The organism is Azospirillum sp. Marseille-Q6669 (assembly GCF_965111635.1).
On the sequence record NZ_CBCOOP010000004.1, the window covers coordinates 111,747 to 227,089 of the forward strand.

Here is a 115,343-nt window from a genome sequence, read left to right on the forward strand (position 1 = left end):
GCCGCCGTCACTCGGCGACAGATGGAAGGAGGTGATTGTCCCGCTTTCCCTGACCCGCCGCGTGACGACGAAGTCCCGCCAGCCGCTCCACCCTCCGCTCTCATTGGCGAGGGCGTCGTAGATGCGCCCCTCCCTTCCCATCAGGATGCGGGCCAGATGCCAATACGCCTCTCCCCACGCATCCAGCACCTCCTCCGTCGCGGCGGTGCCCAGCACCTCGCGGATCGCTCCGAGGAGGGCGGCTGCGACATGAGGATAATGCTCCGGAAGGATCTGCAGCCCGACGTGCTTTTGCGCGATGCGCTCGACCATGGGCGTCAAGGTGCCGAGATTGTCTATGTTGCGGGCATAGGCGAGGATGGCATTGGCGAGCGCCTTGGTTTGTGCGCCTTCCTCGCCCTGATGCGACTGGTTGAACAGCGCGGCGACCTCGGGGTCGCGAAACAGGATTTGATACATCGTCCGCGTGACGATGGTTCCATGCTCGGCGAGAATGGGAACGGTGGCCTTGACGATCGCGACGGTCTGCTGAGTGAGGGGCATTGGCGAATGGGCTCCGGGGTTGGCGGGGGCAATTGCCCCGCTCGGATTGTGGCGGCGAGGAGGTCCCCGCCAGATTAAACATTCATTTTAAATGAATGTATTGGCGCCGCTTAAGATGCAATAGGAATATATGTTTATTGCCGGAATTCTGCTCGCTTGGGGAAAGCCGGCTCCACTGGCGTGGCGCCTCCGCCAGCATCACCTGCAGCTTCCCCGGATCCAACCAGCCGCACCGTGTCGCCGCCCGTGTGGGTGGCGGCGACGGCGACGAAGAATTCCGGGAACCGGGTGGCGCGAACGACGGTGTGGGGAATGCCGGAGGCCGCGACCAGCCATTCCTGCTCAACCTTTGCCCGGAAATAGCCGTTTTCGGGCATCCGGTCGGTGTTGACGATGGACAGGAGGACATGGTGCCCGACACCGGCGGCCTCGCCGCCGGTCGCCACCGCTCCCATCCGCATCGGCTCAGGCCTTGGCGGCCACCGGGAGACGGAAAGGGGCACCCAGCCGGTTGAAGGCGTTCATCGCAGCGATGGCGATGGTGAGATCGACCAGATCCTTCGGCTCGAACGCCGCCGCTGCCGCCGCATAGGCGGCGTCGGACGCGTGGGTTTCGCTGACGCGGGTCACCTCCTCGGCCCAGGCCAGGGCTGCGCGCTCCGTGTCGGAGAACAGGTGCGGGACCTCCTCCCACACCGGCACCAGCGTGACCTTGTCGATCGACATGGTCTTCCGAAGGTCGCGGCTGTGCAGATCGATGCAGTGAGCGCAGCCGTTGATCTGCGAGACCCTGAGGAACACGAGGTGGATGAGTTCCTCGGGCAGGTTGGTGCTCTTCGTGACGTAATGATGGACGCCGAAGAGAACCTTCGCGCCGTCGGGCGCAACCTCGTACCAAGCCAAGCGTGCCATGTTCTTTGCCTTTCCTGACAACAACTGATTGCGGTTCCCGCTTCGCCGGCCCATGGCCGCCGCCGGGTGTGTTCGAAGCCCCTCAGCGCGCGGTTTGCCAGCCGAGCCAGTCCTCGAACCGGATGGTGCCGAGGCGGGGGTTCTGGCCGGGGGTCAGCGATTGATCATTGAGAACGTCCCCGAAGTAGCGCGCGTGGATGTCCGGCACGACCTTGCGCGTGTCCTTCGTCGCCTGCAGGAAGCGCCGGACCAGCTCGTCGAGTGGGATCGCCTCCGGACCGGCGACTTCGAGCGTGCCGTTGACCGGCGACGCGAGCGCGACCTCGGCAAGGGCCGCCACCACGTCATCGGAGGCGATCGGTTGGATCAGCGCCGGCGACAGGCGGATCTCCCCGCCGACGGTGGCCGACTGCGCGATCCCGCCGACGAATTCGAAGAACTGCGTGGCGCGCAGGATGGTGTGGGGAATGCCGGACGCCTTGATGAGGCCTTCCTGGGCGACCTTCGCCCGGAAGTATCCGTTGTCGGGAAGCCGTTCGCTGCCGACGATCGAAAGGGCGACATGGTGGCGGACACCGGCGGCCGCTTCGGCGGCGAGCAGATTGCGGCCCGAGGTCTCGAAGAAGTCGAGGACGGCCTTGTCCTCCCAAACCGGGGCGTTCGCCACGTCGACGACGACAGCGGCTCCGTCGATCGCCTGGGCCAAGCCCTCACGGGTGATGGTGTTCACGCCCGTCTTTGGCGCGGCTGCGAGCGCATCGTGGCCGCGCTCGCGGAGGGTCTGCACCAGCTTCGATCCGATGAGGCCGGTGCCTCCGATGACGACGATCTTCATGGGGGCTCTCCGCTTCTCGACGGAAACCAGCGCCGTCGATGGAATGGAGAGTGCCCGCGCGCGCCGCGGAAGTCCTTGCGGCGGGCTTGAATTGCCCTCCAAGGACGCTTGGATTTCCGTCCAAGGAAGCCATACGGCGCGGCGTGCCTTGACGCGAACGGTGCAGCCGGCAACGCGGCGCCGTGCTATCAAGGGCGCACATCGTTCACCCGTCGCCCCGGACAGGGAGACGAGGACGCTCGATCCAGGGAGGTGCAGGCCTTGCAGTTCCGTTTCGGAGAATGTGTGCTCGATCAGGAGCGCCGGGAACTGACCCTGAGCGGACAGGTCGTGAGCGTCGGCCCGCAGGTCTTCGACCTGCTGCTGCATCTCGTCCGCAACCGCGACCGGGTCGTCAGCAAGGACGACCTGCTGGAGGCGGTGTGGAACGGACGGACTGTCTCCGAATCGACCATCACCAGCCACATCAATGCGGTTCGCAAGGCCATCGGCGACAGCGGTGGGGCGCAGCGCCTGGTCCGCACGGTCCCCCGCAAGGGGTTCCGCTTCGTCGGCGCGATCGAAGTCGGCGCGATTGAAGCCGGGGCGGCCGAGGTCGGCGCGATCGGGGAGACCCCGTCCGGGCCGGTCCTGCCGGGCAAGCCCTCGATCACCGTGCTGCCATTCCAGAACCTGAGCGGCGACCCGGAGCAGGACTATTTCGCCGACGGCGTGGTGGAGGACATCATCGCCGCCCTGTCGCGCATCCGCTGGCTGTTCGTCATCGCGCGCAACTCGAGCTTTGCCTACAAGGGCCGGGCGGTGGATGTGACGGACGTCGGCCGCGAGCTGGGCGTCCGTTACGTGCTCGAAGGCAGCGTCCGCAAGGCCGGGAACAGGGTGCGCATCACCGGGCAGCTCATCGACGCGACGAGCGGTACGCATCTCTGGGCCGAGCGCTTCGAAGGCATGCTCGACGACCTTTTCGAGCTGCAGGACCGGATCGCCGAAAGCGTCGTCGGCGCGATTGCGCCGCAGCTCGAGCGAGCGGAGATCGAACGCGCCAAGCGCAAGCCGACGGAAAGCCTGGACGCCTACGATTACTATCTCCGCGGCATGGCGAAACTGCACAGCGGAACCCGCGAGGCGATCGACGCGGCGCTGCCCCTGTTCCACAAGGCGACGGGACTCGACCCGGAATTCGCATCGGCCTATGGCGGGGCGGCCTGGTGCCATCTCTGGCGCAAGGTGAACGGTTGGATGACCGACCGCCCCCTGGAGATCGCCGAAGGGGTGCGGCTGGCGCGGCTGGCGGTGGAGTTCGGCCGCGACGACGCGGTCGCGCTGACGAGAGCCGGGCACGCGCTTGGTCACTTCGCCGGCGATCTCGATGGCGGCATCGCGCTCATCGACCGGGCCGTGCTGCTCAACCCCAATTTCGCCCCCGCCTGGTTCCTCGGCGGCTACCTGCGCGCCTTCCGCGGTGAAACGGAAAGCGCGAGCGAGCATTTCGCCCATGCCGCCCGCCTGAGCCCGCTGGACCCGGAGATGTTCCGGATGCAGGCGGGGACGGCGCTCGCGCATTTCTTCGCCGGGCGCTACGATTGCGCCGTGGCCTGGGCGGACAAGGCGTTGGGGAACCTGCCCAGCCTCCTGGTCGCCATCGCCCTGACGGCGGCTAGTCACGCACTCGCCGGGCGGACGGAGGACGGGCGGCAGACGATGCAGCAATTGCGCGCGCTCGACCCGTCCTTGCGCGTCTCCACTCTCAGGGAGTGGCTGCCGATCCACCGTCCCGAGGATCTCACCCGGTTTGCGGAGGGACTGAGACTGGCTGGGTTGCCGGAGTGAGCGCAGGCCATGTCCGACTCAGCAGGTGCCGTTTCGCCTCAGACACTGGCTCAAGCTGTGGCGGAAATGGGTGTGCTCGCCCGCTCTGACGCTGGCGCAAAAGGGCGCTGAGAGGAGCGCTGAAGGTTCTGTTGCAAAGTTTGGTGACGGGCGCGGAGGGCTGCGGCGCCTGTATCGTCGGGCGGCAGGACCGAACAGGCTGACGATGAAAGATGCCTGGGCTGGCATGTCGTTGACCGAAACAACCCGGACCTGGCCCTTGCGAACCGTGGCTATGATCTCGTAACCAGTGGTCGTCCGACGCGCTCCGCGGAAGCTCTTGGACCCGAGCCCCGGCCGGACCGGCGGCCTGATGCGCCGATGGTCCTGTTCAACGATGTTGTTCAGGTACTCGCGTTGCCGCACCGCTCAAACCGAGAACGTCGCCATGGCGGCGTGACTCAAGCCAAATGGCCTCCGGGAAACACGGTGCAGTTCAGGCGGAAGCCAAAACCTGCAACAGAACCGGTTGTGCAGCCCTTTGTGCTGGCGATGCTCCCTGCTCATCGCCAGCTCCCCGTTTTTCGCATCTACGCTATGAACACACTCGCCCTGCCAAGCAGAACGCGGATCATTGCCCATTCCGGGATCCAAACGCTACTAAACCAGCCCGGCCGCGCGAGCCCACTTGTACTTGGCGCCCAGCACCGCAACCGGCGTCTCGGTCGTGTAGGGGTAAGCCACGACACCGTGGTCATACAGGTGGCTCGCGGCCTCCTCCACCTGGACGTCGCCGGCCAGCGAAGCGACGATGGGCTTCTCGATGCCCTTCGCCTTCATCTCCTCCTTCACCTCGACAACGAGCTTGGCGAACACCATTGGCGGCGTGATGATCGTGTGCCAGTAGCCCAGGATCAACGCGTGGATGCGGTCATCCTCCAGGCCAAGCCGGATGGTGTTCTTGTAGGTCGACGGCGGTTCGCCACCCGTGATGTCCACAGGATTGCCGGCGGCGCCGAAAGGCGGGATGAATTTGCGGAAGGCGGCGTCGAGGTCCGGCGGCATCGCCATCAGCGACAAGCCATTGTCCACGCAGGCGTCCGACAACAGCACACCCGATCCGCCGGCACCGGTGATGATCACGACGTTCTCGCCCTTCGGCGTCGGCAGCACCGGGATTCCACGGGCGAATTGCAGCAGGTCCTGCAGACTGCGCGCCCGGACCACGCCCGACTGCCGCAGCACGTCTTCGTAAATCCTGTCATTGCCGGCGAGCGCGCCGGTGTGGGAACTGGCCGCCCGCGCGCCAAGGGCTGTGCGCCCGGCCTTCAGCACGACCACCGGCTTCTTCTTCGAAACCTGCTTGGCGGCCTCCGCGAAGGCACGGCCGTCCTTCAGGTCCTCGCAGTGCATGGCGACGACCTGGGTGTTGTCGTCCTGTTCGAAGAAGTACAGCAGGTCGTCCTCATCGATGTCCGACTTGTTGCCGAGTCCGACGATCGCCGAAACGCCCATCTTGGCGGAGCGGCTGAAGCCGATGATCGCCATGCCGATGCCGCCCGATTGCGACGACAGCGCCGCCTTGCCCTTCACGTCGTAGGGCGTGCAGAAGGTGGCGCACAGGTTCTTCGGCGTGTAGTAGAAACCGTAGATGTTCGGCCCCATCAGCCGCACGTCGTGCTTGCGCGCGATGGCGACGATCTCCTCCTGCCCTTCGACGTTGCCGGTCTCGGCGAAGCCCGAGGGAATCAGCACGGCGCCGGGGATCCTCTTCTCACCGACCTCACCCAACGCCTGGGCGACGAATTTGGCCGGAATGGCGAACACCGCCACATCGATGTCGCCCGGCACGTCCTTGACGCTCTTGTAGGCCCTGTAGCCGAGGATGTTGTCGGCCTTCGGATGGATCGGATAGATCTGGCCCTTGTAGCCACCATTGATGAGGTTCTTCATCACCGAGTTGCCGATCTTCCCATCCTCGGCCGAGGCGCCGATGACGGCCACCGCCTCGGGCTTCATGATCCGGTTCATCTGCCGGACGATCTGCTCCTGCGACGGGCGGTAGCGCGGCGTCCTGGCCGCGAAATCCAGGACCACGCGCACATCGGCGGCGGTGGCTCCGTTCTCGCGTGCGAAGACCGGGTTGAGGTCGAGTTCGACGATCTCCGGCACCTCGTTGACGAGGCGCGAGACGTTGACGATCACATCGGCGAGCGCCTCGTGGTCGACCGCCTTGCCGCCGCGCACGCCCTTCAGCATCTCCGCGGCCTGGATGCCATCGAGCATCGACAGGGCTTCCTCGCGGGTGACCGGGGCGAGGCGGAAGGTGATGTCCTTCAGCACCTCGACCAGCACGCCACCCAGGCCGAAGGCCACCAGCTTGCCGAAACTCGGGTCGGTGATGGAACCGACGATCACCTCCACGCCTCCTTGCAGCATCTGCTGGACCTGCACACCGATCAACTCCGCCCCGGGGTCATAGGCGCTGGCGTTCGCCATGATCGTCCTGAAGCCTTGGCGGACGGCATCGGCGTTCCGGAGATCAACCAGAACGCCGCCGGCTTCCGTCTTGTGCAGGATCTGCGGCGACACGATTTTCATGACCACCGGGAAACCCATGCCCTCGGCGAGGGTGACGGCTTCGTCGGCGCTCGTCGCCAAGCCCTCCTTCGGCACTGGAATGCCGTACACATCGCAGAGTTGCTTGGCTTCCGGCGCGGTCAGCGCGTTGCGGCCCTCGGCCTTGGCGGTGTCGAGAAGGCGGCGGACGACATCCGTTGGGCGCTCGGTGTGGAGCGGATCGATGACTGCGGCCATGGCCTTTCCTCCTTTGCAAACTGGTCGGCTCACGTTTTGGAGGTGAGCTCGGATGGATTTTCGGGGGCGGCGGCCTCCTGCAACGCGTCGCCGGTGATGCGCTGACGGGCCATTGCGTTTGCCCTTTCCGGGGAGGACCGCCGCCTGTCCTACTCAGTGGTCAGCGGCCTGCGCGCGGCACCGAGCGCGCCGCTGTCGCGGACCTCGCCGATGCGGCGTTCGTCGAAGCCGAGCACCTCGCGCAGGATCTCGTCGGTGTGCTCGCCCAGCAGCGGCGACCGCGTGACCTCGGTCGGGCTGTCCGACAGCTTGATTGGGTTGCCCACCGTCAGGTACTTGCCGCGCGTCGGGTGATCGACCTCGACGATGGTGCCGGTCTCGCGCAGCGACTGGTCCTCCGCCAGCTCCTTCATCGACAGGATGGGGCCGCAGGGGATGTCGTACTGGTTCAGGATCTCCATGACCTCGAACTTCGTCTTGGTCATGGTCCATTCCTCGACGGTCGCGAAGATGTCCTTCAGGCGCGGCAGGCGCGCGGCGGGCGTCGCGTAATCCGGATCGGTGACCCATTCCGGCTTGCCGATGACGTCGCAGATCTTCGCCCAGACCGGCGCCTGGGTGATGAAGTAGATGTAGGCGTTGGGATCGGTCTCCCAGCCCTTGCACTTCAGGATCCAGCCCGGCTGGCCGCCGCCCGAGGCGTTGCCGGCGCGCGGCACGGTGTCGCCGAACGCGCCGTTGGGGTACTGCGGGTACTCTTTCAGCGGGCCGCGCTCCAGCCGCTGCTGGTCGCGCAGCTTGACGCGGCAGAGGTTCAGCACGGCGTCCTGCATGGCCGCCAGCACCTTCTGGCCGCGCCCGGTCTGGGTGCGCTGGTAGAGCGCCGTCACGATGCCCAGCGCCAGATGCAGGCCGGTGCCGCTGTCGCCGATCTGGGCGCCGGTGACCATCGGCGGGCCGTCGTCGAAGCCGGTCGTCGAGGCCGAGCCGCCGGCGCACTGCGCGACGTTCTCGTAGACCTTGCAGTCCTCGTAGGGACCGGGGCCGAAGCCCTTGACCGAGGCGACGATGATGCGGGGGTTCAGCTCCTGGATGCGCTCCCAGGTCAGGCCCATGCGGTCGAGCACGCCGGGGGCGAAATTCTCGACCATCACGTCGCAGATGCGCACCAGATCCTCCAGGACGCGCTTGCCGTCCGGGTTCTTGGTGTCCAGCGTGATGGACCGCTTGTTGTGGTTCAGCATGGTGAAGTAGAGGCTGTCGGCCTCGGGCACGTCGCGCAGCTGGCCGCGCGTGATGTCGCCCTCGCCCGGACGCTCGACCTTGATGACGTCGGCGCCGAACCACGCCAGAAGCTGCGTGCAGGTCGGACCCGACTGAACGTGGGTAAAGTCCAGAACCCGCACGCCTTCGAGTGCCTTGCCCATGCCGTCTCTCCCTGTTGAGCCGCAGGCACACGGAGCCCGGCGGCGTGACCAATCCGTTCGTCATTGCAGCGAGCAGGAGTGGAGGGTGCGGGCCGCTGATTCCCGCATGCCTCTGAACGGCTACCGAAGCCAGCCCTTTATTTCCAATATTCGCTGATTACCTTTTTTCGTTCTTGCATATTGTTTGCCGCACTGTGTTGCGTATTCCTGGACAAAACCCTGCCTGACCAATTCGCAGAGTGCCGGCCTCACGGCGGCCGGCTTCAAGCTTGCCGCCTTCGTGATGGCCAGCAGCGAGACCGGAGGTGTCGTGGCCTCGGGACCCGGCATGGCACGCAACGTGTTGAGCATGGTCCAATTGACGGATGTCGGAGAGATCACACACGCCTCCCTTGGTGCGTTGGGGATCGCTGCCTTTCGCAGTCCGTATTGCAATCGGCTCTGGCATGCCAGATCCAATACGATCAGGCTAAAACCTCAAGCCCGCTTGAGGTCAAGAAGAAATTTGGGGCAGTGAATCGGCCCGATCGGGCTTGAGGCGCACCCTGTCTCCCGAAGTCCCTGTTTCGGCGTTGATGTGCAATTGGGCTCGAGCCGCACTCAAGCACCCTCGCGCAACGGTAAACGCCTTCCGCGCCAGCGTGGGCTAGGCGACCAGAGGACGCAGGAAGATGGAGAGAACTCCGCTTCGGAATAGGAAGGAAGACCGTTGTTCGCTGTTAGCAATGGCACTGAGGGAGAACCTGCATGGTTTCATCCGCATCGATGCCGCATATCGTCCTGCTGGGCGATTCGATCTTCGACAACTCCGTCTAAGCGGGAGGCGGACCGGACGTGACGGCACAGCTTCGTTTGCGTCTGCCGTCGGGCTGGCGTGCGACTTTAAGAGCAGAAGACGGTGCTGTGACCAGCAGCGTCGCTCGGCAAGTCCAGCAATGTCCTCCTGGAGCGACGCATCTCATCGTGCTTGCCGATGGCAATCTGCACGATCCACGACGCGCGCTACCCCGAAAGCGGACCCAGATTATTGAGTAAAGAATAGCCACGCTACCGTGCCTACTGAAGCCAGCGCGGCCAGCGCGGCGCCGCTTCGCGTCATGACTCCCTGGCGATGCAGAAGCACAACCGTACCGATCAGCAGCGGCGAGACGATCAGCAGTCCGATTTGGGCTTCATTCATTGGCACTGTCGCTTCCGTCGGATCAGTTGGTGGTTCGGGCGCGATATGAATGCTGCGAGCGTGGAGAACGGGCAGCCTTGATCGTCGTCAAAAGCAGTTGGACTTCATTGGATTCGGCCGCACATCGGATAGTGGTCACGTGGGACCGCGGTATCGGCGCCGTCAGGTGATCGCGCCGAACAGAAGGCGCGCATGGCGCTGTGCATCCGCACCATCGGCCTCAGTCATGCGACGGTGAAGATCGGCATCGCCAATTTCAGCCAAAATCCGAAGTTCAGCCCCCAAAGAACGCTGCCTCCCCACCGGTGCGGCCCTTCCATCGGCCTCGACCCTCGTCCAAGGCCGGTTTATCGAGGTGTTCCATTGCGCGGATCGCGCCGAATATGCAGGGCCTCGATATGGGCCGCGAAAAGGCACGCCGGCGCGAAGGCCTCTTCCAGAAGCGCCGCATCGGTGGGAAGACCGCCGACCGGAATGAGGATGTTCTTGATCATGAGGCCTCCCGAGCGCTTCATGCAAATAAAGACAAAGACTCGGAGATATTGCCCACTCGTCGCTGTGCTGCCGTATCCCCGCTAAGGGCGTTCCTTTCCGCCTTTGGCGTCAGGCATCGCAAACCGTGCCATGACCCAATGATCGCTCCAACCATCGTTGTTCGGCAGACTTGGCCATGCCTTCTCCGAAGAGGGGTGACGCTCCTATTGAAACAGCCGCCCCGTCAAGTCGGCACCGATGGCGATCTGCCGAACTGCGGTTTCGATCAGGCGGTACTTCACCCCGCTCACCGTCGCCTCACGATACCAATTGATGAGCTCACCCCACGGATCAACGATTTTGGCGAGGCCGGAGATAAAGGCGACGACCGCTCCTGCGTCGATGATCCCTTGGACCACATACCAGCCGCCGATGCAGAGGACTGCCGCGACGCCAAGGTGGTTCATCAAATTCATCAGAAAATTCATCCCGAACTTCAGCGTGTAAATGCCCATGTTCAAGGTGAAGACGGCGTCAACCCGAGCGGTTTGCGCCCGGTCATCGGAACTGTCACTCCCAGCAGCCCCTCCAGCGGCCATGCCGCTGGTGATGCGGCGCAACGTTCGGATGCGCGTGGCGGCCCGGCGGTTGATCGCCCGCTGGATCAGCGGAACAAAGATCATCTGCGGCAGGAACAGCAGCGTGCTCGCCAACGCGAACTCCGGCCGCAGATAAGCCATGTAGCCGAGCACGCTGACCAGGATCCCACTTTGCAACAGGGGTTCCGACAGGCTGATGCCGACGAAACTCCCGACCGGGTCCGCCTCCGACAAGACCAGTGCGATCGCCACACCACCTTGTTCATGCGAAGCGCCCGACTGTGAGGCATGGCCGCACAAGCCGAGAATTGTCATGCGCAGGTGCCTCACCGCCGTTTCGCTGACCCAGCCACGGTAGAGGTTCAGGATGAACTTGAGCACGCCTTCAAGAATGGCGATGCCGAGATAGACGACGGACAGCCCCACGATCGCCGAAAGCGATCCGGACGAAATGGCATCGTTGACGATGCGCCTCTGGATTTCAAGTGGCCACACGCTCAAAAGGAAGACCATGGCGGACAGGACCGACAGCCCGACTTGGTGTTTCCCGCTGTGGCGCCACACATAGCTGGCGATCGATGGCGGCAACGGCTCGGGCCGGCCTCCCCGCACCGCGGCTTCGTGCTGCACCGCGTGAATCATCGTATCGTCAGGCATCGTGCGCTCGGTGCTCGGACCGCCGGCTGGACGGTCCGTGCGGGAACTGGCCCGCTGCCATCGCCCCTCGTCGCGCCTGTCGTCCATACCAGCGATAAAACAAGCGCTTGATGCTCTCGGCCAAAATCAGGTAGGCAGCGACGGTCCCCGCCAGGAAGATGAAGTAACCCAATGGCAGGCTTACGAAGCCGAACAGGGGGCCGAGCGGGCTCAGCGGGATGAGTGCCGCAAGCAGGACCATCCCCACCGACAAGGCCGCCAGAAGTGGGTGCGGCCGACTGACCAGCGGCGACCGCCGCGTCCGGATGACGAAGATGATCAGCGCCTGGGTCGCCAGGGATTCCACGAACCAGCCGGTCTGGAAAAGCGCCTCCCCGGCACCGAATATGGTCAGCAGGGCATAAAAGGTCAGGAAATCGAACAGGGAACTGACCGGCCCCAGGATGAGCATGAAGCGGCGGATCAGATCCATGTTCCAGCGGACCGGGCGGACGATGGTTTCCGGATCGACGCGGTCGAAGGGGATGCCGATCTCCGACGCGTCGTAGAGCAGGTTGTTCAGCAGCACCTGGATCGGAAGCATCGGCAGGAAGGGCAGGACCAGCGCGGCGCCCGCCATGCTCAGCATGTTGCCGAAATTCGAACTGCTTCCCATCAGGATGTATTTGGTGACGTTCTCGACCGTACGGCGGCCTTCCAGCACGCCGCCATGAATCACCGACAGGTCGTGTTCCAGCAGGATCAGGCTCGCCGCGTCCTTGGCCACATCGGCGGCGCCGTCAACCGAGATGCCGACATCGGCGGCGTGCAGCGCCGCCGCGTCGTTGATGCCGTCGCCGAGAAAGCCCACCGCGTGCCCGCGTTGCTTCAGCGCCAGCAGCACGCGCTGCTTCTGCGGCGGCGACAGCCGGCAGAACACGTTCACTTCGGCGAGCCGCAAGCGGAGGGCCTCCTCGCTCATGGCGCGCAGCTCGTCGCCGGTGATCAGACCGGTCACGGGAATGCCCAGATCGCGGCAGACGTGCCGGGTCACGCGGTCGTTGTCACCGGTCAGGATCTTTACGGCGACCCCTGCCTTCGACAAGGCGTGCACGGCCGCCGCCGCGTCGGCCTTGGGCGGGTCGAGGAAGGCGGCGAAGCCGGCGAACACCAGTTCGGTCTCGTCCGTGACCCGCGCTTCCCGCTGGTCCGGCCCGACCACGCGCGAGGCGATGCCGAGCACCCGGAACCCGTCGTCGCTCAACTGTTCGAACAGGCGCTGGACGCGCGCCCTGGCCTCGGTGTCGAAGGCGCTCGGCCGCCCAGGCCCCGGCTCGTATTGGGTGGACAGGCGCAGGACATCCTCCGGCGCACCTTTGACGATCAGCAGGTGCTGTCCGCCGCGCTCCAGAAGGACGGAGACGCGCCGACGCTCGAAGTCGAAGGGCACCTCGTCGAGTTTGAGCCAATCGACGGCATCCGGCTGGCCATGCTCCAGGATGGCGTCGTCGAGCGGGCTGCGGATGCCGCTTTCGAAGCGGCTGTTGAGCCAGGCCAGCCGGAACACCCCGTCGCTGTCTTCTCCTTGGGCGTCGATGTGCCGGACCAGACGGATGCGCGCCTCGGTCAGGGTGCCGGTCTTGTCCGTGCACAGGACATCCATGGCTCCCAGATTGTGCAGCGCCGTCAGCCGCTTGACGATCACCTTGCGTTCGGCGAGACGCAGGGCGCCGCGGGCCAGAGTCACCGTCACGACCATCGGCAGCAATTCCGGCGTCAGCCCGACCGCCAGCGCGACCGCGAACATCAGCGATTCCAGCCAGGGCCTGTGGAACAGCACGTTCGCCAGCAGCACGAACAGCACCAGGAACACGGTCACACGCAGGATCAGCAGACCGAAATGGCGCACGCCGATCTCGAAATCGGTGGGCGGCGGCGGCGCCCTCAGGCTGTGCGCCATCGCGCCGAGCAGGGTGGCGCGTCCGGTCCGCAGGATCACCGCCCGTCCCGTGCCGCTGATGACCGACGTGCCCATGAACAGCATGTTGGTCGCCTCGCTGGGATCGGCGGCGTGCGGCAGGTTGGCCGCGTGCTTTTCGGTCGGATAGGGCTCGCCCGTCAGCAGCGACTGGTTTACGAAGAGGTCGCGCGCCTCGATCAGCCGGGCATCCGCCGGCACGAGATCGCCCGCGACCAGTTGCACGACGTCGCCCGGCACCAGCCGCTCGACCGGCAACTCGCGTTCCTGGCCATCGCGGAGGACTCTGGCCCGCAGCGCGACCGAGCGGCGCAGGTCCTCGATGGCGTTGTTGGCGCGGACCTCCTGGACGAAGTCGAGAACGACGCTGACGAACACGATGATCACGACGATGACGAAGCTGTAGAAGTCGCCGGCCATGGCCGAGAAGCCGCTGGCCAGAAGCAGGATGATCAGAAGAGGGTTGTGCAGGCGGTCGAGAAATTGGAGCCACACGGGTCTCCGCCGCACCGCCGAAAGATCATTGGAGCCGCAGCGGGTCAACCGCGCGTCCGCTTCGGCGCCGTTCAGCCCGCCCGCCGTGCTTCCGATCCCGGCGAGGAGGGAGTCCAGTGGCTGGCTGGCCAGAGCGATGCTGTCGGGATCGTTTTCCATGCCGCCCGTCTCCTTGCACGCTGCGTCCCGCTGCCTCACCCCGTCACTCGTAGCGCAGAGCTTCGATCGGCTGGAGGCGGGAAGCCTTGCGGGCCGGGTAGAAGCCGAAGAAGACACCGACCGCCGCAGCGAAGCCAACGGCCAGAAGGATGGCCGACAGGCTGAGTTCCGTCTGCCAGTGCGCCCAATGGCCGATGGTGAAGGAGGCCGCCGCGCCAGCGGCGATTCCGACCAGCCCGCCGGTCAGGGACAAGGTCAGCGCCTCGATCAGGAACTGGCTCAGGATGTCGCGGCTTCGCGCCCCGACGGCGAGGCGCAAGCCGATCTCCCGCGTGCGCTCCGTGACGCTGACCAGCATGATGTTCATGATGCCGATCCCGCCCACCACCAGCGACACCGAGGCCACCGCCGCCAGCAGCAGGGTCAGCACGCGCGACGACGCCTCCTGTGCCTGGGCGATTTCCGACAGGTTGCGGAGCCAGAAATCGTCGTCCTGCGCCGGCTGGAGATGGTGGCGCTGCCTCAGCAGGCCGTGGATCTGCACCTCGGCGGCGTGCATGTCGGCGCCGTCGCGCATCTTGATGAGGATGGCGCCCACCGCCCGCCGGTTCACCTCGCTGGCTCCCAGAACGCGGTTGCGCGCGGTGCTCAGCGGCATGACGATGGTATCGTCCTGGTCCTGCCCCTGCATGCTCTGCCCCTTGCGGTCCAGCACGCCGACCACCGTGAAGGGCACCTTCTTGATGCGGATCATCTGACCGACGGGGTCGGCATTGCCGAACAGCGTGGTGGCCACCGTCTGGCCGAGCAGCGCCACTTTGGCGGCCCGGTCCAGATCGGCCTGCTCGAAGGGCCGGCCCTGGACGACGCCCCAGTCCCGCGCCGTCAGAAAGTCCGGGGTGGAGCCGACGATCACGGTCGACCAGTTCAGGTTGCCGTAGATGACCTGCGCGCTGCCGCGGACTCCCGGTGCGGCCACCAGGATTTCGGGAATGTCCCGTTCCAGAGCCTGCGCATCATCCTCGCTCAGCGTCATCTCGGTGCCGAAGCCGAGACGCACGCCGCCCGAGGTGATGGCGCCGGACACCACCACGATCAGGTTGGAGCCGAGGCTGTTGATCTGTTCGGCGATGCGGGCTTCCGCCCCGGCGCCGACCGCGATCATGGTGATCACCGATCCCACCCCGATGATGATTCCGAGCATCGTCAGCACGCTGCGCATCAGGTTGAGGCGCAGCGCGGCAAGCGCGATGCGGATCGACGACAGGAGGTTCATGCCGCTGCCTCCGCCGGGCGCCAGCCCGCCAGCACCTCGGAGGCCACGCGGGGCGCCGCCACCGGCCGATCGTCCATCAGCCGGCCGTCGCGAAAGCGCAGCGTGCGCCGGGCGAAGGCGGCGATGTCCGGTTCATGCGTCACCAGAATAACCGTGATGCCGCGCGCGTTGAAGGTCTGGAACAGCGCCATGACCTCGACGCTGGTGCGCGAGTCGAGCGCGCCGGTCGGCTCGTCGGCGAGGATCAGCAGCGGGTCGTTGACCAGCGCGCGCGCAATGGCGACACGCTGCTGCTGGCCGCCCGAGAGTTGCGAGGGATGATGCCATGCCCGCTCGGCGAGACCGACCTCGGCCAGCCGGACCAAGGCACGACGGCGCCGTTCGGGTGCTGAAACTCCGGCGTACACGAGCGGCAGCTCGACATTCTCGACCGACGGCGTGCGCGGCAACAAATTGAAGCCCTGGAATACGAAACCGACCAAGCGATTGCGCACCACCGCCAGCTCATCGGGAGCAAGATGCGAGACGTCACGGCCGTCGAGGCGGTAGAGGCCACCGCTGGGGCTGTCGAGGCAGCCGAGCAGATTCATGAAGGTGGACTTGCCCGAACCGGATGGTCCCATGACGGCGACGAATTCGCCAGGGGCGATGCGAACCGATACGTCGTCGAGCGCACGCAACGGTACGTTGCCCAGCCGGTAATCCTTGCACAGATGCTCGGTCTCGATCAGCCAGTCTCCCATGGCTGGGCTCCCCGCTGTCTGAAGCGTCGGCGTCACATACGCGGTCCGGCGCCCATGGATGGAACGGCACCCGAAGCCGTGGACGGCGCCGTTTCGCCGAGCACGACGCGGTCTCCGACTTCCAGCTTTCCTTCGACGACCTCCACCATGCTGCCGTCGGAAACACCAAGCCGAAGAGGGCGGCGCTCCGGCTGCCCGGTGGCGTTCAGCACCCAGACCTCGCCCGTCTTCTGGGATGGCGGGCTGCTCGACGGGGCGGCCTTGGCCGGGTGATAGCGCAAGGCGGCGCTGGGAACCAGCAGCGCGTCGTCGCGGTGGTCGGTGACGATGCGGACGTTGGCGGTCAGACCGGGAAGGAGTGCGAGGTCGGGATTGGGCGCCGAGATGACCACGTCGTAGGTGACGACGTTCTGCACGACCTGCGGCGCCTTGCGGATCTGGATCACCGCCCCGGTGAAGCGGCGGCCGGGGAAAGCGTCCACGGTGAAGTGCACGTCCTGGCGCACCCGGACGGTCCCGACATCCGCCTCGTCCACGGAAGCGTCCACCTGCATGGCCGTCAGATCCTGGGCGATGGTGAACAGCACCGGGGCCTGCAAGCTGGCCGCCACCGTCTGGCCGCGGTCGACGTTGCGCTGGATGACGGTGCCGTCCACCGGGGCGACGATGCGCGTGTGCTCCAGATTGATGCGCGCTCCCTGATACGCCGCCTGTTTCTGCTGCACCAACGCCGTCGCGCTCGCCACGTTGGCTTGGGCGAGGGTAAGCTGGGCCTCGCTGGAGCGGACGGTTGCCTGCTGGCCGATCTCCTGCGCGGTCAGAGCCTCGACCTCCGCCTGGGCGGCGTCGTTGGCGGATTTCGCACTGTCGCGGTCCGAGGCGGAGGCATTTCCGCGGTCGAAGAGCCGTTGCGTGCGTTCATAACTGCTCCTGGCGTTGAACAGGAGCGCTTGGGCCTTGCGCAGCTGAGCCTGTACGTTGCTCAGGGTGGCGCGCGCGGCCTCCAGGTCGGCGTTGGCGCGTATGACCGTGGCGCGCTGGGTCTCGATGCCCGCCTGGGCAACGGCGAGGTCGCCGACCGCCTGCGCCACCTGTGTCTCGAACAGCGCAGGATCGATGCGGGCGACGAGCTGACCGGTCTTCACCTCGGTGTTGAAGTCGGCGAGCAATTCGCTGATCTGTCCCGACACCTGCGACCCCACCTGCACGGTGACGACCGGGTTGACGGTGCCCGACGCGGTGGTCGACGCGGTAACCGCCCCACGGGCCACCGGGCCGGTGCGGTAAGCGGGCGCGGCGTTGCGGGTGCCAACAGCGTGAGAAAGCAGCATTGCGGCGGCCGTCAGCGCGAGCGCGAGCCCGAACAGCCAGCCGGGATGTCGGGCGACACGGCGTTCCGCTGGGATCTTTGATCGTCCAGGGCTCGGACCGTGGTCGGTCAACGGTCCGTGCTCGGTCAGCGGCAGCGTCATCGGCTGGCTCCGGAAGGACTGGGTCCACGCTCCGCACCATGGACTCCCGCAGCCTATCCGAGGGATGCCCCGGGACATTAACGTGCATCAAGATCAGCGCTCACGGATGGAGTTAACCCGCAAAAGGCGGCGCCCACAGGGACGCTTCGACCGAAAGAGGTCGGGCTCCGCCCGATCTCCGCGTCTTCACGATGCGCTGCCTTTACCTGGGTTAATGCCTCGACGCCGCCTTCACCCATGCTTGACGCTCGATACGCCGGGCAAGCGGGTGATTGGGCGGGGCGGACCTCCTGCAGCGGAGATCCCTCGCTCCGCGCCGGTCGCCTTGTTTCTCGGATCCAAGATAGGAGATTGATATGGCGATGTCCTTGCGCAACCTATCCGTCGTCGTGCTGGGCACCCTGCTCGCGGCGGGATGCTCGGGGTTAAGCGCGGAAGACCGCAACCTTCTGATCCAGACGCAAGCCACCGCCAATGACGCCAAGGCGGAGGCGGCGCGGGCCGCCAGCGCCGCCCAGCAGTCGGCTGAACAGGCGCGCGCTGCGGCGGCGGACGCCAGGGCGGCGAACGAAAAGGCGGAACGCATGTTCAGCCGCACCCAGCGGAAGACCCGCTCTTAGGCGGACTGAGGCCGTAGGTGACCGTGGGCGCTGCCGTCCTGTTGCGTTCGATTGGAGGCGTTGTCACTGCCCTGGCGGCCCTGGCCTTTGCTCCGGTGCCGGTGACGGCGGCCGACATCATTGGAACACTGCCATTCGGTATTTTCTTTGCGTCGGCGGACGACACGCTGGCCGACATCGCCATCGACAATGATCTCGGCTACACCGAGATCATCATGGCAAATCCAGCCATCGACCCGTGGCTGCCGGGCGACCGAACACTCGTGGTGCTGCCGACGGCGCATATCCTTCCATCCGGGGGGCGCAGCGGCATCGTGATCAATCTTGCGGAGCAGCGCCTGTATCACTTCGCGCGGGGGAAGCCGGCGGCCAGTTTTCCGGTGGGAATCGGTGCCGAGGCCGCCAACCTGCGGACCGGCTCCACCTACGTCCGGGCCAAGCGTGTCAACCCGCCCTGGATGCCTTCCACGCGCATGCGGGAGGAGGACCCGGACCTGCCGCCCTATGTCCCGCCGGGACCGGACAACCCGCTGGGGCCCAAGGCACTGTACCTCGGCTGGACGGGAATCATCGTCCATGGGACCAACAAACCTTATGGTGTTGGGCGCCGCGTGAGCCACGGCTGCTTCCGCCTGCACAACCGGGATATCGGGCGCCTGTACGAGGAGGTCCCCATCGGCACTCAGATTCGTGTCGTGGACGAGCCGGTGAAGCTCGGCTGGGTCGGCGACAGCCTTTACATCGAGGTTCACCTGACGACCCAGCAAGCCGATGCCCTAGAGGAAACAGGGCGCTTCGACCCGCCCGACTTCCCGGATCTTGAGGCGATCGTTGCACGCGCCGCGGGTCGTGCCACGTCACGGGTGGATTGGGGCGCCGTCCACAAGGCGGTCGAAGAACAGCGCGGCATCCCGCGGCCCATCCTGCGTGAGCCGGCGGAGACTGAGCCGCTCCGAGTTTTCCGGAGGTTCCATGTTCTGAGAAGATGGGGTCATCATGACGAAACCGTCATCACCAAAATACGCCCCCGAGGTCCACGAGCGCGTGGTGCGGACGGCGTTCGCGTGAAGACGTCGCCACGGCGGCGTGATCCTTACATAACCGGCCTCCGACAAAGCCGGCGCGGTTTAAAGATCACCGAGTCTGACACGGTTGGCAATGCAGGGCGGCGATAGCGCTGCGCAGGCGCCTTATCCTGCGTCTTTTTGTCCTGCGCCCTTCTGAGCCCTGTCAGCCATGTACCTCGTACGAAGAGTGGACTTCCTGAGCGCCCCAGCCATAGCATGCAGCTGATCATCGCAGAACCTTTCCGGCTTGCCGTCGGCTTCGGGCGGGCGGTCGTTTCTGCACAAGACGCTTTACCACTTGCACCAGCCCCGTGGCACAGGGAGGCCTGACATGGTCGACACTCCGTGCCGATTGCCCAGCCTAGCGGTCGGAGCAGTCATCGTTTCATCGATTGTTGCCGCGTCCGCGCACGCCGCGTCCGATGGACCAGGCAGCATCGGCTTCGGGCGCCACTTGGTCGAGGAGGTCTGCGGTGAGTGCCACCGCGTGTCGCAGCCGCCGATGGCTAAGCCACCCCCCATGCAGGAGGAGCTTGCTGCGCCTGACCTGGTGGAGCGAATGCGCGATCCAGGGATCACCGAAATGGCCCTGCGCAGTTACCTGCGGACATCCCACCCGGTCATGCCGAACATCCGTCTGTCCATGGAAGAAATTGACGATGTCGTCGCGTACCTGATGTCCCTAAAGGAAGGCTTGCAATGAAGACGGGCCTATGCGCGGGGGTGTTGATGACGTTCTTCGCCATGGCGGACGTGACACAGGCGGCGGACGCGGAAGCCGGCAGAAGCATCGCCGACCGTTGGTGCGCCGCCTGCCACCTGACCTCGGACAGCAATGCGGACAGCCGTGTCGTGCGCGGCACCGACGCGGTCCCGACATTGGCCAGCATCGCGCGCGATCCGAACCGCAGTCCGAACTGGTTGCGGCAATGGCTGACCTTTCCTCACCCGCCGATGCCGGACCTGAACCTTTCACGCTCGGAGATCGATGACGTTATCGCCTATCTGCAAGGGATGTCGCGCTAACGCGAGCCCAACCACTCCGCGCCGCGCGCCTGGATCGAGGTCGCAGGAGCCCGCCAATGTCCAGAACGATCGTGAAGCAGACCTTCACATGGAGGGCTGAGCATGAGAGCGATGATCCTGCCACAGCCGCGCGCATCGCTGATTCCCGCCTTGCTGCCGGACCCAGAGCCAGGACCGGGCCAAATCCTGATCGCCGTTCACGCCTGCGCGGTGTGCCGAACCGACCTGCACGTCATGGACGGCGAGTTGCCGCATCCCAAACTGCCACTTATTCCCGGCCATGAGATCATCGGGAGCGTCCTCGAAACTGGGCCGGGCGTGGAGCGCTTTCATCTTGGGGACCGCGTGGGCATCGCCTGGCTCGGCTGGAGTTGCGGCGAATGCGTCTATTGCCGCTCGGGACGCGAGAACCTGTGCGACCGCGCGCGCTACACCGGCTACCAGATCGACGGCGGCTACGCCGAGATGGCGGTCGCCGACGCTCGCTACGCCTTTCCTGTCGACCCATCCTACACGGACATCGAAGCGGCGCCGCTGATGTGCGCCGGCCTGATCGGCTACCGCGCCCTCCGGGCCGTCGGGGAGGTGAAACGCCTGGGTCTTTACGGCTTCGGGGCCGCTGCGCACATCGTCATCCAGCTTGCCCGGCACTGGGGTCAGCGGGTTTTCGCTTTCACGCGGACTGGGGATGAGGCTGCACAGGCCCTGGCCCGTGATCTTGGCGCGGCATGGGCCGGCGGGTCTGAAGAGCCCCCTCCGGAGCCTCTGGATGCCGCCATTCTCTTCGCCCCCGTCGGCGCGCTGGTGCCGGTGGCGCTGCGGGCGGTGGTGAAGGGGGGCACCGTCGTCTGCGCCGGCATCCACATGAGCGACATCCCCTCCTTCCCCTATGACATCCTATGGGGTGAGCGGGTGATCCGCTCCGTTGCCAACCTCACCCGCCGGGACGGGGAGGAGTTCCTGGCGCTTGCGCCCCGCATCCCCGTACGGACCCGCACAACGCCCTTTCCCCTCGCCCAGGCCAATGAAGCTGTGGAAGCGCTGCGCTGCGGGACCGTCACCGGAGCGGCGGTGCTGACCTTCTGAGGTGGCGTCCTTCCGCTGTGCAGTCGCTGCTTGCATCAGGTGGAATTCAGAATTTCTCTCCTGGTCCTTTGTACATAGCATTTAAATCGACGGGCGGAATCGATCGATAATTACTGATGTCAGAGTTATTTCGAAGCGGATCGACTGGAAGAGTCCATAACATGAATTATACGCACCCCGGACGACTCCAATAATGGCTTCCGTAAATCTTGTGGCAATTGACCGCAGCCCCGTGGATTGGTGAGTGGCAACGACACGTCCTGCTTGGCGAGTGGCTGAGGTGCCGTGGCGTCGTTCATCTCGGCCAGTTCAGTGAGCCGCATCCAATCGAGCACACGCAGGTGGCCTTTCGCGAAGGACAGCAGCCCAGCAGTACGCATCTCCTTGAGCGTCCGACAGACGTGGACCGGTGTCAGCCCTGTGGCATCGGCAATGAGGACCTGACTGATCGGCAACGTCACGTCCGAAATGTCCGGTGCGGTTCTTTGCCGTTGCCGATTGTAAAGGGCAAGGAGAAGCCGGGCAATCCGCTCTGCGGCGGTGCGGGTGCCGAGCCCGCCCAGGAGCCGCCAATCAGAGATCGTTTCGGCCGCGAGCAAGGATGCCATCCGCAAGGCAACGTTCGGCACCTGTTGGCAAAAGCGCATCAGGGAATGGCGTGGCATCGGACAGACGATCAGATCGGTGAGCGCTTCAACCGTGCAGGGCATATCACCGTCGGGGCCCCGCTCGAAACCGATCAGATTTCCCGGCATGACGAAACGCAGCACTTGGCGCCGCCCGTTCTCGTGCATCATGGACGCCAACGCCCAGCCACGGCGAACGATGTAGACCATCTCGTTTTCGTCACCTTCGACAAACAAACTGGCGCCGGCACGAATGGTGCGGACCGGGCGTTTGATCGCCGCCCAGTTGGACAACTGTTCATCCGCAACGCTTGCGCACAACCCGTCACGTCGCAGCGGGCACGTTTGGCAGTCTGATTGCATGACCGCCTCCTCAGCCTGGAATCAGTGCGGAAGGCTTGGCCGCTCCAACGGAAGCAGCTGAGCCTGGGCCATGGCGTCGAGAAAGGCGGACAGAATGACATGGGGCGCCACAGGACCTCCCGGCGCCTCCTGAGCCATTTTGAAAGCGTCGAACATTGCACAGGCGACCGCCAGCTTCGCGGCGATCCCGAGAGGCGTGCGTGCCGGCGTGCAGACGAGTGACCGCAACACGCTCTGGCAGTCCATCTCCGTTGTCCGGTCCGGCGCCTCGCTTGCAACGGACTGGACGCGGTCCAGTGCTTCGGTCTGTCCCACCTCTTGTACCCATTGAAAGAGAAACAGCAAATCCTGATCGCGATGCCTGCCGCTCGCCAGGGCCAAGGCAATTGCGTTCATGAGTTCGGCATGAAGATGCTCGACTTCTGCAAGGTCACCGGTTGGCATCATGGCCGCCTCCTGTGGCAATGCACGGGGTTAAGCTTGAGCACCGCCCTCATCAGGAAAAAGTGGCATCGAAAACTCGGTTGGAGCTGAAACACAGCCCCGGTTTTTCGCCGCCGATCTTTCAACGCTTGGGCTCATCACGGCAACAGTCCCTCATTGTGCCGCCGATTGACTTGATCTGGATCACCATCCGGCACGCCTATGCTAATGAGACGGAAGATATCCGTAAAATAGGCCGACGACACCCCATCATGCCTTATCCATCATACTCAATTCGTTACGATAACAATGCCAAACATAATAAGATAAACTATGGCGAAACACATTCTTCATATTATCGCGAACCTTCATGACACAACAATGTTCCGGACCATGAAATCATTGCACACTTTGATAGAAAGAGTATAAGGGGTATATAATTTAAAATGCCGACGGCAACCTTTTGATGATCAAGAGGTTTGGCAATGCAGCTATTAACCAACATCTCGCCGCCCCCTCCACCTCCCATAGGTTTGGCACGTCGGAACATCAGCCGCCATCTTCTCAGTGTCGTGGTCACGGCCTTGGCGGCCATGGCTGCCATCGCCGTGAGCTTGGTCGCATGGAATCTGGCAACACAACGACGGTTTGCCGCCGCCGAGATGGCGATCACGGTCCGCGCCATCGCGGCGGCTCTCGATCAGCAACTGCTCGTCACCACCTCGGCCCTGGAGGGGCTTGCCGCGACGATGGTTGTCGATGGCGATCCGCAACGGCTTTATCGCGTTGCTCAGGCGGTCAAGGACAAGCATTCCCACTGGTCGCACGTAACGCTTCGCGATGCCGATGGAAGCGTGGTGTTCAGCACCAAAGTTCCGTACGGAACGACCGTGCCGACGGTTGCCGACGTCAATTCCGAACTGGCCGAGGCGATGTCCACCGGACAACCGCAGATTTCCGGACTGTTGTACGGGCCCATCGCCAACGAGCATGTCGGCGCAGTCCTGGTGCCCGTTCAGGTGAAGGATGGCAAACGTTACGCACTCATTGCAGCGGTGACGACCTCGAAATGGGAGACCCTCCTTCGAGAGCAGCCAATCCCCGACGGTTGGGTGGCTGGGATCATCGACCGAAACGGGGTCGTCGTCGCGCGAACGCGCGCTGCCGAACAGTTTGTCGGCAAACCAGCCCCTGGGTGGGTTCAGAGGGCGATCCAATCTTCTCCGACCGGGCAGGCGGCCGGCCCCGCTCTGGAGGGAGAGCCGTTGTCGCTCGTGTTCTCGCGTTCAAAGGTGTCGGGATGGACGGTCGCGTTCGCCGCGCCGGCCTCCGTGTTCGAGGAGCCTCTACGCCAATCGCTATGGTCGGCGGCGGCTGTCAGTGTCCTCGCGCTCGGCTGCGCCTCCCTCCTGGTGCTGCGCTACGCCCGTCGGCTGTCCAGGTCGGTGGCCGGGTTGGCGCAGGTTGCGGAGGCGCTGCAGACACCCGGAGCGGCGTTCCCGCCGCCGCCGCCGACCAACCTGGAGGAATTGGCCTCGGTCTACGACACGATGCGGAACACCAGCGTGCTCTTGCGCCGGGCGGAAGACCAGCGGGCTATGTCGATGCGTGAACTTCAGCACCGGGTCAAGAACGATCTCCAGGCGATTTTGAGTCTGCTTGCGTTGGAAAGCGGCCAAGCCAAGAGCGAAGAAACCATCCGCATCCTGGAAGAGCTTCAGGGGCGGGTCGAGGCGCTTCGCCTCGTCCATTCGCGCCTGTATGAGGCCAGCCAGGTCGGCGTCGTGGAGTTGGGAGACTATCTTCTGGAACTGTGCGCCAACGCCGTAGCCCTTCATGGACGCGGCCTTGCCGGCGGCATCGCGCTGCGAACCAGCGTCGACCATGCGTATGTCGACCACAACACCGCCGTCTCACTCGGGCTGATCGCCAACGAGTTCATCACCAACAGCGCCAAGCATGCGTTCCCACAGGGAAGCGGGACGATTACCCTCGCCTTGCTTGTGGCAAAGCCCGGCGAGATCCATCTGAGTCTGTCCGATAATGGCGTTGGCCTGCCGCCGGAGCGGGTACGGTCCTCCGGCCTCGAATTGATCACCATGCTGGCCGAGCAGGTTGGCGCGGAGTCGGCGTGGACAACCTCGCCGCAAACCAGTTTGCGGCTGACCCTTCACACCGGCGCCGCAGGACACACCGATTGAAGTCGGGGCTTGCTAACCTGGGTTAAGGTCCACGCTGCTCGATCCGGCCAAACTGGTGTCACACCCGTGACCAGAGAGGCCGTCATAATGATCACGATCGAAGACTGCATCGGGCTGAGTGGTTTGACCCGCGAGGAGATCGACGCCATCGCCGAGCATGAGCATTTGCCGGAGATCGTCGCTGCGGAACTCGGCTCCTACCTCGACCAGACCCCGGAGGGGCAACGCACCATCCGCCGCATGATCGAGGATGACATTGCCCATGCCGTGGCCTGCCGGGACATGAAGCGCGCCGGTGTCCTGAAGATCGTTCTGGCGCATTACGTCCGCCATCACGAGAACGAGCAAGCGGTGCGCAAGGGAGAGGGCGATGGTCACCACACGATCGCCTGACAAGGACGACTTGCGGGCCGCCACCCTGGCCTGCGCCCGCGCCACCGCCCGCCGAAGCCCCGCCTACAGCTTTCCCTATCTGCCGATCCGCGGCGAGTTGGCGGGGAGTTGGCAGGGAGTTGATTGACCACCTCGTGCACGCTTGGCGGAGTCGGTTCCCGGCGTCTGCGCCGCTCCGGTCTTTATCCAGGTTAATGTCACGATCCTCATACGTGCCAATGCTGTCTCACGAAGCTCGTCGGGCGAAAACGCCCCTTCACACGACCAGGAGACGCGGCCATGTCCTACCGGGAAATTCTCGTCCAGTTCGATGATTGCCCGACCGGCGCGGCACGGGTCGAAGCGGCCATGCGCTTGGCGGAGCAGCACACGGCGCACCTGACCGGCCTCGTGCTCGACATTCAGCCGCGCATTCCCATGTCCATCGACGGTGGCGTTCCGCAATTCGTGACCGACGCGCTGAACCGGTCCGCGGCGGAGGAGACGGAGCGCACGGTCGCCATGATGGACGCCTTGCTCGACCGGCAGCGGTGCGTGGCGGAACGGCGGATCTGCAAGTGCGATGACACAGCGATCGACAGGGCCCTCGCCCTGAACGCCCGTTACGCGGACCTTCTCGTCCTCGGTCAGGCGCTGCCCGGCCATTCTGCGCTCGTCGGCCGGCTCGAGATCGAAACGGTGGTGATGTCCTGCGGGCGGCCGGTGCTGCTGGTTCCCCAAGCCGGCCTCCGTCCCACCATCGGGAAACGGATCGTGGTGGCCTGGGACGCGGGCCGGGCGGCGGCGCGCGCGGTCGCCGATGCCATGCCCATGCTGGAGAAGGCGACATCGGTCACGGTGCTGGTGGTCGATGCGGCATCCACGCCAAGCGGTCACGGCGCGTTGCCGGGGGCGGACATCGGCACCCTGTTGGCCCGCCACGGCGTGACGGTGGAGGTGGTCTCCCTGTCGTCGCAGGGCAGCGACGTGGCGGACGTGGTGTTGAACTGGATGTTCGACCACGATGCGGATCTGCTGGTCATGGGTGCCTATGGCCACTCTCGCGCCCGCGAATGGATCCTTGGCGGTGCGACCCGCTCGATTCTCGACCGTATGACCGTGCCGGTGCTGATGTCCCACTGACGCTTCGGCGATGGGCATACCGATGCGGGCAAGACCGGGAGGTCATCATGGACATCAAGACGATCCTCGTGCCGTTCGCCCGGGATCTCCACACGAGCGCCGGCCTTTCGACGGCCATCGCGGTGGCGCGCCTGATGGGCGCGCGCCTCATCGGCCTCCATTGCCCGGCCGAGACCGCCCTGCCCTGGTACGTCGCGGCACCGGTGGCCATCCCACCGGTGCCCGATCCACCGGTGCCCGGTCAGCCCTCGGCCGAAGCGGAACAGAGCTTTATCGCCCGGTGCAACGCCGCCTGTCTGAAATGCGACTGGATCGCCGATCACGGCTTCCTGCCCGAGCGGCTGGCCTTCCACAGCCGTTACGCCGACCTGATCGTCGCCGGGCGCGGTGATGGAGATCCCGAAGGCAAGGGCGGACTGTCGCCGCGCGCGCTCGGCCAACTGGTGCTGAGCGCCAGCGCGCCGCTGCTGATCGTCCCGTCGGGGGCGGAGGAAACGTTCCAACTGCAACGCGTGCTTGTCGCGTGGAACGAGCGACGCGAGGCCGGCCGCGCCTTGCACGGCGCGCTGCCGTTCCTGCGTCACGCCAAGGAAACCATCCTGCTCTCCGTGCACCCGCCGGGGTACGACGACGCGCCCGACCGCCGCGCCCTGGCCTATCTGGAGGCGCACCGCATCCACGCGGACGCGCGGATCAATTTCGCCGCCGAGTTCGAAGCACCCGGAGCGATTCTCGCCCAGGCTCGCGCGGTGGAGGCGGATCTCCTCGTCATGGGGGCTTACGGCCACGCCCGCGTGTTCGAACAAGCATTGGGAGGCGCCACGCACCATGTGCTGGAAGCCGCCGATCGGCCGGTGTTGATGGTGCATTGAGCCGTGGCGGACCCGCACACCATCGCTGCGCCACAGGAAACGAGGGAAGCCCGCGTCCCGCTGGAGGCGAAGATCGCCTTTCTGCGCAAGCCCGACGCCTATCCGGATCGTCCAAGCCTGGTCGAGACCATCGAAACACACCTGTCGTGGGTCTTCCTGACCGAGCGGCACGCCTACAAGCTGAAGAAGCCGGCGCGTCTGCCCAATGTGGATTTCACGTCCCTCACCGCCCGGCGAAGCAACTGCTTGACCGAGATGCGGCTGAACCGCCGCTTGGCGCCCGATGTCTATCTCGGCGTGGTCGGTCTGCTTGCCCGTCCGGACGGCTCGTTCCGTCTCGGAGGACGCCCCGGTCCGCGGGACTTGGATGCGCGGGACTTGGATGCGCGGGATTTGGTGGCCGACTGGCTGGTGTGGATGGTGCGCCTGCCGCAGGAGCGGCGGTTGGACGAGCGCATCCGGGCCGGCGCCCTGACACCGGCCGACATCGAGCGGCTCGGCCTCGTCCTGACGGAGTTCTACGGCGGCGGCTTGGCGGAACCGATGTCGCCAGCCGACTATCAGCGGCGTTTCGAGGCGGACATCAGCCGCAATCTCGACGTGACGGTTCCCCGGGTGACCGGGCCGCTGGCCGAACGAGCCCGCGCCGCCGCTGCCGCGCAGGTCGCGTTTCTGTCGGAACACGGCCCACTGCTTCGGGCGCGGGCGGCGGAGGGGCGGATCGTCGAGGGGCATGGCGACCTGCGGCCCGAGCATGTCTTCCTCGACGGCACGCCCCGGATCATCGACTGCTTGGAGTTCAGCCGCGATCTGCGATTGCTTGATCCGGTGGACGAACTGGCTTATCTGGCGCTCGAATGCGAGCGGCTTGGCGCCCGACGGGTCGGCGACGCCATTCTCGACCTGTACCGCGCCTGGAGCGGCGACGCAGCCGACCGGCGGCTGATCGCCTTCTACCGCAGTTTCCGCGCCAGCCTGCGGGCGCGCCTCGCCGCCGGGCGGCTGGACGAGGCGGCGGGCGGGCGGCGCGGCGCCTGGCTCGCCCGCATTGACGCCTATCTGCGCCTGGCCACCGCGCGCCCCATCGGTCAAGGATAGGAGCTTCCGACAATGGAGCGTAGATCCCTATGGTGCACGCTCGCGCTGTTGATCGCCATGACCGGCTTTGCTCCGGAACTGGCCTACGGCAAGGACCGGGTGGTGGGCTGGCGACTGGAACGCGATGGTGCGGGCTATTGCCTGCTCCTTTCGGAATACCGGATCGGCGGGCACCCGGAGATCGATGCCGCCATCGCAATGTCGGTCACCGGTGATTTCAGGACGTTCCGGCTGCATATCTTCCGCGCGGACTTCGACCTGTCCATCGGCGCCGTCTATGACGTCGTCGTCAGCATCGACCGGCGCTGGACTGGGCAAGGCATCGTCGAAGTTCCGGTGCCGGACATCTTCAACCTGGGCCTGCCGTTGACGCGCGACCTGCTCGATGCCCTGATGCGCGGATCGAGCCTGTCCGTCCACGGACGGCGCAGCACGGTGTCCATCCTGCTGAGCGGGACGAGCAAGGCCATTCCAGCCTTGCTCGACTGCGTGGCTGGACGGCCGGGACGGCCGGGCATCAACCCCTTCGAAGCGGAGACGGGTGCGGGCGACATGATGTGACGGCCGCCGAAACGCACCCGCATCGGGTTTCTGATGGTTCCCATCAACGCAGGGGCACGCCATGGACAGCGCGACGGAACCGCCGGCAAACGGACGTCAGCCCTGGGAAGCGTCCTATCCGGCCGGGCTCGACTGGCGCACCCCCATCCCCGAGCAGCCGCTGCACCGGCTGGTGGAGGAGGCCTGCGCCGTCTTTCCGAGCACCGTCTGCCTCGACTTCTATGGAAAGCGGATCACCTACCGGCAGACCAGCGGCCTGATCGATCGCGCCGCGCGCGGGCTTCAGGACCTGGGCGTCGCAAAGGGAGGCAAAGTGGCCCTTCTGCTGCCGAACTGCCCCTATTCAGTGATCGCGTTCCACGCCATCCTGAAGGCCGGTGGCGTTGTCGTGAACCTCAACCCGCTCGCCTCCATCGCCGAGTTGGCCGATCAGATCGAGCATTCCGGGACCGAGGTTGTCATCACGCTGGATCTCGTCCCGTTCCACGCCAAGCTCGACGCGCTGGGGTGGCCGGGCCGGCTTCGAACGGTCGTCGTGGCGCGCATGGCCGACGCCCTGCCATTTCCAAGGAACTGGGCCTATCGGTTGCTCAAACGCCGGGACGTGGCCGATATCCCCCGGGACGAGCGGCATGTGTGCTTCCGCCGTTTGCTCGCCGACCATGGCGCGCCTCGCCCGGTGGCCGTGCAGCCGCGCGCCGACCCCGCGGTGCTGCAATACACGGGCGGCACCACCGGCGTTCCCAAGGGCACCGTCCTGACCCATGCGGGCCTGTACGCCAACACGATCCAGTGCCGCCGTTGGTTCACAGGCGCCGAACCGGGCCGTGAACGGGTGCTGGCGGTGTTGCCCTTCTTCCACGTGTTCGGCATGACCGGCGTGATGAACTTCGCCCTTGCGTTGGGGGCGGAGCTGATCCTGCTGCCGCGGGTGGACGTGCGCGAGATCCTGGAGACCATCCAGCGCAAACGCCCGACCATTTTCAGCGGCGTGCCGCGCCTGTTCCAGGCCATTGCCGCCTTTCCCCACCTGAACCGCTACGATCTGTCGTCGCTGCGCCTGTGCGTGTCGGGAGGCGACAACCTGCCGCCGCTTCTGCTGGAGCGCTTCCAGCAGCTCACCGGAGCCTATCTGGCCGAAGGCTACGGCCTGACCGAAGCCTCTCCGGTGGTGACCTGCAACCCGTTCAGCGGCTTGAACAAACCGGGTTCGGCGGGGCTGCCGCTGCCGGGCACCCTGGTCGAGATCGTCTCGCTGGACGACCGCCGCACGCTCCTGTGCCAAGGCCGCATCGGCGAGGTGTGCGTGAACGGACCGCAGTTGATGGCCGGCTATTGGCAGGACGCCCCGGCGACGGCGCAGGCGATGGACGGCGGCCATCTGCACACCGGGGACATCGGCTTTCTCGACGGTAACGGCTACCTGCACATCGTGGACCGTCTGAAGGACCTGATCGTCACGGGTGGGCAGCACGTCTACCCGCGCACCGTCGAAGCGGTCATCAAGCAGCACCCGCAGGTCGCCGACGCCGCGGCGGTGGGCGAGCCCGACCCGGTGCGCGGGCAGGCGATCCGGGCCTTCGTCGTGCCGCAACCCGGGTCCACGCTGTCGGAAGCGGAGTTGCGCGCCTTCCTCGCCCCTCGCCTGTCACGCTTCGAACAGCCGCAGCGGATCGAGTTCCGCACGGCCTTGCCGACCTCGATGATCGGCAAGATTCTGAAACGCGAACTCATCCCCGAACGGCCGGGGGGCGACGACCGGGAGGTCAATCGGCCAGCAGATCGCTGACCGACCCGCCACCGTGAATGCGGGTGATGGCCTCCGCAAGCAGCGGGGCCGTGGGCAGCACCGTCACGCGGCGGGACACCAGCTTCTCCGGCAGGCGGAACGGCGGCAGCGTGTCGGTGACGACGACATGGTCGAACAGCGGCGAGGCGACGACCGTCGGGGCACCGCCGACGAACAGCCCGTGCGTGGCGAGGGCGAAGACCGGGCCTCCGCCTGCCGCGCGGCAGGCCGAGGCGGCGCGCATCATCGTGGTGCCGGTGCTGATCAGGTCGTCGAGGATCGCCACCGTCCGCCCCTGGACGTCGCCGACCAGCGTCCCGCCCCGCACCACGCCGCCGCTGCGCGTCTTTTCCATGAAGGCGAGCCCGACGTCGCGGCCCAAGGCATGCTCCAGGGACTCCCGGAGCCGTTCGGCCCGCTTCACCCCGCCGACGTCCGGAGACACCACGGACAGGCCCCCCTGACCGGCCAGCGGCGCCAGATGCGCCGCGAACAGCTTGCGCGCCTCCAGATGCTCCGTGCGGCATCGGAAGGCGTTCTCGAACGCCGCCTCGTTGTGGACATCGACCGCGACGACCCGGTCCACGCCGACCGCCTCCATCATGCCGGCAAGATAGCGCAGGGTCACGGGATCGCGCGGCTTGGTCCGCCGGTCCTTGCGCGCGTAGGCCAGATAGGGCGTGACGACGGTCACGCTCGCGGCGGACGCGTCCTTCACCGCGCCGACGAAGAACAGCAGCCGGCACAGCTTGTCGTGCACGCTGCGCTCCGCATCGCCTTGCAGGGACTGCACCACGTAGACGTCCCTGTTGCGCACCCCCACCAGCGGGCGGACCTTGAGTTCCCCGTCTTCGAAGCCCCGCTCCTCGTGAAGGCTCACCGGCATCTTCAGATGCTGGGCGATCCGCGCGCCAAGCCCCCATTGCGGATCCAGATCGAACAGCAGGATGCCATCGTTTTCCACCGGAGCCTCCGCTGGCCGGACACCGCTCATGGCCGGTTGGCGGGGCGCGCCGCAACCCGTCTCAGGCTGCCGTCCACACGCCTGGCGTACACGTCCACATGGTGGCCGAGATCGCACACCCGCTCCGCGTCTCCAAGCGCCGCCTTGAGAGCATCACGCCGGGACGGAAAGAAGCCGGCGCAGTCACCGCCCTGCATGCGCACGGTCCACGCCTTTTGCTGCCGTTCCACGATGTATTCCAGATGCAGATAAGAATCCATGGCTCCACCCATCCGTTCCGCCCCGACCGTCCGGTCGAGGCTCTGCTTCACACGGTGTCGACCCGCCGGTCCGCCTCCCGGGCAAGGCGTTCCAGAATCGGAGCGATCTCCACCAGGAGAGGAGGCCCGGAGGTCCGATGCGACAGGGCTTCCGGAAGGGATGCCAGCTCCGCCGCCGCACGGGCCCGGATCGCCGGAAGGTCCGGCAGCGGCGCCACCCGCCGGCCGCCGCGCATCACCGGCACCAGCAGGGGCCGCCCCTCCTCGTCGCTGTCCAGGGTCGAAAGCCGGTCGGCCTCGATCCGCCCCTCCGCCCCATAGCGCCGGAAGACCTGCTTGCACCCGGGCCACGTTGCCTTGCCGGCGGACCGCTTGCGCCGCGGCAGGCCGGCGTACTCCACCAATTTATAAGCGCAATCCAGCGCCGGCGCGTCGCTGGAGGTCCCCAGACTGGTGCCGACGCCGAAGCTGTCGATGGGCGCCCCACCGTCCAGGAGGTCGGCGATCCCCGCCTCATCCAGACCGCCGCTGGCGATGATGCGCGTCCCGGCAAGGCCGCCCTCGTCCAGGATGCCCCGCACCTTGCGGGAGAGAGCAGCCAGATCACCGCTGTCGAGCCGCACGCCGTCGATCCGAATGCCCTCGCCGGCCAGCTCGCGGGCCAGCGCGACCACGGTCCTGGCCGCCGCTTCGGTGTCGTGGGTGTCCAGGAGCAGCACGAGCTGTCGCGGGCGGGAGCGTGCGAAGTTGGCGAAAGCCTCCCTCTCGACGGCATGGGCCTGGATGAAGGAATGGGCCATGGTGCCGACGGCGGGGATGCCGAAGCGCATGGCGGCCAGCGCCGTCGCGGTTCCGGCGAACCCCGCCAGATAGCTCGCCCGCGCGGCCAGCAGTGCCGCCTCCGCCCCATGTGCGCGGCGCAGTCCGAAATCGATGAGCGGGCGGTGCCGCGCCGCCAGCACCAGCCGCGCCGCCTTCGAGGCGATGACAGTCTCCAGATGGATCAGGTTGATGAGGCGGCTTTCGACGAGCTGCGCCTGCGGCAAGGGTGCCGTCACCCGCAGGATCGGTTCGTGGGCGAAGAAGACCATCCCTTCGGGCAGCGCGTCCACGTCCCCGCTGAACCGAAAGTTCGCCAGCGCCTCGACGGCCGCCCCGGAGAACCGGCCCTCGTCGCGAAGCCAAGCGATCTCGTCGGCGCTCAACCGGGCGCTTTCCAGGAAAGCCACCGCCTGTTCGAGGCCGGCGGCCATCAGGAAGTTCCGCCCCGGCGGCAGCTTGCGCACGAACAGTTCGAACGACGCCACCTCCGTCAGGCCATGCTCGACATAGGCTTGGACCATGGCGAGCTGGTAATAATCCGTCAGCAGCAGGCTGTCGCCATCCCCGTCTCCGTCCGACTCCGGCATGGCCGTCCCTTTCCCACGCCCTCAGGCGCGAATGCCCGACCGGTCCCGGTTCAGTCGCGCTTCCAGGCGACGCGGACATAGTAGGCGTCCTTGTCGTAGTGGAAGTCGAGGTCGCCGGCATAGGCGTGGTGCAGGGCCTCGCCGATGCGGCGGGGCAGATGCACGTCGGTGGTCGTCACCACCATGTCGCCGTCGCGATGTTCGATGCCGATGATGCGGTGCAGGGGATGCTCGTCCTTTTCCAGGCGCTCCTGGTGATGGACGGCGGCCAGGATCTCGTCGCGATGCGAGCCGAGGAAGCCGCCGGACAAGGTCACGGTGCCGGCAGGGTAGCGGTCGTTGGCGCGGTGGCAGGCCTGACACACTTCCTTCACGGCATCGACGGCGGGCAGCCCCCAGCTCCACCGCCCGTGGTGGTAAACGGCGCCGCATTGCGGGCAGACCATCGGATCGGACAGCTTGGCCGCCCGTTTGTACGGGTCGTGGACATGCTCCTGGATCAGACGGTCGCGGCGGGCCGGCTGCGGACGCTGATCGTGGGGATGCGGTTCGTGGATGTGTTCGCCCATGGGGAACCTACCGGTAAAGGAAAGGGAGTGCCGGTTCTGCCCGGCACTCGATGACTCCGGGCTGCGACTCCGTGCCTTTCAGGCCTTCGCGATGTCGATCTTCCGCTTGGACGGTTGCCCCGGTTCGGTCTTGGGAAGGACAACGGTGAGGACGCCATTCTTCATGCTGGCTGCGATGCGGTCGCGGTCCACATTGGCGGGTAGGCGGAACGACCGTGCGCACAGGCCGTAGCGTCGCTCCGAGACGTAACGGTTGGCGTCCTTCTCATCCTTTTCCTCGCTCTTCTCGGCCTTGATGGACAGGACGTCGTCCTGGACGCTGAGGTCCACGGCTTGCTCGTCCATACCGGGCATTTCCATGGTCACCCGATATTCATCCGCGCGCTCCTCGACCTCGGCCGGCGGCGCGAACGCCGCGCTCTCCAACTCCGTGCGCAGCAACGGTTCCAGGTCGAACGGCGAGCGCCGGCTCCAGGGAAAGCGGAACATCGAGGACGCCTCGTCGAACAACCGGTCGAACTCGTCGCGCAACGCCAGGATCGGGTGCCGGTTGCGGGCGGCGATCTGCTGAGCCGCCGCGCCGGTGGAGGTGATGTCCCGCCGGGAGGTCTCGTCCTGTTGGGACTTTTCCGTCACGTTTGTGTCGGCCATGGGAGTGCCTCCTGCTTGTTACGGTGGCGCGTGTGTCATCTCCTCTATCGACCCAAAACGGCCCGGACACGTTAACCTGGATCAAGCATGCCCCGGACCGGGTCCAGGCGATGAGGAGGTAGCCCCACCTCCTGTTGCCGGAGGTGCCCTTAACCTGTGTGAAGAGAGCTTCCCCGAAGGACGCCTAAACACGTCGAACGGTGGCAAGCGGGGGACAGCATGACGCCAGGATCAGCAACGATGAGCGGCCCCGGCATTCCTTTCCGGTTCCGGGACAGGATCGAGGCCGGCCGCCGCCTCGCCGCACGGCTGACGCATCTTTGCGACGAGAAGCCAGTCGTCCTGGCTCTGCCGCGCGGCGGGGTCACGGTGGCGGTCGAGGTGGCGGAAGCACTTCATGCGCCGCTCGACATCGTACTCGTGCGCAAGATCGGCGCGCCGTTCCAGCCGGAGTTGGCCGTCGGTGCCGTGGCTGACTGCGGCCATATCGAAACCGTCATCAACCCGGATGTTGCAGACTTCGTGACCGAAGCCTGGATCGGAAGGGAGAAGGGGCGTCAGCTTCGGGAGATCGAGCGCCGGCGAGCCGTGTACATCGGCGACCGTCCGCGGGTGCCGGTGGCCGGGCGCACCGCCATTCTCGTGGATGATGGCATTGCAACCGGGGCGACGATGCTCGCCGCCCTGCGGTCGGTGCGCCACGCGAACCCGAAACGGCTGGTGCTGGCGGTGCCGGTGGCGCCGCTTGACATCCTGTCGGAACTGCGGGCCGAAGCCGACGAGGTCATCTGCCTCCAGGCTCCACACCCATTCGGCGCCATCGGCGCCTTTTACGAGGACTTTCACCAACTCGATGATGCCGAGGTCATCCGCCTGCTGGACGAGGCGTCACGCCCCCCCACGTCCGCCCTGGCATCGGATCATGCGCCGTAAGCGGTGACTGAGGGCAGCCACCGCTTCGGACCAAGTCAGAAATGGGCGCGCACCGCGGCGCGGATGCGGCGGATGTTGTCGTCGATCCGCTCGGGCGTGGTGTGCGGCCCCAGATCGTCGAAATGGACATGCTCGACCACCTTGATGCCGCACAGCCCCATGATCGCGGCATCCTGCGTGATTTTGAAGGCCTGCATTTCCCCGACCGCTTCCAAATAGTCCAGCGGGGCGGCGGAGCTGGTGACGATCAGTCCTTTGCGCCCGTGCAGCTTGCCCTTGATTTCTTCGCCACGCATCTCCCAGGCGAAACCGTAGGTGAAGACCCGGTCCACATAGCCCTTGAGCATGGCGGGCATTCCGGCCCACCAGATTGGAAACAGGAACGTGATCGCCTGCGACCCGGCAATGATCTCCTGTTCCCGCCGGATGTCCTCGGGCACCGGCCCCTTTCCGGCCAACTCCTCCTCCGAGAGGACTGGGTTGAAGCCCATGGTGTAGAGGTCGCGTTCCTCAACGATGTGTCCGTATTGTTCCAGCTCGTCCATATAGGCCCCCGCGGCCTGACGGATGAAGCTGCCGGAGCGCGGGTGTGCGAAGACGACGACGTGCTTCATGATGGATCTCCCGTCACAGGGGTGCGCGAGGTGCGGTCGAGCCCTCGTTCCAGTTCCACCACGGCGCGCAGCGTCCTCAGCACACTGTCAGGCGTCACGCTGATGGAGTCGATGCCGAGCCGCACCAGAAACTCGGCGATCTCCGGATAGTCCGAGGGCGCTTGGCCGCAGATTCCGCACGGCCGGTCATTGCGCCGCGCGCCTTCCACAGCTTGGCGCAGGAAGGCCAACACGCCGGGATCGCGCTCGTCGAAGTCGAAGGCGACCAGCGGGCTGTCGCGGTCCACGCCGAGCGTGAGCTGAGTCAGATCGTTCGACCCGATGGAAAAGCCGTCGAAGCGTTGGGCGAACTCGTCCATCAGCAGGACGTTGTTGGGAATCTCGCACATCACGTAGATCTCCAGCCCGTTACGCCCGCGCTTCAGACCATGGCGGGCCATCGCGGCGATCACCCGGTCCGCCTCTTCCAGGCGGCGGCAGAAGGGCACCATGACCTTCACGTTGGTCAGCCCCATCTCGGCACGCACACGGGCCAGCGCCCGGCATTCCAGCGCGAAGCCCTCCTCGTAGGCGGGATGGGCGTAGCGCGCTGCCCCCCGGAAGCCGAGCATGGGATTCTCCTCGACCGGCTCGAACCACCGCCCGCCGATCAGGGAAGCGTATTCGTTGGTCTTGAAGTCCGACAGGCGAACGATGACAGGGCGCGGGAAGAAGGCCGCCGCGATGGTGCCGATCCCTTCCGACAGACGCTCCACGAAATAGGCGCCGCCGTCGGGGTGACTGCAAGTCAGTTGGGCGATGTGGGCGCGGACGTCGGAATCCTCGACGCGCTCCGGATGGACGAGCGCCATCGGATGCACCTTGATGGCTTCGCTGATGATGAATTCCATGCGCGCCAGGCCAACCCCGTCCACCGGAAGCTGGCCGGTCTGGAAGGCCTGGTCGGGGTTGCCGAGGTTCACCATGATGCGCGTCTGCGGGCGCGGCAGCCGGCCGAGGTCGATGCGCTCCACGCGGAACGGCACGGCGCCGTCATAGACCTTGCCGGTGTCGCCCTCGGCGCAGGAAACGGTCACCGTTTGACCGTCGCGCAGTGCCTCCGTCGCGCGCTCCGCCCCGACCACGGCGGGAATGCCCAGCTCGCGCGCGACGATGGCGGCGTGGCAGGTGCGGCCGCCCCGGTTGGTGACGATGGCGGCAGCCGTCTTCATCACCGGCTCCCAATCGGGCGTCGTGGTGTCGGCCACCAGCACCTCTCCCGGGCGGAAGGTGGACAGCTGGTGGGCACCGGTCACCAAACGGACGACCCCGGTGGCCATGCGCCCGCCAACCGCGCGCCCGGAAACGAGTACGGTGCCCTTCCCTTCCGGAACGAAGTTCTCCAGTTCCAGGGCCGAGCGCCGGGAGGCGACCGTCTCCGGCCGCGCCTGGACGATGTACAGGCCGCCGTCCTGCCCGTCCTTGGCCCATTCGATGTCCATGGGTTGGCCGTAATGGTCCTCGATCCGGATGGCCTGTTCGGCGAGCCGCAGCACCTCCCCGTCGGTCAGGCAGAAGCGCTGCCGGTCGGCGCCGGGTGTGGGGACGGTGCGCGTCGGCTCACGCGTGCGGCCCGAGCGGTAAACCATCTTCACCAGCTTCTCCCCCAGGCGCCGCCGCAGCACCGCGCGATGGCCCTGCCGGAAGGTCGGCTTGTGCACATAGAACTCGTCGGGATCGACCGTCCCCTGGACGACTGTTTCCCCCAGCCCATAGGCGCCGGTGATGAACACGGCATCCCGGAATCCCGACTCCGTGTCGAGCGTGAACATTACCCCGGCCGAGGCAAGGTCGGAGCGCACCATCTTCTGCACGCCGACCGACAGCGCGACCTTGAAGTGGTCGAAGCCCTGGTCGATCCGATAGGAGATGGCGCGATCGGTGAACAGCGAGGCGTGGCAGCGCCGCACGGCATCAAGGAGCATCGCCTCGCCCGCCACATTCAGATAGGTCTCGTGTTGCCCGGCAAAGCTAGCCGTAGGCAAGTCCTCGGCAGTGGCGGAACTGCGCACCGCCACGGTCAGGCCTTCCCCATATTCGGCCAGCAAGGCATGGAAGGCCGTGCGCACTTGCTCTTCCATGTCCGGCGTCAGGCCGGCGGCGTAGACGATCTCCCGGGCGCGGGTCCCGGCACGGGCCAGACGCTCCACATCCGCCTTGTCCAGATCGTCCAACAGCACGTGCAGGCCGTCCCAGGCGTTGGCGGCGGTCAGCGCGTCGCGGAAAGCGTCGGCGGTCAGGGCAAAACCGTCCGGCACCTCCACCCCCAGCGGCTTCAAGCGCCGATGGAGTTCACCGAGCGAGGCGTTCTTGCCGCCCACCAAGGCGACATCGTCACGGCCAAGATCGGAAAACCAGCGGATGTACGAACTGTCCGGCATGGCCGGCCTCCCAACGTGATGTCGCCGGCGCTGGTGGCGTGATGTCCGGCGCCGGGCGCTTGGGTGATTGATCTCGAGCGAAGAGCGGAGGCGTGACTCCTACGACGCCGTATGGGCCTTCATGTCTTGTCTGCGGCGGCGCGCGTGGTCTTCCAACTCCCGGCGGATCGCGTCGAACGCGTCGCGGATAGCGACCTTGGGATCTTCATGGGCAGGGTCGGCGGGTTTGGCGTGACGCACGACCAATTCTTCCCCCGGAACGGTCAAGTCAATCCGGACGGTGTAGAGCTTGCCCTTGCGGTGGTATCGATGCGGCGCATCGAGGACCACGTGGCAGGCCATGATGTGTTCGAAGAACCGCTCCAGCTTGGCGGCATGTTCCCGGACACAGGCTTCCAGGAAGGGCGAGGGTTCCATGTTGTGGAAGGTGATCTGCAGCGACAGTTGCATGGCGTTCCTCCGGTGGGCGGTCGCATCGTTGTCGCGGTCCGTTGGCTACGGCGCGGCCGGGATCATCATCGGGGTGCGCGGGTCGGAGGGCCTTAACCCAGGTAAAGGAAGACCAGCGGTATCAGGGACCGGCGTTCGCGCCGCGCGCTCCTAAACGGACGGAACCGTTAGAGCGCGCTTTGAAAGTTTATTGCGCAGGGGGGCCAGGCGGCGGAGCATCAGTTGGCTCATGGCGATCCGGATCCAGGCCTCGCCGGTTTGCGGGGGAGCTTCGTTGTCCTTGCTCAGCCGGCGCGACCGGCTCAGCCAACCGAAGGTTCTTTCCACGATCCATCGCCAAGGCAGTATTTGGAATCCGGCCCTTTGGAATGCAGCCCTGTCGCGCGGCCGTCTCATACCGACGGCGTGTGAAGGCTTCCTTTGAGGCGAGCCCGATCCACCTGATTTGGCATGGGCAGCAAGGTTCACCTGGTTCATCACCTTGACGCCGATGAGTTGCATCGGCTGTACAAGGCCGCGACGGATGCGACGGAGCGGACGCATCTGCAAATCATCTGGCTGCTGACCAGTGGGCGCTCGGCCCAGTTCGTGGCCGAGGTGACGGGGTACACGCCGCGCTGGGTCAGCGTCATCGTGGGACGCTATAACGAGGCCGGGGTTGCGGGGCTGGGTGACCAGCGCCAGTTCAACCCCGGCGCCAGACCGCTGCTCGACGAAAACCAGCGACAAAGCCTGAGGACTAGCCTGGCCGATCCGCCGCCCGGCCGCGGTTTGTGGACGGGCCACTCGGTCGCCCAGTGGATCGCCGGCATGCTTGGCCGGCTCGTCTCACCCCGGCGCGGCACCGATTATCTGGGCCGGCTCGGCTTCACCCGCCAAATACCGCGCCCCCGCCATGCCGAAGCCGATCCCTTGGCCCAGGAGGTCTTCAAGGCCCGGTTCCGCCGCCGTGTGCAGGCCCTCCAGCAGGAAGACCCGGACACACCCTTGGAGGTGTGGGCGATGGATGAGCATCGCGTCGGGCTGAAGCCGGTGCTCCGCCGAGTGTGGGCGCCGCGCGGCCGCCGGCCGGTGGCGCGCGGCCACCAGCGCTTCGAGTGGATGTATCTCGCGGGCTTCGTACGGCCGAGCACCGGACAGGTGATCTGGTTTCTCGTCGATGGCCTCGATGCGCCCATGTTCGGTGCTATCCTGGACGCCTTTGCCCGCGAGGTCGGGGCCGGGCCCACCAAGCAGGTGCTCATCGTCCTCGATGGCGCGGGCTGGCATGTCGCCGGCTCGCTGGACATCCCGGAGGGCATCACGCTGGAGTTCTTACCCCCGTATTCCCCCGAATTGCAGCCCGCCGAGCATCTCTGGCCACTGACCAACGAGACGATCGCCAACACCTACTTCGAGGATCTCGATGCCCTCGATCAAGCACTCGCCGATCGCTGCTGCGGTCTCGCCGATGATCCCGACCGTATCCGCGCCGCCACATGGTTCCACTGGTGGCCGCAATTCGCATGAATTCCAAGCAATGGAAGCCTTCATGCGCCATCGGTATCACAGTCGTCAGCACCCGTCCCAGCGTTTCGGACACCCAGTCGACCAGCTTGCCGGCGTAGCCGCCGTCCGCCCAAATCAGCAGCACCGACGCAAACTGATCGATCAGAACCGAGAGCACCGCCGGGGCGCCGGCGCGATCCTGGATGTTGGCGGCGTGCACCTGCACGACCAGCACCAGACCGAGGACGTCCACGGTGAGATAGCGCTTGCGCCCGCACACCAGCTTGGCCCTTCTCGGCGGCTGGGGTGACACGGTGATGCGCAGCGGGAAGAGCCCGTTCAAGGGGGGACAGTTCACGGCGACAGTTCACGGCGGAGGTGATCCTGTGGGCGGTGCGCTGGTACTTGCAGTTCCCGATCATCTGCCGTGATCTCGAGCGGATGCCGGCCGACCGCGGCGTGGCGGTCGATCACACGACCATCTTCCGCGGGATCCAAGCCTCCGCGCCGGAGCTGAGCAAGCGGCTCTCCTTGCCTGCCGTCAAACTTTGCAACGGGACCCATTACCGGTGCGGATCAGCGGAGAAGCATCAGGATCATCGGCGTCAGCATGGCAGTCGCAATGCCATTCAGAGCCATGGCGAGCCCGGCGAAGACGCCTGCCACAGGGCTCATCTGGAAGGCGCGCCCGACCCCGATGCCATGCGCCGCCAGCCCCAACGCAAAACCCAGCCCACGGTGATCGGCACCGGGAAGGCGACGGTGAAGCGAGCCAAGGAGCGCGGTTCCGACAACGCCGGTCGCCATGACGAACACCATGGTCAGAGACGGCAAGCCCCCCGCCTGTTGGGAGACCTCCATGGCAATCGGCATGGTGGCCGACTTCGGTGCCAACGACAGGAGCATGGTATTACCGAGCCCAAACAGTCGGGCCAAGCAAATGACGGACAACACTGCGACGAGGCAGCCGACGAGCAGTGAAGCGCTGAGCGGAAGCCATGTGCGGACGATGAGCCGCCGCTGTTCGTAGAGCGGAATGGCCAATGCCACGGTTGCCGGGCCAAGAAGGAAGCGCAAAGGAACCGTTCCCTGCGTGTAGGCTTCCACGGGGATTCCAGTGACCAGAAGAAGGGCGACGAGCATTGCCGCCGCCACCGCGACCGGCTGGGTCAGCGGATGCCCTCCACAACGCCTGTGGAACTCCTGGGCCAGCAGAAAGGCAACGACGGTGGCGGTAAGCCATGGCAGTGGTGAAGTGAGCAGAGCGTCCCAAACCTCAGGGTGCTTCATGGTCCGCCTCGTGGCGTTGCGACACCAAACGGGCCACGGCGCTGAAGCTCCAAACCGTGGCAGCGACCGTGATCACAGTGCTGATCACCAGGGTGACGAGCAGCGCTCCCCACTGATCCCTCAGGTGCTGCGCATCGGACATGATGCCGACACCCGCCGGAACGAACATCACCGGCAGGTAACGGAGCAGCACCTCTGCGATCGTCCCCAAGCCGTGGGGTATGCGTTTCCGAAAAACCAGGAAAGCGAACAACGTGGCGCAGCCGACCACCGCACCAGGAAACGGCACGGCCAACAGCCGGACGAACAGTTCGCCACCCAGCTGGCAACCGAGCAGCAGCGCAAGCGGCCGAAGGGCGCTCATGACGCGACGCCTGACTGCGCAAGCGTTGCCATCACAGGGGAAAAGTCTGGCTGAGTTAACATCCGACTGTCCTTTTGCGGGCTTCCAATTGCCGGGCACCGCGCTTACTGGGCGCCTCTCGGATGGAGAAAAACCGTACAATTTACAAATCATACAGGCAATAGCTTTTTGCGTATGGATCAACGGGCGCCTGCGGAGCAGCTGGTTGGTCGCGCCCAGCCCTTCGAGCGCCAAAATCCATTGTTTATCCTTGCTTTTTCCGCGGAACAACAATCGCATGCAAAACATACAATACACCTGAGACCTTCGCCGACAACCTGGACAAGCTTGCGCGCCGGCAGCAGGCCAGCGCTCAACTCCGGCTTGAATGCTCTGGGCATCCTTCCCTCCGGCTCGCCACGTTGCCGAGGATGGGCTTCACAACACCCTCCTCCGCGTGATTGTCGGTCGGACCGGACCAACCTCCCGCTGGAGGCTTTGGATACCTTCACCCCACCACCCTCCATACAGACAATAATCCGTACAATCTCCTTGCAATCAGGCGCACAATGCCATACAAACAAGATACTTGTCGGCGAGCGGATAGGTGACGCGTCCAAAACTGCCATCAATGGCCGCTGAAACGCCTCGACACCATGGCGAGCCGCACGCCCTGAACCGTCTCCCTTTCCCCTGGCAAGGATATAAACTCCAATGCCACACGAGAGCTTTTTCCGCACCCAGATCGCCAGCCTGAAACAGGATGGCCGCTACCGGGTCTTCGCCAACCTCGAACGGCAAGCGGGGAACTTTCCGAAAGCCACCTTCCGCGACGCCGCCGGGAAGGAGCGGGAGGTCACCGTCTGGTGCTCCAACGACTATCTGGGCATGGGCCAGAACCCGGTCGTCCTGAAGGCGATGCACGACGCCATCGACGGGGTGGGTGCGGGTGCGGGCGGCACGCGCAACATCTCCGGCACCAACATCTACCACGTGCTGCTGGAGCGCGAGCTGGCCGACCTCCACCGGAAGGAGGCGGCTCTGCTGTTCACCTCCGGCTACGTGTCCAACGACGCGACGCTGGGGACGCTGGGCAAGCTGCTGCCCAACTGCGTGATCCTGTCCGACGCGCTGAACCACAATTCGATGATCACCGGCATCCGCAACAGCGGCGCCGAGAAGCACATCTTCCGCCACAACGACCCCAGGCACCTGGACGAGCTGCTCTCGCAGATCGCCCCGGACCGCCCGAAGGTCGTGGCCTTCGAGAGCGTCTATTCCATGGACGGCGACGTCGCCCCGATCCATGACCTGTGCGACGTCGCCGACAAGCACGGCGCCATGACCTATCTGGACGAGGTGCACGCGGTCGGCATGTACGGCCCGCGCGGCGGCGGCGTGGCGGAGCGCGACGGCGCCATGGACCGGCTGACCATCATCGAGGGCACGCTGGGCAAGGCGTTCGGCGTCCAGGGCGGCTACATCACCGGCTCCACCGCGCTGGTCGACTGCATCCGCAGCTTCGCCGCCGGCTTCATCTTCTCAACCTCCCTGTCGCCGGTTCTCGCCGCCGGAGCGCTGGCCAGCATCCGCTACCTGAAGACCAGCCAGAGCGAGCGCGACCGGCACCAGGAGCGCGCGGCGACGCTGAAGCGGCTGATGGCCGAGGCCGGCCTGCCGGTGATGCCGTCGGCCAGCCACATCGTTCCGGTGATGGTCGGCGACGCCCACCGCTGCAAGCGCGCCTCGGACGAGCTGATGGAACGCCACGACATCTACGTCCAGCCGATCAACTACCCGACCGTGCCGCGCGGCGGCGAGCGCCTGCGCTTCACCCCCACCCCGCTGCACAGCGACGCCGAGATGGCGCGCCTCGTCGACGCCCTGCTCGACGTGTGGACATCGCTGAATCTGCAGGTAGGCCAGCGTGCGGCCTGACCGCGCCATCGCGGGGGGTGGGCGTCCGGCGACGCCCCTGCTCACCCCAAACGATGCACAGACGCGCTTGGCGGATCATTGGACGCTGATGAGGAGAACCGCAATGACCGAGCAACACTACCCCGCTCTACCCCCCGTCAAGACGGGCATCTGCGGACGGTGTCCGCGCTGTGGAAAGGGAAGCATTTTCCAAGGTTTCTTGAAACTGGCCCCACGCTGCACCGCGTGTGGTCTGGACCTGTCCTTCGCGGACCCGGCGGACGGCCCGGCATTCTTCGTCATGTCGATCGTCAGCTTTCCGGTGGTGGCGTTCGCGGGATGGCTCGAAATCCAATACGAACCGTCCGTTTGGGTGCATTTCATCACCACCCTGCCGATGCTGCTGGGCGGCTGCTTGGCCCTTTTGCCGCCTTTCAAGGGGTGGATCGTGAGTTCGCAATACGTGCACAAAGCTGCAGAAGGGCGTCTGGCGCAAAGCACGGAAAAGTGATCCGGCACCAGCAAAACTCAGCGACCTCCAGCGGGCAGAGCCACTTTGCGCCTCCGACGCCCAAGGCGATTATCAGGCGCACAACGGAGAAACAGTCATGGAAGATCACCGGGTAACGCTCCGGGCGCTAGTCCTTTTGCTGGTGGGTGTGGTCGGGTACGTCGGCGTCCTGCTCGCAAGCCCGGACGTGGCTGTCTTCATCATCGTGGTCGCGTCATGGATCAACTTGGCGATCCTGGTGCGCTTGACCCGGTAAGAGGCTGACGGCTGCTGCGGATGCCACTTGGTGGCTCGCGTCATCACGGCCCGATCGGCTTGTTCCGCTTGTGTAGACTAGGGTCCCAGGTGCCGCACCGCTTCCGCATGGAGCCCCAAACCGCGTTCCCCTGGGCCGTTGGAAGCCTTCTTGCGTGGACGTCGCTCGACCGTCATAGGGTGCCGTTGGATGTCAGAGCTGTACGCCACACGGCCCATAAGGAAGATCATGCACGCGGAACACAAGGATTGGGCGCCCGAAATCAGGACCAAGGACAAGCCCGTCTACTTGGCCATCGCCGACGCGATCGCGGACGACATTCGCAGCGGCCGCCTTGCGCCCGGCCAGCGGTTGCCACCACAGCGTGCTCTTGCCGAGCATTTGGGCCTTGACTTGACCACCGTCACCCGCGCTTACAAGGAAGCCGGGCACCGCGGTTTGCTCGACGCCCGTGTCGGGCTGGGGACCTTTGTCCGCCCGTCGGCGCCCGTGCCGGCGCGTGCTGAACGCAGCGCCAATGCCTTCGGCGTCTTTGTCGATATGACGATGAACCAGCCGCCGCTGCCGGACTCGCCGGAGTTGTTGGAAAGCGTCCGCCAAGGCATGGCCGAGGCGATCTTGCAGACCGACCCACGGACGGTTTTGCGCTATCCCGATGTGGGAGCGAGCCTAAGGGATCGCGATGCGGGGGTCCGATGGCTTGGCCGGCGTCTGCCGGATCTGTCCGGGGATCGCATCGTCCTCTGCCCCGGCACGCAAAGCGCGCTGCTCTGCCTGTTGACCGCGTTGGCACGCTCCGGTGACACCGTGTGTGCGGAAGCTCTGACCTATCCGGGCTTCAAGGCGCTTGCGCAACAAATCGGCCTACGGGTGGTCGGCGTGGCCATGGACGACCAGGGGCTCGATCCGGAAGCGCTGAAAGCGGCGTTCTCCGCGCATGCCCCAAGGGTCCTGTACTGCACGCCGACGCTGCACAATCCGACCACGGCGACGATGTCCTTGGAGCGGCGGCAGGCGATCGTGGCCGTTGCGCGTGAACACAACGTGCCGATCATCGAGGACGACATCTATGGTGTTCTTCCGGAGATCGGCATGCCGCCCATCGCCGCCCTCGCGCCTGAATTGACCTACCACGTGGCCGGCCTTGCCAAATGCGTCGCCCCCGGGCTGCGCATCACCTACATCGCCGCTCCCGACGCCCGGCAAGCAATGCGGGTGATTGGAGCGCAACGGGCGACGATGCTGGCCACGCCGCCCATCTTGGCGATGATCGCCACCCGGTGGATCAGCGATGGAACCGCCGATCGACTGCTCGGCGCTGTTCGTGCGGAAGCGGTGGCCCGTCAGCACATGGCAAAAGCCACACTTCCGCCAGGAAGCTATGCGGCGCACCCCGAAGGCTTCCATCTGTGGCTCCGCCTGCCCGCGGCGTGGACGCGCGGCGAGTTTGCGACACACCTGCGCACCCGCGGCATCGCGACCGTGGTCAGCGACACCTTTGCCGTTGCCGAGCCGGTTCCAGAAGCGCTGCGCATCTGCTTGGGGGCGCCAGCCGACCGCGCCGACACGCAGCGTGTCCTGGACATCCTTGCGGAAGCGCTCGACCAGAGTCCGGCTCTGGCCGGTGTGGTCATCTGAAGCAGCAACGCAACCGCCGCGTTGAGACTCGCGGATTCAGACCAGTGAAGCCGACGCGGCTTTTTTTTAGGAGTGATGAGGATCATGAAGGACATCGCGCAAGCGTTTGAACAGGCCTTCAAGGCGATGCCGCTGATCGCCGTGCTGCGGGGCATAACGCCTGAGGAAGCGGATCCGGTGTTCGACGCGGTGGTCGAGGCTGGGGTCACGCTCATCGAAATCCCGCTCAACTCACCCGATGCCTTGATCAGCATCGGCAAACTTGCCGCCCGGCGGTTTCCCGGGGTGTGCATCGGAGCGGGCACCGTTTTGACCGCTGCGGACGTAGAGCGTGTAAACGCGGTTGGTGGCGAGATGATCGTCACCCCAAACACCGAGCCCGCGGTAATCGACGCCGCCGTCCGCGCCGACCGCGTCCCGGTGATCGGTTGCCTGACGCCCACGGAAGCGCTGGTCGCTTCGCGCCACGGCGCGCGCGTGCTGAAGATCTTTCCGGCGGCCCGCCTTGGCGCCGCCTACCTCACGGATGTCCGAGCGGTGCTTCCGCTGGGAAGCCGGCTTCTGGCATTCGGCGGCGTCGGGCTCAACGACATGGCCGAGTACCGCGCCGCCGGAGCCGATGGCTTCGGCTTCGGCACCACTCTTTACAAGCCGGGACGTACCGCCCGCGACGTCGGCGCCGTGGCGCGCGACCTCGTTGCTGAATGGAAACGCCTCGACGTCGCGGGCGGGTAACCACCGCACTTATCAACACCGACACCGACACTGCCCGAGCGCAACACCCCTGTCCGTGTCGCGCTCGGCGCCCCGAAGAACCGCCAGGGCCTGCGCGAGACATTGCGGCAAGTGGCCAACCTTCTGGCCGAGGCACCTGTCATGTCTTCCATGGCCGTATGAATTCCAAAGGCATATTGGATGCATTCAAGTTGACACTGTCGGTCTCACCGGAGCATACGATCACACATTGCATGCAGGCATTGCTTGCTATTGCCTCCCGAAGGAACACGCGATGTCATCCGAACAGGAATGGCCGCCTCTTCCCCCTCTCAGCACCGGCCTGCGTGGTCGCTGCCCACGCTGCGGCCAGAGTCATCGGTTCAGCGGCTTCCTGAGGCTGCGCCCGCACTGCGAGGTCTGTGGCTTGGACTACTCCTACGCCGATCCGGCTGACGGCCCCGCCTTCTCCGTCATCTGCTCCGTCTGCATTCCCGCGGTCATCCTGGCGCTCTGGATCGAGGCACAGTTTGAGCCCCCTTACTGGGTGCACCTCGTCACGACCCTGCCGTTCCTGTTGCTGACCTGTGTTCCGCCCTTGCGGCCGTTGACGGGTTGGCTGGTGGCCAGCCAGCACTTCTACAAGGCAGAGGAAGCCCGTTTCGTAACAGCCGCGCCAACCCAGTCGCCTGTGACCCTACCCTCAGACAAAGACTCGCGCTCGACCCGACTGGCGTCAGGTTCCCCTGACGATAGATAGTGTCATAGCTTGGAGATGTTCAAAATGTATGATTGGTTCCCTCTAGTCTTCTTTCCGTTCAAGATTATCGTGTTAGGAACGGGCATGTTCTTCGCCATCAAGTGGCATCACGATCAAGCGAAGAAGGATCAAGCGAAGAAGAATAAAGAAACCAGCGGACCGTAAGCAGCCCCGGCATCGGCCGGCCCTTCGGCTTGCGGAAATGCACCCTGCGGCGGCGGCCCGCCACGATGGCCGCTTCGTTGGCCTTCGAGCGGCAGGCGCCGTCCGCCCACACCCGGCTGTCGAAGGAGTCGGGATCGAGCAGGCCCGGCAGTCGGGCGCCGTCGCGCCGCGCCGCGTCGGTGACGATGAAGCGCCGGATCAGGTGGAACCGGCGGTCGATGGTGATGTGCGACTTGTCGCCGAAGGCCGCGATCGGAAGCCCCTCCACGAGGCGCACTTCGGACCCGTCGAGCGTCGGCCCCGGCTTCGCCTCGACCCGCCCTCGTTTCACCGCCCAGCGCGCCTGCGTGTCCTTTTGGCGCGCCTTGGCCGGCGGCCAGGGGGGGGCTTCACCGTCACGGATCCGGCGCTTCTCCTCCCAGGTCAGCCGCGGCCGGGGCGTTTCCACGATGGAGGCGTCGATGATCTGGCCACCAAGTGCGAAGTAGCCACGCTCCTTCAAGTCCGCGTCGAAGCGGGCGCCCTGGCCGCGGTCCGCTTCCGGCTCTGGAGCGAGACGACTTTCTCGCCGTCAACGCTGGGCGGGGAGAGCGCGAAACTCCTCGGCGCTGGGCTCAACCGCCTCATTCAGGCCGCTTGCTTTCCGGCGCAATTGAGCAAAGTCGAGCTGAGCGCTCTGGTGCCGAGCTGCACCTGGTGCGAGGCACAGGGCCGGCGGTATCGGCCGACCACCGCCTGGGGCAGCCACGGTTCGGAAAAGCAATCCAACGGCAAGCCGTGACGGGAGCCCCGGCGCGAGCGCACCCAAAGGTGAACGGATCCGCCCAGCAGAAGCACGTCCAGTGGCTCGCCCGCGCCGGCGACGCCGAGCGATCCGACGATTCCGTTGAAGCCGAAACCTGCCGTCGGCACGCAGAGCACTGCTTCCGTGTGGCCCACGGCCGCACCGGTCCCTGAGGCTCCGCTGATCCACCGTTGTCAGTATCCTCGGGCCGTCTGGCGTTACGCGGTCCAAATGACTTTCAGGACATCTGTAGCGGTTCAGGCCGCATCGCCTTTCCCCAACCCACCCATAGAGGCCAGGGTTTTCACGGTTTCCGCTATGGCGAAAACGCTGCAACAGAGCCCAACCTTGCGATTACATGGAACTGCGACCAAGCAGCGGAGCGACCGTCCGCAGGGCTTGATCCAAATCTGTGAGCAAGTCACCTTCCCCCTCCAATCCGATGGACAAGCGCAACAGGCTGTCGTCGATGCCCGCCGCTCGCCGCGCCTCGATCCCCATGCTCGCGTGCGTCATCGTCGCCGGATGAGCGACGAGGCTTTCGATGCCGCCAAGTGACTCGGCGAGCGTGAACACCTTCACCGCTTCCACGAAACGGCGTGCGCCGTCCGCTCCACCTTTGATGTTGAAACTCAGCATGGCGCCGAAACCTCGTTGCTGGCGCTCCGCGATGGCGCGGCCGGGGTGAGACGGCAGGCCTGGATAATGCACGGTCTCCACGCACGGATGACGATCGAGAAAACCGGCCACCGCAAAGGCGGTGCGCTGCTGGTGCTCCAGCCGTGGGAACAGCGTTCTCAAGCCACGCAACGTCAGGTACGCGTCGAAGGGCGACCCTGTGAGGCCCATCGCGTTCGCCCAATCCTTGAGGTGGTTCAGATCCTGCGTGTGCGCGGCAATGACAGCTCCCCCCACGACATCGGAATGGCCGTTGAGGTACTTGGTCGTTGAATGGGTGACGAAGTCGGCCCCAAGCGCCAGGGGGCGCTGGAGCGCGGGCGAAAGGAAGGTGTTGTCGACGGCGACTTTGGCTCCCGCCGCCTTGCCCTGTTCGGCCAGCTTGGCGATGTCGGTGATGCGCATCAACGGATTGCTCGGTGTTTCGATCAGGATGAGGGCCGGACGGCGTCGAAGAGCCTCGGCGAAACCTGCCGTCTCGTTCAGATCGACGAACGCCACCTCGAAATGCCCTTTCGCCGCTCGCATCGAAAGCAGGCGATGGGTTCCGCCGTAGCAATCGTGTGGAGCGATCACCAGATCGCCAGGGTCAAGCGTCGCCAGCAGCAGGCTGACGGCAGCCATGCCGGTGGCCGTGACCACCGCACCGGCGCCGCCCTCCAGTTGGGCGAGGGTATCGGCGAGCAGATCGCGCGTCGGGTTGGCCGTTCGCGAGTAATCGTATGGTCCGGGCTTCTCAAAGCCGGGAAACCGGTAGGTGGTCGACAGGTGAATCGGCGGTGTCACCGCGCCGTACTGCGCGTCGCTCCCGATGCCGTTGGCGGCGGCGATCGTCTGCGGGGATTTCCCATTGTCCATGCTCGGCATCCTTTGCTGCGTGCCGTGGTCCGGCTGTTCGGCCACTCCTGGCCTGTCCCGATGGCGCGCGTCAGCGCGCCGCCGCCCGAAGGTTCGCGGCGCGGCTTGTCCGTCCGGGCTCGCTCGCCACATTGCCACGCATGGTGCGCACCAGGTTGTAGACCATCATGAGCGCGCCCGCGAGAAACAGGGCGCCGCCGGCTGCGCGGATGACGTGGAAGGGGTGCGTGGCCGTGACCGTCTCGACGAACGAATATTGGAGAAAGCCGAGGGTGTCGTAGGCGCGCCACATCAGACCCTGCATGATGCCCGACACCCACATGGCGGCGATGTAGAGCAGAATGCCCACGCTCGCCGTCCAGAAATGCAGGCTGACCAGCGCCATGGAGTACAGGCGCTCCCGCCCCCAGAGCCGCGGGACGAGGTGGTAGAGGGAGCCGAACACCATGAAGGCCACCCAGCCGAGCGCGCCGGAATGCACATGGCCGACCGTCCAGTCGGTGTAATGCGACAGGGCGTTCACCGGCTTGATGGCCATCAGCGGACCCTCGAAGGTCGACATGCCGTAGAAGGCCACCGACGTCACGAGGAAGCGCAGGACCGGGTCGGTGCGCAGCTTGTCCCAGGCACCCGACAGGGTCATGATGCCGTTGATCATGCCGCCCCAGGACGGCATCCACAGCATGATCGAGAAGGTCATGCCCAGCGTCTGCGCCCAGTCCGGCAGGGCCGTGTAGTGCAGGTGGTGCGGGCCGGCCCAGATGTAGATGAACACCAGCGACCAGAAGTGCACGATCGACAGGCGGTACGAATAGACCGGCCGCTCCGCCTGTTTCGGCACGAAATAATACATCATGCCGACGACACCGGCGGTCAGGAAGAAGCCGACGATGTTGTGCCCGAACCACCACTGCACCATCGCGTCCTGCACGCCGGACAGCAACGGGTAGCTCTTCGCTCCGGTAAAGGAGACGGGCACGGCCAGATTGTTCAGCGTGTGCACCATGCCGACGACGATGACGAAGGACAGGTAGAACCACAGGGCCACATAAATGTGCCTCTCCCGCCGCTGCAGGATCGTCCGGACCAGGATCGTCGCGTAGAGCAGCCACACACCGAGCAGGAACAGGTCGGTGTACCACTCGAACTCCGCGTACTCCTTGCTCTGGGTGGCGCCCATCACGTAGCCGGACACCGCCAGGAGGACGAATATCTGATAGCACCCGAACAGCAGCTGGTGCAGTTCACGGCTTCCCCATAGGGCGGTTCGGCAGGTCCGTTGCGCCACGAAGAAGGACGAGCCGATCAGCGCGTTCCCGGTGAAGGCATAGACGATCAGAGTGGTGTGGATCGGCCGGACGCGGCCGAAGCTGGTCCATTCCAGCCCGAGGTTGAGCGTCGGAGCGACCAGCAGAAGGGCAACCCACAGGCCCATTGCCAGCCCGGCCACACACCAGAACAGGGATGCCCGGATGAACATCCGCACCGCGGCGTCTCCGGCGTCGTACGAGGCCGCGTCGCCGTCCGTCCGTCCGGCCCCGGGTATGGATAGCGTGGTGCTGATCGCGAGATCGGTCATGCGCAAGACCCTGTCGACGTCGCACGGCGGGAGCGGCCGGACGGCCGACGTCATAGCGGCCCGGTCGGCGATGCCCGGTCGGGGCCGCCCGGCGCAGGGCGCGCGGACTCCAGTCCCGTTCTGGAATGGGAGGATCACAGGCGCCATGCCCGACGGCTCGTAACACGGTTGCACAGAGCCTAGGTCGCGCCTACACATAGCAAAAGCGAATTTATTCGATGGATTGCATCGCATTATCCGATACAATTTCTCGTGGGGGACGTCGCATGGACATGGAAACGGCCCGCACTTTCCTTGAAGCGGCCACGGCTGGAAGCTTCGTCGCGGCGGCGGAGCGGCTGCACGTCACGCAATCGACGGTCAGCACGCGCATCCGGCAATTGGAGGATCAGCTGGGTTGCCAGCTGTTTGTGCGCAACAAGAACGGCGCGATGCTCACTGCGGCCGGGATCCGGTTCCAGCGTCATGCCATCGCCATGCTCCGCCTCTGGGAGCAGGCCCGGCAGGAGGCCGCGCTTCCCATCGGGCATCGCGCCCTGCTGCGCATCGGCAGCGAGGCCGGTCTGTGGAACCGGATGCTGAACCGTTGGATTCCCTGGATGCGGCGGAATGCCGAAGACATCGCCCTGCGGTGCGAGGTCGGGTTGGCGGACGATCTGCTCCAGCGCCTTCGCGACGGGACGCTCGATCTCGCGGTCCTCTATTCGCCGCGCGCCGTGCCGGGCCTCGCGGTGCGCCTGCTGCTGGAAGAGGATTTGGTCCTTGTGAGGGTTCGCCCCGCTCCGAGCGCCGGTGGCGACCACTACGTCCTCATCGACTGGAGCGACGAATTCCAGCGCAGCATCCGTTTGCGAAATCCGGAGCTTCTGTCCACACCCTTGTCGATCGGCGTCGGCACGCTCGGGCTGGACTATGTCAGGCAATGCGGGGGAACCGGGCATTTCCCACGGAGTCTGGTCCAGCCCATGCTCGACCAGGGGGTGGGGGAAGTCGTTCCCGAAGCGCACCCGTTCAGTTTGCCCATCTACGCCGTTCACCCGGCGGAGCCTGATGTCAGCGTTCTCGAAACCGCGTTCGAAGGCCTGCGGGCCATCCTCGGCTCTGACGAGGTGACAGGGAATTCTCAACAAGGCGCCGACGCCCAATAAAATCCCGTCCCGTCCCGTCCCGTCCCGTCCCGGCCGGCGTCGGCGCGCGGGACTCATGCCCGCAAATGGATGCCGCCTCACCGGCAGGCTTTCACGCCGTCGCGATGATGCGGCGTGAACGGTGTTCTGACAGGAAGGGAGGAATCACCATGAAGCCCCAGCGGTCCGCACCCCCGCCCTCGTCTCCCTTCGCACGCCCCGACGGGTCCTGCCTCGGTCGTCTTCCGGACGAGCAGGAGGACGAGCCCGTGCCCGCCGCGCCGGCGGAACCCGAGGACAAACCCGCCCCGCCCACCGAGCCGATGAATCCGGCTTGATGCGGTTCGGAACACCGGCGCACGTTGGCCGCGACCGATCTGCCGCTGAACCTGCCGCTGAATGCCCGTCCTAAACCTGCGGCGATGATGCGCGTTCATCCGCGCCGCCAAGCGCCTCTTCCCCACAACGGTAAGCCCGTGCAAGGGAAGCGTCCTGTGCTGGCGTGAGCACGGCGTCAACGGCACTGAGCAGTGCGGTCTCTTCCTTTTGAATGTGCAGGACGAGGCCCTCGATCAATTGCTGCCCGAAATGGCGGAAGACCGGCCAGCTTTCCTCATCGAACCCCTCACGCAGAGCCAGGGCACACAACCGGGTGATGCGGCGGACGAGCGGGCGCAGGGCCTCGTGGTCGGTCGAGAGGTCGGCCGTCATCTCGTAAGCGCCAGCGGCGGCAATGGGCGGAAAGAGCCACTGCTCTTCCAGGAGGAAATGCCGTTCGAGGTCCTGGCCCAACTCCTTGCCAAGGGAGGCGAGCAGAACGCGACCGTCCACGTCCAGATGTGGGATGTCGTCTTCCGTGGTGCGCTCCAGGTAGGCTTCGAACGCGTTCAGAAGGTCGATGGCCCGGTGATGATCATCGTGCAGGAGTTGGCCGGTCTTGCTGTCGGTGTGCATGTCCGAAGTCTTTTGAAAGGGGGTCACGCGTCGGGTCGGCCATTCCAAGCGGCAAGCCTGACCAGTCGAGGATCGTCGGCGTGGTCCACCAGCATGCGTCGGACCCGCTCCTGCCACAGGATGCGGAACTGTGCCGCTTCGTCCGGGGATGCCGCGTGGGACAACAGGCGCTGCAGAAGGCCGGGCATCGCCGGATCGACCGGCACGACGCCGCTGTCGAGCGTCGCTTGCACTCCCGCTCCCGTGTCCATGCGGACGAAGGCCATCGTCCCTTGAATGCCGACCCCGAAGGACAGGAGGTTCCGGCGGTCGAAGCGTCCAGCGATGCCTTTGAAGCCGGTGCTCTCCGTCGCTCCGGTCAGCAGCGTGGCGACGCTTGCCATCACACCGGCCACGCCTTCGGCGGCGGCCTCGCGAACAGACACCGCAACGGCCCCGCGCTCGGGCACCTCATCGGGATACAGACGCTCCAGTGACCGTACGGTCATCAGGTAAGCGCCCGCGACGGTCGGGCAGGAATGGCCGGCCAGCCGCACCGCATCGGCATAGCCATACTCAAGCAGGCCGTCCTCGGCCGCGCCGAGGAACGCGCTGAGCGGATCGCACACGACGAGCCGCGGCGCCGCATCATAAAAGGATGGAAAGGTCATAACCGGATCATGCCACGATGATGCGCGGGCCTCTTTGTCCTCGCGCAAACGGCACGGCCAAGCACCCGTGGCAAGCGGGAAATGCCCAACGGAGGAAGGCAAGGGTCTCGCCCCCCACCCTCCCCCTGCGCATCCCACCGGGGTGGGATCAATGCTTCATCTCACCGAGATGCTTGCGGGAGTCGCCGCTCTTGTCGAGGATGACGCTGTCGTCCGCCTTGCCATCGACTTCCAGAATGCCGATGAGCCCCTTGGTGGCGCGGCTCAGAGCGTGGTCGACCAAGGCGTACTTGCCCGGATAGTCGACCTTGAACTCCACCATCGTCGCCCCGCCCGGCGCCACCGTGACCGTCTGCACGTTCTTCAGCGGCGGCGTGTCCAGGGCACCGAGATTGTGGACGCGATCGAAGATCTCGCCGATGACATGGAACGACGAGGTGAAGTTCGGCCCACCGACACCGAACCAGATGCGCACGGTTTCGCCCACACTGGCCTTCAGCGGCTTGTCCTTCACCAGCCCACCCACGGCGCCGTTGAACACCAGATAGCCGGGCTTCTCGTTGACCAGGCCGTCGTAGTCGTCCTCCGCCGCCGGCAGGTTCTTCGCCTTGGTGGCGTAGATCTCCTGCTGCATCACGTAGAATTCCTTGTCGACCTTCGGCAGGCCGCCTTCGGGCTCCACCACGATCAGGCCGAACATGCCCTTGGCGATGTGCTGGGCGACCATCGGGGTGGCGCAGTGATAGACGTAGACGCCCGGCGCCATCGCCTTGAACGAGAATTCCTTGGTCTGGCCCGGCTCCGCCTGGGTGATCTGTCCGCCGCCAAGGAAACCGGTGGCCGCGTGGAAATCAATGGAATGGTTCATGATCGATCCGGGCGCGTTCGTCATGGACACGTTCACCGTGTCGCCGACACGGACGCGGACCATCGGGCCGGGGACCTTGTTGTTGAACGTCCAGTAGGTGTAGGTCGTGCCGTCATCCAGCCTGGCTTCGACCTCGGTCGTGGTCAGCACGACATTGTGGGTCTTGGGCGCGCGCGTGCCCGCCGCTTCCGGCGCCGGGACCGCCGCGGGGTCCTGGACGATGTCGACCGTCGGCTCCTTGACCTTCGGCTCGGCGTACAGCGTGGTGGCCGATGCGGCGCCGATCCCCGACAGGGCGATGAGGGCGGCGGCGCTGACGGTGGCGAGGAAGGTCTTGGTTTTCATGATGCAATCCAGGGCGAGTGTTGCTTCCGAAGCCAACATCCCGGATTTCACGCCCCGATTACTTGACGGTCGTCAAGAATTTGAAGAAAGGGCAACGCCCTGTTTTTTTGTATTTTGCTTGCTTTTGTCACAACTCCAATAAATAGCCTGTGAGAGTGAGGAGGCGACGGGGGTGTATGGCTTGCAAAGAGTTGCGAAACACCACGGCCCGCCTGCCGTTGCAGCCGGGGCGGTCCCTGACGATGCCAGGGGCGTGTCAGTAATCCCGATCCGGGTGATCGGACCAGTCGCCCAGATTCATCACGGCGACCGCCATCGCCACACCGCCGAACGTTCCGCAAACCGAGCCGAAGAGCAGAATGAAACCGATCAACCAGTATTCGGAGCCAAGGAGCAGTGTACGGAGACTGGCGACATCCAACGCGAGAAGGCCGAGGCAAACGACAACCCCTGCCACCACCCCGATCGCAAGGTGGGTCAAGAGGAACGCCACCAGGTTATGCTTTCGCAGGAAAGAAAAGCGCCGTGGATTTCGAGGCATTCTTTCGACTCCTTACAAAACCAAAGCGCATGACAGCAAACATACGACAGGAACGCGCCGCGCCGTTGACGTTCCCCTGGAATGAATCGGCGCACGCCTTGAAAACTCATGCGGCAAGCAATTCATCCGCCGGGCCGAAAAACTCGTAGTGGATGCTGCCCAATGGCACGCCCCGGCCGGCGAGGCCGCCGACCATAGCGCGCAGGAACGGTCGAGGGCCACACAGATAGTAGGCCGCCTCCTGCGTCGGCGTGTTGGCGACGATCCAATCCATGCTGATGAAACCCCGTTCATCGTAGTCGCGCCCCTGAACGTCGGCCGGCTCAGGGGCGTTGTAATAGGTGCGCAGCGTGATGTTGCGAGCCTGAGCGGCGAGCGCCCGGGAATGATCGCGCATCGCGTGGACGCGGCCGTTCTCGGCGCCGTGAATGTACCATGTCGGCCGGCCACCGCCGGAACCGGCAATGGTCTCCAGCATGCTCATCATCGGGGTCAGCCCGACCCCACCGCTCAGCAGCACGACCGGCCCGGCGGACGCCTCGTCGAGGAAGAATTCGCCGGCCGGGGGCGCCACCTTCAGCGTTGTGCCCGGCTTGGCGTGATCGTGCAGCCAGTTGGAGGCCAGACCCGCCGGCCTGCCCGAGCCCACCTCCCGCTTGACGCTGATGCGGTAGGACCGGGAATCCGGAGCGGAGGAGATGGAATAGTTGCGCTTCAGCGCACCGGCTCCCGGCACATCCAGCGCAAAGGTCAGATACTGACCGGGACGGTGGCGGATCACACCGCGCCCGTCTGCCGGAACCAGGATGAAGGAGCGGATGATGTCGCTCTCCGGCGTCACGCTCTCCACCGTGAAGTCGCGCCAGCCGTTCCAGCCGCCCGGCGCCGTGGCGAGCCCGGCGTAGATGCTGGCCTCCCGCGCTTTCAACACGTCGGCCAGAAACCAGTAGGCCTCGCCCCACGCGTCGAGGACGTCCTCGGTCGCGGCATCGCCCAGAACGTCCTTGATAGCGCCCAGCAGGGCATCGGCGACATAGGGGTAATGTTCGGGCAGGATGTTCAGCCCGACATGCTTCTGCGTGATCCGCTCCACCCGCGAGGCCAACACACCCAGATTGTCGATGTTGCGGCCATAGGCGATGATCGCCGCCGTCAGCGCCTTGGACTGCGACCCGGTCTCGCCATGATGGGATTGATTGAACAGGTCACGGATTTCCGGGGTGCGGAACAATCGCTGATACATGCGGTCGGTGACCGCGGTGCCGCCTTTCTCCAGAGCGGGAACCGTGGCCTTGACGATGTCGATGGTTCGGTTGCTGAGAGCCTCCGCCATGGATTGCCTCCGTGCTGTCATGGCGATTCAACCATCCGCCAATTCAACCGGTTCCGGCACTGTCCTCGGAACCGGACCGACCTCCAAAGGTTGCGATCGTCCGGGCATCAGCCATTGATGGCGGTGGAGTTCCTGCTGCGGAAGCGGCTTCCATGCGCTATATTTCGGGCTACGAAGCGCTCGTACACTTCTTCATGCCAAGGACTGTTGGCGTGACGAACCGCCTGGGAACCGTGGCTGATGCCTGCTGCCGACACCGATGCCCTGCAACCGTCCGCCCTGCGCGACGCCGACCATCTGACCGCGATCGTCGATCTCAACGAACGCCTGTTCTTTGCCCGTGACCTGCCGACCGTGGTCTCCGTCCTGCGGACGGCGGCGCGCCGCCTGACCGGCGCCGACGGCATCACCATCGTGCTGCGCGACGGCGACCTGTGCCATTACGTCGAGGAGGACGCGATCAGTCCGCTGTGGAAGGGGCAGCGGTTCCCCATGGGCACGTGCATCTCCGGCTGGGCTATGCTGACCGGACAACCGGCGGTCATTCCGGACATCTACGCCGATCCACGCATCCCACACGAAGCCTATCGCCCCACATTCGTGCGGAGCCTTGTCATGGTGCCGGTCGGCGCGCCCGAGCCCATCGCCGCCATTGGTGCGTATTGGGCGACGCGGCACACGCCCGACACGGGCACCGTCACCCTCCTGCTGGCGATCGCCCGATCGGCGGCCCTGGCGCTGTCCAACGTCCGCCTGCTTGAATCGTTGCAGGAGACGGCCGAAGCCGCACGGACACAGGCCAAGGAACTGGCGCGGGCCAACGCGGCGCGCACCCGGCTCCTTGCGACGTTGAACCATGACCTGCGCCAACCGGTCCATGCCCTGACCCTCGCCACCCACGCCCTGTCGTCCCGGGTCACAGCCCGCGGAGAAATCTACGTGTCGACGATGAAGCACTGCCTGGGCGTGGTGAAGCGACTGATGGATGGCGTGCAGGACTTGGTAGGGATGGACGACGGCACGATCACCGTCCGGATCGAAGACGTCCCGTTGGACGATCTGATGACGCACGCCACAGCGACGTTCCATCTGGCCGCCGAAGCCAAGGGGCTCGACTGGCGCATGGAAGGGAGCGGCGGCGGGGTGACGGTGCGCACGGACCGGCTGCTTGCGTCGCGCATTCTCCACAACCTCGTCGACAACGCCATCAAGTACACCGACCGCGGGGAAATCCGGATTGTGTGCCGCACTGCCGACGGCAGGGTGTGGGTCGACGTCTGCGATACCGGCCGAGGAATCCCGGAGAGTTCCCTGGCCGACATTTTCGAAGAGTTCTACCGCATCGAAGCCGGGGATGACGTCGTCGGCCTTGGCCTTGGCCTGTTCATCGTGAAGACGCTGGCGGATCATCTCGGCTATCCGATCATGGTGGAGTCCCGCCCAGGGGCGGGAACAACGATCAGCGTCGCCCTGCCATTGGCTGGTTCTGTCGCATCGTCCACAGGCGGGTGATCCAGAGCCCTTGTCCGGGGGGCAAGGGGGCACCGCGGCCGGCGTCAGCGGCCGGCCACGAGCCCGTTCGAGGGGGTATCGCGGAACTGTTGCTGAATGGCCGCGATGGCGCTCATGTCCGTGAGCAGCGCCGCGACGCAGTCCGGATCGAACTTCCGGCCCGCCTGCTCCCGGAGGAAAGCCGCCGCGGCATCATTCGTCCACGCTCCCTTGTAGGGACGCTCCGACGTCAGCGCGTCGAACACGTCGGCGACCGCGACAATGCGGGCTTCCAGTGGAATGGCCACGCCGGAAAGGCCGTTGGGATAGCCGGAGCCGTCAAAGGCCTCATGGTGACAGGCCACCACATTGCGCAAAATGGCGGCGTGCGGCAGGGCGCCAAGGCCGTGGTCGTGAATCATCGCGTTGATGATGTCCAAGCCCTTGGTCACGTGCGTTTTCATGACCTCGAACTCGTCCGTCGACAGTTTGCCGGGCTTGAGCAGGATGCTGTCCGGCACCGCCACCTTGCCGACATCGTGCAGGGGGGCGTACTGGAGAATATATTCGATGAACTCGTCCGAAAGCCCGTGCTTCGATGCGATTCCCGCTGCGACAAGCTGGGCGTAGCGGCTCATGCGGTTGAGATGAGCACCGGTCTCCTCGTCACGGTAATGACTGACCTCGAGGGCCGTGTGCACGGCCGCCAGCATGGCGCGCGTGCTGGTCATCTCCGACGCGACGAGCACGCCGATGACCCGCCGATACGGCAACAGTGCCGACACGATCGATTCGGTGAAGAAGCCCTCCTTCCTTGAGTTCAAGAAAAGGAAGCCATACAGATCGCCCTGCCAGTGAATACGGCTCACGTAGCGCGAGCGGAAGCCCTGCTTGAGCAACCGGCCTCCCGGGCTGGTGGAACCGGGGTCCGACGTGATCGCATTGTCAATCCACGGACGTCCCGTCTCGGCGACCGTCTGCAGAAGAGGATAATCGCACAGCCGGCCGGAAAGGGGATCGAGGGGCCGTGGGCCGACGTTGCTGTGGACGAACGTCCGGACCCGCTCGCCCCTGGCATCATAGGTCGCCACGGCGATCCGGTGCAGATGCTCCAGTCCAGGCCATTCGCGGATCTCCTCATGCAACGACTGGAGCCGTTCCTCAAGGCCTCCACTCTGCTCCATCCAAGGATCTTCGCCGAACCCGCAGGCGAGACTGCCTACTCTCACTTGCCGCATCTGGTTCAAAGAACATCTCCTGGATGGTGTAAGCTATAAGGCAACTATTCGCTATGCCAGCAATGGGTATATCGCGCTATCTTTTCACTGCATGTGTGTGAAGGGGCGCCCGAAGACGCGGAACTCCATGGGACGACCGTCACCTTCGAGGGCATTCGTTGGCGTTGATTTGCGTCAAATCCCTCAACAAATATGTGCATGGGTTTAGGGAACTGGACCAGAGGTTGAAGGCTGGGCTTGATCTCGCCTCGGGTTGGTGGACACGGGTTTGCGCAGATCGTAGCTCGGCCTGCCCTGGCCGGGTGTCACCTCATGGACTGTCGAGTTCACCGGCCAGATAGCCGGAAAGGCGCTGCCAGAAACCGAGCAGTTCGCCATCGGCGGGCTTTACGCCACCCGGGGTTACACATTGAACAATGGCAGTGTCGACACCGGCTTTGTGCTGCGGAGCGAGGCGCGGCTGCCGACCTTCCCCTCCTTGGGCCATCTTGAGAGCAGCGGATTCGGCCCGGTCGAGGATGTCGTTTCGCCCTTTCCCTTTCCCGACGTGGGGTACGGCCACAATTACAACTACGACGCTCTTCCTGGCATCGGCGAGCGGGCCGACACGACGCCGGTTGGGGGTGGGGGCTGGCCTCGACTACACGCTCCTGCAGACCCCGCAGCTTGGGGTAAATGTCGGAGTTGCTCTCGCCGATGGGCCGGAAACCAGCCGTGGGACGCTCACCGCCCAGGCCAGGATGCTGGTTTCTTTCTGAAAAACCCGTTTCCTTCGTCAGGTGTCACGCCAAGCCTGAGCTGGCGACGCGGAGGCCCCGGCGAGCCGAGGCCGTGATTTAAGCAACGGCGAGCATGCCGCGCAGAGCGGCGACCCGCTGGACACGGATCGCCCGTCGGCGCGCAGGCGATTCAACACCGAGCCGGTCCGAACGTTCTTCGGTCGCGGTCGAGCGGCAGTGCGGACAGCGCATTCGTCACCTCCTCAAGAGAGGTGATCCTCTACGGCCGCCCCGCCGTCACGACCAAGCTGGCGCGAGGGTTGACGTTACCGACACGATCCCCTACGGCAATTTGGAAAAGCTGAACAGCTTCGAGACGATCTTCCAGTTCCCCTCAAGCTTCACCAGCAACAAATAATCGGTGAAGAGCTTCGCCTCGATAGACAGATGAACCACCGCAAGGGCGATGTCCGGGCTCGACTTGTGAATGGACAGTATCCTGTCATGTCGTTTCTCCCCGTGGCTTGACGGGCTCTGGCGGTTGGCGACGAATTCGTAAACCTTGGGCATGGAATCCTGATCCAGCTTCCCGTCGATGACGCAGGTCAAGCGGCAGGACTCGCGGAAAGCCATTTTCAATTTTTCGACATCCGCTTCGTACCAGCCGTCGAAGTAAGGCTGGAGCGCGCGGGCGATCTCGTAAAAATCGGAATCCTTGGTGTATGTCCCTCGGGCTCTGCGATGGTGAAAGCGGTGCATTGTGCGGTCAGCTCGGCAAGACGGGATCGGCCGCCCAGGCTGCCAGCGCCGCTCCCTCCCGATGCGGCACGCCGTTGTGTTCGGCCGGGAGGCCGCGCTCTGTGGGCGCGAGCGGCGACCGGGACGGCGGCGCTCCCGGCAGGTCCCCAGACGCCGCCTCCCGACCAGACCATCAACGCCGTCGCAATCACGGGCGCTCCACCCCCGCCCAGGGCCGACGCCATCTGGTAGGCGAAGGAGGAGCCGCTGTAGCGGATGCGCGTTTCGAACAGCTCGGGAATGAGAGCGGCCAGCGGAGCGAACATCAGCCCATGACCGAGATTCATCGCCACCACGATGGTGGCGATGACCACCCAGCTCTGCCCCGACTGCAGCAGTTCGAACAACGGGAACGCCATGACGGCGCTGACAGCGGCCCCGAGCAGGTAGATCGGCCGTCGGCCGACGCGGTCGGAGAGATGCCCGAACAGCGGAATCGTGACCAGTTCCATCATGGCGGCGATGCAGACGCCGAGAAGGTAGGTCTCGACCGGGACGCTGCCTTTGTCCTTGATGAAACTGATGCCGAAGACCGTGATGATGAAGACCCACGTCACCTCGGATATCTTCAGCCCCAAGACCGTCAGGCAAAGCCGCCAGTGATCCCGCAGAACCTCGGCGAAGGGCAACCGGGACAAACAGTTGCCGACCCGGATTTCCTCGAACGCGGGTGATCCGCGAGTCGGAAACGGACGAAGGCGCCGACGGCGACCAGCACGATGCTGAACAGGAAAGGAAGCCGCCATCCCCAACTGAGGAGAGCGTCCTGGGGCAGGCTCTTGAGCAGCAGAAAGGCGGCGGTCGAGGCGGCGACCCCGATGGGAAGACCCGTCTGCACGAGGCTGCCGTAGAAGCCGCGTCTGTCCCTGACGTGTTCCACGACCAGCAGCGTCGCCCCGGCCCATTCACCGCCGACGCCGATACCTTGCACGAGCCGAAGCAGAATCAGCGGCAGGGGCGCCCAGATCCCGATCTGGTCGTAGGTCGGCAGAAGGCCGATCAGAAAGGTCCCCGTTCCCATCATCAGCATCGTGGCGGCCAGCATGTTCGATCGTGCCCCGAGGCGTGGTGTCTGAGGGGGCATAGGTGCTGTTCGGCGAGTTGAAGCCGCCGGTCTACTCCACTGCAATCGGCAGCGGGTCAGCGGTGTGAGGGTGGCACAGCTCGGTCAGGCTTTCCATGGTCATGTAGCGCCGGCACACCGCCCACTCGTCGTGTTGCTCCAGCAGCAAGGCGCCAACCAGCCTGCGAACCGCCCCCTCGCCAGGGAAGATACCAACGACGTTGGTGCGCCGCTTGATCTCGCCATTCAGGCGTTCCAGAGGGTTCGTGCTGTGCAGCTTGGTGCGCAGATCCTTCGGGTAGGCCATGTAGGCCAGCACGTCGAACTCCGCCTCGTCCATCAGCGCCGCCAGCTTGGAAAAGCGCGGCCGCAGGCTGTCGGCGACCCGGCGCCACTGCTCGTGCGCCGCCTCGGCGGTCTCCTGGGCAAAGGCGGTGCGGATGGTGGCGGCGACCATCGTCTGGTGTGCCTTGCCGACGCAGACCAAGAGATTCCGCATGCAATGAACTCGACAGCGCTGGAGGGTCGCGCCCAGCACCTTGGAGGCGGCGGCCTTCAGCCCGAGATGCGCGTCGGCGATCATCAGCTTCACACCCCGCAGCCCCCGGCGGGTGAGCGAGCGCAGGAAGTCGCTCCAGAAGGTCTCCGCCTCCGACAGCCCAAGGCCGAGCCCCAGCACCTCGCGCCGGCCGTCGGTGTTGACGCCGATCGCCAGTATGGCGGCGAGCGAGACGATGCGGCCGTCCTGGCGCACCTTCACATACGTCGCGTCCAGCCACACGAACGGCCAGTCGCCCTCCAGCGGGCGGGTCAGGAAGGCGTGGACCCGCTCGTCGATCTCCTCGCACAGGCGGCTGACCTGGCTCTTGGAGATACCGGTCATGCCCATCGCCTTGACCAAGTCATCGACGTTGCGCGTGGAGATGCCCTGCACGTACGCCTCCTGGATCACGGCGATCAGCGCCTTCTCCGCTGTGCGCCGCGGCTCCAGGAAAGCCGGGAAGTAGGAGCCGCGTCGCAGCTTGGGGATGCGCAGATCGATGGCGCCGGCGCGGGTCTCCCAGGTTCGCTCGCGGTAGACGTTGCGCTTGATCAACCGCTCGTCCGAGCGCTCGCCGTAACCGGCGCCGGTCAACGCCTCGACCTCCAACTCCATCAGGCGCCGAGCGGCGAAGCCGACCATCTCGCGCAGGAAGTCGGCGTCGGCGCTCTTTCCAATCAGTTCGTGAAGAGCGATCCTGTCCCCGGTCATCGTGTCACTCCGTCTCGGTTGATGGTCGTCAAGCAACCTCAACTTAGCCGAAGAGCACGGTGGCCGCCCGCTCCCGGACGGCTGGCCCGCCTGCGCCAGCTATGGGGACCGCTCCGGCGGGCCAGCCTCACGTCTCATACCGACGGCGTGTGAAGGCTTCCTTTGAGGCGAGCCCGATCCACCTGATTTGGCATGGGCAGCAAGGTTCACCTGGTTCATCACCTTGACGCCAATGAGTTGCATCGGCTGTACAAGGCCGCGACGGATGCGACGGAGCGGACGCATCTGCAAATCATCTGGCTGCTGACCAGTGGGCGCTCGGCCCAGTTCGTGGCCGAGGTGACGGGGTACACGCCGCGCTGGGTCAGCGTCATCGTGGGACGCTATAACGAGGCCGGGGTTGCGGGGCTGGGTGACCAGCGCCAGTTCAACCCCGGCGCCAGACCGCTGCTCGACGAAAACCAGCGACAAAGCCTGAGGACTAGCCTGGCCGATCCGCCGCCCGGCCGCGGTTTGTGGACGGGCCACTCGGTCGCCCAGTGGATCGCCGGCATGCTTGGCCGGCTCGTCTCACCCCGGCGCGGCACCGATTATCTGGGCCGGCTCGGCTTCACCCGCCAAATACCGCGCCCCCGCCATGCCGAAGCCGATCCCTTGGCCCAGGAGGTCTTCAAGGCCCGGTTCCGCCGCCGTGTGCAGGCCCTCCAGCAGGAAGACCCGGACACACCCTTGGAGGTGTGGGCGATGGATGAGCATCGCGTCGGGCTGAAGCCGGTGCTCCGCCGAGTGTGGGCGCCGCGCGGCCGCCGGCCGGTGGCGCGCGGCCACCAGCGCTTCGAGTGGATGTATCTCGCGGGCTTCGTACGGCCGAGCACCGGACAGGTGATCTGGTTTCTCGTCGATGGCCTCGATGCGCCCATGTTCGGTGCTATCCTGGACGCCTTTGCCCGCGAGGTCGGGGCCGGGCCCACCAAGCAGGTGCTCATCGTCCTCGATGGCGCGGGCTGGCATGTCGCCGGCTCGCTGGACATCCCGGAGGGCATCACGCTGGAGTTCTTACCCCCGTATTCCCCCGAATTGCAGCCCGCCGAGCATCTCTGGCCACTGACCAACGAGACGATCGCCAACACCTACTTCGAGGATCTCGATGCCCTCGATCAAGCACTCGCCGATCGCTGCTGCGGTCTCGCCGATGATCCCGACCGTATCCGCGCCGCCACATGGTTCCACTGGTGGCCGCAATTCGCATGAATTCCAAGCAATGGAAGCCTTCATGCGCCATCGGTATCAAACCAGATGGCACGCAGAAACTGCAACGCCTCATCCTGACCAAAGGCATCGACTATCGCCGTTATGGAGTGCTTTTTAGGCCTTTGAGCGATTTGGCTGGCCGGCCGCGCCGCCGTGGCGCTTCCGGTGCAGGAAGCGGCCGATCTTCCAGAAGCCCCTGTGCAACGGCCTGACTCAGCAGGTTCTGCACCGACGAGATCGACCCGCGCGTTTCTCCACGGGGCGTCCGGCAGTGCAACTCTTCGAGATGACGGGCAATGTTGGCCAGGGTTGGGGTGCCCAGCGTCTTCACCGCCGAGGCCACCAAGGTGACGAGGTCGTCGCTGTCGCGGCCCCGCGGCGTACGCTCCAGTACCCGGTCGTCCACGAACCCGTCCCGCGCGAGGCGATGCACGGCGCGCGCCAGAGCTGCCCCGGTCCACGGGCCGCCGTCGGGGCGCCGCGAACCATTTCTGGCCAAGCTGCGGGCCACGGTCGCCCAGGAATAGCCGGGACGCATCGCGCGGACGTGGGGCAGGATGTCGTCGGCCACCCGCAGCACATCGGCATCGCGCCGCGCTTCGCGGGCGTCGTTGACGGCGCGCACCGCCGACGCGGACCGGAAGCGCAGGCCCAGATTGCCGCCGATCCGGCCACGGTCCTTGGCGGCCTTCAGGCCAGCTTTGGTGCGCTCGCGAATTGAGCGCGCGTTCGAACTCGGCCACCGCGCCGAGGATCTGCAAGGTGAAGCGGCCCTGCGGGCTGGTGGTGTCGATGGGATCGCCCAGCGAGCGGAAGCCCGCCCCTTGGGTGTCGAGCGCCTCAATGATCTCCAGGAGGTGGGCGAGCGAACGGGCCAGCCGGTCGATGCGCACGACGACCAGCACGTCGCCGGCACGGCAGCGCGCGATGGCACGCTTCAGCTCCGGGCGCGACCGGTCGCCGCCGGACCCATGCTCCCGGTGTGTCGCTTTCTCCTGAAAACTTTCTTTGAAAATTTTGGACGTTAAAACCAGCGGTTTGACCGAACAGAGCCGATCCCGCTGAATCCATAGAACGTTATAATGAAATGATAATCTTGCAAGGACACCTTTCAATTGCACACATTGCGCGCTGAACGATGAATTTCTCCTCCCGAAAATGACCGTTCATTCCCTCCTTGAGAGCGTTCTTCGATCTGCACGCTCTCGCGAGCCTTCAAAGTATACAACCGTCCGTTCAACGTTTCCGGCTGTCGAACAGCACCCCGATCACCGGAGCCAAACGCTTCAGGCGCGGCAGAAACGTCAAGCTGCAGCAGGCGCGCACCGGCAAGGAGCCGTGGTCAGGGTTGAGGTTGACCAGCCACGCCGTCTCACCGTCGAAATGAACACGTTTGAGATAGAACTGCTCCGTGTCATCCTCGCCTTCACACGCGGCGATGACGATCCTCCCTTCCAGGTCGAGCATCGCCATCCCGTCGACCCAGGCCCCGGCAATGATCGAGTGTCCGTCCAAGGCCCGTGGTTCGGCGCTGACGCCATCAACCTTGAACACGCAAGCATCGACCGGCAGACCGATGGCATCGTCGCTGTCCAATTCCGCGATATCGTCGGCCACACCGAGCGCCCCAAGGGCAATCCGGGAACGCCAGATCACCCCCGTCAGGGCTTTCAATTCCGCACTTCCACGGGGAATGCGGATCGGCGCGACCGGCCGGTCCACCGTCTGCGACATGGCCGCGAGACTGACGACCGGAGCCTGAGGGTAATCCTCATGCAACCGCCCCAACAGCAGTCGGTCGCCGGCGGCCGCAACGACCAGATCGCCGGCCGCCGGCCGCTTGACCATATGCACCAGGATCGTATCGCCAGCCCGAACCAAGGGCACACCAAGCTGTCGGTGGTTGCCATCACCAGCGGTATCCGACCCGCGAGGCCGCCAAGCGGGACCTGTTCGCCTACATCGAAGGCTACTACAATCGCCAGCGGATCCACTCGGCTCTCGGCTACATCACCCCAGAGCAGGCCGAGCTTCGGGCCGCATAACCCGGTGTCCATTCTCCCGGGGAAAGCTCACGTCACCGCCATCGTCGCCGCGCTCCGCTCCGAAAAGCTCATCCTGCCCGCCTTGGCGGTGATCGAGCGCACGGGCGCCGCCGGGCGTGCCCGCGCCCGCAAGCGGGCGGCGGACGCTCTGGTTGCCGGCCTCACCGACGAGCAACTGGCCAAACTCGACCGGCTGCCGGTCGTCGATCCCGAACTCGGTGGAACTCCTCTCGCCTGGTTGAAGACGATACGGAGCGCACCAAAGGCCGGGCATGTCCGCGACCTGCTCGGCAAGCTTCAGGTCGTCCGTGCCGTCGGGATCCCGTCCGACCTCGCGTCGCGCCTTCCCGAAATCCGGTTCCGCCAGTTCGTCCGGGAGGGACAAGCGTCGCCCGCCTATCTGCTCGGCCGCTACACCGCCCATCGGCGGCGCGCGACCCTGGTCGCCGTGCTGTTCGACCTGGAATCCCGGCTGACCGATGCTGTGCTCGGCATGGCCGACCGGCTGATCGGCGGGGCCTTCACGCGGGGCAAACATGCCAAGGAGAAGACCTATGCTGCCACGACGCGCGACGTCGGCCGCCTGATGCGGCTGTTCCACGACACGATCGAGGCGCTCGGCGCGGCCCAGGACAGTGACCGCGACGCCTTCGCCGTCGTCGACGAGACCGTGGGGTGGGCAAAGCTGTTGCGCGCCCGGCCCGAGGTGGCCGGCCTCGTTGATCTGGCGGAGGAGAATCCCCTGATCCGTGCCGCTGACCGCTACATCACGATCCGGAAGTTCGTCCCGGCTCTTCTCGAAGCCCTCACCTTCCAGGCGGCCAGGGAAAACGACCCGCTGCTCGCGGCGGTAAGGCTGCTGCGCGATCTCAACCAGTCCGGAAAACGCGATGTCCCGTCGGATGCACCGATGCCCTTTCGCAAGGAGTGGCGGCGGCTGGTCGTCGACAGCGGCACACCCAATCGCCGGCTGTACGAGATGGCGGTGCTGGCCACCGTCCAACGGCAGCAGCTCGGCCAGCAAGGTCCGCGCCCGCCGGTACGGCAGCGCGCTGCCCATCCCGGCCATGACGCGTTCGTACTCGGGGGTGCAGCGGTCGGGCATGATCTCCTCGACCGGGGTCAGGGTGCGCCGGCAGGCCACACCGCAGCGGCAGGGCTCAAAGCGGGGCGCGCGCACCTCCACCGTTCCAAACAACGACACCAGCCGGCGCGGACGGTGGTCCTTGAGCGGGCGCGCCGCGCCGCAGTGGCTGCACCGACGACGATGGTGACAGGGCGGATTCAAGCGGTCGTCGCAACAGCCTCGTCCCGTCCTCCCTTATCGATAGATTGAAGCAGTTCGCCCAGCGCCTCAGCTGGAGTTTTCCAGCCAAGGGTTTTGCGGGGTCTTGTGTTCAGGGCGAGGGCGACGGCCGCCAGGGTGTCGGCGTCATGCGCGCTGAGGTCGGTTCCCTTGGGGAAGTACTGGCGTAGCAGACCGTTGGTATTCTCGTTTGTGCCGCGCTGCCACGGACTGCGCGGATCGCAGAAGTAGACGCAAAGCCCAGTGTGTCGATCCGGATATGGGCATGTTGGGCCATCTCCGCCCCCTGATCCCAGGTCAGCGACCGGCGGAGCTGGGCGGGCAAGGTTGCGATGGTGCGCGCAATGGCGTCGCGGACGACCGTGGCGCCATGGTCGGCAAGCGCCGGTCCATTCTTGGCCCGCGGTCCGCTGGCATGCCCCGGCATCAGGGGCAGATGGAGCAGCATCGTGAACCGCGTCGTCCGCTCCACCAACGTGCCGATCGCCGATCCGCCCAAGCCGATGATGAGATCCCCCTCCCAGTGCCCCGGGACCGCCCGGTCCGCCACCTCCGCCGGGCGTTGGCTGATCATGATCTCCGGGGTGATGAAGGACTTGCCCCGCTTGCGGGTCCGCGCCATCGGAACGCGCAGCGTCCGCCCGGTCCGCAGGCAGGCGGTCAACTCACGGCGCAACGCTCCCCGGCCTTGAATGAACAGCGCCTGATAAATGGCCTCATGGCTGATCCGCATCGTCGGGTCCTCCGGAAAGTCGAGCCGCAGGCGCCACGAGATCTGTTCGGGGCTCCACGCCTTGCCCCACCGCCGGTCCTGACGGCGCCCGTGACGGCGAGCTTTCCAGGGCACGGCCGGCCCCGGGATCGCCATGCCGTTCGGGGCAACCACCGTGCCAGCCAGACGCTCATGCACATAGTCGCGCAGCATTGGATTGACCACTCCGCACTCAACCGCTCAGCGCACCAGCGCGACCGGCTCGCCGCTGTCCGGGTGGGGGATCACCGCCATCGGCACCCCGTAGATGGCGTCCAGCCGGGCCGGCGTCATGATCTCGGCCGGGGGTCCGCGATCGATCAGCCGACCGCCCTGCAGGGCGACGATGTCGTCGCAGAAGCGCGCCGCCATGTTCACATCGTGCAGCACCGCGACCACACCGATGCCGCGCTCGCGCGACAGGCGGCGGACCAGGGCCAGCACCTCCACCTGATGGGCGACGTCGAGCGCCGAGATCGGCTCGTCGAGCAGCAGGCAGCCGGCGTCCTGCGCGATCAGCATGGCCAGCCACACCCGCTGCCGCTCGCCGCCCGATAGGCTGTCGACCAGCCGGTCGGCGAAGGGCGCGGTGTCGGTCAGCGCCAGCGCCTCCTCCACCTTGCGGGCGTCCTCCGCGCGGAAGGCGCCGAGCGCGCCGTGCCAGGGATAGCGGCCGAGCGCCACCAGCTCGCGCACCAGCAGGCCGGAGGCGGCGGGCATGTGCTGCGGCAGGTAGCCGATGCGGCGGGCGAGGGCCCTCTGTTTCCAGCGGTCCAGAGGGCGGCCGTCGAACAGCACCCGACCGCCGCTTGGCGGCTGCTGGCGGGCGAGGATCTTCAGCAGGGTCGATTTGCCGGAGCCGTTGTGGCCAATCAGCGCGGTCACCCGGTGGGGGAACAGGTCGCAGGACGGCAGGTCGAGCAGCAGGCGCCCCGGCAGGGCGAAGCGCACCCCGTCGAGGCGAAACATAGGCTCCATGGCGGGCGTCACGCGGAGGTCCCGTTGGCAGACGTCCCCGGCGGGGTGCGCCGCCAGTAGGCGACGGCCAACATGCGGTCGCGGTCGATGCCGCATCCCCGCAGATGCTCGCGCAGCCGGGCCAGGTCGTCGAACTCGCAGGCGACCCAGGCGAACAGGGTGGCGCTGTCCGCCGGGAGGGTTAGGGCGCGCACCGCCTCGACCAGCGGGCTGGCCGCATCGGCCTTGCGGCGGTGCAGCCAGCGGACGGCGAACCCCGCGGGGGCCCGGAGCGGCAGTTCGTCCGCCGCGTCCTCCACCTCGATCAGGGCGATGCCGCGGGCGTCGTCGGGCAATTCCTCCAGGATGCGGGCGATGGCGGGGAGAGCCGTCTCGTCGCCGGCCAGCAGGTACCAGGAGGCCGGAGACACGCCGAGCCCGTAGGGGCCGGACATGCCGCAGAGGTCGCCGGGCCGCGCCCGCCGGGCGAAATCGGCGCCGGGGGCCTCGCCGGAATGGCCGTCATCATGACCGTCGTCCTCATGCAGGACGACGTCGATGTCCAGCTCGCCGGCGTCAGCATCGACGCGCCGCAGGGTGTAGTAGCGGACCGCCGGCCGGCGCTCGGGCGCGGCCAGGACCGGCCGCCCGTCGGGGCCGGGGCGCGGCCAGGACGGCACCTCCAGCCCCGGCGGCGGCAGGTAGAGGCGGACATGCAGGTTGTCCGACGTCGCGAAGCGGCCGAGGTCGCGGCCGCGGAAGGTGATGCGGCGCAGGCGCGGGGTCAGGTCGCGGACGGCGGCGACGCGGATCTCGCGGAAATCGGCGAACAGCGCCCCGGTCTCGACGTCGCCGGTCCAGACGATCGCCGCGTCCTCCCCGAGCAGGCCGAGCAACTGCTCGGTGATGGAGCCGCGGAACCGCTCCAGGAGGCCGCGGTCGCCCGATTCCGCCCGCAGACGCAGCGCGTCCGTGTCCACGGTCAGCGTCAGGCGGCCGAACGGTCCGTCGGTCGTCCGGCGGTCGCCCTCGCGGGTGAAGGTCAGGCCGTAGGGCTCGGAGGCGGCGACCAGCCAGTCCGCGGCGGCGGCGGGGGTGCCGGGGAGGAGGTCTTGGGGAATCGCGGTGTCGCAGGAGAAGCGGGGCATCAGCGCCGTCCCAGAAGCCAGAGGAGGAAGGGGCCGCCGATCACGGACGCGAGCAGCCCGGCCGGCACTTGATAGGGGAAGAGGACGCCGCGTCCAAGCCAGTCGGCCGTCAGCATGACCAGACCGCCGAGCATGGCGGAGCCGAGGAGATGGGCCGCCGCCCGCTGCAGGCCGAGCATGCGGGCGAGGTGCGGCCCCATCAGCCCGACGAAGCTCAGCGGCCCGACGATCAGCGTCGCCGCCGCGGTCAGCAGCGCCGACAGGCTGAACAGGACGGCACGGCTGAGCGGCGGGCTGACCCCCAGCGCCGCCGCCGCCCCGCCGCCGAGCGGCAGCAGGTCGAGCCAGCGCGCCACGAAGGGGATGGCGGCGACGGCGATCCCGGCCAGCAGCGCCGCCGCCAGCGCGTCGGCCGGGCCGACCATGTAGGTCGAACCGGACAGCCAGGTGACAAGCGTCTGCAGGCGCGGGTCATGCCCGGCCATCAGGACGGCGACGACGACCCCGGAGATGGAGCTGGTGGCGATCCCGGCCAGCAGCAGCCGGTCGGGCGAGAAGCCGTCCCTGCGGCCGAGCGCCAGCATCGCCGCCAGCACCGCCGCCGCTCCCGCCCCGCCGGCCAGGACCTGGGCGCCGCGGCCGGGGGTCTCGGCGGAGAACATCAGAACGATCACGCCGAGGATCGCGCCGGAGGAGACGCCGAGGATTTCCGGCGCCGCCAGCGGGTTGCCGGTCATCCGCTGCAGCGTGGCGCCGGCCACCGCCAGCATCGCCCCGCCGGCCAGCGCCGCCACCGCCCGCGGCATCCGCCAGGGCTCCACGGCGGCAAGGGCGTCGCCGACGCTCCACTCCCAGCCGTCCGGACCGCGGCCGGCGGCGACCGCCGCCCACAGGGCCAGCGGCAGCAGCAGGGCGCCGGCGGCGAGCAGCAACGCCGGGCGGTGCGCCCGCGGCGGCGGTGCTGTGGTGGACGTGACCGGCGGTGCCGCCGTGCGCAGGCGGGGCAGCAGCCACAGCAGCATCGGCACGCCCAGCACCGCGGTGACGGCGCCGGTCGGCAGCTCGCGGTAGGTGACCGGGGCCAGTAGCACCAGGGCGTCGGTCGCCCACAGCAGGGCGGCGCCGCACAGCGTCGCCCACAGCAGGCGCGGACCCAGCCGGCGGGCGCCGGCCATGCCGACGATGGTCGGGGCGGCCAGCCCGACGAAGCTGACCACGCCGACGGCGGCGACGCTCAGCGCCGCCAGCATCACCGCGATCACCAGACCGGCCAGCCGGGCGCCCGCCACCGACAGGCCCAGGCTGCGCGCCCCGCCCTCGCCGAGGCCGAGCAGGACCAGCGGGCGCAGCACCAGCGCGGCGGCGAGCGCCAGCACCGCCAGCCGCGGCGCCAGGAAGGCGGCCATGCTCCAATCCTGCTGGTCGAGGAAGCCGGCGCCCCACAGGAACAGGCCGATCAGCAGGTCGTGGTTGAACAGCACCATCACGCCGCTGACCGATCCGGCGTAAAGGCTGAGGACGAGGCCGGCCAGAACGACGGTGACCGGCGACAGCCCCTTGCGCCAGGACAGCGCCAGCAGCGCTGCCGCCGACAGCCCGGCGCCGGCCAGCGCCACCCATGCCCGCCCCAGCGCTAGCGCGTCGGGCAGCCACAGCGTGGCGACGGCGAGCGACAGTTGCGCGCCGGCGGAGATGCCCAGCGTGGCGGGCTCGGCCAGCGGGTTGCGCAGGACCTGCTGCAGGATGGCCCCGGCGAGCCCCAGCGCCGCCCCGACCAGCAAGGCGACCGCGAAGCGCGGGAACAGGACATAATGGGCGGCGAGCTGGTCGAAGCGCGCCGGGTCGGGAGCGATGAGCGCCCGCCACCACAGCTCCGGCGGCACTTGCCGCTCAAGGACGAGGGCGGACACCAGCCCGGCCAGTAGGAACAGGCCGATGACCGGCCAGGCGGGACCGAAGCTGCGGGACGGGGGTGAGGTCGCGGTGTCAGCCATGATGCGGGGCAAGCCCTTCGCCGAGCAGGCGGGCGAAGCGCTCCGCCGCCGGGATGCCGCCATAGAACAGGATGGGCGGCAGGATGGTGACCCGGCCTTCGCGCAGGAAGGGCAGCCCGGCGAACAGCGGCAGGGCGGCCACCGTCTCCAGCGTCCGCCCGCCCTCGCTGCCGATGTTGACCAGCCCGGCGTCGGGGCGCCCGGCCAGCCGGTCCATGGTCACCGTGGCGTGGCCGTAGGGGCCGCTGGGGCCGGTCCAGGCGTTCGCGATCCCCAGCCGGTCGAGGACGTCGTGATAGAGGCTGTTGCGTCCGTGGATGAGGACGCGCCGCCCGTCGAGGACGCTGAGGATGTGGAGCGGGCGCGGCTCCCATCCCGACAGCCGGTCGCGCGCCGCCGCCAGAGTGCGGTCGAGCCGGGCGACCGCCCGCTCCGCCGCCTCCGGCACGCCGAGGCCGGCGGCCAGCCCGCGCAGCGACGCGACGGCGAAGGCGAGTTGCCCGCCCGGCTCCCCGTCCCCGTCGGACCGGGTGTCGAAGGGCGGATGGACGGTGACGGGGGCGATCCGTTCCAGCCGGCCCTGCACCGCCGACAGCGCGCCGTCGCCGACGAAACGCGCCGGGGCCAGCCGGTCGAGCAGTTCCAGGTTCGGCTCCGCCCGCGCGCCGATGTCCGGAACTCCGTCCGGCACCGCCGGCTCGACCACCGCCCGGCGGTAGCGGTCGAGCTCGGGCAAGCCGCGGGGAACGATGCCCAGCGCCAGCAGGGCCTGCGCGCTCGTCCAGTCGAGCGCGCAGAGTCCGCCGTCCGTCCTTCGCTCCGCCGACCACGCGCCGCCGGCCATCAGGCCGACCGGCAGCAAGGCGGCGGTGCGGAGGATGCGGCGCCGGTCGACGATGCCGACGGTGCCGACGGTGCCGTTGATGCCGGGCATCGGGGAGGCCTTACCAGCTGTACTTCAGCGTCGCCAGGATCTGGCGGCGGTTGCCGTACAGCACGGTGTTGTCGTAGAAGCCCGGCGAATAGTATTTTTTGTCGGTCAGGTTGCTGACGTTGAGCGCGGCGCTGGCCCCCGCCAGCTCCGGACGCAGGGCGCCCAGGTCGTAGCGGATGGCGGCGTCGATCAGCGCGTGCTCGGGGATGCTCGCGGTGTTGGCGATGTTCTTGGACGAGCCGACATAGCGCACCCCCGCCCCGAGGCCGAGCCCGTCCAGCGGCCCCGCCTTGACGGTGTAGTCGCCCCAGGCCGAGGCCATGTGGCGCGGAATCCCCTTCGGCCGCAGCCCGACCGAGCTGGTGGAGGACCCGACGGCCGGGTTGTCCTTGGTGATCTCGGCGTCGATGAAGGCGTAGGAGGCGATCAGGCTGAACGCCTCCGTCAGCGCCATCTTGCCCTCCAGCTCGACGCCACGGCTGCGGATCTCGCCCTCCTGCACGGCGTAGCCGCTGTAGAGCGGGTCGTTGGTCGACACGTTCTGCTGGGTGATGTGGTAGAGCGAGGCGGAGATGAAGCTGGTCCAGCCCGTCGGCTGGTACTTCACACCCACCTCGTACTGCGTGCCGGTGGTCGGCTTGAAGGTGCCGCCGCCGCGTTCCGGCGCCAGCGTGCCGGTGGACGGCTGGAACGAGGTCGCATAGCTGGCGTAGGGCGCGATGCCGTTGTCGAAGACGTAGCCGAGGCCGGCGCGCCCGGTGAACTCGTGGTCGCGCGTGGTCTGGAAGCCGTTGGAGAGGTAGTCGACCTCCTTGCCGACCACCCAGTCCTGACGGCCGCTGAGCGTCAGGATCCAGTTGTCGTAGCGCAGCTGGTCCTGGAGGTAGGCGCCGATCTGCGACAGCTTGCTCTTCCCGTTCACCCAGGGGTCGGCGTAGAGGAACTCCGTCCCCGGATAGGTCGGGTTGAAGATGTCGACGACCAGCGAATTCAGCGTGTTCCGCCGCGTCTCCTTGCCGGAGTAGTAGCCGTAATCGACGCCGGCCAGGATGGTGTGCGAGACGGGGCCGGTGGTCAGCTTGCCCTGGATGTTGCTGTCGATCAGGTAGGTGTCTGTGTTCTTCGGACGGTCCTGCAGCCCCACCGGGTAATAGCGGCCGTCCACCAGCTCGACCGGCCATTCGGTGCTGAAGGAGGACTGGAAGCTCACCCGCGAATGCATGTAGCGGGCGTTCTGGTGGATCGACCAGCTCGGGCTCAGCTCATGCTCGACCTCGTAGCCGATCGACGTGTTCTTCACCCGCCAGTCGGACACGCCCGGAACGCCGAAATAGAGGTCGGTGCCGATGAGGTCGAGCGCGCTACGCGGGATGCTCTGCTCCGACCCGCTCATCTTCAGCGACTGGTAGCTGGCGAGCAGGGTCAGCTTGGTTCTGTCGGTCGGCTTGAAGGTCACCGCCGGCGCGATGTAGAGGCGGTTGTCCGGCGCGTGGTCCACCTGGGTGTCGGACAGGCGACCGAGCCCGGTCAGGCGGTAGAGCACCTTGCCCTCGCCATCGACCGGCCCGCCGAGATCGAAGGCGGCCTGACGGCGCTTGTAATTGCCGGTCTGAAGCTGGATCTCGTGCAGCGGCGTTGCGGTCGGCCGCTTGCTGGTCAGGTTCACGACGCCGCCGGGCGCGGTCTGGCCGAACAGGACCGACGAGGGGCCTTTCACGATGTCGACGCGCTCCAGCCCGTAGGGCTCGAAGTTGGTGTCGTAGTTGTTGAAACCGGCCCGCAGGCCGTCGCGGTAAATGCCGAACAGGCTGAAATCGCGGAAGCCGCGCATCGAGAAGTCCGGGGCGCCGGGGCCGCCCGGATAATCGACCACGACGATGCCGGGCGAGTAGGCCACCGCACCGCCGAAATCCTGCACGGCGCGCTGGTCCATCTCCTCGCGGGTCACGACGGAGATCGTCTGCGGAATCTCGACGAGCGGCGTGTCCACCTTGGTGCCGACGGCGCTGCGCGTCGCGACATAGCCGTCGGTGCCGCCGACGACGCCCTGGACGGTGAGCGGAGCGAGAACCGTGACGTTGCCGGCTGATCCGCTGTTGACCGATCCGCTGGCCGGCTGCTGCTGTGCCAAGGCGGTTGGCTGATGCGCCAACGCTGCCATTCCGGCCATCGTCGTCGCCAGCAGGAACGCCTTCAGACGCCCGCGCGTCCCCGTCGCCGGACGGACGGCCGCTGCGGCCACCCCAACCCCAATCTCCATCTCCAAACCCCCGAATGACGCTCGATCCGGCGGGTTCCGCGTCCTGCGAAACCCGTCTCCTGGCTCTAAGACGAAGGGGGTAGGCGGAACTTAAGGGGATTCTTTCATCGCCGTGAATTTTTTAGCAGGTGAATTCCTCCTGGGCGACCATTCCGGCGGTCAGCCGGAGCAGATGGTCGGCCACGTCGAAATAGCGGTCGTCGTGGGAGATGACGATGATCGTCTTGCCCATCGCCTTCAGGCTGGGCAGCAGTTCGGTGTAGAAGATCCGGCGGAAGGCCGGGTCCTGGTCGGCCGCCCATTCGTCGAACACCAGCACCGGCCGCCCCTCCGTCCAGGCCTGGAGCAGCGCCAGCCGCTTGCGCTGTCCGGTGGACAGGTCGGTCGTGCTGAACACCCCGTCGACCAGGCTGACCTTGTGGGCGATCTCCAGCCGTTCCAGATAGGCCTGGGCCTCCTCCGGCACGTTTCCGCCCGTCTGGATCAGGTCGTCGAACAGGAAATAGTCGGCGAAGATGGTGGTGAAGAGCTGGCGGTAGTCGTCGCGCGTCTCCGGCGTCACCGGTTCGCCGTTCAGCAGGATGGTGCCGTCCTGCGGGGCGTAGAGGCCGAGCAGCATTTTGATCAGCGTGGTCTTGCCGCAGCCGTTCTCGCCGACGATGAACAGGATCTCGCCGCGGCCGACGCGCAGCGACACGGGGCCGAGCACGAAGGGTTCCTCGCCCGGCCCGGCCGGCGGGTAGGCGTAGCGGGCGGCGCGCAGCTCCAGCGAGTCGATGGCGGCGGGCGGCGGGGCGCCGTCCTTCATCAGCAGGTGAGGCTCCGGCGAGGCGAAGGCCGCCGACAGCTCGGCGATGCGGCGGAAGGCGACCTGGGCGCGGCTGACGATGGGCAGGGTGCCGATCAGATGCTCCAGCGGCCCCTTCATGTAGAGCAGGACCAGGATGAAGCCGCTGAGCGTTCCGCGGTCGGTGCTCGGCCACAGCGCCTCGACGCCGAGCGCCACCCCGATGACGATGAAGAACAGGGTGGAGCCGAACCCCTTGGCGACGACGAAGAGGGTGATCGAGCGGATCTGGACCTCGCAGATGCGGTCGATGGTCCCGCGCAGCGCCTCGCTCTGCAGGCGCAGCCGGCGCGGCCGGTTGATGCGCAGCTCCTTCGCCCCTTCGGCCAGCGAGCGGTAGTGCCTCTGCAACTCGTCCTCGTGGGCGCGGGCCTCCTGGAAGCCCTCGATGCCTCGGCCGCGCGCGATGTACTGCACGGCGCTGCCGATCAGGATAGCCGCCGCCGTCGCCAGGAACATCGGCCAGGACAGCAGCGCCAGATAGACGAGACTGCCCAGCGTGACGCTGAGCGACACCGCCAGCGGCGCGAAGACGAAGGCGAAGTCGCTGATGGTGTCCACGTCGTGGGTCAACACCGGGATCAGGCGGTGGCTGCGGTAGCGCTCCAACTGGTCGATCGGTGCCGTCAGGATGCGGTCGCCCAGATCCTTGCGCAGCCGCGCGATGACCCGCTGCCCGATCCGGTTGGTGCCGATGTCCGACAGGACCGAGCCGGCCAGCGCCAGCGCGCACAGCCCGGCGAAGGCGAGCAGGAGCCCGGCGCCGGGGCTGTCCCCGGCGTGCAGGATGCGGTTGATGGCGGCCAGAAGCCCGGTCACGCTGAGCCCGCCCAGCACACCCAGAAGGGTGGCGGCGGTCAGCAGCGGCCAGAAGGGGCGCAGGAGATGGAGCAGCGCGGACAGGCTGGAACGGGGGGAGGTCGGCATCGGGGTTCCTGGAGGACGGGGCGACAGGCGGCCGCGCGACGACCCCGCCGGGAAGGCGGACGCGCACGGCCCTGACGACTAGGACGAACGAGCGGGGCAAAACTGAAGCGGCGCCGGCGGAGCGGTCGCGGCGCTCCCGCCCGCCTTGCGGTGTGGTCCCGGTCTGCCCTATAGCTGGCGCACGATTTCCGGAGCCGAGCGCGCCTGTATGCCTCCGTCCCATCCTTCCGACGACGACCGCGTGACCGAAGAGGCGGCGGACTGGTGCCTGCGCCTGCAAGCGGAGGAGGTGAGCGACGCCGACCGGGCTGCCTTCGAGCGCTGGTGCCGGGACGACCCGCGCCATGTGGCGGAATTCGACGCGATGCGGGAGCTGTGGGGCCTGTCCGCCGGGCTGCGGCCGCGGGTGACCGCGACCCCCGCTCCGGCGCGGCCCGTCGAGGCGGTGCGCTCTCCCCTTGTCCGGGCGCCGAAACAGCGGCGTTGGACGCTGGCGGCCTGCGTCGCGGCGGTCCTGGCCGTCGGGTGGCCGGTGGGCTGGTCGTTCGGTGTGCTGCCCGGCAGAGTGGACGTCTTCCTCGGCGGCGACCGGCACCGCGTGGTCGGTCTGCCGGACGGCTCGACGGTGGACTTGAACGTTCGCACCACCTTGCTCTACGCCCAGTTCCGCGACCGCCGCAGCGTCCTGATGGACCATGGCGAGGCCTATTTCGCGGTCGCGGGCGACGCCGCGCGGCCCTTCACCGTCTTCACCGCCGCCCATCGGGTCCGTGTGACCGGGACGCGGTTCAACGTCTGGGCCAACGACGGCGAGATGGCCGTGACGCTGGCCGAGGGCGCGGTGACCGTGAGCGCCACCGCCGCGGCGGGCGAGGAGCCCCTGCGGCTGACGCCGGGCCAGCAGGGCCGCTTCGCCCGCGACAGCCGGTTCGGCAGCGTCGCGCGCGTCGATCCGGCGCGGGTGCTGTCCTGGCGCGAGGGTAAGCTGGTGTTCGACGACATCACCCTGGCCGAGGCGGTCCCGCTGCTGAACCCCTACCTGTCGCAGCCGCTGCGGCTGGCCGACCGCCGGGTCGGGGCGATGCGCATCGGCGGCGTGTACGACGTCGCCGACCTCGACCGCGTGGTGGCGTCGCTGCCGCGGGTGCTGCCGGTGACGATCGCCGCGAGGGACGGCGCCCTCCTCCTCTCCGCCCGCTGAGGCCGCGAGGTCACCAGCAGGCCGGTCACCAGTGGTAGGACAGGGTCGCCAGGACCGCCCGCCGGTTGCCGACGAAGACCGAATCCTCATAGAAGCCCGGCGAGAAGTAACGGCGGTCAAACAGGTTGGTCGCGGTCAGCGTCAGCCCGACCCCGTCGAGCGACGGGCCGAGCCGGTCCAGCTCGTAGCCCAGGCTGACATCGACCAGCGTGTAGGCGGGGACGCGCACGCTGTTCGCGGCGTTGTCCGTCGCGCCGACATACCGCACGCCGATGCCGGCGGTCAGGCCGTCGGCCGGTCCGTCCTCGAAACGCTGGCGCAGCCAGAGCGACGCGGCGTGGCGGGGGACCGAGGCCACCCGGTGTCCCGTCTTGTCGGTGCCGCCGGGGGCGGGGGTGTCGCGGGTGACCCGCGCGTCGGTGCGGGTGTAGGCCGCCGTCAGATCGGTCGTCTCGCCGATCGCCGTCCGCGCCTCCAGCTCGACGCCGCGCGACCGCGTTTCCCCGGTCTGGGTCAGATAACCGGGATGGTCCGGATCAGCGGCGGTGAGGTTGCTCTGCACCGCGCGGAACAGCGACGCGGTGAACAGCGCGTCGAAGCCCTCGGGCCGGTAGCGCAGCCCGCCTTCGATCTGCGCGCCGCGGCTCGGCGAGAAGGGACGGCCTTGCGCGTCGCTGCCGCTGGTCGGCTGGAAGGAGGTCGCATAGCCGGCGTAGGGCGTCAGGCCGTTGTCGAAGCGGTAAGCGAGCCCGATGCGCTTGGTGAAGGCGCGGTCGAGCTGGGTCGTCTCCACCGGCACGCTGTCGGACAGCAGGCCGCGGACGTCGGTGCGGCTCCAGTCCAGCCGCCCGCCGAGCGTCAGCCGCCAGCCGCCGGCGGCGATCTCGTCCTGGAGATAGAGGCCGGTCTGGCGGATGCGGTCGGTCAGGTCGTTGAGCAGCGCCGCGTCCCAGGCGTAGGGGCCGCCATAGACCGGGGCGAAGACGTCGATCGGATCGGCCACCGTGCCGTGCCGCCGCGTTTCATGCACCCGGTAGCGGGCGTGATCGGCGCCGGCCAGCAGGCTGTGGCGCAGCGGTCCGGTGGTGATGGCGCCCTGCAGGTTGGCGTCGGCCAGCAGGGTGGAACTGGTCTTGGGCCGGTCCTGCAGCCCGAACCGGTAGTAGCGGTCCGCCTCCAGAGCGCCGGAGTCCGCCGAGCTCCACCGGTAGCCGACGCGGCTGCGGCTGTGGCGCAGGCTGTGGCGCAGCGTCCAGTCACCGGTCAGGGCGTGGCGGACCTCGTAGCCGGCCGAGAGGGTGCGCGAGCGGTAGGAGCTCACCCCCGGATAGCCCAGGAACAGGCTGGAATCGAGCTGGCCGTAGGGGTTGTCCAAGACCGTGCCCGACACCGGGAAGCTTTGCTCCGCCCCCATCTTGCGGAAGTCGAGGAGGCTGGCAAGCAGGGTGATCTCGGTGCCCTCGCCGGCCGACCAGGACAGTGCGGGGGCGACGTAGAGGCGGTCGTCCGGCGTGTGGTCGACCTGCGTGCCGCTGCGCCGTGACAGCGCTGTCAGCCGGTAGCGCAGCGATCCTCCGGTGTCGATGCGGTCGCCGAGGTCGGCGGTGGCCTGCCGCCGGTCATGGCTGCCCCCCTGGAGCTGGAGCCGGTGGAGGGGTTGATCGGTCGGGCGCTTGCTGGTCAGGGCGATGGCGCCGCCGGGCGGCATCGCGCCGTAGATGGCGGAAGCCGGTCCCTTCAGCACCTCCAGCCGCTCCACCCCGAAGGGCTCATACTCCAGCCCATAGGGGTTGAAGCCGCTGCGCAGCCCGTCGATCAGGACGGAATCGGAACTCTGGCGGAAGCCGCGGACATAGACGTCGATGGCGCCCTGGCCGCCGGGATAGTCGATGGGGCGCACGCCGGCGCTGTAGGCCAGCGCGCCGTTGATGTCCTGGACGTCGCGCCGGTCCAGATCGGCGCGCGTGACGATGGAGAGCCCCTGCGGCAGGTCTTCGACGGGGGTTTCGGTGCGGCCGACGCTGCGGTCGGGACTGGCGAGGCTCGCCGCCCGGCCGCTGTGCAGCGGTCGGCCCTCCACCGTCAAGGGGGGCAGGACGTCGGCGGTGTCCTGCGGCCGGCCGATGGTCGCCATACCGTCGCGCAGGTCGAAGGACAGGCCGGTTCCGCCCAGCAATTCGGCGAGGGCCGTCGCCGGGGCCATCCGTCCCGCCAGGGCGCGCGACCGGCGGCCCGACACGAGGTCCGGGCTGTAGAGGATCTGCAAACCGGTCTGCTGGCCGAAGCGGGTCAGCGCCTCGCCCAGCGGAAGGGCCGGGATCGCCAGCGGCCTGACTTGGGACGCGGCCTGCACGGAATCGGCCTGCACGGAATCGGACAGGGCGGCGGAAGGCGCGGCGGGCACCAACCAGCCGAGCGCCAGCCCGCCAAGCAGAAAGCCTGCGAGGCGCGGGGTCATTCAGAACTCGCGCAACGAATACTAGAAATCACCGTGGGAATTTCTGCCTTTTCCTCCTTTGCAAATGACTGTCAGTTGCATTAGCTTGCGACGGCTTGTCAAGCCTTGGGGATTGCCGCCCCGCCGCGGCGTCGCTTTGCACAAGGATCGTCCCATGCGACCGGTAGGAACCGCCGAGAATCAGACCCTGACCGACGTCTTCACGACGCATCGGCGGTCGCTGCTCGGGGTGGCCGAGCGGATCACCGGGTGCCGCCACCACGCCGAGGACGTGGTTCAGGACGCCTTCCTGAAGCTGCTGGGGACGGAATCGACCAGCTCCATCCGGGCCAAGGCGGGTTACCTGATGATGGTCGTGCGCAATCTGGCAATCGATCACTACCGCCGGAAAGGCCTAGAATCGCGTCTGATGGCGGCGGAGGAGGAAGGGCAGGCGGTGAGCACGCCGGAAGCGGCCTCGCCGGAAAGCGTGAATGTGAACCGCCAGCTCTTGCAGACGCTCGAATCGGCGCTGGCCGACCTGCCGGAGCGCACCCGCTACGCCTTCGAGATGCACCGGATCCACGGCCACAGCCAGAAGGACATCGCGGAGACCCTCGGCGTGTCGCCGACGCTGGTCAACGTCATGATCCGTGACGCGCTGGTTCACTGCCGCAAGGCGATGAAGCGGGCGGATTCGTCATCCTGAAGGACGGGACGACGCCCGATCATTCGGACCGTCGGCTGTTCAGCGTCCAGTAGGATGTGCCGGTTGATCTTGCCCCGGTTCGGTGGACACGGGTTCACGCAGATCGTAGCGCGGCCTGCTCGGGTGCACTCGACATCTTCGTTTCCTGGGACCGGCAGTCCTTCAGGACCAAACCGTTGTCCTGCCGGACGGCAGGATATGGCGCTGTCTGGCGCCACCGTTGGGGCGACATACCATGGGCATGCTGACCCGCTCGGCCTATGGCGCGGTCAACGGCGTGCTGACGGTGCCGACGGCGCTGCTCAAGGCCGTCGCGCCGACGCTGGCCGCCCTGCTGTGGCAATGGAACGGCTCCTACGGCGCGGTGATCGCCACGGCAATCGCCGCCTCGCTCGTGGTGGTGGGAAGCTTTGGCTTCGCGGCGTGCCGCCGGCCGCGCTGACCGTTAGCAGCAGCCCGGCGCTCGCGATGCGGGTGCTGGGGCGCTGGATGCGCATGGTGACCATCCCGAACCAGTCGTCGGTGGCCAAGGCGTTCCAGGAGTTCGACGAGGCCGGCCGGATGAAGCCGTCGCCCTACTACGACCGCGTGGTGGACGTGATGGAGGAGTTGGTGAAGTTCACTCTGCTGGTGCGCGACCGCAGCGACTATCTGACCGACCGCTACAGCGAGCGCCGGGAGGCGGGCCGGGCTGTGGCCGGCGAAGCGCAGGCCCTCGTTGCTGCCGCCATGAGCGGAGAGCGCACCGCGTGACATTGGGAAGCGTGGCGCTTCATGGTTGGGACGCTTGGCGGGCTCGCCACGTGGACACCAGGAAGGTCGCCACCGTCCCGGCGAGGTTCACCGCCAGTTCCGCATGCCGCGCCGACGGGCGGACCGCTTTGCGTCCACGGCCGTGGGCATCGCTCAGCTTGTTGCGGATGCTGGCCAAGCTGTTCACGACGTTCTGGCAGTTGCCGAGGATGATTTTGAACATTTCTTCGGTGCGCTGGTCCGGGGCGAGCTGGAGGTGCTCGGCGGCCGTCCGGTAAAGCTTCGGCAACTCGTCCCGATCGCTGTAAGTGCCGCCGGCATCCTCAATGATGTGCTTGCAGACGGTCTCCAGCAGCGTCCGGGCCGAGGTGATCGCTCCCTCCGGATGGGTCGTCCGCCGCTGCAGCGCCCGGGTCTAGGCTTCGTGCACGCTGGCCTCGTCGAAGGCGGCAAGTGTTTCTGAGATGAGAGGGTCGGCCGGCGCCCCGGCGGAGCCGCCGATGGCTTTGACGGTGAACACCGGATAGCCCGATATGGAACTGGTCTCGGCCAGATGGAAGCCATCGCGTTGCAGGAGAGGATTCAGAACCGCGACCATCCGGCGCTGCTCGCCCTCCTCCCGGGTTCGTGGATGCAGCAGAGCCTCCAAGAAGCGAAAGAACCGACGTTGCGAGCAGGTATAGGCACCGACGGCCTCCAGGGCGTCATCGTTGTCCATGTCTGCGTTTCGGTGCATGTGGCGGTCAAGGTCATCCTGCACCGTTCCACCGGAATAGAGACGGGACGGCAGGCGGTCGATCGGCCAGATGTCCCGCAGGAACTCGAATATTGGCGCATGGCCGGAAAGGTCGAATGGGATAAGCGCCCGGCCGATCGATCGCCGAAGGAGTTCGGAGATCAACCGCTCGCCAGCCGCCTGTGCGGAGGAGATCGACGAGCGGGTCCACGCCTTCCTGACCCGCCCGCTGGAGGGCGACTGGCCGTTCGTGTGGCTGGACGCGACGTATGTGAAGGTGCGCCAGGACGGCCGCATCGTCTCGCTCGCCGCCATACTGGCGATCGGCGTCAACACCGACGGCCGGCGCGAGGTGCTGGGGCTCGGCCTTGGGCTGTCGGAGGCGGAGACCTTCTGGAGCGACTTCCTGCGCTCGCTCACCCGCCGGGGGCTGCGGGGTGTGAAGCTGATGATCGCCGACGCGCATCTCGGGCTGAAGGCCGCCGCCTCCAAGGTGCTGGGCGCGACCCTCCAGCGCTGTCGAGTTCATTGCATGCGGAATCTCTTGGCCTGCGTCGGCAAGGCGCACCAGACGATGGTCGCCGCCACCATCCGCACCGCCTTTGCCCAGGAGACCGCCGAGGCGGCGCACGAGCAGTGGCGCCGGGTCGCCGACAGCCTGCGGCCGCGCTTTTCCAAGCTGGCGGCGCTGATGGACGAGGCGGAGTTCGACGTGCTGGCCTACATGGCCTACCCGAAGGATCTGCGCACCAAGCTGCACAGCACGAACCCTCTGGAACGCCTGAATGGCGAGATCAAGCGGCGCACCAACGTCGTTGGTATCTTCCCTGGCGAGGGGGCGGTTCGCAGGCTGGTTGGCGCCTTGCTGCTGGAGCAACACGACGAGTGGGCGGTGTGCCGGCGCTACATGACCATGGAAAGCCTGACCGAGCTGTGCCACCCTCACACCGCTGACCCGCTGCCGATTGCAGTGGAGTAGACCGGCGGCTTCAACTCGCCGAACAGCACCTACGCCCCCTCAGACACCACGCCTCGGGGCACGATCCATGTCATCGACGGCCTGCTCTACCATGGCACGGATGCCGGGATCGCCGTCCATCATGTCGATGGCGGTGGCGTCTCGGACCATGTTTTCGCGTTATGTCATCTCATGGGATTCCGCTTCGCGCCGCGCATCCCGAACCTGCACGACCGACGCCTGTACACATTTGGGCCGGCAGCGACCTGGCCGACCCTGGAACCCTTCATTGCCGGGCGGATCGACGAGGCGCTGATCCAGGCGCACTGGGACGACCTGCTGCGGTTGGCCACCTCGATCCGGACCGGCGCCGTGCCGGCCTCGCTGATGCTGAAGCGCCTGGGCTCCTACCCACGGCAGAACGGGCTGGCTTTGGCGTTGCGGGAGGTGGGGCGCCTCGAACGGACGCTGTTCACCTTGGAATGGCTGCAAAATCCGGCACTTCGCCGCCAAGCCACCGCCGAGTTGAACAAGGGGAATCCCGCAACGGGCTGGCCCGCGCCGTGTGCTTCCACCGCCTTGGGCGCATCCGCGACCGGACGCCGGAGAACCAGCAGCACCGCGCCGGCGGCCTCAATCTGGTCGTGGCCGCGATCATTCTCTGGAACACCGTCTATATGGAGCGGGCCATCAATGCCCTGCGCGCCGCGGACGAGCGCATTCCCGACGAGGTGTTGAGCCATCTCGCGCCCCTTGGATGGCAGCACATCAACCTGACCGGCGACTATCTCTGGAGTACGAACCGGGTGCCGAGCACGACCGGCTATCACCCGTTGCGTGCCCCAACCGAATTCCTGGCTGCATGATGTTCCGGCTTTGTCCGCTTAGCGTATATCGCCATTATCAACTAAAGACAGCTACGGCGGAGCGGATGCTGATCCCGCCGTCCTTGGTCCGCCGAAGTTGGCGCCCGACAGCGTAGCGAAAGACGGCTGGAAGCTGGAGGGCTGGGGGAACACGGGACCAGAGGGTTTGGATCACCGTGCGTCCTTTGCGGGTCCGGCGCTGGGCCTGACCCGCCACCGTGCGCTGGGACCAGCGGAAACCGATCTCGCCAAAATACAGGTCGGCGTGGTCGGGGCTGATGTGATGGAAGACACCGGCGATCGTGCGCCGGACACGATCGTTGAAGCCCTCGGCCGAGTTGGCATGCACGCTGCCGCGAACATACTCGCGCTGAGAATGGCGGACTGTGTCGTGCGCACCGAATGCGCTCCCGATGGCGATGAACGCCTTCCATTCGTCGCTCATCAAGTGCGCGTCGGGATCGACAGCGGCTTCGAGCACCCGCTCGGCCTCGTCGAGCGACAGGTCGGCGACCACCGCGGCACGGGCTTCGCCCGCCGGTGTTCCCGGTTCCCGGCTGCTTGGCCGCTGGACGACCGCAAGCGCTGGAGTTTTCGTCGTGCGGGGATGGCCCTTGCGTCCTCGACCCAGTTTGGGAGGGTTGGGGTCGCGGCGCGGCTTGGCGCCGAAATGAAACTCGTCGATCTCCACCGTCCCGCCCAGCGGATGGTCGCGCAACACCAGAAGCCGCAGGACATGGCCCATCCGCCATGCCGTCGGCTGGCTGACGCCGAGTGCTTCGGCCAGACGGATGGACGAGATGCCTTTGTCCGATTGCAGGATGAACCACAGCCCCATGAGCCAGGTCCGCAACGGCAGCTTCGTTCCATGCAACGGGGTTCGCGTCGTCACGGTGAACTGGAAGCGGCAATCCGGATTGCAGCACTGATAGAGTCCGGGCCGGGACCGTCGTCCCGTGTCGCGCCCCGCCAGAGTGATCGAGCGCCGTGAGCCGCAGGCCGGACAGAGCCGTCCGTTCGGCCACACCATCGCCTCAACCAGCCGACGGCACCGCGCCTCGTCGCGGAACGCTTCGGTCATCTCCGCCACGGTCCGGATGGCCGCCAGATCCTCCAGCACCGATCCCATCGTCCCCTCCGAGCTTGATGGCTGAGAGTCGCACGTAAACACTGGAAGAGCTACGCTTTACTGTGTTTGGTTGATAATGGCGGCGTTGTTTACCTAACACCTATCGCGCTCTCCTCGTGGACACTCAAGTTTGGCCGGGAGTTCGCCAACATCATTCGTCGACGGCTGCCCCGGCCCGGCGACAAGTGGCATCTCGATGAGGTCGTTCTTAAGATCGCCGGCAAGAAGCACTATCTCTGGCGCGCGGTCGACCAGCACGGCGTTGTGCTGGACGTGCTGGTCCAGCGCCGGCGCGACAAGAAGGCCGCCAAACGCCTGCTGCGCAAGCTGCTGAAGCGGCAGGGCCGGGCTCCTCGCGTCATGATCACGGACAAGCTGGGCTCATACGGCGCGGCCAAGAAGGAGATCATGCTGGGCGTCGAGCACCGCCAGCACAAGGGGCTGAACAACCGGGCGGAAAACTCGCACCAGCCAACGAGGCGACGGGAACGCCAGATGAAGCGGTTCAAGTCGGCCCGGCACGCCCAGCGCTCCCTGTCCGCTCACGATCCGATCAACAACCTCTTCCTCCTGCCCCGCCACCTGAGGCCCGCAACCGACTACCGTGCCGAGTGGGCCCGCGCCGTCGAGATGTGGCACGACGTCTGCGGCATCAAGCAAGCCGCATAGCCCGCACCTGTCCTGTTCGCTGTCAAGCTCGCCCAATCCTCGGCTCCCGCCCAACAACTTGACGATGCCGCTGAAACGCCTCTTCGACCAGCCGCAGCTTCTCCTCGTCGCTGAACTGCCGCCGCCGCTCCAGGCCCGTGATCACCTCGACGCGTTGGATAGTCATAGGGACTGCCATAGGGATAGCCATAGGGACAGGCCCCATGATTCAGCTTCCCCGCTCGGTCACAAGGTGGCCCTCGGCGGAGAGGTACACCGAAATCGAGGCGCTCGCCGCTTCAACTGACCTCAGCATCCGGCGGATCCACGAAAAGATCCAAGGCAAGGCGAGCCGCGGCATCGTCGGAGAAATCGCCAAGCGCATCCGTTCAGGACGGCCAACCGCCTTGTGACCTATTTTTACACGTATCTTGGACGGACCCGAGGCATGATCCGCGCTGGCCATCAAGGGACATGCACGAGCCAAGGCTGACGCCGCGCCTCATTGAATGGCTTGCTGGAAACGTTACGAACGAACAACCGCCGCCGGAAACGCGGATGCGCTTTCAAGTATGTCGGGCGCCGGGCGGAATGATGAGAGACCAACTTCAGCGGCGCCGCTCAAATTCGTCTCCTCATGTCTCGTCAAGATTTCGCACTGGATTTCGGAAACGGAAGAAACTGGCATATTTTGGTGAATACGGGAGTATGTATCCACACTCATCACTTTGGATGCGTTGCTATTGTTTCGATAAAAGGTTAGTCTTCGTGAAAAGCCGCGCACGCCGACCTGTTTTGGAAAAGAAAGCGGCGCAAAGTGAGCGAAGGTTGGCGGAGCGGTTGGGTCGTCGATTGTCGCTTCCGACAACGCTGATCCGTGAAACCTGGAAAAGGGCAGGCCGTACCATGCGGCCTGCCTTTCGGTACCACAGGTGATGCGAGCGCGACTGTGGCCTCCCTAGGACGCGGACGAAGAGACCAGCGTTTCCAACCCCGTCCCGCGGATGGGGCTTGCCCGGCGGCCGCCCGAACACGACGGCCGGCCGGCTGGCGGCCGCAGGCTCCAGGGTGGGCCATGGGTGGAGGACCGATGCATGGGTGAGCTGCTTCAGATCATCGTCGAATTGCCGGACGACCGGCGCAGCGTTGGCCGGCTGATTTTGAAGGATGAGGCCGGCAAGACCCTTGCCGGGCCCTTCGATGTTCTGGGCAAATCAGACAACTTGACGGCCGTCGGGCATGGCAACGCCGGTCGGGATCCCAAACAGCCCTACGGAGACACGCCAAAGGGCCAGTACGAAGTCCCGGCCGCCGTGGCGACGGGCGCCGGAACGGCGTACAACCCCGACTCCTACGGCCCAAACGGCGGGCTCGTCCTGCTGCCGGTCAACGGCGAGGCGTTGCAAGCCCAACGGAACGGTCGGACGGGCCTCATGATCCACGGTGGCAAGGCCGGCGCCGGAGGGCGATTGCGCCCCACACACGGCTGCCTGCGCCTGAGCGACGGTAACATGTCAGCCCTGATGAGCGCGATCCGGGCCCGCGCCACCGCAGGAACCCGACCGATTTGCGAGGCGGTACGGCTCAACATCGCCATCGGTGGTGAGGCCGCTCCGGACACCGGCGAGGACGCAGGCGACCCGCCCCCTGGCATCGACGCGATCATCGGTCCTCAACCGCCGCCGATCGTCTGGCATCCCTAAGGAACGGTTTTCAGAATGCGCTGAGGCGGTTTGCGACGATGAAAATGGCCGCCGCGGTGAGCAGCGCGAGGATAATCCGCGCCAACCTGTCTTGTCTGAGACTCGTGGCACGGATGGCGGTCGCGCTCGTTGCCGACTCCAATCCAGTGTTTCAGCGCTTTGGGGGGAGATAATGGCCGACCGTGAAGTGGCCGCAGCAGTATGGGGAGAAACCAGCGAGGTGTTGCCGAAGGATGGTGCCGACGCGACCCTGACGCGACTCTATGCGGTCGCAGGCCAGCTCGCTGCGACGGCCAAGAAGCGCGGTCTCGACGGCAGATTGCGCAAGCTCCCGCCTCCGCGCATCGGATCGCCCGAAGCCGAGCGCTACCAGAAGATGATCACGACCGTGGACGCGGTTGAGGGCGGAACATGGAGCGGTGTCGCTCTCCCTCTGCGTGCCGCCTTGTGGGGCGTTACGATAACCGGCAGCCCGCGTCTCGATCCGCCGTTGCCAAAGGCGGTGAGTTGGATCACTGAGCAAGGCGTGACTAGCGGCGGCGATTTCGTGGTTGGCGACGGCGCCAATGGACGCATCTATCGTCTGTTCGAAACCACGAAAGCGCCGGCTGACAACGAGTTGCCGTTCGTTTCGGCGATCACCGGCAGCGGCCTGCCCGAGCCAGACGGTGTCAATCCCTCCCGGAAGGTCGCGTGGGTAATCGGCATCGTCGCGGCGGCGGTCTTTCTTGCCGGCGGCGCAATGTCGGTGTGGACCGGCAGATCGATGAGCAATGCACGAAACCTTCTCATCACCGGCAACCCGACCCTGCAATACGAGCTTCTGGCCGCCGTGACCGACGCCTGTGTGGCAGACTACAAGGCGTTTCCGAACGGGCAGCAGTCTGACTTATGCGGCAAGCTGTTGAAGGACAATGCGGCCCCACCCCAGAAGGACGGCCTCTATGAATGGCCTGACGCCGACAAAGCAAAGTCTGTGCTCGCAGACGCGAAGACATGCCCAGCCAATCCGAGCAGGAACGGATGCAATACGATCTGGCGCGCCGCCATCAAGGTCGATCAGATGCATAGCTGGACCGCCGGCATCTTCGAGCTTCTGCACACCGCCTCCGCATACCTGACCGGGGTGACGTCGGTCGCGGGATCGGTTTCCATCCTAGTTCCGTTCCTGATGCTGGTCGGCGGGATCGTGGGCGTCACCGTGGCGCTGGGGCTCGGCACCAAACAGCGCGTCGCCGGCGTGTGGGTCGATACCCGCAATCGCGTGTCACTCGCGCGTGCGCAGGTGACGCTATGGACCAGTGTTGCACTGGCTGGTTACGCGGTGTTCGCGTTGTTCAATATTGGCTTTGCCGGCATCGCCGGACCCGCGGCTATCGCCGCGGGAGCGAGCGCAGCCGAAGCCACGGATATTGCTAAGTTCGGAGCCTTTCCGCAGATACCCCCCTCGGTCGCAGCAGCGCTTGGAATAGCGGCCGTCTCGCCGATGCTTTCCGCGCTCATTCTGCCGACGAAGGATGTGGACCTCTCGGTTCGAGGGAGCGAGGCGGATTTGCGCAGGCACGGCGTGCCGTTCTTTGGTGCCGAATCGGAAGGGCTCGACAAACGGCCATCTCCGCGCCTGGCATCGATCGCCGACGTCTTCATGGGAGAGGAGAAGGCGAACGCCGACACGGTTGATGTGACACGCCTGCAGAACGTCGTCATCACGGTCACGCTCGTGCTTGGTTTGTTCTCCATTCTGGTCGCGATGACCACGATCGGCTCCGCGCAGCTGATCGGTGCGAAGGCCGCGATCTTCACGACTCTGCCAGAGCTGGGCGCAACTTTCACGTCATTGCTGTTCGCGAGTCATGCGACCTATTTGGTCGCAAAAGCCCACGATGCGCGACCGCCGGCCTCGACTGAGACGCCCGAAAAGAAGAACCCGTAGAGCCGATCGAGACGGAGCAGACCCATGACCTCATTCAGTGTGCTTTCACTCGGGACGCGCCGCGGAGCAGTTCCGCAAGGGTGCAATCAAGGAGCTTCATTAGGAACACCTTCTTGACCGTGGAGCGGCCTGGACGCCGTTGCGGAACGCCAGGCTCAGCGGCATCGGTGTGGCGGCGAACCAGCGGAGCGATTTGCTCTGTGGAGCATCCCGGGTGCCCGCGCCAGGACGCAGGCAAAGATCACTCGGGGGCAGGCCGCCGAGGCGCCGCTGAAGAAGATTATGGCGCAGGCCAGCCATCGCAGCACCGACGTCGCCCTGCGCTACATCCGCCACGCCGACCGCTGGAAGGGCAACCCGCACCGAGCGCCCGTTCCGCCGCAAGCCCAACGCGGGCTGATCGCCGCACGATGCGTGTGTGCCCTCATCCGATAACCCAAAGATAATGCAGTACGAGCATACGATGGCATGCCGCCCTTCCAAATAAGAGTAGCAAGAATACATTCGCGGCTATCTGGATCCACCAAATCTATTTTGTTTCTTGTTTGTTATCGCGAGTAACGTTGCTGCGTTCGGGTGATGGCAACGGCCATCGACCCCCGCGTCCGATCGATGACTCTGCATCTGTTCTTATTGGTTTTTCTGACCAATGACCGCATGTGCCCGTTCCTGCAGAGCGTAATCGCACATGCATCTCATCAGCCTTTGGAAAGGCGCCGATGATCGACCTCAATCTCGAGCGCGAAGCCCTACAGGAGCATTTCCGCCGTAGCGGCCCGCTCTTCGGCGACTTCTATCCGATCCAGCTCGCCTCGCCACCGCGGAGCGACCCGCAACGCAGCCGCTACATCGGCGAGTTGCGCGGCTTCTACCCGAGGCACGATGCGCTCGGCTCACCGATCGAGCCGATGATCCAGAACGGTTACTTCGAGCCCTGGAACAGCTTCCTGCACGACACGCCCAATGAGGACGGCCGTCATCGGGGGCACGGCGGCTTCGACGTCTACACCGGCTATGCGCCCTTCCCGTTCGAGGTTGGCGTTCGTGCGCTGGTCGGCGGAACCCTGACGCTCAAGACGGCCTACCAACAGACGACGAACGGCTTCGAAGTAGAGGTGATCGACGGGCGTTCCGTCCACATGAGACGGCGGGCGATCGAGGGTCTCGGCAATCGCGTCGCCCTCTCGTTCGAGGTGACCGTCGGCACCCGGGTTGTCGGGTACAGACTCGACTACGGCCACTTCAACCGCTTTGCCCCCGCGCACCCCGACGTCCCCGCCGCACAAAGCCGGAAGGTCGAGCAAGGAGAGCTGATTGGCTTCGCGGGTAAGAGCGGCAACGCCGACGAGCGTGGCGACAGCCGGACCCTCACCTCCCCCTTCCGGATGAACGCGGGGCATGTCCATCTCGCCCTCGTCCGCCTGTTGGGTGCCGCGGATGCCAGCGGCACGACCACCGCAGGGCCGCCCAACAAGGTCGACCTCTACGCGGTGCTGCAGCGCAAGCTCGGTTACCACCCGGAGCACGACGAGCTCGGCTACGGCAATGCGGCCGACGAGAAGCGTGCCCGGCCGACGATCACCGGCTGGATCGCGCCGCCCAAGCCCGCGCTGAAGGGCGCGCTCGAGCGACCACAACTTCCTCTCGGCTCGCTCGGCGTGACGTTCGTGCCGCCGGCGCCGCGCCGGACCGTGCGCGAGGGCAGCCGCCCGGTGCAGCGCCGCGTGCTCATGCCAGCGCCGTTCGACGCGCTCGACTTCGACAGCAGCACCCTCATTGCGGTCACCCGCAACGCCTATGCCGCGATGCGCACACGCCTTGACGCGGAAGCGGTCACCAATCCCACGACCGCAGCGCAGCGCGAAGCCAAGGCGGAGGCAGCGGATCATATCCGCGACGCCACGCGCCGCTTCGCTACGCTCACCTCGACCGCGCAGGCGGAGAACGACGTCACGCACTGGGGCGAGACCGTCGGCGCCCTCGTGGCGCGCGCCAGCGGCCGCTGGACGACGCTCGAACAGAACCCGCTTGAACGTCCCGCGAAGGTGCTGCTGTCGTTCATTCATCTCGCCGAGGCGCTCCACATCCTCATGGGCGGCCCCGCACTTGAAGCGCTCGCGCGCTCGAAGGAGCAGGTCGCGTGCGGCATCTCCGTGCGCGGACAAGCCACCGCCGTCGCCTGGGACCACGCCGTGGTAGCGGCTCACGTCACCAACATCGAGGGCGATCCTCCCGCCGGGGGCGGAGAGGCGCCGCGGTTCTGGGTCGGCTCGATCACGTTCGGCAACGGCAGCCTGCGGCACGCGACGCTGCCAATGCAGGCGCGCGGGACCGACGCGGCCGTCGATGCCTATCTCCTCGGTCTCGCCCGCGGCTTCTACGATTATCAGCGGGCGATCCGCCTAGCGATCGCCCAGCATCAGCGGATCGCACACGGCGATGCCGCAGCGACCGCCGCTCTCGTCGCGGCGCTCAAAGCCGTTGCGACGAGGCTCCTCGGCCTCGCGCCCACCATCAACGGCGGGACGGAGGCGATCCGCGCCGCGGTGATGAAGGCGCTCGTCAGCGGCAACATCGCCGCCTTTGCCAAGGCCGCCACGATCGCCGCCAGCGAGACCCCCGTGTCGCCGGTCGCGCCGCGGCTCGACGGTCTCCACTTCCGCCCTTCCATTCTCATCGCGTGAGCCAATGCCCTTTCCGCTCGTCGACACACGGGTCGAACTGTTCACCCCCGACGGATCGCCCGCCGCATCGCATCACGTCGTGCTCACCATCGTCGAGCAGGCAGCGTCCGCGCCGCAGCTGTCGGTCGTCGTCGACGCGAACGAGCGCACGCTGCAACTCACCGGGACTTGGCCGCGGGAGCCGGAGAAGGCCGAGCTTATTGTTCTCACCCTCGCGGCCCCGGGCGACATCCCCGAGCTACTCGGGCTGAAGCTCGGCGCGTCGGCCACCGCGACACCGAAGGAGGCGCGGCTCGAAATCCGCCCGCGTGCCGTAGCCGACGGCGACCCCGGCGGCCCATTCCTTGCGCTGTTCATCACCTGGGCGCTCGAGGCGACCGTCGGCGAGGCGGTCTCGGGCGCCGCCACCGACGCGCTGGAGGTCGGCGCCAGCGTCGCGGTCGATGTCCGCGTCGGCTTTGCGACGCTGGCGCAAAGGTCCGAGCTCGGCATCACAAACTTCGCGCTGCGGCTTGACCTCGTCGGCTTCGGCATCACCTCGGGCTGGATCCCGCTCGCCCTTCTCGACGTCGGTGTCTGGTCTCCGTTTGAGATGCCCGGCCTCCTCGACTGGTTCGCGAAGATCGTCGGGGTGGCAATCCCCGACGCCCCGGCCCTCACGTGGGACGTCGACCTCCCCCTGTCGATCACGCTCCCAATCGGCCTCAGGGTGAAGGAAAGCTCCTTCCGCATCGCGCCCGCAGGCGGCAGCCCACGCATCCATCTCGAGACGAAAGGCCTCGTCCTGCTCCTCGGCAGCATCGAGCTGCCGCACGAGGACTTCCGCCTCGACCTCGTGTGGAGCGGCGCCTCCTACACCCTCAGGGTGGTGCTCGCGGAATGGAAGCGGGCGCCCGGCGGCGACGGCGCGTTCTTCACGCTGCCGTTCCGCCTCCTGCGTGCCTCGGCGGCGGCATGGCGGCTGCGGCTCGGCTTCTTCGCGCACGACGATAGGGTCTGCCTCGACACCGTGCTCGAGGTCGGCGGCCTGAAGCTCGAGTACGGCGACGGCCACACCCTGTACGAGGCGAACCTCAGGGTGCACTTACGCGACCTGCGCCTGCTCACTGCGCCGCCGTCGACCACCCGCACGCTGTTTCAGGGCGAGGGCGCGGAATACGCGGCCTACCAGATCCCCATCCCGCGCCTCTCGTTCGCGCAGTCCCCCGCCGGCTCCAGCGCGAACGACTATGGCATCGAGTTCCTCGACGGCACGGTCGATGCGGACAGCCGCCTTTTCCTTGCCTGGCGGCAGGACGGCAACCAATTTCTCAAGGCGCTGGCGCACGACCTCTTCGGCGCCGCGCCGGCGGGGCCAATCCCGGGAGACGCTGCGCCCCTCGTCGCGGGGATCGAGATCGCCTCGTTCGCGAGCCCCGCCGGTGGCCGTGATGTGCAGCTCCGCTTCGACTGGCGCGAGAACACCTTCGCCGCCGCGGCTGTCCCCGCGGCACTTCCGGTGGTGACGCCGCCGGCCGGCGTCGTGAATGACGATCGACTCTGCTTCACGCCGGAGCAGCTTCGCAGCGGCGTCGTCCTGCCCGTCCCCACCACGCAGCTCCCGGAGGTGTCGGGCATCACCACCGGCACCGAGGCGATGACGCTGTCACTGCTCGGCCTCACCCTCCGCCTCGCGCGGCCGTCGAGCCAGAGCATCGTCTACCGCGCCGAGGCGGACGGGGTGAACAGCCTCGCCTGGCTTGCGAACTTCGACACCGCCCCCACCTTCGCTTCAGGCCGGGCGGTCGCCGAAGCTGTCATCGATTTTTCCCTCGCCGACCCCGCCGGAGGCGCGCGGCAGGTGCAGCCCTCCGGCCCGGCCACCAGCCGCGAGCCCTTCCTGCGCGCGCTCCTTGGTGGGACGGGCAGCGGCTCCGTCGCGGTCGCGGTCGCGGGATGGCGCGAGGGCAAGCGCCCGCGCTTCCTGCAGGCCTACACGAGCGACCACCCGTTCGCCTCGCTTATCCCCGCACCGACCGCGAACAGCCTCGGCGAGGACGCGTGCCCCGGCGCGCCACCGTCCGACCGCGCCGCATTGCCGCTCCCGTCCTCCGCCTTCGCCGGCTTCAGGCTGCGCGAGGCCGGCCTCTGGCAACTTGCTGTGCAGACGCGCCTCCTTGAGTCCGCGCTCAAGCTGTTCGGCGAGGGGCGGAGCGTGAACGTCAGGATCACTGAACTCTGTGTCGACGCCGACGCGACCGCCGTGATCCTCGCAACCGAGCTCGCGGTCGCGCTCACGGCCGAAACCACCGTCAAGGGCACCGTCCGCTTCCGCTTCGGCATCGACGACCTCGCCCTCTCGGTCGAGGGCCCGGCCCGGCTCACGGTCGACGTGCCGGTGGAAAACCCATTCCCCGCCTGGACCAGGGACGTCCTCGACCCCACCGCGTTCGGACGGAGCCGAATATCCAAGCCCCTCGAGTTCCTCGGCTTCGAGCTACGCGCGCTGCGAAAGGGCACGGACGAGAGCCCGATCGGCGTCCTCGCCATCACCTTCAACGACGGCCGCTTCGTCCTCGGCGTGCCCGACGGCACGGACGGGACGAGGGACGTCGACCTCCTTCTGCGCCACAAGGGTTTCGGTGGCACCGGTCTCGTCTTCCGCGTCGACCGCTTCGCACTCGGCACCGGCGGGCTCGACCTCGACGCCATCCTCGTCCCCGTCGCGTTGAAGCTGCCCGGCCTCAGCAAGCCGTTCGCGCTGACGGCGGCGCGCCTGTCGATCGTCGGCGGGCGGATGCAGGACCTGATGATTTCGGGCTCCGGCAACTTGCCCGACCTCCTCAACGCCGCCCCGGTCGAGATCGCGGTGCGCATGGCACAGAGCGCGAGCGGTGTGATCGCGCTGAAGGAGTTCGACTGCAGCCTCGGTGATGGCGACGCGCCGATTTTCACCCGCGGCGTGCGATGCCGCTTCGAGCTGACCAAGCTCACCATCGACATGGACGACGGCGGCGGCACGAAGCCGGCGGCCTGGTTCTTCCGCATCAGCGGATCGCTCCAGTTCCGCCCGGAGGGCGCCGAGTTCACTGGTAACCTGCTCGAGGACTTCGGCAGCATCCGCTGCGAATTCGCCGACGCGCCGCTCGGCGACGAGTTCTTCGACCACATTTCGCTCGTCGCCACCCTGACCCAGCCGCGCCGGTTCAAGGTCCTGAAACTGTTCGACATGGAGGTGCGCGGGATCGGCTTCCATCCGCGCTATCCTTCGTTCGACAGGCCGGCGATCATCATCGCCGGGCAGATCGCGTTCGCCGACCTCGGCGACGTTCTCTCCGTCGAGGTCGACTTCCACCGCCTCTACCTCGGCCTGCCCGACGTGAACGACCTGCTACCCCCGATCGAGGCGAAGGGCCTGCGCGTCGCGATCTCCTCGAGCGGGTTCAAGATCGCCGGACGTGTCGAGTATATGAAGGATGAGCGGATCGACGGCTTCGGCGGCGAGGGAACCGTCCTCATCCCCGGCCTGCCGGAACTCTCCGCCGCGTTCGCCTTCACCAAGCTGCGCGCCGTTGCCGCCGACGGCTGGAAGCGTGGCTGGTTCATCGCGGTCGAAGCGGCGCGGATCAGCTACCAAATCGGCCCGCTGCCGCTCTACCTGCGCCAGGTCGGGCTCGGCTTCGGCTATCGCTACACCTCTGTGATGATCAAGCGCTTCGAGGACGAGCCCGATCTCGGCACGCTGATCAGGCTGATGCTCGCCGAACTCGCGCAGCACCAGACCCTCGCGCGCCTGCCGAGCTGGGCGCCCGATCCGGAACGTGACGACGGCGGCTCGCCGCGTTGGTCCATCGGCTTCGAGGCGGTGCTGTCGATGACTTCGGCGAACTCGACGCCGACCAAGTACGAGCCGGAGGTCGAGCGCAAGCTCAAGACGCTGATCTTCCAGCTCCTCGTCTTTCTGCGCTCCGACTTTACGTTCCTCGCCGCGGCGAAGCTCTGGTTTCCCGTCAGTACCGACGACTTCTTCGTCGACGCCGAGGCGATGCGCAGCCGCCCCCTCGCGCTCGGCTTCGTGTCCTACCAGCCGTCGAAGAGCCGTCTGCTCGCCCACACGACCAAAGGCAGGAATCCCTACTTCGGTCGCTCCGGTGACCGTCCGGTGCCGGACCAGGTGATTAAAATCCTCGACAACTCGCATTTCGAGGCGACCTTCCTCAGCGAGCCCGGGGTCCTCCACGCCGAGCTCGGTTGGCCCGATCGCCTGTTCTTCAATTTCCGCATCGGCCCGCTGACCCTAGAATGCCGTGGCGGCATCCTCTACCGCCTCGACGGCGAAATGCTCGTCCACGGCATCTTCTTCACCGCGCGCGGGCGACTCTCGGTGGGCGGCGGGGTCTCGCTCGGCATCGTCGGCGCCGAGGTGCGCGCCGAGATCACCGTCGCCGCGGCGATGCGGCTGATGATCGGGCTCAGGCTGCCGAACCCTACAGACTCCGTCATTTACGCCGGCGCCGGCCTCGACGTCGCGGCGCGCTTCTCGATCGACGCCTGGTTCCGCCTCAACCTGCGCTTCTGCAAGATCGAGATTGATATCCGCTTCAGCCTGGAGCTGCAGCTCGTCGTCGTGCTCGAGATCGGGTGGGCCGGCGCGGTGGACCTCGGCTGCCGTGCCCGCGCCACCCTCGTGATCGGCGCGTTCGGCCGACAGCTAAAGGTGACGGTGCGCGCCTCGATCCTGAGCGACAACGTCGACAAGGCGCGCGCAGACCTCGCCCCGTATATGGGCTCGTTCCTCGCGCCCGGCGCTATCCCGCCGATCCCCGGTCTCGGCGGCACCGCGTTCGCCGCGCGCGCCTCGGCGGGCGTCGCCGTCCCGCCTGCCGCCCGGACCCAGGCCGTCGGCGAAGCCGTGGAGCCGCTCGTCGAGATCCTCCCCGACCGCTTCGTCTTCGCGCGGATGCGGGGCCAGCCGACCCAGGACGGGAAGCGCCTTTGGTTCGGCTGGGTCATCCCGAGCCCGACGTCTGAGTACTTTTACCCGGTCTCCGCGCCGCCTGACCCGGACGCGGATGGGATGGTCCCATACGCCAGCCTTACCCTTCCCGTTACGGCGGGCGAGGCCGTGTTCGTCCCGGAGATCGTCGGCGGTCTCCTCAGGTGGCGGAAGGAGGACGCCGCCCCCGGCGCCACATCGCAGGTCGTCACGCTCCGGTTGAACGTGCAGGCCGAGGTGGAACTCGCCTTCGTCGACGGCGGTGCCACCGAAAAGCTGACGCTGATTCAGCTCCTCGCCGGCTGCTACGCCCCACCGAAGACCTACCCGAACGACGATTTCCCGTTCAGTTGGAACAAAGACGGTGGTCCGAGGACGGTCGGCGACGCCGCGCATCTCGAAACGCGGAAGGCGCCGAACGACGAACGGATCCTCGACCCGAACGATCCGGCCCGCGCCCCGCGGCGCTCGCTCGACCCAAACAACACATACGACAGGCAGCTGATGTGCAGCGTCGCCGCGCACGCCGACGCCGCGACCGGGAGCACCGCGGCTAAGGATGGCGAGGAGGAGCGCACCGCGGAACGCCTCGAGCAGGCGCACGGCTCGCAAGCATGGCTCATGCGCACTTTCACCGAGGATCTTGATGCCATCGCCGCGAACACGCGCCTGGAAGCAGGCCAACCGACGCCGGTCGCGCTCCCCCAAGGCCGTCCCTCGGTCGGCCAGCTCGGCCTCCTCGTCTGCGTCGTCGCGGAACGGTGCCCGTCCTGGCTCGGCACCTTCAACGCCGGGAACAAGGCGCGCATCGAGTTCACGACCCCGCATCACGGGCCACAAACCGTCACCTTCGCCGGCGACATTGGCCCCGTGCTCGACTTCAACAAGGCAGACTTCGAGGCGAACCCGCCCGACATCAGGGAGCGCGCCTCATACTTCGACGAGGAGACGCTCAACTTCGCTTGGGACCTCGACTGGGGGCCCGGTGGAGAGCCCGACAGCATGCTCTCGGAGAAGCCCGATATCACCCATTTCCTCGCTGCCTGCGAGGTCGTCGTCACCGTGGAGGGCGAGGAGCAACCGGTTGACCGCGCCCGCGTCCTGCCCGTCGACATCCTCGTCGACGGCACGACCCGCCTTCCCGCGCGCTACCAGTACTCGCGCTCCGTCGCCGTCCTCGGCCTCGATCAGGGCGACACCCTCTCCCTCGGAACGCGGGTCACGGCGACGATCCGCCCGATTGCGCAGGACCGCAGCGTCGGCCGGCCGCTGTCAATGACAGCCGTCTATCAGCTGCGCGCGACCCCGCTTGCCGCCGACGACGTCACCTTCCTCCTATGCTTCACGCCGGACCGGACGCTCACCGGCCGACTCACTTGGCGCGAACGCGTTCCGCCCAACGATCCGGGCGTGCTGCCCGTGCGCAGACGCGAGCTCGTACTGCGCCCGCTGCGCCGCCTGCCGCTCGGCGCGTTCCCCGAGGCGGCGGCGGACGCCGACGACGGCGGCCTCGCCAGCGCACTCGGCAGCGGCCTGCGCGACGGCGACATTGTGGTCGCCCTATCCGACAGGCTTCAGAGGATCGCGCCGACCTCCCTCCCGCGCGTGCTGCCCGAAGGCGAGACCGCCACCCCGCCCGCGCAGCAGGGCTTTGCCATCGACTTCGACGCGGTGGCGCCGGGGCTCGTGGCGGGGGTGTTCGACCACCTGGGCCGTCGCCTCGAACCCACCTCGCCCCTGGCCGTCCTCGCCCTCGGCTTCCTCCAGCGCCGTCCCGCCACCGTGACAGCAGGAGCGGGGTGGCACGTCTTCGTCCGCACCGCTGCGGGCGACCTCCCCCCCGGAGAGGACCTTCCCGCGCTCGGGTACGCCGCCCCGATCCGCGCCCGCATCCTCCTCGGCCCGTCCGGCACAGCGCCTCCCGAGGGCGCGCCGAAGATGCGCGTGCTCGACCACCTCGAGTGGCTGCCATCGCACAGCGACACCGGCCCCCGCCATCTTACTGAGCTCGTCGCCACCGTTGGCCTCCTCCACTCCGCGACCCTTGTCGATCCGGGCACGATCGAGTACCTCGCCCGGCCGGGCCACGAGCGCGGCGTCACTCTGCGCTGGAGCGCGCGACCCGCAACCGATGCCGCGATCGAGACGGTGGCCTCTTACCAGCTCTACGAGGCGCGGATGGATGCGCACGTCAATTTCGACCGCATCAGCGGCTCGGGCTTCGCCATTCCGTGGCAGAAAATCCACGAGGTGAACCCGACCGACGTGCCGTTCGCCGGTCGCGCCGTTACATCCTTCGTGCAGCCCGATATCTGGGAGGCGAGCGCGCCGCCTTACGCCGTGACTCTCGCTTTCCTCCACCGCGTTGGCGTGCCTACCGAGGAGATGCTGGCCAAATGGCCGGGCTGGTTCTCCTGGAACGAGAGCGAGCTCGAGTGGCCGCCGTTCCTGCCCACAGTCGACGCGACGCTCGTCAAGTTGGTCGAGCGCGGCGTGTTCGTCGCAAAGCGCCGCCTGCACCCGTACCTCGCGCTCCTCGTCGTCCGCCTCACGGAGCAGGGCGCTGCGAAGGCGATCGGCGGCGAGCCCGGCACAACCTTCGCCGTCGAGGTGAGTGCCGGCAAGGCGGTGAAGCCCGGGAGCGAGGACACGGGCACCGGCCTGCCCGACCCAAGCACCTGGATGGAGCAGGACATCGAAGCGGCCGACCAACTCGGCTGGGGCGGGCTGAACCACCTCGGCCTTGTCGTTGCGATCGCCCTGCGCGACCCGGTGACGGGCGTCTACCTGACCCAGTCCCAGGTGCGCGCCGAGATCCGCCTCGCGTGCGACGCCGTCCACCTGCTCGTCGCCCCCTTCGCCGACCTCGCCGCGAGCGAATGCTATCTCGCGATGGACCTGCCGCTGCAGCACGAGCGCGCCATGGCGACCGACGCGCGGCGCACCCCGCTCGCGGCGTCCGACCCGATCGCGCTGTCGATGGTCCAGCTCACGCTGCGCCCGAGACCCATCTGGCTGCGCCGCGACGACGACTGGCCGAAGCACCGCGGCGTCTCCTACTCGGTCTTCCACGACCCCGCCGGCGTGTTGGCCGGCGCCGGACCCGCGGTCACCCTCCCCGCCGACCTCTCCGTCGTGTACCTCGACGATCCGGTCCGCAGCGCGACGTTCCCCGCCGCCACCGACGTGGCGCTCGGCACGATCCTCCCGGCGACCTGCCGGCGCGCCGTACTGAGCTGGCGCCAGGCCATCCCGCCGCGCGCCGCGTTCCAGATCGACACCCGCTTCTGGCGCGACGATCTCGCCGCGCAGCCGGTGCCGCTCGTCGTCGGCGCGGACGATCCCGCCCTCACACCGTTCGGCCTCTTTCCGCTCCAGGCCGACGTCGTTCCCACCGCGTTCGTCCGCAGGGTTGAGCGCCAGAATGAACCGCCGGTGCTGGAAGCCGCGCCCGCCTACGGGCGCTTTCTCGACCACCTCGCGCAGGCCTTCCCAGGCACGACGACGGACGCGCTCAAGGCGGACGCGGCGCTGCCCATGGCCTACATCCGTTGGTCGGCCCGCTATTTCCGCTCGGCATCGGTGGACGACCGCGTGGCGACGCTCGTCGCGCCGAAGGGCGCGACACCCTCGCGCATGGCGCCCGACGGCCGCGGCACGCTCGCCTACACGCACCCGATCCGCGAGGATCTCGCGAGCCTGCGCTCCTACGCCGTGCGCGTCGTCGACCGCTACCACATGCTGCAGACCGGCGCCGAGCCAGCCGTGCCGAACGGGTTCGCCCCGGAAAACCGCGTCGACATCGACATCCCGCGCTGGCGCAAGCTCGTCACGCCCAAGGCGGTCGGGCTGCGCCTCCTCACCGCGCCGGATGCGGTCGAGTACCACGAACTGACCCTTTCCGAGCACGTCGAGCAGGCACTCTCCCGGTCGAACCTCCTCGTCGCGCGAAAGCTTGAGTTCCAGGACCTGCGGCGACGTCACACGGTAGCGTTCGCCTTCGCCCAGTGGCTCGCGGACCTCGAGGCGGAGGGGCTCGTCGCGGACGTCGCGTGGCCACCGGACCATCTCGGCCCCGGCCGCGGCGAGGCGCCGCCGGACGGGCTCGGGGCCGACACGTTCCTGGCGGCGGCTCCGCTCGCCCGCTTCGGCGGCCTGCGCATCGTCACCCCGGCCGAAGCGTTCTACTTCAAGCAGACCGTTACCGTTGTCGCCCGCGCAGTCTCCGTGCAGTCGGCACCGCTCGAGGTCACGCTGCCCGCACCGACCGCGCTGCCACCGGTTCCCGCCGGCGCGAACCCGACTGCCTTTACGTCGACACCAGACTGGTCGGCGTTCGAGGATCTTTCCGCGCGTCACGCCACGCTCGCGGCAGCCCTCGGCGGCCATACGGCGGTGCCGTACCTCCTGCCGCGGAGCGGCGTGCGGATCACGACCCGCTTCCCGCGCCTGTTCGAGCACCTCGCGCCGGCCGCGCTCGCCAAACATCTCGCCGGCGAACGCCTGGCCGGAACGTTCGGGTGCCTGCCCGACCCGCTCGGCCGGATCGAGATCGTCGCAGAGACGAGCGGCGCCCGCGCCACCGTCGCCGTGCTCGAGCCACGCAAGGATGGGCGGCCCGCTCCCGCCAGACAGTTCATCCACCGCAATGTGTCAAACGAGCTCGCCGCCCCTCTCGTCGGCTACCCTGCGCCGTCGGCGAGCTGGCACGAAGGGCTGCCCTTCTCCTTCGACGTCGTCGAAGCGCGGCCGCTGCCGCTCCCCGACGACCTCGCCGCCGCCGTCGCCGAGGCGACCACGCGCAGCCGGTTCACGACAGACCGCGTTGCCCGCCTCGCCGCCCTCTCCGTGCGCCTGCGCGTTGAAGGCGCTGCCGGCGCTCGAACGCTGACCGAGGTCGCCCCCCTCAACGGCCCGCGCTGGCTCTACTGGCCGTCCCTCGAAGCCGAGGGCAACGCACCCGCCACCGCGCTCGACCGTGCGATGGGCCTGCGCCTCGTCTTCGACCGCCAACGCTTCGCCGCCGCCGAGCTCGCCGGTGACGAGGTCGACCTCCTGCGCGAGATCGAAGAGGCGGAGCGCGTCATCCTCAGCGAGCCGTTCCCACAGGCCTCTGACGTGACCGCGATCGGTGCCGCGCTCGCCCACGTACGCCACAAGCTCTGGCTCCGGGTCGGCGAGACTTGGCGCCCGATCGGCACGATCCCGCCCGAGATCGCCGCGGGCGGGCGCCTCATCATCCTCGGCGACCTCAATGACGCGGTGTACGCTGCGGCAACGGCCGCAGCGCTTCCGCTCCCCGACCCGCCGCCGTCGGCGGCGGGGGCGGCGGCCGTCGCCACGCTCGCCCGCACGCTCGCGGAGCTCCACGTTGCCCGGCGCGTCATCCTCTCCGTCGTCACCCACCACGGCAATCTGCCACCCGCGCGTTGGGGAGACCCATATGCCGTTTGACGTTTCCCGACTCCGCGCGCTGTTTCCCTCGCTGTACTCGCGGCGCGAGCCTCGTCCAGGCGAGTCCACCACGGGACCCGATCGCGCTTGGTCGACGCTCGCCGTCGGCCGCACCGCCGGGCGCCTGCGCGTCGTCGGGCCGAACTGGTCCGTCGCCTGCGTCCTTGCCGGGCGGCGGGGCGCGCGCGCCTTGGCGCTCGACACCCTCGCCGAGAGCGAGGAGCCGACCGATTCCACGATCAGAGGCCTGCGCAGGCCGACGGTCTTGCGCGCGACGATTTCCGACCTATGGAGGGGCGCAACGGCCGCGGCCTCGCTTTCGCGCCTCAGCCTGATCGCAGTCGACACCAGTAACGGTGAATTTCCCAGCCTCCCGCTTCCCCAGTCGACGGCCCTCAACGGCTATGCCTTCGACGACGTGCGGACCAGCGAGCTCGTCCTTGAGACGATCGGCCGGATCCCACGCAACAGGTCGCTCGCGACGACCAACGTTGAGACGATTTTCCTCCCGGCCACGCGCCTTCTCGCCGGCGAGATCTGGTTCCGCCCCGTCACCGGCTATCTCGACAAGGTGCGTGCCGCGCTACGGCTCGACCGCCCCGACGAGCGCGTCATCCCCGCCGACATCGCGAGCGAGATCGTCCTCCTGCCGGACGGGGTGGCGATCGCAGGCAGCATCGCGCTGCCGTGGCGGGCGGTCGCGCTGTCGGCCTGGTTCCGCATCTCGGTTAGAGGCGACGAGGGGCGCGAGCGCACCGCGATGCAGCTCTGGCGCCCGGAGACGGCAGACTGGCAGGACGCACTCGACGAGCTCGAGGAGATCCTCGCCAGCGCTTCCGCGGACAGCACCGGGCCACGCTGGCTGGCGATGCGCGCGGGGTACAACATCGCGCCCAAGGCACTATCCTGGCCGCTCGGCACGACGGCGCAGATTCTGCTTAGGCGTAGCCAGGCCGACGCGAACGTGAAGGCGGTGCACGTCCGCTCGGACAGCCTAGTCGCGACGCTTGGGGGCGCGCCGGACGGCTCGGAGAGCGTCCTGACGCTGCGGCCGGCGGAGTTCCGCGTCGCCGCCGACGGCGCCACGGGGATTGACATCACCTCAGTCTCCACCGCAACCACACCATCACCCGGCACGAACCTCAAGGCCGACGCGACTTACGTGTTCGACGCTACGGCGGCGACACGCGAGGCACTCACGCTCGACCAGGGCGGCTACCCGCTGCACCTTTCGGTGCCGATGCTGTCCAACGCGGAGCGGCTTCGTCGCGAGACCGGGTTCGCCGCGCCCGCGTTCGAGCCGGACAACTGGGCGTCCACCGAGGCGAACTGGCTATGGCTGTTCACGCCGGTCGAGGGCGGCTGGCTGCATTGGCCGTTTCCCAACGCCACGGTGTCCCTTCTCGCGGCGGTCGCGGCCGGACACCACGAGGCGCCCGACCCGGTCGCGAGCGGTAGCCCCGGCGGCAGCAGCGGCGCTTGGCGGCTTGGCGCCGGCGCGAGCGAGCGAGCGTGGTCGATCGTGATCTCGGGTGCCGAGGAGGTGGAGGTCGTGGCCACCTTCCGGCGCGACGCCGGTACATGGGTGCTCTCGCGTGCAAAGGTCGTGTCGCGCCGTCTGTCGCTGCGGTTCGACGGGATCCTTCCGGTCACGCCGTTCGTGCAGACGGCCGATCGCCTGCTGCCCGACGCGCCGGAGCGGGCGCTGAGGCAGGCGAGTCTCGACGCCGTCACGCCCGACCTCTTGCGCGGGACGGAGTGGCAGGCCTGGAACGTGCCTTCCGCCGCTGCGCTCCGCGTGACTGCAACGGTCGCGAACCTCGTGTTGCAGCCGCCGAGCGCCGCCGGCGCGCCGGTCCGCTTCGGCGCGGGCGCACGACTGAAACTCGAGACCGTGTGGCCAACCGCGGGAGTTCCCCATCCCGGCGGCGAGGCGGGGCGCAAGTATCAGGGCGAGATGCGTCCCTGGCTCTGGCTGCGGCATGGCTCGCTGCCCGCAGTGCAGATCATGCCGCTCGCGGCGGCTGGGGCAGCGACGCGCGAGCCGTCGGGCGGGCGCGAGCTCGCGCCGCTGCGCCGCATCGAGGCGCGTGCGCCGCTCATCCTCGGCTTCGCGGCTCCATTCGAGATGACGCGCGCCACGGTCCGGACCCATCCGCCGGACATGGGCGCGTTCGAGCGGCCGGGCATCCGCGGGATGCCAAAGCCGTCTGCGGGGGATGGTGACGACCGTAATGGCGAGCCGTCAAGCGTGCGCCCGATCGACGACGTCGGGATGGCCGTCACCACGCTTCCTTCGCTCAGCTTGTTCGCGGGGCAAGCGGATCCGCGCTCGTTCGCGCTGCCGGACCGGGCCTGGAACACGGTCCTGCTCGCTTCCGCGGTCGAGGCCGAGGTGAGACACGATCTCGCGCTGTGCGATGAGGGGTTCGCGCTCGCGACCGTTCCTCCGCCGCCCCGCGACGCGGACGTGGCCGAGGACATCGCGCCGGCGGAGTTGGGCGCAACGTTCACGCCGCTGCCGTACAACGCACCCGACACGGAGACGCGCAGCGCGTGGAGCGGCGTGTGGGCCGCCCGCATCCGCTCGCAGGCGCTTGCCAGCGCCGCGGATAGTCGTCTCGTTGCGCGCACCGGCGCCGGCCACGCATTGGAGTCGGTGTTCCACGGAGAATCCATCGCGCTGTCCGCCGTTCACGCCGACGGCACGATCCTCATCAACGAGGTGGATGCGGAAGTCGATCCGGACGAGCCAGCGGCAACGGTGCGTCGGCTGGCGCACGCCGGCCGCCTCGCGCTCGTCCCCGCGGCGCAAGAAGTGCCAGCGCAGGACCTGCGTGGCCTCCCGGCGACCGGGGACCTCATGGGGCTGCAGGGCACGTTCCCGAGGGCGACGGGCGCGGGGCGCCTCGTCCTCGGCACGCTTGCAGCGGAGGCCGGGACCGACGGAAGTTTCCTCGACCAGGGAGGCGTCCTGGCGGAACCGCCCACGCGTGTGGGCGCGCTCATGCGAAGACGCGTCGATGGCGACAATGAGCTCGTCACCCTCGTTGCGGCAATTCCGGTCGATCGTGGTCCGGGCGCGCCAGACGCGTACTTCCACTTCCGCGACGTGCCGGTGGAGCTCGACAAGCTGGAGGCCGAGCTCGCCAGCGCCTGGTACGACGACGGCGTCTCCGAGCGTGGCCTCGACGACGCGGCGAGTTCGACACAGGTCGGCCGCAACCACCTCGCCGGCTTCGTCTGGGCGCTGAGCGAGCATCCCGAGGCGATCGCGGGCCACCTCGCGTTCGGGCCGTTCCTGTTCGAGCCGCTCGCGCTAAGCAAGGTGACGCTGACGAGCGACCGCACCGGCCTCGCGCGTGCTGTGGTTGGCGGGCGGCTTAAGCTTCGTCTCAACGGGCGTCTCGTCGCCGCGAGCGGCCCGGTTGACCTGACGCTGGAGCGGGCCGGCGGGACGCTGGCCTGGGGGCTCGCAGCCCGCCGTGCCGGATCCGGTGCGGGCGTCCTCGCGATCCCGCTCGACGATCCCGAGCGCGCCAGCGCCCTCGACCCGCTCCTCGTCGTCGCCGGTCTATCCCTCGCCGCGAACGCAATCGCGGCTGAATCAGCGACGCTCCGCTTCACCGCCGGCGGGCGCCGGATCGAGCGCAGGCTCCTTACACCCACGCAAACAGGAGGCCGCATCGAATTCAAAGACCACAAGGATGAAGCCGACGTGGGCTTCGCCGGCGCCGTTGTGCAGCTGTTCGACGACGGCACTGCGCCGAACGCGAGCGCGCGACTGTTCCTCGCCATCGGGCCGAACCATGCGCGCCTCCGGCTCGCCGACAGCATCCCGCTCGCCGGCGAGCCGCCGAAGATCCTCGCCTCGACGTGCACCTTCGGCGGGATGACGCTCGCGGTCACACCGGTCATCACGCTCGACGATCGTATCGTCGCGGTCGAATGGCAGGCGGACGAGGGGGGGGCACTGATGGGCGGCCTCGTCGTCGAGCCGGGCGCGCGCGGCTCCGCGCTCGCCCTCCTCGCCCCGGACTCGTTCGACGTCTCGCCCCCCCCGTGCTCGACGATCCGCCTGCGCGTCGTCGCCCCCACCGACGAGCCGAGGACTCTCGATGTCACTTTCGACGCGACGCCTTCCGGCGATCCGGGCGCGGCACGGATCAGCGGCACGCTCGCCGTGTCTAACGATTATCGCTGGCCCGTCCCGACGCTCGAGCGTCAAGCGGGAGATCCCGAAATCGTGCTCGGCGACGTCGGCACCGGCGTCGATCGCTTTCGGCACGACATGGCGATCACCTTTGTCGCCGCCCCCTGCGACCTCGCGCAACTCGCCGCGGAGGACGTGCATCTCGCGGCGAAGGTGAAGCACACGGTCACCCACCCGGTGCACGGGCGCGCAGAATGGTCGGTGCACCAGATGGTCCGTCTCTCCTCGCCCGCGGCGGCGATGGCGCGGCTGAAGGCGATGCAGGCATCGGGCGACATCGTCGTCCTCAGCGGCTCGCGCTCGACTGGAGACGCGAACATCGCGAAGATCGCCGAGGCGATGACGTCGGGTCTGTCGGTCGAGCTCGCGAAGGTGCTGCAGGCGGCGCTCGGCGCGTCGGCGCGATCGGTCGTGCTCGACGCGTCGGCTCATCACTTCGTGTTCCTCACGGACGCGGACGGGGAGAGCCTAGTGCACGTGCCGCTTCCGGCGGTTGCGGCACTCGGCGCGGGCGAGTGGTTCACGGTGACGGTGCCAGGCGTCCGGCTCGTGCGCCGGGTCGACCGGGCGATCGAGCCCGGACTTCCGACGCTGCGGGCGGACCACAAGGCGCGGCTGAGATCGCGCCGGACGGGTGCCGCAGCGGTGGCGGCACGGCGCGGCGCCGATGCCGCGAGCGAGCTCGTCCCGAGCGGCTCCGGGCGCAGGCACGAGACGACGTTCGCCGGCGAGACCGCACTCGTCGGTAATGAGGAAGCCGCGCTCGACGCGGTCTACCCGTGGGCGGAGCAGTCGATGCGGCTCGGCCTTTTCTTTGCCCGGCTCGCGGAGGGCGCCGACGTTTTCTCCTCCGGCATGACCCTCGCCGCGAGTGGCTGGCTCGACATGGAGATGGTGTCGGACGCCCTCGTCGAGAACGGGGTGCCGATTTACGAGACGGCGCCATACGACATGGTGTGGTCCGATGCGCTCCTCGGTGACCCGCTTGTGCGCTTGGTTCCCGGGCCCGAGGAGGCGCCGGCGGCCGCCGTCTCGCCGTCGTCGACGATCACCCTCCTCGCGCCGGCGGCCTCGGGCGTGTCGCTCGCGATCGCCGCGACGGTCACGGTGACAGAGCCGCCGCCGCACGACCACATCGTCGGCTGGGCACGGGCGACGCTGGCGCGGTCCGCGCCCTCCGCCTCGGCTGGACTCGTGGTGGTACGCTCACTCGCCTCAGGCGTGGCGCTGATTGGTGACAGCTTCGTCGTCACCTCGACGTCGCCACGCTTCGATCGCCCGGACGAGGTCGCGGCGGTGCGAGACGAGGCGCGCGCGCCGCAGGGGCAACGGCAGGCGCAAGCGGTGCCGGGGTCGGCGCCGCCCGGCATCCTCGACGGCTTCGTCCCGCTCCTAACGCGCGCCGAGGTGTTCATGGATGCCGCGCGCGCGGACGATGCCGATGGCGGCACCACCGCGGGCCTGACCGCGAGCAGCGCCGTTGTGGGATTCGCTCTCGCCGGCTCGCGCCACCGCCTGATGGAGCCACGGGAGACGCGCTTCTGGCTCAGCGACCGGGAGGTAGTGCCGTTCCGCGCCTTCAGCGGCGCACCCACTTCGGGCGCCGCACAGGGCACGTTTGCGCTGCCGGAAGCGACGACGGCCCGGCTGCCCGCGGCGCTGCTGCCCAGCCGGACCGGCCGGTTCGCGGCACCCCACAATCCGGCTGGCGACGCGCGCGGCTATCTGCCGGCAACACATATCCTCTCAGCCGTCGGCGTGCGCGCCGGGGTCTGGATGGCGCGCCGCCTCGGCATCGATGCCTTTCCGGCCGGCGCCACGACGGCGCACACCGCGCTCGAGACGCCGCTGTGGCTGCGCACGCCGCGCCCGGTGGAGCTCGGCATCGACGACCGGACCCGCACGAGCTCGCATGAGGCGGGCACACACATGTGCCTGACGCCGCGCCCGGTCGCCGCCCTGCATGGTCCGGCGCGATCGCTCGCGCCGTTCGACACGAGCGTCCATGCGCTCGGACGCCCGCCGCGCTCCACCGACGCGATGATCGTCGAGGTCGCCGGGCCCGACCGGGGTCTGCTGGGACCGGACTGGGACGGACGCATCGTTCTATCGGTGGGGACCGCGTTTCACCCGCCCGAGCAACCCGGTTGGAGCATCGAGAAGGCAACGCTGCGGATCGGCACGACGGTGTATTGGCCGAAGACCATATCCGGGCGGATCGGTCTCGACGCGCCGGCGGTCCTCGCCAACTTCCAGACCAGGTCAGAGGAGCGGGCGCCCGACGCCGTCGTGGCTGTCGCGCCCGGAACGGTGGCGACGCTGGGCCTCCTAGTGAAACGTGAGGGCCTAGTCCGCAGGCTGCGGTTCGAGCTGCGCACCGCGAGCCGGGGCGCGCTGCTCGAGGCCCCAGCGTTCGTGCGCTTCACTGACCCAGCTTATGATGACCAGCTCACGGGCTGCCCCAAGCCGATCGGCCGGCCGATCCCGGGGACGGGATACGACCTCGTTCTCGTCGCGGAGCGGGGCGAGGTGCGCCCGGACGACTTCGTCGAGGTCGGGCTGGCGCTGCGGCGAAATGGTGAAACGCCCCAGACTCCAACAACTGTCAGCTTCTCGCTTGAGCATGGCATATTCCTCGTGATCGAGACTTTGAGCCCGAACGGGACCAGCGTGCAGCATCCGATCACGATCGACGTCTCGCGTCGGCGTTCGGGCGAAGCCCCACAGCCGCTTACCGAGACCTACACGCCACGCGCCGGCGCCGGAGAGGTGCCGTTCCTCAACATCGCGCAGGATCTCGCCGAGGTGGCGGACAAGCTGAGGGAGCGCGATCAGATCGCCATCATGGCCAAGGTGATGGGCCTGCCGCTCCTCACCCTGCTCGATGTGATGGAGCGCCCCCAGTTGCCCGCGAACATCTCGGCCTACGCGCTGCTGCGACTCGACGGGGCAGGCGTGGCGGAGGCCGGTGCCGCGCCTCACGACGGGATTGCGGCTGCGGACGGAGGCGGGGGCGGCGGGTCGTCCGCCGGGCCAAAACTGTCGGTGCCACTGTATGCCCGCGGTGCGGTGCCGACGCTCGTCGAGCTCGTCGATCCGCGTGAGATGGTGTACGGCGCGGTCCGCCGCCGAGCGCACTACGTCTGGTCGACGCTGCTACCGCGCCGGGACGACTCCGCGTTCGCCCTGCAGAAGATCTCCGGCGTCGGCGCGACTTGGCTCGCGAGCGACCTTGACGCGCAGTGGCAGCCCTTTGACTGAGTGCCGCTGGGCGCATGGATAGGAGATTGGTGGGCATCTCCCGGCCAGACTTGAGTGTCCACCGCCGGATGGTTTCGTGGCTGACCTCGATGCCTCAGAAAGCGAGCATCTCCTCCGTCATCCGAAGGCTGAGTGGAAACCTGAGTACAGCCAGCCCGTGTGGCTGATCAGTTCCGGAGGGAAGCGGTGGGCGGCGTAGAGGGACTTGGTCGAGGTCGTCATGCCGGCCTCATACCCAACCCGCGCCTCTCAGGCAACCCACCCAGCCGCCAACTTGACGATGCCCATGTGAGTGCCATACGGAAAAGAGCGCCAGCGCTTTCTGATTAACCTGAAAAATTCGCAAGGATTGGTGGGCTATTGCTGTACTTGCTGATAATCAAGAGTCCATAATGTCCACGAGGAGGCGGCCGACGTGGGACGGCGGCAAATAACATACCGGAGTATGCAAGGAGACGGGCGGATGGATGGCCTTCCTCTTCTACGCGAATACGCTGCCGCCCGTTCGGCGAGGCTAGGCGTCTCACCATTTGCCTCCAATCTCTTGCGCTTTGTCCTGGAATATCGATCACCGCCCGACATTGACGGGGAACGGGCGGCGATTAAGGCCCTTCTGGGGTCCGAGGAGTTCGCGCTGGGCCCGCTGTTTCAGGATGCCGACGCCGATCTGTCCCGCTTCCTCGTGCTGACCCTTTCCGGAGCCGACCGGCCGCCGCTGGCCGCCCCCCTGTTCTCAATGGGCCACGCGCTCGAGCGGGAACGCGCGTTGCTGTCATGCGAGCCCGACCTCGGCGCGGAGGTCTATGCCGATCCCGAACCGGACCTAGCCGAACGCGGGGCGGAGTCGACCGACGCGCTTGGCCGGCTCTGTTGGGTGGATGTCGACGAATCGCATCTGCCGGGCCACCTCTGGGCGCTGGACAACATGCGGGTGCGCGACGCCTGGTCACTCGCGACGAGCAAGGGGGCGGGGATCATCGTGGCCCAGCCGGACACCGGCATCGCCGCGCACGACGAGATCGCCCCCGGAAACCTGCGGTTCGACCTTGCCACCGACATCGTGGAGGGGGACGCCGATCCGACCGATCCCCTGGATCCGCGGACCGCCAATCCCGGCCACGGGACGGGAACGGCCAGCGTGGTCATCAGCCTGGAGAACGGGCGCATCGCCGGGTCGGCTCCCGCCGCAACACTCGTGCCCATCCGCTGCATTCAGGATGTCAAGGTGTTCGACGCCGGGCCCGTCGCCGCCGCCATCGACCACGCCCGTCGCCGGGGGTGCCACATCGTCACCATGAGTCTCGGCGGCGTTCCCAGCCGCTCGGTGCATAGGGCCATCGAGAAGGCCGTCGGCGAGCATATGATCGTGTTGGCTGCGGCCGGCAACTGCGTGCGCACCGTCGTCTGGCCGGCGCGCTACGGCCTGGTGATCGCGGTCGCTGGCACCAACGTCGCCGACCGGCCATGGCTGGGCTCGTCGCGCGGTGACGCCGTGGATGTGAGCGCCCCCGCCGAACTGGTCTGGAGAGCCCGGCGGCAGGCCGAGGACGACAGCTTCGACAGCGTCACCCCGGGCCAGGGCACGTCCTTCGCCGTGGCGCTCACCGCCGGCGTGGCCGCCCTGTGGCTGGGCCATCACGGGCGCGACGCCGTCGTCGCGAAGGCGAAGGCGTTGGGGACGACCGTGCAGGAACTGTTCCGCAACGCGCTGCGCGCGACTGCCCGCGTGCCCGCCGGCTGGGATGGCGCGGCCATGGGAGCGGGCATTGTCGACGCGCGCGCCCTTCTGGAACTGCCGCTCGACGGCATTCCCACCGCCGTGCCGAAACGGACTCCGGATCCGGCCGGCCTGGAGGGGCTGCTGGCGGACGTGGCTGGCGACGGCGGAGCGGCGGGCGCGCCGGACCCCGCCGGCTTCGACTGGCCGGCCCATGGACTGGAGGTCGCGCATCTTCTGTTGGCCGATGCCCGCGCCGGGCGCGCCGTCTCGGGTCGAAGGCGCGAGGCGCGGTCCCGCGAGGCGGCATCAGCGGAATTGCGCGCCGCCGCCGCCGCCGCCGCCGACCCACGCCTGCGTGCGCTGGCCCGCGGACCGCGGGTGGTGGTGCCGGTCGTGCCCGCCCCCCCTGCGGCGCTGGCGCGCGGGTTCGCCATTCTCGGACGGCGGCTCGACAAAGGCGCGGAGAGCGCCAGCCCGACGAGCCTGGAAACGGCGCGCGACCGGCTGCGGACGGAAGGGGTGCAGTCCCGCCTGGACACTGCGGAAAGCCTGTTCCGCCGCCGAGCCGAACGCGGCGAGGTGGTCGATGTGGCGCTGCAGGCGCAGGTACTGAGCGTCGGCGAGGGAGTGCTGACCCGCTTCGCGGCGAACGGCGAGCTTCCCCCGCCCACCGGTGTCGAGCGGCTGGCGTTCGAGGCCCTGGTGTCGCTCACCGGGCGGCCGGCCCTGCGGGTCGAGAACAGGTTCCTCGACCTGAACGCGCCCGAGGTCGAGAGCTGGCTGACCGGGATCGAAATCGGGAAGCCGGACATCGAGCGTGTGCTGCCGTCGGTCGGCCGCATCGACCTGGAGGGCGAGCACATCGGCACGGGGTTCGTCGTCGCGCCGGGCGTGATCATGACCAACCGGCACGTGCTGGAGGCCATCGCCGCGCCGGTGCCGACGCGCCGGTCCCCGGCACGGTGGGTCCTGCTGTCCGACGACACGACGGTGAACTTCTCGGCCGAGGCGGACGAGGACGCATGGCGGTTCCGCGTCAAGGATGTGCTCTTCGCCGGCCCCGACCCCATCGAGGACGCGGTGAACTTCGCCCACCTGGACCTTGCGCTGCTGGAGGTGGAGACGGCGAACGGCCCCGATGGATCCCTCAACGCCCTGCCCGACGCGCTGCCGCTGTCCATGACGGCGAAGCGGGCGATCAAGGGGCGGAACCTCTTCGTCGTCGGCTACCCGGCCCAACCCGTCGTGCCGCTGGGCGACTTCAACGGCACCAGCCGGGGCGAGATCGTGGAGAAGCTGCGGCAGATCTTC

At 67.1% G+C, this 115,343-nt stretch carries 90 protein-coding genes and 11 pseudogenes (2 of these 101 cut by a window edge); 45 read left to right on the top strand and 56 right to left on the bottom strand.

Going from position 1 to position 115,343, the window contains the following annotated elements; translation table 11 throughout:
- The 4 genes from hmpA (ACWPXE_RS21920) to ACWPXE_RS21935 form a co-directional block, all read right to left on the bottom strand.
- Positions 1–543: the beginning of an NO-inducible flavohemoprotein gene (hmpA, locus tag ACWPXE_RS21920; RefSeq protein WP_454019479.1), read on the bottom strand. Its footprint begins 663 nt before the window's first position; only the first 543 of its 1,206 coding nucleotides appear in the window; the start codon lies at positions 541–543; the stop codon falls past the left edge of the window.
- Positions 544–677: 134 nt separating this feature from the next.
- The gene (locus tag ACWPXE_RS21925) at positions 678–989 is read right to left on the bottom strand and encodes a hypothetical protein (RefSeq protein WP_454019480.1); all 312 of its coding nucleotides are present in this window, start codon (positions 987–989) and stop codon (positions 678–680) included.
- A gap of 19 nt (positions 990–1,008) precedes the next feature.
- Entirely contained in the window at positions 1,009–1,455 is a 447-nt protein-coding gene (locus ACWPXE_RS21930) for a carboxymuconolactone decarboxylase family protein (protein WP_454019481.1), read from the bottom strand.
- Between the two features lie 82 nt (positions 1,456–1,537).
- On the bottom strand, positions 1,538–2,290 hold the full coding sequence (locus ACWPXE_RS21935; RefSeq protein ID WP_454019482.1) for an SDR family oxidoreductase: 753 nt from the start codon (positions 2,288–2,290) through the stop codon (positions 1,538–1,540).
- A gap of 285 nt (positions 2,291–2,575) precedes the next feature.
- On the opposite strand from ACWPXE_RS21935, the gene ACWPXE_RS21940 reads away from it, so the two are divergent.
- Positions 2,576–4,120 carry a winged helix-turn-helix domain-containing tetratricopeptide repeat protein gene (locus ACWPXE_RS21940; RefSeq protein ID WP_454019483.1) on the top strand — a complete coding sequence of 515 codons (1,545 nt, stop codon included), beginning with the start codon at positions 2,576–2,578 and terminating at the stop codon, positions 4,118–4,120.
- 18 nt (positions 4,121–4,138) lie between these two features.
- Here the strand turns inward: ACWPXE_RS21940 and ACWPXE_RS21945 are convergent, their stop codons facing one another.
- The 10 genes from ACWPXE_RS21945 to ACWPXE_RS21990 form a co-directional block, all read right to left on the bottom strand.
- Positions 4,139–4,525 (bottom strand): DDE-type integrase/transposase/recombinase, encoded by a 387-nt coding sequence (locus ACWPXE_RS21945; protein WP_454019484.1) that lies wholly within the window; start codon positions 4,523–4,525, stop codon positions 4,139–4,141.
- Positions 4,526–4,759: 234 nt separating this feature from the next.
- Positions 4,760–6,916, bottom strand: coding sequence for an acetate--CoA ligase family protein (locus ACWPXE_RS21950; protein WP_454019485.1), 2,157 nt, complete (start codon positions 6,914–6,916; stop codon positions 4,760–4,762).
- A 149-nt stretch (positions 6,917–7,065) separates the two neighbouring features.
- Positions 7,066–8,343, bottom strand: coding sequence for a formyl-CoA transferase (frc, locus tag ACWPXE_RS21955; RefSeq protein ID WP_454019486.1), 1,278 nt, complete (start codon positions 8,341–8,343; stop codon positions 7,066–7,068).
- A 1,024-nt stretch (positions 8,344–9,367) separates the two neighbouring features.
- The gene (locus tag ACWPXE_RS21960) at positions 9,368–9,523 is read right to left on the bottom strand and encodes a hypothetical protein (protein ID WP_454019487.1); all 156 of its coding nucleotides are present in this window, start codon (positions 9,521–9,523) and stop codon (positions 9,368–9,370) included.
- 347 nt (positions 9,524–9,870) lie between these two features.
- A complete protein-coding gene (locus tag ACWPXE_RS21965) occupies positions 9,871–10,017 on the bottom strand; it encodes a hypothetical protein (protein WP_454019488.1) in 147 nt (48 codons plus the stop codon).
- Between the two features lie 204 nt (positions 10,018–10,221).
- Positions 10,222–11,253, bottom strand: coding sequence for an ABC transporter transmembrane domain-containing protein (locus ACWPXE_RS21970; protein ID WP_454019489.1), 1,032 nt, complete (start codon positions 11,251–11,253; stop codon positions 10,222–10,224).
- Positions 11,246–13,864, bottom strand: a complete 2,619-nt coding sequence (gene mgtA / locus ACWPXE_RS21975) for a magnesium-translocating P-type ATPase (protein ID WP_454019490.1) — start codon at positions 13,862–13,864, stop codon at positions 11,246–11,248. The genes ACWPXE_RS21970 and mgtA overlap by 8 nt, the downstream gene beginning before the upstream one ends.
- 43 nt (positions 13,865–13,907) lie before the next feature.
- Entirely contained in the window at positions 13,908–15,140 is a 1,233-nt protein-coding gene (locus tag ACWPXE_RS21980) for an ABC transporter permease (RefSeq protein WP_454019491.1), read from the bottom strand.
- Positions 15,137–15,883 (bottom strand): ABC transporter ATP-binding protein, encoded by a 747-nt coding sequence (locus ACWPXE_RS21985; protein ID WP_237907111.1) that lies wholly within the window; start codon positions 15,881–15,883, stop codon positions 15,137–15,139. Before ACWPXE_RS21985 ends, ACWPXE_RS21980 begins: the two co-directional genes overlap by 4 nt.
- A gap of 32 nt (positions 15,884–15,915) precedes the next feature.
- The gene (locus ACWPXE_RS21990) at positions 15,916–17,355 is read right to left on the bottom strand and encodes an efflux RND transporter periplasmic adaptor subunit (RefSeq protein ID WP_454019492.1); all 1,440 of its coding nucleotides are present in this window, start codon (positions 17,353–17,355) and stop codon (positions 15,916–15,918) included.
- Positions 17,356–17,711: 356 nt separating this feature from the next.
- On the opposite strand from ACWPXE_RS21990, the gene ACWPXE_RS21995 reads away from it, so the two are divergent.
- From ACWPXE_RS21995 to ACWPXE_RS22015, 5 genes are all read left to right on the top strand, one after another.
- A complete protein-coding gene (locus ACWPXE_RS21995; protein WP_454019493.1) occupies positions 17,712–17,975 on the top strand; it encodes an alanine-zipper protein in 264 nt (87 codons plus the stop codon).
- Between the two features lie 17 nt (positions 17,976–17,992).
- Positions 17,993–19,150, top strand: coding sequence for a L,D-transpeptidase family protein (locus tag ACWPXE_RS22000; RefSeq protein WP_454019494.1), 1,158 nt, complete (start codon positions 17,993–17,995; stop codon positions 19,148–19,150).
- A gap of 223 nt (positions 19,151–19,373) precedes the next feature.
- Positions 19,374–19,745, top strand: coding sequence for a c-type cytochrome (locus tag ACWPXE_RS22005; RefSeq protein WP_454019495.1), 372 nt, complete (start codon positions 19,374–19,376; stop codon positions 19,743–19,745).
- Positions 19,746–19,771: 26 nt separating this feature from the next.
- Complete coding sequence (locus ACWPXE_RS22010; RefSeq protein ID WP_454019496.1) at positions 19,772–20,068, top strand: c-type cytochrome; 297 nt, start codon at positions 19,772–19,774, stop codon at positions 20,066–20,068.
- A 102-nt stretch (positions 20,069–20,170) separates the two neighbouring features.
- On the top strand, positions 20,171–21,154 hold the full coding sequence (locus ACWPXE_RS22015; RefSeq protein WP_454019497.1) for a zinc-dependent alcohol dehydrogenase family protein: 984 nt from the start codon (positions 20,171–20,173) through the stop codon (positions 21,152–21,154).
- 125 nt (positions 21,155–21,279) lie between these two features.
- Here ACWPXE_RS22015 and ACWPXE_RS22020 read toward each other — a convergent pair whose 3' ends face one another.
- Both ACWPXE_RS22020 and ACWPXE_RS22025 read right to left on the bottom strand, forming a co-directional pair.
- Complete coding sequence (locus ACWPXE_RS22020) at positions 21,280–22,074, bottom strand: Crp/Fnr family transcriptional regulator (protein ID WP_454019498.1); 795 nt, start codon at positions 22,072–22,074, stop codon at positions 21,280–21,282.
- A gap of 90 nt (positions 22,075–22,164) precedes the next feature.
- The gene (locus ACWPXE_RS22025; protein ID WP_454019499.1) at positions 22,165–22,590 is read right to left on the bottom strand and encodes a hypothetical protein; all 426 of its coding nucleotides are present in this window, start codon (positions 22,588–22,590) and stop codon (positions 22,165–22,167) included.
- Between the two features lie 569 nt (positions 22,591–23,159).
- On the opposite strand from ACWPXE_RS22025, the gene ACWPXE_RS22030 reads away from it, so the two are divergent.
- The 8 genes from ACWPXE_RS22030 to ACWPXE_RS22065 all read left to right on the top strand — a co-directional run bounded on the left by ACWPXE_RS22030 (position 23,160) and on the right by ACWPXE_RS22065 (position 30,602).
- Positions 23,160–24,767: a sensor histidine kinase gene (locus ACWPXE_RS22030; RefSeq protein WP_454019500.1), complete on the top strand. Its 1,608-nt coding sequence runs from the start codon at positions 23,160–23,162 to the stop codon at positions 24,765–24,767.
- 87 nt (positions 24,768–24,854) lie between these two features.
- On the top strand, positions 24,855–25,160 hold the full coding sequence (locus ACWPXE_RS22035) for a hypothetical protein (protein WP_237907186.1): 306 nt from the start codon (positions 24,855–24,857) through the stop codon (positions 25,158–25,160).
- Positions 25,138–25,287 (top strand): hypothetical protein, encoded by a 150-nt coding sequence (locus tag ACWPXE_RS22040; protein WP_454019501.1) that lies wholly within the window; start codon positions 25,138–25,140, stop codon positions 25,285–25,287. The genes ACWPXE_RS22035 and ACWPXE_RS22040 overlap by 23 nt, the downstream gene beginning before the upstream one ends.
- Positions 25,288–25,439: 152 nt before the next feature.
- Complete coding sequence (locus ACWPXE_RS22045; protein ID WP_454019502.1) at positions 25,440–26,282, top strand: universal stress protein; 843 nt, start codon at positions 25,440–25,442, stop codon at positions 26,280–26,282.
- Positions 26,283–26,329: 47 nt separating this feature from the next.
- On the top strand, positions 26,330–27,154 hold the full coding sequence (locus ACWPXE_RS22050) for a universal stress protein (protein ID WP_454019503.1): 825 nt from the start codon (positions 26,330–26,332) through the stop codon (positions 27,152–27,154).
- A 3-nt stretch (positions 27,155–27,157) separates the two neighbouring features.
- Positions 27,158–28,252: a hypothetical protein gene (locus ACWPXE_RS22055; RefSeq protein ID WP_454019504.1), complete on the top strand. Its 1,095-nt coding sequence runs from the start codon at positions 27,158–27,160 to the stop codon at positions 28,250–28,252.
- Positions 28,253–28,264: 12 nt separating this feature from the next.
- A complete protein-coding gene (locus tag ACWPXE_RS22060; RefSeq protein WP_454019505.1) occupies positions 28,265–28,813 on the top strand; it encodes a hypothetical protein in 549 nt (182 codons plus the stop codon).
- Between the two features lie 61 nt (positions 28,814–28,874).
- Entirely contained in the window at positions 28,875–30,602 is a 1,728-nt protein-coding gene (locus ACWPXE_RS22065) for a long-chain-fatty-acid--CoA ligase (protein ID WP_454019506.1), read from the top strand.
- On the opposite strand, the gene ACWPXE_RS22070 is transcribed toward ACWPXE_RS22065, so the two are convergent.
- The 5 genes from ACWPXE_RS22070 to ACWPXE_RS22090 form a co-directional block, all read right to left on the bottom strand.
- Positions 30,580–31,566, bottom strand: a complete 987-nt coding sequence (locus tag ACWPXE_RS22070; RefSeq protein WP_454019507.1) for a ribose-phosphate diphosphokinase — start codon at positions 31,564–31,566, stop codon at positions 30,580–30,582. The two genes, ACWPXE_RS22065 and ACWPXE_RS22070, sit on opposite strands and share 23 nt — an antisense overlap.
- Before the next feature lie 26 nt (positions 31,567–31,592).
- Complete coding sequence (locus ACWPXE_RS22075) at positions 31,593–31,826, bottom strand: hypothetical protein (RefSeq protein WP_454019508.1); 234 nt, start codon at positions 31,824–31,826, stop codon at positions 31,593–31,595.
- A 47-nt stretch (positions 31,827–31,873) separates the two neighbouring features.
- Positions 31,874–33,235 (bottom strand): nicotinate phosphoribosyltransferase, encoded by a 1,362-nt coding sequence (locus ACWPXE_RS22080; protein ID WP_454019509.1) that lies wholly within the window; start codon positions 33,233–33,235, stop codon positions 31,874–31,876.
- 50 nt (positions 33,236–33,285) lie between these two features.
- On the bottom strand, positions 33,286–33,804 hold the full coding sequence (locus tag ACWPXE_RS22085; RefSeq protein ID WP_454019510.1) for a BCAM0308 family protein: 519 nt from the start codon (positions 33,802–33,804) through the stop codon (positions 33,286–33,288).
- A gap of 78 nt (positions 33,805–33,882) precedes the next feature.
- Positions 33,883–34,455 (bottom strand): Hsp20/alpha crystallin family protein, encoded by a 573-nt coding sequence (locus ACWPXE_RS22090; protein ID WP_454019511.1) that lies wholly within the window; start codon positions 34,453–34,455, stop codon positions 33,883–33,885.
- A gap of 240 nt (positions 34,456–34,695) precedes the next feature.
- Between ACWPXE_RS22090 and ACWPXE_RS22095 the strand changes: the two genes are divergently transcribed.
- Positions 34,696–35,388 carry a phosphoribosyltransferase gene (locus ACWPXE_RS22095; RefSeq protein WP_454019512.1) on the top strand — a complete coding sequence of 231 codons (693 nt, stop codon included), beginning with the start codon at positions 34,696–34,698 and terminating at the stop codon, positions 35,386–35,388.
- 35 nt (positions 35,389–35,423) lie between these two features.
- On the opposite strand, the gene ACWPXE_RS22100 is transcribed toward ACWPXE_RS22095, so the two are convergent.
- From ACWPXE_RS22100 to ACWPXE_RS22115, 4 genes and pseudogenes are all read right to left on the bottom strand, one after another.
- Entirely contained in the window at positions 35,424–36,002 is a 579-nt protein-coding gene (locus tag ACWPXE_RS22100; RefSeq protein ID WP_454019513.1) for an NAD(P)H-dependent oxidoreductase, read from the bottom strand.
- The gene (ppsA, locus tag ACWPXE_RS22105) at positions 35,999–38,422 is read right to left on the bottom strand and encodes a phosphoenolpyruvate synthase (RefSeq protein ID WP_454019514.1); all 2,424 of its coding nucleotides are present in this window, start codon (positions 38,420–38,422) and stop codon (positions 35,999–36,001) included. Before ppsA ends, ACWPXE_RS22100 begins: the two co-directional genes overlap by 4 nt.
- Positions 38,423–38,521: 99 nt before the next feature.
- Positions 38,522–38,872 (bottom strand): HPF/RaiA family ribosome-associated protein, encoded by a 351-nt coding sequence (locus ACWPXE_RS22110; protein ID WP_454019515.1) that lies wholly within the window; start codon positions 38,870–38,872, stop codon positions 38,522–38,524.
- Between the two features lie 150 nt (positions 38,873–39,022).
- Positions 39,023–39,232: pseudogene (locus ACWPXE_RS22115) on the bottom strand (transposase); the annotation flags it as partial.
- A gap of 90 nt (positions 39,233–39,322) precedes the next feature.
- Between ACWPXE_RS22115 and ACWPXE_RS22120 the strand changes: the two are divergent.
- Complete coding sequence (locus tag ACWPXE_RS22120; RefSeq protein WP_454018128.1) at positions 39,323–40,381, top strand: IS630 family transposase; 1,059 nt, start codon at positions 39,323–39,325, stop codon at positions 40,379–40,381.
- Positions 40,382–40,454: 73 nt separating this feature from the next.
- On the opposite strand, the pseudogene ACWPXE_RS22125 reads toward ACWPXE_RS22120, so the two are convergent.
- A pseudogene (locus ACWPXE_RS22125) lies at positions 40,455–40,718 on the bottom strand (transposase); the annotation flags it as partial.
- A gap of 20 nt (positions 40,719–40,738) precedes the next feature.
- Here ACWPXE_RS22125 and ACWPXE_RS22130 point away from each other — a divergent pair.
- Positions 40,739–40,888, top strand: a pseudogene (locus ACWPXE_RS22130) (IS6 family transposase); the annotation flags it as partial.
- 48 nt (positions 40,889–40,936) lie between these two features.
- Here ACWPXE_RS22130 and ACWPXE_RS22135 read toward each other — a convergent pair.
- Together ACWPXE_RS22135 and ACWPXE_RS22140 are read right to left on the bottom strand one after the other, a co-directional pair.
- Positions 40,937–41,650, bottom strand: a complete 714-nt coding sequence (locus ACWPXE_RS22135; protein ID WP_454019516.1) for an LrgB family protein — start codon at positions 41,648–41,650, stop codon at positions 40,937–40,939.
- Positions 41,637–42,014 (bottom strand): CidA/LrgA family protein, encoded by a 378-nt coding sequence (locus tag ACWPXE_RS22140; RefSeq protein WP_454019517.1) that lies wholly within the window; start codon positions 42,012–42,014, stop codon positions 41,637–41,639. The genes ACWPXE_RS22135 and ACWPXE_RS22140 overlap by 14 nt, the downstream gene beginning before the upstream one ends.
- Before the next feature lie 693 nt (positions 42,015–42,707).
- Here ACWPXE_RS22140 and hemA point away from each other — a divergent pair.
- The 6 genes from hemA to ACWPXE_RS22170 all read left to right on the top strand — a co-directional run bounded on the left by hemA (position 42,708) and on the right by ACWPXE_RS22170 (position 47,789).
- On the top strand, positions 42,708–43,931 hold the full coding sequence (gene hemA, locus ACWPXE_RS22145) for a 5-aminolevulinate synthase (protein WP_454019518.1): 1,224 nt from the start codon (positions 42,708–42,710) through the stop codon (positions 43,929–43,931).
- 103 nt (positions 43,932–44,034) lie between these two features.
- Positions 44,035–44,421 carry a DUF983 domain-containing protein gene (locus ACWPXE_RS22150; protein WP_454019519.1) on the top strand — a complete coding sequence of 129 codons (387 nt, stop codon included), beginning with the start codon at positions 44,035–44,037 and terminating at the stop codon, positions 44,419–44,421.
- Between the two features lie 97 nt (positions 44,422–44,518).
- Positions 44,519–44,677, top strand: a complete 159-nt coding sequence (locus ACWPXE_RS22155; protein ID WP_237907140.1) for a sugar tyrosine-protein kinase — start codon at positions 44,519–44,521, stop codon at positions 44,675–44,677.
- Between the two features lie 189 nt (positions 44,678–44,866).
- Positions 44,867–46,315, top strand: a complete 1,449-nt coding sequence (locus ACWPXE_RS22160) for an aminotransferase-like domain-containing protein (RefSeq protein ID WP_454019520.1) — start codon at positions 44,867–44,869, stop codon at positions 46,313–46,315.
- 84 nt (positions 46,316–46,399) lie between these two features.
- A complete protein-coding gene (locus ACWPXE_RS22165; protein WP_454019521.1) occupies positions 46,400–47,050 on the top strand; it encodes a 2-dehydro-3-deoxy-6-phosphogalactonate aldolase in 651 nt (216 codons plus the stop codon).
- A 274-nt stretch (positions 47,051–47,324) separates the two neighbouring features.
- A complete protein-coding gene (locus ACWPXE_RS22170; RefSeq protein ID WP_454019522.1) occupies positions 47,325–47,789 on the top strand; it encodes a DUF983 domain-containing protein in 465 nt (154 codons plus the stop codon).
- Between the two features lie 97 nt (positions 47,790–47,886).
- Here the strand turns inward: ACWPXE_RS22170 and ACWPXE_RS22175 are convergent, their stop codons facing one another.
- Positions 47,887–48,456 (bottom strand): hypothetical protein, encoded by a 570-nt coding sequence (locus tag ACWPXE_RS22175; RefSeq protein WP_454019523.1) that lies wholly within the window; start codon positions 48,454–48,456, stop codon positions 47,887–47,889.
- 308 nt (positions 48,457–48,764) lie between these two features.
- Between ACWPXE_RS22175 and ACWPXE_RS22180 the strand changes: the two genes are divergently transcribed.
- Positions 48,765–48,911 carry a DUF4167 domain-containing protein gene (locus tag ACWPXE_RS22180; protein ID WP_454019524.1) on the top strand — a complete coding sequence of 49 codons (147 nt, stop codon included), beginning with the start codon at positions 48,765–48,767 and terminating at the stop codon, positions 48,909–48,911.
- A 181-nt stretch (positions 48,912–49,092) separates the two neighbouring features.
- Here ACWPXE_RS22180 and metB read toward each other — a convergent pair whose 3' ends face one another.
- Together metB and ccoN are read right to left on the bottom strand one after the other, a co-directional pair.
- A complete protein-coding gene (metB, locus tag ACWPXE_RS22185) occupies positions 49,093–50,319 on the bottom strand; it encodes a cystathionine gamma-synthase (protein ID WP_454019525.1) in 1,227 nt (408 codons plus the stop codon).
- Positions 50,320–50,344: 25 nt separating this feature from the next.
- Positions 50,345–51,754 (bottom strand): cytochrome-c oxidase, cbb3-type subunit I, encoded by a 1,410-nt coding sequence (gene ccoN / locus ACWPXE_RS22190; RefSeq protein ID WP_454020048.1) that lies wholly within the window; start codon positions 51,752–51,754, stop codon positions 50,345–50,347.
- Positions 51,755–52,119: 365 nt separating this feature from the next.
- Between ccoN and ACWPXE_RS22195 the strand changes: the two genes are divergently transcribed.
- On the top strand, positions 52,120–53,001 hold the full coding sequence (locus ACWPXE_RS22195; RefSeq protein WP_454019526.1) for a LysR family transcriptional regulator: 882 nt from the start codon (positions 52,120–52,122) through the stop codon (positions 52,999–53,001).
- A gap of 149 nt (positions 53,002–53,150) precedes the next feature.
- Complete coding sequence (locus ACWPXE_RS22200; protein WP_174436163.1) at positions 53,151–53,318, top strand: hypothetical protein; 168 nt, start codon at positions 53,151–53,153, stop codon at positions 53,316–53,318.
- A gap of 70 nt (positions 53,319–53,388) precedes the next feature.
- Here the strand turns inward: ACWPXE_RS22200 and ACWPXE_RS22205 are convergent, their stop codons facing one another.
- The 5 genes from ACWPXE_RS22205 to hmpA (ACWPXE_RS22225) all read right to left on the bottom strand — a co-directional run bounded on the left by ACWPXE_RS22205 (position 53,389) and on the right by hmpA (ACWPXE_RS22225) (position 57,671).
- Positions 53,389–53,934, bottom strand: a complete 546-nt coding sequence (locus ACWPXE_RS22205) for a hemerythrin domain-containing protein (protein ID WP_454019527.1) — start codon at positions 53,932–53,934, stop codon at positions 53,389–53,391.
- Between the two features lie 23 nt (positions 53,935–53,957).
- On the bottom strand, positions 53,958–54,584 hold the full coding sequence (locus ACWPXE_RS22210) for a hypothetical protein (RefSeq protein WP_454019528.1): 627 nt from the start codon (positions 54,582–54,584) through the stop codon (positions 53,958–53,960).
- A gap of 148 nt (positions 54,585–54,732) precedes the next feature.
- Positions 54,733–55,797 carry a copper-containing nitrite reductase gene (gene nirK / locus ACWPXE_RS22215; RefSeq protein WP_454019466.1) on the bottom strand — a complete coding sequence of 355 codons (1,065 nt, stop codon included), beginning with the start codon at positions 55,795–55,797 and terminating at the stop codon, positions 54,733–54,735.
- A gap of 256 nt (positions 55,798–56,053) precedes the next feature.
- A complete protein-coding gene (locus ACWPXE_RS22220) occupies positions 56,054–56,338 on the bottom strand; it encodes a hypothetical protein (protein WP_237907148.1) in 285 nt (94 codons plus the stop codon).
- 106 nt (positions 56,339–56,444) lie between these two features.
- The gene (gene hmpA / locus ACWPXE_RS22225) at positions 56,445–57,671 is read right to left on the bottom strand and encodes an NO-inducible flavohemoprotein (protein WP_454019529.1); all 1,227 of its coding nucleotides are present in this window, start codon (positions 57,669–57,671) and stop codon (positions 56,445–56,447) included.
- 240 nt (positions 57,672–57,911) lie between these two features.
- Here hmpA (ACWPXE_RS22225) and ACWPXE_RS22230 point away from each other — a divergent pair, with 240 nt between their 5' ends.
- Positions 57,912–59,183, top strand: coding sequence for a sensor histidine kinase (locus tag ACWPXE_RS22230; protein ID WP_454019530.1), 1,272 nt, complete (start codon positions 57,912–57,914; stop codon positions 59,181–59,183).
- 44 nt (positions 59,184–59,227) lie between these two features.
- Here ACWPXE_RS22230 and ACWPXE_RS22235 read toward each other — a convergent pair whose 3' ends face one another.
- Entirely contained in the window at positions 59,228–60,346 is a 1,119-nt protein-coding gene (locus ACWPXE_RS22235) for an HD-GYP domain-containing protein (RefSeq protein WP_454019531.1), read from the bottom strand.
- A 406-nt stretch (positions 60,347–60,752) separates the two neighbouring features.
- Here ACWPXE_RS22235 and ACWPXE_RS22240 point away from each other — a divergent pair, with 406 nt between their 5' ends.
- On the top strand, positions 60,753–61,235 hold the full coding sequence (locus ACWPXE_RS22240; RefSeq protein ID WP_454020049.1) for a hypothetical protein: 483 nt from the start codon (positions 60,753–60,755) through the stop codon (positions 61,233–61,235).
- A 226-nt stretch (positions 61,236–61,461) separates the two neighbouring features.
- On the opposite strand, the gene ACWPXE_RS22245 is transcribed toward ACWPXE_RS22240, so the two are convergent.
- Genes ACWPXE_RS22245 through ACWPXE_RS22260 form a run of 4 tightly spaced genes read right to left on the bottom strand, consistent with a single transcriptional unit; the run spans position 61,462 to position 64,232 of the window.
- On the bottom strand, positions 61,462–61,815 hold the full coding sequence (locus ACWPXE_RS22245) for a nuclear transport factor 2 family protein (RefSeq protein WP_454020050.1): 354 nt from the start codon (positions 61,813–61,815) through the stop codon (positions 61,462–61,464).
- On the bottom strand, positions 61,755–62,474 hold the full coding sequence (locus tag ACWPXE_RS22250; protein ID WP_454019532.1) for an MFS transporter: 720 nt from the start codon (positions 62,472–62,474) through the stop codon (positions 61,755–61,757). The genes ACWPXE_RS22245 and ACWPXE_RS22250 overlap by 61 nt, the downstream gene beginning before the upstream one ends.
- Before the next feature lie 26 nt (positions 62,475–62,500).
- Positions 62,501–63,001 carry an MFS transporter gene (locus tag ACWPXE_RS22255; RefSeq protein WP_454019533.1) on the bottom strand — a complete coding sequence of 167 codons (501 nt, stop codon included), beginning with the start codon at positions 62,999–63,001 and terminating at the stop codon, positions 62,501–62,503.
- A gap of 31 nt (positions 63,002–63,032) precedes the next feature.
- Positions 63,033–64,232, bottom strand: coding sequence for an IS256 family transposase (locus ACWPXE_RS22260; protein WP_454019534.1), 1,200 nt, complete (start codon positions 64,230–64,232; stop codon positions 63,033–63,035).
- A 192-nt stretch (positions 64,233–64,424) separates the two neighbouring features.
- On the opposite strand from ACWPXE_RS22260, the gene ACWPXE_RS22265 reads away from it, so the two are divergent.
- Positions 64,425–65,483: an IS630 family transposase gene (locus ACWPXE_RS22265; protein WP_454019535.1), complete on the top strand. Its 1,059-nt coding sequence runs from the start codon at positions 64,425–64,427 to the stop codon at positions 65,481–65,483.
- Positions 65,484–65,583: 100 nt separating this feature from the next.
- Here the strand turns inward: ACWPXE_RS22265 and ACWPXE_RS22270 are convergent, their stop codons facing one another.
- From ACWPXE_RS22270 to ACWPXE_RS22280, 3 genes and pseudogenes are all read right to left on the bottom strand, one after another.
- Positions 65,584–66,108 carry a hypothetical protein gene (locus ACWPXE_RS22270; protein WP_454020063.1) on the bottom strand — a complete coding sequence of 175 codons (525 nt, stop codon included), beginning with the start codon at positions 66,106–66,108 and terminating at the stop codon, positions 65,584–65,586.
- Between the two features lie 145 nt (positions 66,109–66,253).
- Positions 66,254–66,604 (bottom strand): annotated as a pseudogene (locus ACWPXE_RS22275) (recombinase family protein); the annotation flags it as partial.
- A gap of 115 nt (positions 66,605–66,719) precedes the next feature.
- On the bottom strand, positions 66,720–67,337 hold the full coding sequence (locus tag ACWPXE_RS22280; protein WP_454019536.1) for a hypothetical protein: 618 nt from the start codon (positions 67,335–67,337) through the stop codon (positions 66,720–66,722).
- Positions 67,338–67,390: 53 nt separating this feature from the next.
- Here ACWPXE_RS22280 and ACWPXE_RS22285 point away from each other — a divergent pair.
- Positions 67,391–67,528: pseudogene (locus tag ACWPXE_RS22285) on the top strand (IS3 family transposase); the annotation flags it as partial.
- 40 nt (positions 67,529–67,568) lie between these two features.
- Positions 67,569–68,537 (top strand): annotated as a pseudogene (locus tag ACWPXE_RS22290) (Tn3 family transposase); the annotation flags it as partial.
- Here the strand turns inward: ACWPXE_RS22290 and ACWPXE_RS22295 are convergent.
- The 8 genes and pseudogenes from ACWPXE_RS22295 to ACWPXE_RS22330 form a co-directional block, all read right to left on the bottom strand.
- A pseudogene (locus ACWPXE_RS22295) lies at positions 68,526–68,804 on the bottom strand (ISKra4-like element ISAzba1 family transposase); the annotation flags it as partial. The pseudogenes ACWPXE_RS22290 and ACWPXE_RS22295 overlap by 12 nt on opposite strands.
- Before the next feature lie 8 nt (positions 68,805–68,812).
- Positions 68,813–69,771, bottom strand: a pseudogene (locus ACWPXE_RS22300) (IS30 family transposase); the annotation flags it as partial.
- Between the two features lie 15 nt (positions 69,772–69,786).
- On the bottom strand, positions 69,787–70,563 hold the full coding sequence (locus ACWPXE_RS22305) for an ATP-binding cassette domain-containing protein (protein WP_454019537.1): 777 nt from the start codon (positions 70,561–70,563) through the stop codon (positions 69,787–69,789).
- Between the two features lie 8 nt (positions 70,564–70,571).
- On the bottom strand, positions 70,572–71,690 hold the full coding sequence (locus ACWPXE_RS22310) for an SIP domain-containing protein (protein ID WP_454019538.1): 1,119 nt from the start codon (positions 71,688–71,690) through the stop codon (positions 70,572–70,574).
- Positions 71,690–73,684, bottom strand: a complete 1,995-nt coding sequence (fhuB, locus tag ACWPXE_RS22315; protein WP_454019539.1) for a Fe(3+)-hydroxamate ABC transporter permease FhuB — start codon at positions 73,682–73,684, stop codon at positions 71,690–71,692. The genes ACWPXE_RS22310 and fhuB overlap by 1 nt, the downstream gene beginning before the upstream one ends.
- Positions 73,677–74,618 carry an ABC transporter substrate-binding protein gene (locus ACWPXE_RS22320; protein ID WP_454019540.1) on the bottom strand — a complete coding sequence of 314 codons (942 nt, stop codon included), beginning with the start codon at positions 74,616–74,618 and terminating at the stop codon, positions 73,677–73,679. Before ACWPXE_RS22320 ends, fhuB begins: the two co-directional genes overlap by 8 nt.
- A gap of 10 nt (positions 74,619–74,628) precedes the next feature.
- Positions 74,629–76,878 (bottom strand): TonB-dependent siderophore receptor, encoded by a 2,250-nt coding sequence (locus ACWPXE_RS22325; RefSeq protein WP_454019541.1) that lies wholly within the window; start codon positions 76,876–76,878, stop codon positions 74,629–74,631.
- Between the two features lie 121 nt (positions 76,879–76,999).
- Positions 77,000–78,652 (bottom strand): cyclic peptide export ABC transporter, encoded by a 1,653-nt coding sequence (locus ACWPXE_RS22330; RefSeq protein ID WP_454019542.1) that lies wholly within the window; start codon positions 78,650–78,652, stop codon positions 77,000–77,002.
- Positions 78,653–78,860: 208 nt separating this feature from the next.
- On the opposite strand from ACWPXE_RS22330, the gene ACWPXE_RS22335 reads away from it, so the two are divergent.
- The gene (locus ACWPXE_RS22335; protein WP_454019543.1) at positions 78,861–79,853 is read left to right on the top strand and encodes a FecR family protein; all 993 of its coding nucleotides are present in this window, start codon (positions 78,861–78,863) and stop codon (positions 79,851–79,853) included.
- Between the two features lie 25 nt (positions 79,854–79,878).
- Here the strand turns inward: ACWPXE_RS22335 and ACWPXE_RS22340 are convergent, their stop codons facing one another.
- On the bottom strand, positions 79,879–82,311 hold the full coding sequence (locus ACWPXE_RS22340; protein WP_454019544.1) for a TonB-dependent siderophore receptor: 2,433 nt from the start codon (positions 82,309–82,311) through the stop codon (positions 79,879–79,881).
- A gap of 154 nt (positions 82,312–82,465) precedes the next feature.
- Between ACWPXE_RS22340 and ACWPXE_RS22345 the strand changes: the two genes are divergently transcribed.
- The 3 genes from ACWPXE_RS22345 to ACWPXE_RS22355 all read left to right on the top strand — a co-directional run bounded on the left by ACWPXE_RS22345 (position 82,466) and on the right by ACWPXE_RS22355 (position 83,752).
- Entirely contained in the window at positions 82,466–82,999 is a 534-nt protein-coding gene (locus ACWPXE_RS22345; RefSeq protein ID WP_454019545.1) for an RNA polymerase factor sigma-70, read from the top strand.
- A 235-nt stretch (positions 83,000–83,234) separates the two neighbouring features.
- Positions 83,235–83,441: a hypothetical protein gene (locus tag ACWPXE_RS22350; protein WP_454019546.1), complete on the top strand. Its 207-nt coding sequence runs from the start codon at positions 83,235–83,237 to the stop codon at positions 83,439–83,441.
- 47 nt (positions 83,442–83,488) lie between these two features.
- Positions 83,489–83,752 (top strand): hypothetical protein, encoded by a 264-nt coding sequence (locus ACWPXE_RS22355; RefSeq protein WP_454019547.1) that lies wholly within the window; start codon positions 83,489–83,491, stop codon positions 83,750–83,752.
- A 19-nt stretch (positions 83,753–83,771) separates the two neighbouring features.
- Here the strand turns inward: ACWPXE_RS22355 and ACWPXE_RS22360 are convergent, their stop codons facing one another.
- Both ACWPXE_RS22360 and ACWPXE_RS22365 read right to left on the bottom strand, forming a co-directional pair.
- The gene (locus ACWPXE_RS22360) at positions 83,772–84,041 is read right to left on the bottom strand and encodes an abortive infection family protein (RefSeq protein ID WP_454019548.1); all 270 of its coding nucleotides are present in this window, start codon (positions 84,039–84,041) and stop codon (positions 83,772–83,774) included.
- Positions 84,042–84,167: 126 nt separating this feature from the next.
- Positions 84,168–84,653, bottom strand: coding sequence for an AbiJ-related protein (locus ACWPXE_RS22365; protein ID WP_454019549.1), 486 nt, complete (start codon positions 84,651–84,653; stop codon positions 84,168–84,170).
- On the opposite strand from ACWPXE_RS22365, the pseudogene ACWPXE_RS22370 reads away from it, so the two are divergent.
- Together ACWPXE_RS22370 and ACWPXE_RS22375 are read left to right on the top strand one after the other, a co-directional pair.
- Positions 84,607–85,467 (top strand): annotated as a pseudogene (locus ACWPXE_RS22370) (IS256 family transposase); the annotation flags it as partial. The gene ACWPXE_RS22365 and the pseudogene ACWPXE_RS22370 sit on opposite strands and share 47 nt — an antisense overlap.
- A gap of 66 nt (positions 85,468–85,533) precedes the next feature.
- Positions 85,534–86,312: pseudogene (locus tag ACWPXE_RS22375) on the top strand (Tn3 family transposase); the annotation flags it as partial.
- A 37-nt stretch (positions 86,313–86,349) separates the two neighbouring features.
- On the opposite strand, the gene ACWPXE_RS22380 reads toward ACWPXE_RS22375, so the two are convergent.
- On the bottom strand, positions 86,350–87,441 hold the full coding sequence (locus tag ACWPXE_RS22380) for an IS1595 family transposase (RefSeq protein ID WP_454019550.1): 1,092 nt from the start codon (positions 87,439–87,441) through the stop codon (positions 86,350–86,352).
- A gap of 81 nt (positions 87,442–87,522) precedes the next feature.
- Between ACWPXE_RS22380 and ACWPXE_RS22385 the strand changes: the two are divergent.
- From ACWPXE_RS22385 to ACWPXE_RS22420, 8 genes and pseudogenes are all read left to right on the top strand, one after another.
- Positions 87,523–88,110 (top strand): annotated as a pseudogene (locus tag ACWPXE_RS22385) (IS6 family transposase); the annotation flags it as partial.
- 203 nt (positions 88,111–88,313) lie between these two features.
- Complete coding sequence (locus ACWPXE_RS22390; protein ID WP_454019551.1) at positions 88,314–88,502, top strand: hypothetical protein; 189 nt, start codon at positions 88,314–88,316, stop codon at positions 88,500–88,502.
- A gap of 681 nt (positions 88,503–89,183) precedes the next feature.
- Complete coding sequence (locus ACWPXE_RS22395) at positions 89,184–89,792, top strand: L,D-transpeptidase (protein ID WP_454019552.1); 609 nt, start codon at positions 89,184–89,186, stop codon at positions 89,790–89,792.
- A 172-nt stretch (positions 89,793–89,964) separates the two neighbouring features.
- A complete protein-coding gene (locus tag ACWPXE_RS22400) occupies positions 89,965–91,725 on the top strand; it encodes a hypothetical protein (protein ID WP_454019553.1) in 1,761 nt (586 codons plus the stop codon).
- Positions 91,726–92,444: 719 nt separating this feature from the next.
- A complete protein-coding gene (locus ACWPXE_RS22405; RefSeq protein ID WP_454019554.1) occupies positions 92,445–94,409 on the top strand; it encodes a hypothetical protein in 1,965 nt (654 codons plus the stop codon).
- 4 nt (positions 94,410–94,413) lie between these two features.
- Positions 94,414–104,838, top strand: a complete 10,425-nt coding sequence (locus ACWPXE_RS22410; RefSeq protein ID WP_454019555.1) for a hypothetical protein — start codon at positions 94,414–94,416, stop codon at positions 104,836–104,838.
- Complete coding sequence (locus ACWPXE_RS22415) at positions 104,828–112,312, top strand: hypothetical protein (RefSeq protein WP_454019556.1); 7,485 nt, start codon at positions 104,828–104,830, stop codon at positions 112,310–112,312. Before ACWPXE_RS22410 ends, ACWPXE_RS22415 begins: the two co-directional genes overlap by 11 nt.
- A 544-nt stretch (positions 112,313–112,856) precedes the next feature.
- On the top strand, positions 112,857–115,343 hold the 5' portion of the coding sequence (locus ACWPXE_RS22420; RefSeq protein ID WP_454019557.1) for a S8 family serine peptidase. It continues 279 nt past the right edge of the window; the window shows 2,487 of its 2,766 coding nt (coding positions 1–2,487); the start codon lies at positions 112,857–112,859; the stop codon falls past the right edge of the window.

Bases quoted from the DNA above. Each gene is read 5' to 3' on its own strand.
- ACWPXE_RS22065 (WP_454019506.1), top strand. From the start codon at position 28,875: ATGGACAGCGCGACGGAACCGCCGGCAAACGGACGTCAGCCCTGGGAA.
- ACWPXE_RS22160 (WP_454019520.1), top strand. From the start codon at position 44,867: ATGTCAGAGCTGTACGCCACACGGCCCATAAGGAAGATCATGCACGCG.
- ACWPXE_RS21950 (WP_454019485.1), bottom strand. From the start codon at position 6,916: ATGGCCGCAGTCATCGATCCGCTCCACACCGAGCGCCCAACGGATGTC.
- ACWPXE_RS22040 (WP_454019501.1), top strand. From the start codon at position 25,138: ATGGTCACCACACGATCGCCTGACAAGGACGACTTGCGGGCCGCCACC.
- ACWPXE_RS22340 (WP_454019544.1), bottom strand. From the start codon at position 82,311: ATGACCCCGCGCCTCGCAGGCTTTCTGCTTGGCGGGCTGGCGCTCGGC.
- nirK (WP_454019466.1), bottom strand. From the start codon at position 55,797: ATGAAAACCAAGACCTTCCTCGCCACCGTCAGCGCCGCCGCCCTCATC.
- ccoN (WP_454020048.1), bottom strand. From the start codon at position 51,754: ATGTTCATCCGGGCATCCCTGTTCTGGTGTGTGGCCGGGCTGGCAATG.
- hmpA (WP_454019529.1), bottom strand. From the start codon at position 57,671: ATGGCGGAGGCTCTCAGCAACCGAACCATCGACATCGTCAAGGCCACG.
- ACWPXE_RS22060 (WP_454019505.1), top strand. From the start codon at position 28,265: ATGGAGCGTAGATCCCTATGGTGCACGCTCGCGCTGTTGATCGCCATG.
- ACWPXE_RS22150 (WP_454019519.1), top strand. From the start codon at position 44,035: ATGACCGAGCAACACTACCCCGCTCTACCCCCCGTCAAGACGGGCATC.
- ACWPXE_RS21980 (WP_454019491.1), bottom strand. From the start codon at position 15,140: ATGAACCTCCTGTCGTCGATCCGCATCGCGCTTGCCGCGCTGCGCCTC.
- ACWPXE_RS22090 (WP_454019511.1), bottom strand. From the start codon at position 34,455: ATGGCCGACACAAACGTGACGGAAAAGTCCCAACAGGACGAGACCTCC.
- ACWPXE_RS22210 (WP_454019528.1), bottom strand. From the start codon at position 54,584: ATGACCTTTCCATCCTTTTATGATGCGGCGCCGCGGCTCGTCGTGTGC.
- ACWPXE_RS22220 (WP_237907148.1), bottom strand. From the start codon at position 56,338: ATGCCTCGAAATCCACGGCGCTTTTCTTTCCTGCGAAAGCATAACCTG.
- ACWPXE_RS22265 (WP_454019535.1), top strand. From the start codon at position 64,425: ATGGGCAGCAAGGTTCACCTGGTTCATCACCTTGACGCCAATGAGTTG.
- frc (WP_454019486.1), bottom strand. From the start codon at position 8,343: ATGGGCAAGGCACTCGAAGGCGTGCGGGTTCTGGACTTTACCCACGTT.
- ACWPXE_RS22405 (WP_454019554.1), top strand. From the start codon at position 92,445: ATGATCGACCTCAATCTCGAGCGCGAAGCCCTACAGGAGCATTTCCGC.
- ACWPXE_RS22260 (WP_454019534.1), bottom strand. From the start codon at position 64,232: ATGACCGGGGACAGGATCGCTCTTCACGAACTGATTGGAAAGAGCGCC.
- ACWPXE_RS22010 (WP_454019496.1), top strand. From the start codon at position 19,772: ATGACGTTCTTCGCCATGGCGGACGTGACACAGGCGGCGGACGCGGAA.
- ACWPXE_RS22395 (WP_454019552.1), top strand. From the start codon at position 89,184: ATGGGTGAGCTGCTTCAGATCATCGTCGAATTGCCGGACGACCGGCGC.
- ACWPXE_RS22305 (WP_454019537.1), bottom strand. From the start codon at position 70,563: ATGGAGCCTATGTTTCGCCTCGACGGGGTGCGCTTCGCCCTGCCGGGG.
- ACWPXE_RS22330 (WP_454019542.1), bottom strand. From the start codon at position 78,652: ATGCCGACCTCCCCCCGTTCCAGCCTGTCCGCGCTGCTCCATCTCCTG.
- ACWPXE_RS22085 (WP_454019510.1), bottom strand. From the start codon at position 33,804: ATGGGCGAACACATCCACGAACCGCATCCCCACGATCAGCGTCCGCAG.
- ACWPXE_RS21970 (WP_454019489.1), bottom strand. From the start codon at position 11,253: ATGCCTGACGATACGATGATTCACGCGGTGCAGCACGAAGCCGCGGTG.
- ACWPXE_RS22155 (WP_237907140.1), top strand. From the start codon at position 44,519: ATGGAAGATCACCGGGTAACGCTCCGGGCGCTAGTCCTTTTGCTGGTG.
- ACWPXE_RS22350 (WP_454019546.1), top strand. From the start codon at position 83,235: ATGGGCATGCTGACCCGCTCGGCCTATGGCGCGGTCAACGGCGTGCTG.
- ACWPXE_RS22320 (WP_454019540.1), bottom strand. From the start codon at position 74,618: ATGCCCGGCATCAACGGCACCGTCGGCACCGTCGGCATCGTCGACCGG.
- ACWPXE_RS22170 (WP_454019522.1), top strand. From the start codon at position 47,325: ATGTCATCCGAACAGGAATGGCCGCCTCTTCCCCCTCTCAGCACCGGC.
- mgtA (WP_454019490.1), bottom strand. From the start codon at position 13,864: ATGGAAAACGATCCCGACAGCATCGCTCTGGCCAGCCAGCCACTGGAC.
- fhuB (WP_454019539.1), bottom strand. From the start codon at position 73,684: ATGGCTGACACCGCGACCTCACCCCCGTCCCGCAGCTTCGGTCCCGCC.
- ACWPXE_RS22325 (WP_454019541.1), bottom strand. From the start codon at position 76,878: ATGGAGATTGGGGTTGGGGTGGCCGCAGCGGCCGTCCGTCCGGCGACG.
- ACWPXE_RS22200 (WP_174436163.1), top strand. From the start codon at position 53,151: ATGAAGCCCCAGCGGTCCGCACCCCCGCCCTCGTCTCCCTTCGCACGC.
- ACWPXE_RS22415 (WP_454019556.1), top strand. From the start codon at position 104,828: ATGCCGTTTGACGTTTCCCGACTCCGCGCGCTGTTTCCCTCGCTGTAC.
- hemA (WP_454019518.1), top strand. From the start codon at position 42,708: ATGCCACACGAGAGCTTTTTCCGCACCCAGATCGCCAGCCTGAAACAG.
- ACWPXE_RS22005 (WP_454019495.1), top strand. From the start codon at position 19,374: ATGGTCGACACTCCGTGCCGATTGCCCAGCCTAGCGGTCGGAGCAGTC.
- ACWPXE_RS22095 (WP_454019512.1), top strand. From the start codon at position 34,696: ATGAGCGGCCCCGGCATTCCTTTCCGGTTCCGGGACAGGATCGAGGCC.
- ACWPXE_RS22135 (WP_454019516.1), bottom strand. From the start codon at position 41,650: ATGAAGCACCCTGAGGTTTGGGACGCTCTGCTCACTTCACCACTGCCA.
- ACWPXE_RS22100 (WP_454019513.1), bottom strand. From the start codon at position 36,002: ATGAAGCACGTCGTCGTCTTCGCACACCCGCGCTCCGGCAGCTTCATC.
- ppsA (WP_454019514.1), bottom strand. From the start codon at position 38,422: ATGCCGGACAGTTCGTACATCCGCTGGTTTTCCGATCTTGGCCGTGAC.
- ACWPXE_RS22230 (WP_454019530.1), top strand. From the start codon at position 57,912: ATGCCTGCTGCCGACACCGATGCCCTGCAACCGTCCGCCCTGCGCGAC.
- ACWPXE_RS22030 (WP_454019500.1), top strand. From the start codon at position 23,160: ATGGCTGCCATCGCCGTGAGCTTGGTCGCATGGAATCTGGCAACACAA.
- ACWPXE_RS22075 (WP_454019508.1), bottom strand. From the start codon at position 31,826: ATGGATTCTTATCTGCATCTGGAATACATCGTGGAACGGCAGCAAAAG.
- ACWPXE_RS21960 (WP_454019487.1), bottom strand. From the start codon at position 9,523: ATGAATGAAGCCCAAATCGGACTGCTGATCGTCTCGCCGCTGCTGATC.
- ACWPXE_RS22345 (WP_454019545.1), top strand. From the start codon at position 82,466: ATGCGACCGGTAGGAACCGCCGAGAATCAGACCCTGACCGACGTCTTC.
- ACWPXE_RS22080 (WP_454019509.1), bottom strand. From the start codon at position 33,235: ATGCCGGAGTCGGACGGAGACGGGGATGGCGACAGCCTGCTGCTGACG.
- ACWPXE_RS22400 (WP_454019553.1), top strand. From the start codon at position 89,965: ATGGCCGACCGTGAAGTGGCCGCAGCAGTATGGGGAGAAACCAGCGAG.
- ACWPXE_RS22310 (WP_454019538.1), bottom strand. From the start codon at position 71,690: ATGCCCCGCTTCTCCTGCGACACCGCGATTCCCCAAGACCTCCTCCCC.
- ACWPXE_RS21995 (WP_454019493.1), top strand. From the start codon at position 17,712: ATGGCGATGTCCTTGCGCAACCTATCCGTCGTCGTGCTGGGCACCCTG.
- ACWPXE_RS22035 (WP_237907186.1), top strand. From the start codon at position 24,855: ATGATCACGATCGAAGACTGCATCGGGCTGAGTGGTTTGACCCGCGAG.
- ACWPXE_RS22165 (WP_454019521.1), top strand. From the start codon at position 46,400: ATGAAGGACATCGCGCAAGCGTTTGAACAGGCCTTCAAGGCGATGCCG.
- ACWPXE_RS22120 (WP_454018128.1), top strand. From the start codon at position 39,323: ATGGGCAGCAAGGTTCACCTGGTTCATCACCTTGACGCCGATGAGTTG.
- ACWPXE_RS22335 (WP_454019543.1), top strand. From the start codon at position 78,861: ATGCCTCCGTCCCATCCTTCCGACGACGACCGCGTGACCGAAGAGGCG.
- ACWPXE_RS22195 (WP_454019526.1), top strand. From the start codon at position 52,120: ATGGACATGGAAACGGCCCGCACTTTCCTTGAAGCGGCCACGGCTGGA.
- ACWPXE_RS21965 (WP_454019488.1), bottom strand. From the start codon at position 10,017: ATGATCAAGAACATCCTCATTCCGGTCGGCGGTCTTCCCACCGATGCG.
- ACWPXE_RS22205 (WP_454019527.1), bottom strand. From the start codon at position 53,934: ATGCACACCGACAGCAAGACCGGCCAACTCCTGCACGATGATCATCAC.
- ACWPXE_RS21935 (WP_454019482.1), bottom strand. From the start codon at position 2,290: ATGAAGATCGTCGTCATCGGAGGCACCGGCCTCATCGGATCGAAGCTG.
- ACWPXE_RS22110 (WP_454019515.1), bottom strand. From the start codon at position 38,872: ATGCAACTGTCGCTGCAGATCACCTTCCACAACATGGAACCCTCGCCC.
- ACWPXE_RS22140 (WP_454019517.1), bottom strand. From the start codon at position 42,014: ATGAGCGCCCTTCGGCCGCTTGCGCTGCTGCTCGGTTGCCAGCTGGGT.
- ACWPXE_RS22355 (WP_454019547.1), top strand. From the start codon at position 83,489: ATGCGCATGGTGACCATCCCGAACCAGTCGTCGGTGGCCAAGGCGTTC.
- ACWPXE_RS22050 (WP_454019503.1), top strand. From the start codon at position 26,330: ATGGACATCAAGACGATCCTCGTGCCGTTCGCCCGGGATCTCCACACG.
- ACWPXE_RS22410 (WP_454019555.1), top strand. From the start codon at position 94,414: ATGCCCTTTCCGCTCGTCGACACACGGGTCGAACTGTTCACCCCCGAC.
- ACWPXE_RS21930 (WP_454019481.1), bottom strand. From the start codon at position 1,455: ATGGCACGCTTGGCTTGGTACGAGGTTGCGCCCGACGGCGCGAAGGTT.
- ACWPXE_RS22255 (WP_454019533.1), bottom strand. From the start codon at position 63,001: ATGCCCCCTCAGACACCACGCCTCGGGGCACGATCGAACATGCTGGCC.
- ACWPXE_RS22235 (WP_454019531.1), bottom strand. From the start codon at position 60,346: ATGGAGCAGAGTGGAGGCCTTGAGGAACGGCTCCAGTCGTTGCATGAG.
- ACWPXE_RS22045 (WP_454019502.1), top strand. From the start codon at position 25,440: ATGTCCTACCGGGAAATTCTCGTCCAGTTCGATGATTGCCCGACCGGC.
- ACWPXE_RS22015 (WP_454019497.1), top strand. From the start codon at position 20,171: ATGAGAGCGATGATCCTGCCACAGCCGCGCGCATCGCTGATTCCCGCC.
- ACWPXE_RS21985 (WP_237907111.1), bottom strand. From the start codon at position 15,883: ATGGGAGACTGGCTGATCGAGACCGAGCATCTGTGCAAGGATTACCGG.
- ACWPXE_RS22390 (WP_454019551.1), top strand. From the start codon at position 88,314: ATGATTCAGCTTCCCCGCTCGGTCACAAGGTGGCCCTCGGCGGAGAGG.
- ACWPXE_RS22380 (WP_454019550.1), bottom strand. From the start codon at position 87,441: ATGGGATCGGTGCTGGAGGATCTGGCGGCCATCCGGACCGTGGCGGAG.
- ACWPXE_RS21990 (WP_454019492.1), bottom strand. From the start codon at position 17,355: ATGACGCTGCCGCTGACCGAGCACGGACCGTTGACCGACCACGGTCCG.
- ACWPXE_RS22025 (WP_454019499.1), bottom strand. From the start codon at position 22,590: ATGATGCCAACCGGTGACCTTGCAGAAGTCGAGCATCTTCATGCCGAA.